This is a genomic window from Enterobacter vonholyi (genome assembly GCF_040834095.1).
GTDB lineage: Bacteria > Pseudomonadota > Gammaproteobacteria > Enterobacterales > Enterobacteriaceae > Enterobacter > Enterobacter vonholyi.
Window position 1 is genome coordinate 3,427,679 of the sequence record NZ_CP162152.1, and the last position, 113,783, is coordinate 3,541,461.

Sequence of the window (113,783 nt, forward strand, 5' to 3'; positions counted from 1 at the left end):
AGTTCCACGCTTCAGCCGTATTGCCATTTTTCAGCGAATCAAGCAGGTTCAGCGCCGCCTGGTATTCTCCTTTCTTCGCAAGATGGTACGCATAGTTGGTTTTGTCCTGATCGCTGAGGCTGCTGCTCTTGTCCGGCACGCATTTCTGTGTGGCGCTGTCATACACCTGTCCGGAAGGACAATCGGGCGTTTTGCTCTCGGTACTATTATTGCCCATGGCCAGCGCCAGTGGGGACAGCAGGGAAAAAATCAGCACCGGGATCAAACGAAACGAGGTCGTGTTCATACAAAGCTCCAGGGTAAGAAGGAAGTGACGTCAGTTAACGCCCGACTGACGATTTTTATTCATTCTCCCCGTATTTTTTTTGTTGTCGCAAATTCATGCCGACATCGTAGCCGCAATGGAAATATATCAGGTTATTTTACCCTTTCCTTAACGCTATTCATTTCGCGTGATAGCAGAACTTTAACCCCGCATAAGAATATATTTCATTGTGCGAGTGATATAATATATTTTATATCAAAAATGTTACCCTAACTTAAATGCATATTAAGCACACTTAAACAACAACGTTAATCATTATATTGAAAATGTCCCCTACCAATTATCATACTGCGTTAATCATATTTAGAAGCAGCATCACAATGAAAAAACAAAAACATACCAAACAATAACTTATGAAATTTAAATTATTAACACCCCCCATGTATTAATGCCCTCTTCATTGTTTTGGCACTTATTTACGAAAGCTTAAGTTGCACAACTATCGTTTTCTGTCTATATCATTTTTATATTCCGAAAAATAATTCCTCTATTAAATACAGGGTTTTATAAGACGCAAAACACCCATAAAAACTGTTCTCTTTTATAAGTCATTAGATTCGCTCTGATGTTGCCACTCTGAATTCTGGCGGGCATCGTGCGCGCAAAAAACGACGGTGAGTGCTGCGTTATAACAGCGACTGCGCCGGGGGCGCCCTTTACCTTCTGCAGAGATGGCTCGTCTTGCTCGCCGTTCATGACACATCTGCTGGAGTAATACCTAAATGAGCCAAATCTCTGTTATTTCGAAACTTACTGGCGTGGAAACGACCACGGAAGGCACCCAGGTTACGCTGAGCCATTCCTCTGTCGTTGAGCTCCATGTCGAGCGAGCGAGCGTCTCCCACTTCGCGCGAAATGGTAACGATCTGCTGGTTACGCTCCACTCCGGCGAGGTGATCACCCTTAAAAATTTCTACGTCGCGGACGCGCAGGGCGTGAGCCAGCTGGTGCTGCAGGACAGCCAGGGCGCTTTATGGTGGATTGAAGATCCAACCGGAGCCGCCACGTACGAATCCATCGCGTCCACGGACGTGCTGCTTGCGGCCTCAGGGAGCGACGCCGGTGGCGCCGCCATCTGGCCATGGGCCCTGGGCGGGATTGCCGCTGCGGGCGGCATTGCGGCGGCGGCAAGCACCGGCGGCGGTGGTGGTGATAATGGCAGCAGTAACAATTCGGCCGATCCGGATACGACAGCGCCGAACGCGCCTTCCGGCCTTAAGTTTTCTTCAGATGGCAAAACGGTCACCGGTACCGCAGAACCCGGCAGCACCATCACGCTGAAAGACGCGAACGGTAACGTCATTGGCACAGGAAAAACGGGCAGCGATGGCAATTTTACCGTCTCTCTCGACACGCCGTTGACCAACGGCGAGCAGGTGACCGCCACCGCGACGGATAACGCCGGAAATACCAGCCCGGGCACGAATCTTACCGCCCCGGACACCACTGCGCCCGATGCGCCAGCCATCACCAGCGTAACTGACGATACGGCTCCACAGACGGGGGCAGTCAGCAACGGTGGCAGCACCAACGATCAGCGTCCGCAGCTTACCGGCACCGGTGAAGCGGGTTCGACCGTGACGATTTATGACGGCGGGATCGCCATTGGTACGGCGGTCGTCGCCAGCAACGGCACCTGGACCTTTACCCCTTCAGTTGATCTGAGCGAAAGCACTCACCAGATTACCGTGCGGGCAACCGACGCTGCCGGCAACACCGGGCCTGCCTCGCCGGTGTTTACCCTGACGGTGGATCTTACTCCGCCGGACGCCCCGACCGCGATTGTGCTGACCGACGATACGGGCGTTATCAAGGGAACCATCACGTCGGGCGCGCCTACCGATGCTTCACTGCCGATTCTGGCGGGAACGGGCGAGCCCGGCGGAACCATCACTATTTACGATAACGGCGTGGTGGTTGGCACAACGACGGTACTGCCCAACGGCACCTGGAGCGTAACGCCGAACGGTCCGCTTCCGGACGGGACGCACTCCATAACCGTCACTGAAACCGATGCCGCCGGAAACCTGAGCGCGACCTCAGAGCCTGTCATCTTCACCGTGGACACCACGCCGCCGTTAGCCCCTGGAAACCTCGTGGTTTCAAATGATGGCGGCACCATCAGCGGTACCGCAGAGCCGGGCAGCACGGTGACCATCCGTGAAGGCGGCGCACTCGTTGGCACTCCAGTTGTTGCCGATAGTCAGGGTAACTTCAGCCTGACGCTGACCCCGCCGAAGCTCAACGGCGAAATCCTGACCGCTGACGCCACCGACACGGCTGGCAACACGAGTCCTACCACCTCCGCGGCGGCACCGGATATTACTCCACCGCAGACGCCAGTTATCGTGTCGGTTGTTGATGACGTACAGACCTCCACCGGCCCCGTGGGCCCGAACGGGATCACCAACGACCGGGCGCCGACCGTGAACGGGACGGGCGAAGCGGGCTCGACCATCACGATTTATAACGGCAGCGATGTCCTCGGTACGGTGGTTGTTCCCTCTTCCGGCCTGTGGAGCTTTACGCCACCCGCACCGCTAACCGATGGCACGTACGTGCTGACGGCGAAGGCGACGGACCCCGCCGGTAACCCGAGCGGGTTATCTGACTCCTGGATAATTAACGTCGACGGGACGGCACCTGGCGCCCCGGTGATTTCACAAGTCGTGGACGATGTCCCCGGGCGCACCGGCGCGATCGACCTGAATGGGACCACTAACGACACCACCCCGACGCTCAGCGGTACCGCCGAAGCAAACGCGACTGTCACCGTGCGTGTGGACGGTGTTGCTGTTGGTACGACCATCGCCAATGGCCTTGGCGTATGGATCTTTACCCCTTCCACCCCGATCGGTGAAGGCCCCCATGATCTTACCGCCGTCTCGACCGATGCGGCAGGCAACACTAGCGGCGTCTCCAACACCTGGACTCTGACGGTTGACAGCGTGGCGCCTGCTGCCCCAATCATCACCCAGGTGGTGGATGATGTGCCGGAACGCCTCGGCGCGCTCAACCCTAACGACAGCACTAACGACACCACGCCGACGCTCAACGGCACGGCTGAACCCGGCTCAACCGTCACCATCCGCCTCGATGGCACCGATCTTGTCACGGTTCCGGTCGACAACAATGGCGCGTGGACCTATACCCTCACGACGCCTCTTGTCAGCGGGCCTCATACCTTTACCGTTGTCGCCACCGATACGGCGGGTAACACCAGCCAGCCGTCAGGCGGCTTCACCCTGACCGTCGATACCACGCCACCAGTGGCGGCAACCATCGGCACCGTGACCGATGACGTCGGCGGCGTTCAGGGTCCGCTCAGCAGCGGCGATACCACGGATGACACCAAACCGCAGCTGCAGGGCACCGCTCCGGCCGATGCGACGATCACCATTTATGACGGCACCACCCTGCTCGGCACCGCCACCCTCGACGGCAACGGCGGCTGGAGCTTTACGCCCGTTACCCCGCTCACCGACGGCCCGCATTCGCTGACGGTTCACGCCACCGATGCCGCGGGCAATACCACCATCTCCAGCCCGTTTGTGTTGACGGTAGATACCGTCGCGCCTGTCACGCCGGACGTGCCGGCCATCACCGTCAATCCTGACGGAACAGAAACAACGCTGAACCCTGGCGAAACCACCCGCGACACCACGCCAACCCTGAGCGGTACCGGCACGGCCGGCGATACCGTGACGATCTACAACAACGGCGTCAAAATCGGCGATGCTGTCGTGGACAATACCGGCAGCTGGTCGTGGACACCATCAACCCCGCTGCCCGGCGGTACCTATGACATCACCCTGACCGTCACCAACGTGGACGGCACGGGCAACGAAAGCGCCCCGTCTCAGCCGGTTACCATCACCATTGATACCGAGGCGCCGGCTACGCCTGCGGCACCGACCGTCACCGACAGCGTCACCCAGATCACCGGCCCCGTACCCGAAGGCGGAACCACCAACGATCCGCGCCCGGTCCTGAGCGGCACCGGGACGTCGAACGATGTCATCAACATCACTGACACCGTCAACGGCATATCGACCGTCGTGGGCACCGTCACGGTAGACAGCAGCGGCAACTGGAGCTGGCGTCCTGGCAGCGACATTGCCGAGGGCAGCCACGCCTTTACCGCCACCGCCACCGATGAAGCGGGCAATATCTCTGACCCGTCGTCAGCGATTACGATCATCGTGGATACCCTGGCGCCGGATACACCGGTGATTAGTGCAGTGGGCGGCGCGCCTGATGGTGGCTTTATCACAGATACCACACCGACAGTGGGAGGAACCGGCGTTAACGGTGAGACGGTGATCGTCTACAACAACGGCGTCGAGCTGGGTCGTGTCGTGGTGGCTAATGGAGAATGGAGCCTGACGCTCCCCACGCAAACGGACGGCCCGCTCAACATTACCGTAGCGGGAGTGGACGCAGCGGGTAACCTCAGCGCGCCGAGTTCAGTCTTTACCGTCACGCTCGATACCGTTGCGCCTGAGATCCCCGTCATTAGTGCGGTAGCCGACAGCCAGCTGTCCAGTAACGTGCTCTACACGAAGGACGGCACGCCAACTCTTACCGGGACCGGTGAACCCGGCACCACCGTTATCGTTTCCGTAGACGGCACACCGTCTACAGTGCTTGTGACGGTCCAGCCGGGCGGCACCTGGAGCTGGACCGCCGACACGACGTTGCCGGATGGTCCTCATACGTTCACCGTCTCTTCCAGCGATCCAGCAGGTAATTCCTCCGGTGATTCAGTACCGCTGAGCGTGACGGTGGATACTGCCGCACCTGCCGACCCGGTCAACATGGCTCTGGCTCAGGAAGGAACGCCGCTGACCGGTACAGGTGAAATAGGAAGTACTATTACCGTGAAAGATAGCGGTGGCACGGTCATTGGTACCGGCGTTGTCGGTAGCGACGGTAGCTTCTCGATTGCGCTGAGTCCGGCGCAGCTGGATCCGACCACGCTGACCGTGAACGCTACGGACGCCGCAGGGAATGCCAGCGCGGGCGTGCCTTTTGTCGTCAACGACTCGTCGCTTGAGCTGCCGCAGGTGCCCGTCATCACGGCGATCGTCGATGACGCGGATCCGGTAACTGGCGATGTGAAAGGCAAAACGACCAACGACACCACGCCAACGCTTACCGGCACGGCCGAAGCGGGCAGCCTGATTACCATCTATCTGGACGGTAGCGCGACGCCATTGACGACGGTGACCGCCGACGGCAGCGGCAACTGGAGCTATACGCCGGCGGCGCTTGGCGAGGGGCTGCACACCTTTGAAGTGACTGCGACCCTCAACGGCCAGACCAGCGGCCGCTCTCCGGCGGCCAGCGTCACCGTCGACCTCACCGCCCCGGGCACGCCAACTATCGGCGCGGTGATTGACGACGTCGGTCCGGGCACCGGCCCGCTGACCAGCGGCCAGACCACCAACGACAACCAGCCGACCCTCACCGGCACCGGCGCGGTGGGCGATACCATCTCCATCTACAACAACGGGACGCTGCTGGGCAGCGTGCTGGTAGGCAGCACCGGCACCTGGAGCTACACCACGCCCACCCTGGCAGAGGGCAACCATGTCCTGACCATCCGCGCGACCGATCCTGCGGGGAATCAGAGCGGCCCTTCGGCGGGCTTCACCGTCGTGGTGGACTCCGTTTCCGCCACGCCGGTCATCACCAACGTCACGGATAATGTCGGCAACGCCGCCACCACGGTGGTCAGCGGCAGCGAAACGAACGACGCCACGCCAACCCTTTCGGGGACAGCGGACGCAAACAGCGTGGTGACCATTTTCGACGGCGGCACCCAGATTGCCGTGGTAACGGCTGACGGCACCGGCGCATGGACGTTTACCCCTGACACCGCGCTCGGCGAAGGCTCGCACAGCTTCACCGTCCGGGCGACCGACCCGCTGGGCAACGTCAGCGCGGTCTCTGCTCCCTGGAGCGTGGTGGTTGACCTGACCGCTCCGACGGTTCCGACGCTGGATAATGTAAACGACGACGTCCCTGGCGGCGTCCAGGGTAACCTCACCAGCGGCCAGGTAACCAACGACAGCACCCCAACCATCAGCGGCACCGGGCTGGCGGGCAGCACTATCCACATCATGAATAACGGCACGCAGATTGGTACAACGACCGTTGACGGAAGCGGGAACTGGTCCTTTACGCCGACCGCGCCGCTGAGCGACGGCAGCTACTCCCTGCGCGCGTATGCAACGGATACCGCAGGCAACGCCTCGGCGAACTCATCGGTCTTCGCTTTTACCATTGATACCGCAGCCCCCGGCGTACCGGTGGTGACCAGCGTGATTGACGATGTCGGTCCGGTCACCGGGACGCTCACGTCGGGTAACAGCACCAACGACGCGCGTCCAACCTTCAACGGCACGGGCGAAGTGGGTTCTACCGTGCACGTGATCGTTGATGGCAACGAAATTGGCACTGCGGTGGTCAATGCCCAGGGCAGCTGGACCTTTACCCCGGGTACCGATCTGGGCGAAGGGCCACACGCCATCACCTTTAACGCCACCGATGCGGCAGGCAATACCGGCGGCACGACGACGCCGTTTACCCTGACGGTGGATACGGGCGTGCCGTCGGCGCCGATCATTTCGACCGCGGGTGACAACGTGGGCAGCATTCAAACCCCGCTCTCTTCGGGGCAGAGCACCGACGACACCACGCCGACGCTGAACGGCACCGCGACCGCCAACGCCACGGTCACCGTTTATGAGAACGGGCAGCCGGTCGGCACCGTTCAGGCGGACGGTACAGGAGCATGGAGCTTTACGCCATCAGCACCGCTTGGCAACGGCAGCCATACCTGGACCGCCACGGTCACCGATGCAGCGGGCAACGTCAGCCCGACCTCGCCGGGCTTTACCCTGATTGTTGATACCGCGGCACCAAACGCGCCGGTTATCAGCCAGGCGATAGACGACGTGGGCAGCATCACCGGCCCGCTAACGTCCGGGCAAACAACCGACGATACCGTTCCGCGCCTTGTCGGGACCAGCGAACCGTTTGCCACCGTGAAAATCTATGAGGGAACTACGCTTGTCGGAACAGGCACTGCGGATAGCAACGGGAGCTGGAGTATCTTGCTCAACACCACGCTGACCGCGGGCGCGCACAGCTTCACCGCGCAGGCGACGGATGCGGCGGGCAATACCAGCCTGTCGTCCACCAGCTTCAGCCTCACCGTTGACACCACGCCGCCTGCGCTGCCGGTGCTGACCAGCATTCTGGATGACGTGGGCAATGCGGCGACGCCGGTTGCAAACGGCGGGTTCACCAACGACGCGCAACCAACCCTCAGCGGCACGGCGGAAGCCGGGTCGACGGTGAAAATATTTGATAACGGCGTACAAATCGGCAGCGTGACGGCGACCGGTGGGGCGTGGAGCTTTACGCCATCTCCGGCGCTGGGCAACGGTCCGCACAATTTGACCTTTACCGCCACCGATGCGGTGGGCAACGCCAGCGCACCTACCGCCGGGTATGTGATTAACGTCGATACCCTCGCGCCGGGCGCGCCGGTCATCAGTTCGGTGATTGATGATGTCGGCAGCGTTATCGGTCCGGTGACCGGTACGAATCCGACCAACGATACGCGCCCAACGCTAAGCGGGACAGCCGAAGCGAATGCCACGGTCAGGATCTACGATGGTATTACGCTGGTCGGCACGGTGACCGCCGATGGCAACGGCAACTGGACCCTGCCGCAAACCACCACGCTGACGCAGGGCACGCATAACTTCACCGCCACGGCCACCGATGCGGCAGGCAATACCAGCGCGGCGTCAGGCGTGACGACGATTATCGTCGATACGACCGCCCCAACGGCGCCGACCGGGACTCTCAACGCCGACGGTAGCGTCCTGACCGGGAGCGCGGAGGCGGGCAGTACCGTCACAATCCGCCTTGCGGACGGCTCGACGGTGACCGCCATTGCGGGCAGCAACGGCACCTACAGCTACACCTTCATTAACAAACAGATCGAAGGCCAGACGCTGCAGATCACCGCTACCGACGCCGCGGGCAACACCTCCCTGCCGGGCTCCGTCCTTGCACCGGTGTTGCCGCTCTCCGCCAGCAATAACGTTGAAGAGCTGAACCTCAGCACCACGGCGACCGTGACCAACAGCCAGTACAGCGACTACGGCTTCCTGCTGGTCGGCGCCGTGGGCAACGTCCTGACGCTGCTGGGCAATGACACGGCGCAGGTGAACTTCACGGTGGGCAACGGCGGCAGCGCGGATATCGTGGTGAATGCTAACGCTACGGGGGCGGTGCTTTCTCTGCTCAACACTCTTGAGCTGGTAGTTCAGCACTACGTCAACGGCGTCTGGACTACCGTGGTGGATACCGGCCAACCGCAGTTTGCCGATCTCCTGACCCTCGGCGCTACCGGCGTCTCGCTGAACCTGACCGGGCTGGCCGACGGTAACTACCGCGTGCTTAGCTATAACACCAATCTGCTGGCAACCGGCTCCTACACCAGCCTCGACGTGGCGGTGAAAGAGACCGGTCCGGGTACGGTTACCGGCGATACCAGTCTCAACGGCAACGTGATCCTTGATACGGATCCGACCGCCGGCAGCGACAACGCGCCGGCCGGAACCACTATCTCCACGGTTACTAACGCGCAGGGCGTCACCACCAGCGTGAACGCCGACGGCACGGTGATCCAGGGCAAATACGGTACGCTGACCATCAACCGAGACGGCAGCTATACCTATAACCTTACCGACACCAGCGCTGCGGTCGTTGGCCGGACGGAGAGCTTCACCTACACCATCACCCATAACGGCGTCAGCGCATCGGCGAACCTGGTGCTGTCTCTGGGTGCCGGTACGGTAATCAACGGCATTGTGGCAGTGGACGACACGGCCTCGCTGACCTTTGACACCACCGTGAGTGAGGTGAATAACGGCGCCTCGTCTCAGAACGGTATTACCCTGGTGGGCATTAATCTCGGCAGCACGCTGGGGCTTAACCTGCTGGACGACATGACCAACCCGATCATCTACAACGTGGAGGAAGGGACGACCCGCACCATGACCATCCAGGCCTCCGTGGGCGGCGTGGCGCTGGCGTCGGTGTTCGACCTGTACGTCTATAAGTTCAACAATGCGACCCAGACCTTCGAGCAGGTTCGCGTCGAGTCGGGCTGGCTGCGCGCCCCGCTGCTGGGGGGTACGTCACCGCAGCTGACGCTGAACCTGCCTGCCGGGGAGTATCTGTTCCTGCTGAATACCGCATCCGGGATCGCCGTACTGACGGCCTACACGCTTAACGTCCTGCAGGACCATGTCTACAGCGTGGCGAGCATCAGCGAAACCACCACGGGCGACGTGCTGGCGAATGATCCGGTTCCAGCGGGCACGCTGGTTACCGAAGTGAACGGCGTGGCGGTCAACAGCAGTGGAACCACCACCATTCAGGGAGAATACGGCACGCTGACCATCAATTCGTCCGGTCAGTACACCTACACCCTGAGAAGCGGCGTAGGGGCGGACCATATCAGCACGCCGGATACCTTCGTCTACACCGTTACCGCGCCTGACGGCTCGAAGGATACGGCATCGCTCAACATCACCCCAACCGCGCAGGCGATGAATGCGGTGAACGATGTCAGCGCCACGATGGACCTTACCTCGGTACATCACACGTCGGTCTATTCGGATACGACCGTGGGCACCGCCAGCTGGACGACGGCCCTTCTCTCGTCAACCCAGGGCAGCGGCAGCGGAACCTTCGTGGTCGACGCGAATACCGCGCTGCACAACGCATCGCTGCATTTTAACGTGGCATCGCTGCTGTCGCTGACCGGGTTGACGGTGAACTGGTCCATCAGCGACGGCTCTGGCGTGATCCGCAGCGGCTCCTTCAGCGGGGCCTCGCTGCTGGGCGGCAGTATCGACGTCGCGCTGACCGGGCTGGATCTCAACGCCGGGACCTATACGCTGAACTTTACCGGTAGCGTACCGGGGCTCAGCGTCGGAAATATCACCATTACCCCAAGCGTGAACGGCACCACCTACTCGCTGAGTAATTTCGACGTCACCGGCAGCCACACCGTCAACGGCAATATCTTTGACGGCACCGACTCCGGCGGCGTGCTGGATCAGCTCCACTCGGTGGATACCCGTCTGAGCGTGACCGGCTACAACGGCGTGACCACCACGCTGGATCCGTATACCGGCAGCGCAACGGTGAACATTGTCGGCCACTACGGCACGCTGGCGATCGGCGCTGACGGCCATTACACCTATACCCTCAACAGCGGGGTATCGCTCTCAACCATGACATCGAAGGAGACCTTCAACTACACCCTGACCGACTCTGCCGGAAGAACGGACAGCGCCACGCTGACCATCAATATGGCGCCGCAGTTCATCAGCTCTGAGCATAACGACGCCATCACCGGTACGGCCTACGGCGATACGCTGATTTACCAGGTGCTGAACAGCACGGTGGGCAACGGTACGGGGGGTAACACCAGCAGTGCCGCGGGCGATCACTGGACCGGCTTCTCGCTGGCGCAGGGCGACAAAATCGACATCGGCGATCTGCTGGTGGGCTGGAACGGTAGCGCCGCGACGCTCGGGAATTATCTCCATGTCACTAATAGTAATGGCAATACCGTGATCTCCATCGACCGTGATGGTGCAGGAGGCACCTACACTAATACCACGCTCGTTACGCTTGATGGCGTTCAGACCACCTACGACGAGCTTGTTAACCAGCAACACATCATTACCTGATACCACCTGCAAGAGATGACCCGGGCGCGCAGCGCCCGGGCATAAATAATAAAGCCGTTTTTTTTTATAGGGACATGACATGGGAATGAAGATGCCTTACTGGTGGCTCTCGTGCTGCCTGATATCTGTGCCCGCTTTCTGCGCAAATCCGGCGGCCACCATCAATACCGGACAGCTTCGCGAAACGCAGGAACTCCCCTCGCTCAACGGCCGCGTCGCACCTGCGGCTGGCAAAGCCGCCCCCGGTTCATTGCAGCTTGGCGATGCCGTTAACCGCGCCGTCACCTGGCACCCGGCCATCAGCGAAGCCGTGGGAAAACTCTACCAGCAGAGCGAAGAGGTAGACGTCGCTAAGTCAAAATACTATCCGCAGATTAATGCCGGCGTGGACAACGGTTATTCTCACGACGGCGACCAGAACGGCTTTACGCCGTCGCTGGTGCTTTCTCTCTCACAGATGCTCTACGACTTTGGCAAAGTGGCAAGCCAGGTACGCGCCGAGAGCGCCGGCGTTGCCCAGCAGCAGGCCAACGTGCTGGTGAGTATCGACACTATCGCCCACGATACCGCCGTCGCCATGGTGCAGGTTCAAACCTGGCAGCAAATGGTTGAGACCGCTAAAGAGCAGCTCGACGCCCTCTCCTCTATCGGCACGCTGACCCGCCAGCGTAACGACGAAGGGGCCACATCGCTCTCTGACGTGGTGCAGACCGATGCCCGAATCGAAGGCGCGCGAGCCCAGCTGATGCAGTACCAGGCCAGCCTGGACAGCGCCCGCGCCACGCTGATGAGCTTTCTCGGCTGGAACAGCCTGAACGCGATAAGCAATGACTTTCCGCAAAAGCTGGGCCGGAGCTGCGACATCGCCGAGCCGGACGACCGTCTGGTTCCCGCCGTTCTCGCCGCCTGGGCGCAGGCTAACGTCGCCCAGGCTAACCTGGACTATGCCGACGCGCAGATGACGCCAACCGTCTCGCTGGAGCCGGAGGTGCGCCACTACATGAACGATCGCTACGCGGGCAGCGACACGCGGGATCGCACCCAGTATTCCGCATGGGTGAAAGTTCAGATGCCGCTTTATCAGGGCGGCGGCCTCACCGCACGGCGTAACGCTGCCGGACACGCGGTGGAGGCGGCGCAGTCCACCATTCAGCGCACGCGTCTTGATGTCCGCCAGAAACTGCTGGAAGCCCGCAGCCAGGTGATGAGCCTGCAAAGCACGCTGCAAATTCAGGGCCGTCAGGAGGCGCTCAGCGCCCGCACCCGCGAACTGTACCAGCAGCAGTATCTTGACCTCGGCTCGCGCCCGCTGCTCGACGTGCTCAACGCCGAACAGGAGGTTTATCAGGCGCGCTTCACCCAGCAGCAGACCCTCGGTCAGCTGCATCAGCTGCAGCTCAACTGCCTGTATAACACCGGACAGCTGCGTCACGCGTTCGATCTTGATAACCGCACCATCCAGACCGTGGAGATCCAGCCATGAAGCAGCGTGATATCCCGCAAGGTGAAAACATGACGGATGAGGCGCTGGCGCAGTGGGCACAGGCCTTTGGTTTTGTTGCCACGCGCTATCGCGTCGCCTGCTCGCCCGGCGCGCTGATTGCAGGCGCACCCTGGCTGAAAGGCAAACCGATGGTGCCCGCCCTCACCCAGCTGGCCCGCGAAGCAGGGCTGTCGTTTCAGCTCCTTACCGACGATCGACAGGCGATCAACAGCTGGCGTCTGCCGGTTGTCGTAGCGATGAATGACGACAGGATCGGCGTGATCGAGCATTTCGACGGGGACGATACGCTGGAAGTCAGCTTTTTCGACGACGAGACCTACACCAATCGGCTGTCGATGACGGCGATGCTGCCCGCTATACGCCACGTTATTGCCCTGCGTCCACTCGCCGCGCTGAAGGACAGCCGCGTGGATGCCTATATCTCCAAATATCGTCCGGACTGGCTCTACCGGCTGGTGATGCGCGATCTCCGCCCCTACAGCTGGGTGATGCTCGCCGCGCTGTTTATCAACGTTCTGTCGCTCTCCGGGATCGTCTTTTCCATGCAGGTCTATGACCGGGTGATCCCCGCCCAGTCCTACCCGACGCTGTACGTCCTGACCATCGGGGTGCTGATTGCCACCCTGTTTGGTTTTGTGCTGCGCGTGGCGCGCGGGCACATTATGGATCTGCTGGGCAAGCGCTCGGATATGCGCGTTTCGGATCGCGTATTCGGCCACGCTCTGCGGCTGCGCAACAGCGCGATCCCCCGCTCCACCGGCAGCTTTATCTCACAGCTGCGCGAGCTGGAGCAGATCCGTGAGATGGTGACCTCGTCCACCATCTCGACAATTGTCGATCTGCCCTTCTTTTTACTGTTCGTGGTGGTGCTGGCGATCATCGCCCCGCAGCTGGCGTGGATCGCCCCGGTCGCGGCGGTGATCATGGTCCTGCCCGGCCTGCTGCTGCAGAAGAAGCTGGCGGAGCTGGCAAAGCAGTCGGCGCATGAATCAACCCTGCGCAACGCGGTGCTGGTGGAGAGCGTGCAGGGCCTGGAGGACATCAAGCTGATGCAGGCGGAAAACCGCTTTTTGCAGCAGTGGAACAGCTATATCCAGATCACCGCAGAATCCGGCCTGCGCACTCGCGAGCTGACGCAGAACCTGATCAGCTGGGGGATGACCATTCAGAGCCTGGTCTACGCCGGGGTGATTGTGGTCGGCGCGCCGATGGTGATCGACGGTACCCTGACCACCGGCTCGGTGGTCGCCGCGTCGATGCTGGCTTCCCGCATGATCGCCCCAATGGCGACGCTGTGCGGCGTGCTGGCGCGCTGGCAGCAGGTCAAAGCCGCAAAAGAGGGGCTGGACAGCATCATGCAGCTTCCCACCGAAAACCAGCGCGAGGAGACGCCGATCCGCCAGGACGTCCTGCGCGGACACTATCTTTTCGAGCAGGCGCAGTTCCGCTATCAGCCGGACGATCCGCGCATGGCGCTGCGCATTAATCGCCTGGAGATAAGGCCGGGAGAAAAAGTGGCGATCCTCGGGCGCAACGGCGCGGGCAAATCAACCCTGCTGCAGGCGATGGCGGGCGGGATGGACCTGGCGGCGGGTGAACTGCGGCTCGACGGCTTCAGCCTGCCGCATCTCGACGTGGCGGACGTGCGGCGCAACGTCGGCTTTATGACTCAGAACGCGCGGCTGTTTTACGGCACCCTGCGCGAAAACATCACCCTCGGCATGCCGCGCGCCACCGACGAAGAAATTTTCGAGGCGCTGGAGCTGACCGGCGCGGCGGGCTTCGTCCAGAAGCTGCCCAAGGGGCTGGACTATCCGATCATGGAAAACGGCGTAGGGCTCTCCGGCGGGCAGCGCCAGTCGATTCTGCTGGCGCGAATGCTCCTGCGCGATCCGAATATTGTGCTGATGGATGAACCCACCGCGTCGCTGGATGAGCACACCGAGCGGGAATTCATCCAGCGCCTGGGCGACTGGCTCGGGCATCGCACCCTGATCGTCGCCACGCACCGCGTACCGGTTCTGGAACTGGTGGAGCGCGTCGTGGTGTTAAAAGAAGGCATGCTGGTGATGGACGCGCCAAAAGCCCAGGCGTTGAGCAACAGCCGTATGCAGCAGCAACAGCAGCAGGCAGCAACCGGACGGGAGTGGAAAAATGAAAATCAGTCAGCGTGACGTGGCGGCAATGGACGATCTGGATAACGCCCTCGACTCCGAAAGCGGCTACACCGGCGCGCGCCGGATCGTGATCTTCTCGCTGCTGATGTTTGTGGTGCTGGGCGTCTGGGCGTGGTTTGGCGTGCTGGATGAGGTGTCAACCGGTTCGGGTAAAGTGATCCCCAGCTCGCGCGAGCAGGTCTTACAGTCTCTCGACGGCGGGATCCTCACCGAGCTGAACGTCCACGAAGGCGATCAGGTGCAGGCCGGACAGGTGCTGGCGCGGCTTGACCCGACGCGTTCTGAGTCGAACGTCGGCGAAAGCGCGGCGCGCTACCGGGCCTCACTGGCCTCCAGCGCCCGCCTGTACGCCGAGGTAAACGATCTGCCGCTGAAATTCCCGCCTTCGCTGGCGAAATGGCCGGATCTGATTGCCGATGAAACGCGGCTGTACAACTCGCGCCGCGCGCAGCTGGAGGATACCCAGCGAGAGCTGCGCGCCGCGTTAGATCTCGCCAATAAGGAGCTGGCCATCACCCAGCGGCTGGTCAAAACCGGGGCCGCCAGCCACGTGGAGGTGCTGCGCCTGCAGCGGCAGAAAAGCGATCTGGAGCTGAAGCTCACCGACGTGCGCTCGCAGTATTACGTCCAGGCGCGCGAGGCGTTATCCAAAGCCAACGCTGAGGTGGATATGGTTTCAGCCATCCTCAAGGGCCGCCAGGATTCCGTCACCCGTCTGACGGTAAAATCCCCGGTGCGCGGGATCGTGAAAAATATCAAGGTGACCACCATCGGCGGGGTGATCCCGCCCAACGGCGAGCTGATGGAGATTGTGCCGGTGGACGATCACCTGCTGATCGAAACTCGCCTGTCGCCGCGCGATATCGCCTTTATCCACCCGAACCAGGAGGCACTGGTCAAAATCACCGCCTACGATTACGCCATTTACGGCGGCCTGCACGGGGTCGTTGAGACGATTTCCCCAGATACCATTCAGGATGAGGCCAAGCCGGAGGTGTTCTATTACAGGGTGTTTATCCGCACCAGTCAGGATTACCTGGTCAATAAGGCGGGCAGGCACTTCTCGATTGTACCGGGGATGATTGCGACGGTGGACATTAAGACCGGAGAGAAAACGGTGCTGGATTATCTGATTAAACCGTTCAACCGGGCGAAAGAGGCGCTAAGGGAGCGATAGCCAATCGCCGGGTGGTACCCGGCCTACATCCCCCCAGGCCCTTGCAAGCGAAGCGCCGCCGGGCATTAAACCGCACGCCAGAACTGGAACCTGCCTCGGAGGATTAATCTTTAGTCATGCATCCCACTTCCCTTCAGCCATCGCCCAGGTAATATTAACCGCAGACAAAACGCACTTGCGCACAGTGCAGGAGTGCATTACTATTCATTCAGCTTCACGGACTGGAGCTCGCCAGCATTATGATTAGTTATTTTCGGGATCAATGGCTTGAGGATTTTTTTCTTTACGGCAGATCGAGCAATGTTATCCCTTCAAATCTGGAAACAGCGCTTGCGAGAAAGCTCGATATCATCAGGGCAGCAACCTCGCACAGGGATTTGCGATCGCCACCGGGTAATATGTATGAAGCATTGAATCCTCCGCTGAAGGGCTATTCCTCCATCCGGGTAAACAGGCAATACAGGCTCGTATTTCGCTGGACAGAGGGTAAAGCAGAAGATCTGTACCTCTCTCCACACAAGTACACGCAACACAAGTGAGGCATCATCTATGACACTTCAACAGGCACTCCGCAAACCCACCACGCCGGGCGACGTGTTGCAGTATGAGTATCTTGAACCGCTCAATCTGAAAATCAGCGATCTGGCGGAGATGCTCAATGTTCACCGCAACACCATCAGCGCGCTGGTCAATAACAATCGCAAGCTTACTGCCGATATGGCGATCAAGCTGGCAAAAGCCTTTGATACCACGATTGAATTCTGGCTGAACTTACAGCTGAACGTTGATATCTGGGAAGCGCAATCTAACGCCAGGACGCAGGAGGAACTAAGCCGTATAAAGACCGTTGCGGACGTCATGGCTAAGCGAAAATCTGGCCAACCGGATGTAGCCTGACCCGAACAGGCGCGGAGATCTTACTCCGCCGGGCGAGGTGCGGCGCTGTTATACACGCCAATATAACGCGCAAATTTCCCAATAAACACACCGGCAAACACGCCGCCGGAGACGATCGCCAGCGCGCTCATGGCAGGCTGCTGCATCGTCTGGGGAGAGACTGCGCTCATCACGCCCAGCACATACTTTACCCCGAACGCCAGCATCATAAACGGCAGCGCGGTGTAGTCCGCCTGGCGGTAAATACTTCTCGGCGCCTCTGCGCGGGTGATAACCGCCTGCTTAATCAGAACATACCCCAGCGCGGCCCCGGCGAGGATCCCCGCCGTCCACAATGCGACTGTCCCGGGGGTTAACGTGCGGTAAACCACCAGATCGTAGATATCCCAGATTAGAAATATTGCCGGAATGATGGCAAGCCTCTCCAGCGAAACGGTGGCAGGCCTGCGGGCTTTAATGCCGGGAGAGATGAGGAAGATAAACAGCACCCACACCCAGACGGGCGTGTGCGTCACAACACCGATCAGAAATTCAAACATGGAGTTCTCCATGGACGATTGCGGCCCGTGCCGCCCTGAACGCGTATTGCGCATAACGGCAAAACCACCGTTATGCGCAGGTCTTTTACAGCGATTTTTTCAGGCGTTGAACCGCTTCCTTCAGCTCTTCATCCGTTGGGGTGACGAATGACATGCGCAGCGTTGAATGGTCTGGCTCATTGCAGTAGAAAAATTCGCCCGGCACAAATACTACGCCGTTACTTAACGTTTTTTCCAGCCAGCGGGTGGTATTACTACCATTTTTCATATTCGCCCACAGGAACATGCCGCCCTTCGGCTTGTGGAAAGACATCACGTCGCCAAGCTCGGCCTCCAGCTCGGTTGCGAACGTCTGGTATTTCTGGCGATAGGCTTCGCGGATCGTTTTAATCTGAGCGGGCAGACGACCGGTTTTCAGGTACTTATACGTCATCAGCTGCGACAGCGTGCTGGTGTGCAGATCGGTGGTTTGCTTAAGGTTCACCACCGCGCGCTTCAGCCATTCCGGTACCACCACCCAGCCCACGCGAGTGCCCGGCGCGAGGATTTTAGAGAAGGTAGAGGTATACACCACGTTCTCTTCGTTGCCGATATCTTTGGCATGAGCAATTAACGGGCGGAAGACTTCATCGGTATAGTTAATTTCGCTATACGGATCGTCTTCGATGATCACGAAGTCATAGCGCTTCGAGAGTTCCACCAGCTGTTTACGACGCGCCTCAGAAAGCGTCACGCCGCCCGGGTTGCCAAACGTCGGGACAATATAGACCGCTTTGATAGTTTTATTTGCCACCAGCACTTCGAGCTCGTCGACCTTCATGCCGTCACCGTCGGTGCCGACGGATTCAAAATTCGCCTGCGCCAGGCCGAATACCTGCAGCGCAGCAAGATAGGTTGGACGCTCGACGACGACAATATCGCCCGGGTTAATCAAAGCACGCGCCAGCACGTCGAGGGACTGCTGTGAACCAGAGGTCACGACCACGTCATCCGCCTTACAGCGAATGCCTCGCCCCTCGCAAATACGCTGAATCTCTTCCCGCAGTCCCGGCACGCCTTCGGTCAGGCCGTACTGAAATGCCTCGCCAAAATGCTGAGATAACACGGCATCAGCGGCAATTTTCAGGCCTTCGTGATCGAACAAGGCCGGATTCGGAATCCCCCCACCGAGCGAAATGACGCCGGCCATTTTGCTATGTTTTAATAATTCACGGATGGCAGATGATTGCAGGCCCTGCGCGCTGCTGGCGAGTTTACTCACAGACATTCTTTGCTTACCTTCTTTTTTTATAGTGTGCCCAATCTTAGCAGAATATGGGCGATAAATTCCGTAAGCTTAGGCAGTTGACGTAAATCCTGACGCCACAATAAATGCACGGGTCTCGGCGCCGGAATATACTCTTCCAGCACCCGCACCAGCCTGCCGCTTTCCAGATCTTCCGCCACCAGCACCTCCGGCTGCAGCAGCAGTCCCGCTCCGGCTCTCGCGGCCATCCGGAGCCCGTAGCCGTCATTACATTTTAAGACCGCATCCCGCTTCCAGCGCACCTCGCCCTCGACGCCCGGCAGCCGCCACTCGTTGCGCGCGGTCCACACGCTGTGGGACAGGCAGAGATGATCCACCAGATCGGCAGGGGTTTGCGGCGTACCGTAGCGTGCCAGGTAGTCCGGCGCGGCGCAGATAACCATCCGGTAAGGGCAGAGGTATTTCGCTACCAGATCGTCGTTGTGAATGTCGCCAATACGAATGGCCAGATCGATACCCTCCTCCACCAGATCCACCATCCGGTTGGTGAGATCCAGCTCGATGCGCACTTCCGGGTAGCATTGTAAAAAAGAGGCCGTAAGCGGCGCGATCGCGCTGCCGCCAAACGAGGTGGGCGCCGTCACGCGCAGGGTCCCGGACGGTGCGGCGCGCAGGCGTTCCACGGCGCTTTCGGCGATCGCGACCTGCTCCAGCACCCGCTTCGCCTCGTCGAAATAGACCCGTCCGGCATCCGTCAGGCTCTGACGGCGCGTGTTACGCTCCAGCAGGCGGGTGCCAAGCTGGGATTCCAGCAGCGCAACGTACTTCCCCACCATCACCGCCGACATCTCGAGCCGTGCTGCCGCAACGGTGAAGCTGCCGCTTTCAACCACCGCAATAAAGGTCTCCATGCTGCGAAGCTTATCCATATTCCAAACCTCTGGTTAGCAATCTTCTAACTTTAGCCTAGTTTATTCGTATTTTAATTTATTAAAGAATGAAGGCTCACAACATAAGGAGTCGGCTATGAAAATCGTCATTATTGGTGCCAGCGGTACGGTCGGTCGTGCGGTAACGGAAGAGCTGAGTCGTCGCCACGAGGTCATCCGCGTCGGCCGCACGCAGGGCGACGAGCAGGTGGATATCACCTCGCAGGCGAGCGTTCAGGCGCTGTTCGAGAAAATCGGTCCGGTGGACGCCATTGTGTCCGCCAGCGGTGGCCTCTACTTTGGCCCGCTCGCGACCATGAAAGATAGCGACTTTAACCAGGGGCTACAGGATAAGCTGCTGGGACAGGTGCGCCTGGCGCTGACCGGCCAGCACTACCTGAACGAAGGCGGCTCGATTACGTTGATAAGCGGGATCGTCGCACACGAGCCGATTGCGCAGGGCGTAAATGCCACCACGGTGAATGCGGCGCTGGAAGGGTTTGTTAGCGCCGCAGCCTGCGAATTGCCGCGCGGGATCCGCATCAATCTGATTAGCCCAACGGTGCTCACCGAATCCGTCGAAACGTACGATGGCTTCTTCCCGGGCTTCGAAAGCGTGCCTGCCGCGACGGTGGCCCAGGCCTACCGCCGCAGCGTGGAAGGCGTGCAGAGCGGGCGGGTATACAAGGTCGGCTACTGAGCCGTGCGCGCGGCGATCGGCACCAGCATCGGGCGTGGAAGCTGCGCTTACCCGGCCTTCAGAAGTGCGGCCTGATGCCATCCCCCCTCTCCCACAGGGAGAGGGAGAAATGCACATCAACCCACAACGCCCCAGACGAGGTTGCCCTTGTGGAACGTTGCGGTACGCGGAGAGATGCGCGCCACGGCTTCGGCGGAACAGGAGGCGTCCACCAGCACAAAGCTGGCGTCATCCTGCGCTTTCGGCCATACGCGATCGCCTTTGTCGTTCAGGGGCAGCACGTCGCCGGTCGCGATACCTAATGCGCGGGAGAGCGTCTGCTCGTTCGGGCGGATGTAGAGCTGGGCGTAGAGATTCGCTTTTTCCAGCATGTCCCCCAGACCGTACGGCGACCAGTGGTCGATCACGCTGTCGGTTCCCGTCATCACAAACACGCCCTTGTCCCGCAGCTGCTTCAGCGGCATATGCAGGGTGCCAATCGGCACGGTGGAGGCGATGGTCACCTGCTGCGCCGCCATGCGGGTGGCGATCTCATCCACCTGCTTTTCGTTAAGCGTCGCCAGCGCAAAGGCGTGGCTGATGGTCAGCTTCCCCTTCAGCTCCGGCGTTTTCTCCACGGTTTCGACCATGTAGTTCACCGCCGCCACCCCCGCCGGGCTGGTCTCGTGCAGGTGAATATCCACTCCTTTGTCGTAGTCCAGCGCAATCTGGAACATCAGGTCGAGAGATTTCTCCATCGCGCCGTCGACGTTGGTCGGGTCCAGCCCGCCCACGTAGTGCGCCCCGGCCTGCATAGCCTCACGCATCAGCTTTTCGGAATGGGACAGCAGCAGCCCGTGCTGCGGGAAGGCGACGATTTCACAGTCAAAGCCGGGCTTACGGCGCGATAAAACCGCCTGCAGGTTTTCAAGATTCTTCAGGCCGGAGGTCGGCTCGATATTGCAGTGGCTGCGGGCTATGGTGGAGCCTTTCGACTGGATCAGATCGATCAGCTTTTCCGCACGCTCCTGGGTGAAGGGCTGAAGCTCCGGCAGCAGCTTCTGTTCCAGGCGGATCATATCCTGAATGGTGGTACCTGCCGGGCGGTTGAGGGAACGCCACGGGCCGCCGTAAAAGGTTTTATCCAGGTGAATGTGCATGTCGCGCATTGCCGGGAGCATCAGCTTGTTGCCCGCGTCGTAGTGCGGCAGCGTGGCGTCGGCGTGGCGCTTGTTATCGCGCAGGCCGACGATCTTCCCGTCTTGAATCTCCAGCGTCTTCAGCTCGGTGCGGGTGCTCGTCGCCACGTTGCCGTCAAAATTAAACCCGGCTTCGAGCAACACGTTGTCCAGATAGTAATGTTTCGCGGTGATATTCACAGGCTTACCGGTCTCGCAGAGTGGCTTTGCGGAGTCAGCAGCATACGCGACGGATCCGGTCGCGCCAAACAGCGCGCAGGCGGTCACCATTTTGCCGCTCTGGCTGATGAATTCACGGCGGCTTTTATTTTCACTCATCTTATCTTCCTTCATTCACAATATGGGTACCGGTTTCTCCGCGCAGCGCGGCGGGCAGGCAGTCCGGCGAGGTGATGATCACGCGCTTGCCGCCGTGATGTAAAAACGCCAGCGAGGCGACGATTTTGGGCAGCATGCTGCCCGCCGGGAAATGACCTTCTTCCATGTAGTGCGTCATCTCCGCTACGTCGACGGTCTCCAGCGCCTGTTGATTTGGCTTACCGAAGTTGACACACACCTTTTCCACGCCGGTGGTAATCACCAGCACGTCGGCGCCGATCTCGCGCGCCAGCAGCGCGGTGGAGAGATCTTTATCAATCACCGCGTCGACGCTCTGGTAATCGCCCTGCGCCGAGCGCACCACGGGAATACCGCCGCCGCCCGCGCCGATCACCACGAAGCCTTTTTGCGTCAGGGTCTTGATCGCATCGGCCTCGACAATGCGCAGCGGCTGCGGAGAGGCCACCACGCGACGATATCCCCGGCCCGAGTCCTCAACAAAGTGCCAGTCCGGGTGCGCGCGCTGCAGCTCGTCGCGCTGCGCCTCGCTGAAGAACGCGCCGATCGGTTTCGTCGGGTGCGTAAAACCAGGATCGTTTTTATCCACTTCCACCTGCGTGACGACCGTGACCGCTTTTTGCTCCCCGCGTGCGGCCAGGCGGTTGTTCAGCGCCTGCTGGATCAGGTAGCCAATGCCGCCCTGGGTGTCCGCCACGCAGTTTGCCAGCGGGGTCAGCGGGAGCCCTTCCCGCTCGTGGGCGATTTCGGCACGGCGCAGATCCAGCCCCACCTGAGGGCCGTTGCCGTGGGTGAGCACGATGTCATAGTCGGAGGCCAGCATTTCCAGCACCGACTCTGCCACCGCTTTCACCGCCTGCGCCTGATGTTCAACCGACTGGCTGGCGTTGTCTTTGATAATGCTGTTGCCGCCGATGGCAACGACCATAAGCTCTTTCATACGTGTTCCTTCGCAACAGTACCCGACGCAGCGCTCGCCGCTTCACGGCTATCCAGCACATGCTTCACCACAAACATGCCGCCCATCATCAGATACGCGGTGACGAACATCAGCGAACTGCCTTCGGCAAAGCCCACCACCGGGGCGTGGATCACCCCGAACAGCGCCAGCAGTGCCCCGCCCGCCGCAGCCACGGCACCGCGCAGCGGTTTGTTGATGATGGCAAAAATGGCGATACAGCCCCACAGCATGCTGGCGAGCGGTGCCCCGTTCCCCAGATGGACTAATCCTTCGTAGTAGATCCCTTTGCTGTGCAGCACGTCGGTACCGATTTTGGCGGCATTCGTGCCCGCCGCTCCCATCACGCTGTTCATCATGGTCAGCGCCCAGTTGGCGATCCACGGGAACAGGCAGATGAAGATCACCGGCACTTCCACCTTCGGCGTTTCCCTCACCACCTGGTTGGCGGTGACCACGCCGATAAACACCAGAATCGGCACGATGGCGGTCATCGGAATGATGGCGAGCATAAATGCCCCCAGCCCGAACAGCGGCACGATGAACATGGTCACGCCGGAGGCCAGCGTGTAGCCGATGCTGGCCCCCATCGCTTTCCAGCCGGGATGGCCGACGTAAACCGTCACCGGGAATGGGTTCCCCATCAGGCAGCCGAGCATGGAGGCCAGACCGTTCGCCAGCATGACTTTACGCGTCGGGTATTCATCCCCCGCCGCGTGGGCGCTTTCGATGTTCTCCAGGTCAAAGATGTAGTTCGCCAGCCCCAGCGGTACGGCAGAGGCAAGATACGGCAGCGCGTGCGGCAGGCCCTGCAGGAAGCCCTCCACATGCACCTGCGGCGGGTTAAAGCCGAAGGATGACATGGACGCTTTAATCGCTTCCGGGCTCTGCAGGCCGGAGATCCACGCCAGTGCGGTACCGGCTATCAGCAACAGCAGGCCGGTAGGAATTCTGGCGAAAATCGGCTTTTTGCCGAACCAGTTGATGAAGATCAGCAGCAGGACGATGAACGATACGGTCGGCGCTTCAAACGCCTGCAGCATCGGGTTCATCGCCAGCAGCAGCAGGCCTAAACCGGACAGGCATGACAGCAGCACGGTGCGCGGGATCATCTTGCGGATGGTTTCGCCCAGGAATGAACCGCCCGCAAGAATCATCGCCTCAACGAAGCACCAGACCAGGCCAATCTGAATAGCGAACTCCGCATCGCCCGTTTGCTGATACACCGGCATCAGCACCAGGAAGGTCACGGTAAAAATTGACGGCGCGCTGGGGCCGGACGGCAGCGCGGTGACGTCCGTGCGCCCGGTCTGGCGCGCCATCTGCATGCCGAACCACGCGTAGCAGATACTCGCGGCCAGCACCGCCAGCCCGAAGGCCGGCGCGATGCGTCCATAAACAATCTCCTTCGGGATGCCGACGACAAAAATGAGCAACCCCATCATGGTCAGCAAATTGGTCAGGTTGTTGGTCATCAACCCGAAATAAGCCGCCCAGTCACCTCTTTTCCACTCCAGCTTCATATTTTTCATGGATGCATGCCTTATAAAAAGTAGCGATCGCGGAAGGTCAACAGCGCCTTTTCAAAACAGCTAAACGGCGGGTGAACGATGCCCGCCCCAATCATGCCGATGCCCGCGTCTTTGTGCGCAATGGCGGTATTGATGACCGGCAGAATGCCGCTGCCAGCGACCTTCGTGATGTCGATGGCGGTCGGAATGCCCATAAACGAGAGCAGTGGAATGGTGACGTTCGGATTTTCGCCGAGGGTGATTTCGCGCATCTGGCGGGAGAAGTCGATGGCTTCCTCCACCGTCCCGCCCACCAGGGCGACAATCGCCGGGGCCGTCGCCATCGCAAAGCCGCCGATGCCGTAGGTTTCGGTAATGGCGCTGTCGCCGATGTCCAGCCCGGAGTCTTCCGGCTTATAGCCCGCGAACATCGGGCCGATCACCTGCTGCGCCGGGCCGGTGAACCACTGCCCCGGAAGCCCCGAAACGCGCAGGCCGAATTCGTAGCCGTTGCGCGCCATGGTGGTAACCACGGTGCTGTATTCAATGCCGTGGGCGGCGTCCAGCGCGGCTTTACACATCGCCATCCACGTCGGGCCGGAGAAGTAGTCGCTGCTGGCAACAAACTCGAACACCTCGCGCTGCTGCTCCACCGGATAGCCCGCCTGAATTAGCCCCGGCGTCAGCGCCTGGATCAGCAGCGTGGTGCCCGCGTTATTGCGGTTGTGGCACTCGTCGCCCATGTGCAGCGCCTGGGCCAGCATCAGGCGCAGGTCGATTTCGCCGATAATCTTCATCGCGTCGCGCAGCATCGGGCCGAGCACGTCGCGCATCCAGTTCAGTCGGTCAATGACGCTCTGGTCGTTGGCCCCCATGCGCAGGATCTTCGCCATCTGCTCGCTAAGGTTGGTGAACGCGCGGTTGCCGTAGGTTTTGTTTTCAACGATGTGCATAAACATCGACGCGGAGGTGACGCCCGCCATGGAGCCCACGCAGTCGTGCTCGTGGCACGGCGAGAAGGCGATCTTCCCGGAGGCGGCAAGTCGCGCCGCGTCGTCCAGATCTTTCGCCAGCCCTTCAAACACCAGCGCCCCGGTGACCGCGCCCTTCATCGCGCCGCACATGTTTTCCCAGGAGACAGGCGGACCGGCGTGCAGAATGGTGGTGCGGGTCATCCCCGGCACAACGTTAATCGCCTGGTCATAGCCCACCAGTACCGGATGAGACTGAATAATGCGCTCAAGGGCGATTTGGTTGGCGGCGGCGATTTTCTCCGCCAGCGGTTTTTCCGCCAGCTGGTCGAGCGCTTCAACGACCTGCATATTGCCCTGCCCCGGCGGCGTCCAGTCGAGCTGGGTCACGGGAACGTGCTGCTTTTTAAGATCGTCGCTGAACATCGCGAGACCCACGTTAATGACGCTCAGCGGCTGGTTAAATAAGGTGGTCATTATGCGTTCTCCCCTTTGCAGACAAATTCGCGTGCCAGTAATCCGGTATTGGTGCTGCTGCTGGCCCAGATGACGCCGGCGTCGGTCAGCAGCTGACACTGCTGCGCCAGCGACTGCGGATCCTGGTCGGTGCCGAGCACGTAGCCGAGGATCTCCAGCGGACGGTTATCGGCCTTCGCGATGGCCTGTGCTTCTTTAATGGCGTCGATCATCACGCCGACCGGATCCTCGTGGGCGCCGAAGCCGAGCACAAAGTCCATCACAATCACCCCGACTTCCGGGTCGCGAGCCTCCTGCAGCAGGCGGCTGATGCGGTTGGTCGGGTCAATCATCGGGTGCGGCTTGCCGTTGGTGAAATCGTCATCGCCAAAATCGAGGAAAGTGTGGGCTTTACTGACGCTGATGTCGCTCAGGCGCTTAGCCGGATCCGGCTGGATGTTGCTGTAAACGTCGTCGAATTTCGCAAGCGCGGCAAACATCGCCTCGTCGCACAGGGTGCCGCCGCAGAACAGGCCGCGAATGTACTTCTGCTGCGGGGTCAGGCGAGCGCGCACCTCTTCAATTAATGGCCAGTTGAGCGGGTGCAGATCGAGGGACTCTTTTTTGATGCCGGTGAGCAGGACGGCCTTCAGCGCCGCCTCTTTGGTGCCGCGCGCGAACTGCAGTCCGTCCTCATCGGCGGGCGGTTCATTGCGACCGAGGAAGCACGCGATCACGGGCTTACGACAGGCGCGCGCGCGGGCCAGCACTTTCTCCGCCACCGCTGGCGCGGGCGGCTTGGAGATCAGCGCAATCACCTCTGTGCCCTCGTCGGCTTCCAGCATGTCGATGGCGTCGAGCATCATCAGGCCGCCGATCTTCTCGCTGAGATCGCGCCCGCCGGTGCCAATCAGCTGCGACACGCCGCCGCCGAATTCATGGATGCGCACGCTTAGCTCCTGGCTGCCGGTGCCGGATGCGCCGACGATACCAATCGGTCCGCGACGCACCGCGTTGGCGAAGCACAGTCCCGCGCCGTTGATGATGGCAGTGCCACAGTCCGGCCCCATCATCAGCAGTCCTTTCCGGTGCGCGAGCTGCTTCAGCGCCAGCTCGTCGTCAAGCGACACGTTATCGGAAAACAGCATCACGTTGAGATCGTTTTCCAGCGCCTGACGCGCTTCGCGGGCGGCGAAGGTACCGTTGACGGAAATGACCGCGAGGTTGCTGTCCGGGCGATGGGTTTTGGCGCTGGCAATCGTCGCGTAGCGCGCTTCATGGGAGCCCGCGCTCTCTTTACGCGTGAACAGCGCTTCAATAGCGGCCAGCGTTTCTTCATTCGCCGCGTCGCCTTTAATGACGATTATCAGGTCACCGTTTTTCGCCTCATTTAATTCCGGCGTTAAAAGCCCGAGGTTTTTTAAAACGCCCTTATTCATTTCCGTTGCCATGGCGACAAAGGCCTGTTCGACGCCCGGCAATTTATTGGCTTTAGTGGAAACGGACATTAACGATACGGAGTCAAAATAGGTGTTCTTTTTAATCACGATTTTCGTTGGCATTATTTGCACCTGTTCGCGGATAAAAGGGGGCCGCCGTCGTGCAAAATGCACGTCGGTAAAAATGTTTTATTTAATTAGCGGCCAGCCGGAACGGGCTGACCGACCGTCTTATGCGCCCGCCGCCAGCAGCAGGTCTGCAATCTCGGTGAAGCCTTTCTCCCGCGCCAGTTCGAGCGGGGTTTTTCCGTATTTGTCGGTCATATGCGGGTTCGCGCCGTGCTCCAGCAGCAGCTTCACGATCTCCTGCTGCTTTGTGCCGCCGTCGTTGAGTACGATGGCTTCCAGCAGCGGCGTCCAGCCGACAAAATTGGTGTGGTTAACGTTGATATCGGTTTTTTCAAGCAGCTCGCGGACGATCTCCACGTGCCCTTTTTCACTGGCTGGCGTAATGCCTACGCCGCCGAAGCGCGTCAGGCGGTCGAGATCCGGGTTCGCGGGTAATACCAGCCGCAGGAGAGTTAAATCGTTCGTCAGGCAGCTAATCAGGAAGGGGTTAAAGCAGGTCTGATCCTGTTTATCAATATCCGCCCCGGCGGCAATTAAGAACTCCACGCAGGCATAATGTTTTTTCAGGCTGGCAATAATAACGGCGGTTCTTTTCTGGCGGTTCGTGGCGTTAATATCCACGCCCTTCTCCAGACAGGCTTTTAGCGCATCGCTATTGCCCTCTTCTGCCGCCAGCAAAAATTCCGTAACCAGTTCAGTTGCAGACATATTCAGACTCCCGATGTTTTTATTTCTGTTGACCTGAGAATAGCAACAGCCTGGTCATAAAAGAATCCGCTTAAAAATGATTCATCGACAGACAATTCATTGTTGAGGTAAATTCAACAAACCGGTCAAAACGTGCGTCTGTGCAACCTTTTTCTTATGTTTCTCCGCTTTTTATCGTTTCTGGCCACATTATGCTTATATCTGAAAAAGCCTTGTATGGCGTGGCATTAATGAAATAGCCAGAACTGTGATCGGCTTCAAATGCGTTGTAACGACGCTGTTAAAATATGTTCAAAACTGATGGCTGAAGGGAGTGAGATATGAATTCCATCTTTACCGAGGAGAACCTGCTGGCCTTTACCACCGCCGCACGCTTCGGCAGCTTCAGCAAAGCCGCCGCCGAACTGGGTGTAACGACCTCCGCCATCAGTTACACCATTAAGCGCATGGAGACCGGGCTGGACGTGGTGCTGTTCGTCCGCAGCACGCGCAGCATTGAGCTGACCGAATCCGGCTTTTACTTTTACCGCAAAGCCACCGACCTGCTTAACGACTTTCACGCCATAAAGCGCGGGATTGATACCATTTCACAGGGCATCGAGGCGCGTGTACGCATCTGTATCAACCAGCTGTTGTATACGCCGCGCCATACCGCGCGGCTGCTACAGGTGCTGAAAAAGCAGTTCCCCACCTGTCAGATCACCGTCACCACCGAGGTCTACAACGGCGTCTGGGACTCCATTATCAACAACCAGGCCAACATCGCGATTGGCGCGCCGGACACGCTGCTCGATGGCGGCGGAATTGACTACACCGAAATCGGCGCCATTCGCTGGGTGTTTGCCATCGCGCCGGAGCACCCGCTGGCGTTCGTTCCGGAACCGATAGCGGAAAGCCAGCTGCGCCTTTATCCCAACATCATGGTGGAAGATACCGCGCACACCATTAACAAAAAGGTCGGCTGGCTGCTGCACGGGCAGGAGGCGATTCTGGTGCCGGACTTTAACACCAAGTGTCAGTGTCAGATCCTGGGAGAAGGGATAGGTTTTTTACCGGAGTATATGGCGCGGGAAGCGGTGGAAGACGGGCTGCTGGTGACGCGGCGTATCAATAACCCGCGTCAGGATTCGCGCATGCTCCTCGCCACGCAGCATGCCGCAACCGGTCAGGTCACGCGCTGGATCAAACAGCAGTTTGGCCCCCAGGGCGTGCTGACCGGGATCTACAGCGACTTACTCTGGCGTACTTAGTTCTTACTCTGAATCCAGAAGGCGTGGATAAGACCCGGGATGTAGCCCAGCAGCGTCAGAATAATGTTGATAATAAACGCCCAGCCAAATCCTTTGCCTAACAGCACGCCCAGCGGCGGCAACAGGATAGTAAAAACAATACGCCAAAAACCCATATCAAAACTCCGTGCAAGCTAATCCATTGAAAATAATAAAGAGAACTCTTTGTAAGCATAGCCAGCTTACCTGTCTGCGCCAGTTTTCTGCCCCGCGTTTACCCTCTTTTACGCTTGTGACGCTGGTTTAATATATCGGATTAGTTTAGCATTATCTTAATTAAGAAAAGCCTAAACTAATATGACTGAACTCGAACAGCTTCAGGCCAGCGCCGAGCAGGCCGCCACACTTTTAAAAGCGATGAGCAACCCGCGTCGGCTGCTGATCCTCTGCACCCTGTGCGGAGCGCCCGGCACCAGCGCGGGAGAACTGGCGCGAGCCACGGGGCTTAGTCCTTCCGCCACGTCGCAGCATCTGGCGCGCATGCGTGAGGAAGGTCTGATCGACAGCACCCGCGACGCGCAGCGCATTCTCTATTTCATTAAAAAAGATGCGGTGCATCAGCTCATCAGCACCCTGAAAAAGCTTTATTGCCCGTAAGGAGCCGCTATGTCACTTCCCCGTATTTCGCCGCGCGAGGCCAGTGCCCGCATCGCTGAAGGCGCAAAACTGATTGATATTCGTGATGCCGATGAGTACGCCCGCGAGCATATTCCCGCCGCGCGGTCCGTGCCGCTGGGTACCTTACCCGGTGGACTTAAAACGCAGGCGGGCGAAACGGTGATTTTTCACTGCCAGTCCGGCGCCCGTACCTCAGGCAATGCCGATCGCCTGGCGCAGTCTGCCGTTCCCGCTCAGGCATTTGTTGTCGAAGGGGGCATTCAGGGCTGGAAGCAGGCCGGGCTGCCGACTGTCGAAGACAAATCTCAGCCGCTGCCGCTGATGCGTCAGGTGCAAATTGCCGCCGGGCTGTTGATACTCTGTGGCGTGGTTCTGGGCTATAGCGTCTCCAGCGGCTTTTTCCTGCTCAGCGGCTTTGTCGGTGCCGGGCTGCTGTTTGCGGGTGTGACGGGCTTTTGCGGCATGGCGCGGCTGCTTAAGGTGATGCCATGGAACCGACGTACCTCATAAGCAGTAATCGGTGAAATACGCTGTACCCGGCGTCATGCGTGGGCTAAGGTGAAGATCGCTAAAACGATGAGGAGGTAATATGTTTTCTGTCGATGATTATGTGCAACCGCGTAAAGGCGGCCCGAAACTGAAAGTGCTCGAAGTGAACGGTGACAGCATTGTGGCGGTCCAGGCCAGCAATGAGCAAGGTGAGAAATATACGCTGAAAGCCGCCGATGTGGCGCCGTATAGCGAAGAAGGTGATTTCGGCGTCTGCTGAACAGATAACCGGGCGGCATGTTCCGCCCGGTCAACGCATTAGATTAGAAAATCATCCAGTGATTTACCGTTTTCCAGCGCGCTGGCGATAGGCTTCGGCGTGCGGCCCTGACCGGTCCACGTTTTCTCTTCACCGTTCTGGTCAATAAAGCGATATTTTGCTTCACGCGGCTTACGCTTTTTCGTTTGCTTACCCGCCAGCGCCAGTTCAGAGCCCAGCAGATCGGTCGGTGAAATACCATCGGCTTTCATCAGTTCCAGCAGGGCATTAATTTTTTCCTGCTGCTCGGCGCGCTGCTGCTCTAATTCCGTCAGTTCACTCCGTTTCTCTTCAGTAACGACCCTGACCTTTTCCAGCATTTCCTCAAGAACGTCCAGGGATAATTCACGCGCCATAGCGCGCAGGGTTCGGATATTATTAAGATTCTGTAACGTCAAAGACATATTATTTGAAAACCTTTTCTTTGGGGTAAATAGATAAAGCGCCGACAGAATAATTCATTTGAGTTGAAATATCTACCCAGGGGTCCGTATGGGCATCAGTGTAAATATATTAAAATCTCATTGCGAATAATAGCGCACGGGGCTGCCAGGAAACAGGGGAATCTAATCACCGCATTAATATAAATGGTCAACTTTACTCCAAATCGCAGCATACTTCGCCGCTGTCAGAAGGCGGATTCGTCGCCTGCGCCATCAAAAAAACCAACATATTGATTTTGATATAAAAAAAGCCAAGCGAGAGAGATTATAACGATCGGAGCAAAAAACGAACAATTTTAGAGAATTTTGTGGACAAAAGACGATTAAATAAAAATTAATCACTAGTTGTTAGTTCAAACTCAGAGATATACGCTATACACGTCAAACAAACCAACCTAAAGCACTATGCGCCGAAGGGAAATCGTTTCTTTTGTGTTCTTCTCAAGGAGTTCAGACATGTTCTCGCCGCAATCTCGCCTGCGCCACGCGGTGGCGGATACCTTCGCGATGGTTGTTTACTGTTCCGTCGTGAACATGCTGATTGAAATATTCCTCTCCGGAATGTCCTTCGAGCAGTCATTTTCTTCTCGTCTGGTGGCGATCCCGGTCAATATTATTATTGCATGGCCTTACGGATTATACCGCGATGCGGTAATGCGTTTCGCACGTCAAATTAGTCCTGCAGGCTGGGTGAAAAACCTGGCAGACGTCCTGGCGTATATAACGTTCCAGTCGCCGGTTTACGTGGCCATTCTTCTGACAGTCGGTGCAGACTGGCACCAGATCGCTGCGGCAGTGAGTTCGAATATTGTCATTTCGATGCTGATGGGAGCCGTTTACGGCTATTTCCTCGACTACTGCCGCCGCCTGTTTAAGGTCAGCCAGTACAGCCAGGCAAAAGCGTGATGTGAAGCGACTGGCGCACGCCAGTCGCGGATTTACTGTACGTCGCCAAACAGTCCCTTCAAAAATCGCTCCAGCGCCATACGTGAACTGAAACCGTGCGGAATACCATAATGCTCATGCCGTTCACCGCCTAAATAGAGCGGAAATTGCTGATAATGATCGCAGGTTTTAATATCCGAGGCAGGCTCAGCAAATGACAGGCTTCTGTCTTTCAGCGTCGGGTGAATAATGAGAGCGGTACGTCCCATTCTTGCTTCGCGATTAACATAAACATAATTCTCGCCGCGGCGATATCCATACGCTTTTGGCGTCACCTCATCCATGGTGAATCCCTCTTTTTCAAGAACGCGTGCCACCTCGTCAGGTCGTAAATACATATCTTTTCCTCGTTATCTTTTCCTGCCCGGCAACCTTACAGTATTCAGCAATAGCAGGGCTTTCAGAATAGTCCATAAACTGCCGGATAACGCGTGATGCGCTTCAGATATTAAATTTCTGAACTAAACTGAACGGGAACACAAAATTACGGAGGATCGTATGTTTAAGAGACCGAACCGAAACGATATTAACGACGACGCTCAGGATATTCGTAATGATGTCAGCCAATTAGCGGACACGCTGGAAGAGGTGCTGAAGTCCTGGGGAAGTGACGCGAAGGACGAAGCGGATGCCGCAAAGCGTAAGGCTCAGTCTCTGCTCCGTGAAACCCGCGCACGTTTAAACGGCCGCACGCGTACGACACAGGCTGCCTGCGATGCGGTCAGCTGCGCAACGACCTTCGTGCGCGAGAAACCGCTCTGTACGCTCGGCACGGTAGCGGCAGTCGGTATCTTCGTGGGCGCTCTGCTTAGCCTGCGTAAATAACCCGATCGCGCATCGTTATCTGCCCCGGTGGTCAGTAGCTGCCGGGGCTTTTCTTTGCCTTCTCGCCTGTAAAACCCGTATAGCCTGCCCTGCCCCGCTGGGCTCATCATCGGGACATCACCAATCTGAATTTCCCATATCTTGTATGGTTGAAAATTAAGACAACTACATCTAGTATTCCTTTTAGCAAGACACACACAACCTGACGCGATGATTCGCGCCGTTCTCTCATTTTAAATGGAAATACGAATCATGAGCATTATTATTTACACTCGTAACGATTGTGTTCAGTGCCACGCGACCAAACGGGCGATGGAAAGCCGCGGCGTGGCGTTTGAAATGGTGAATATTGACCAGCAGCCCGAGGCCGCAGACACCCTTCGCGCGCAGGGTTTCCGCCAGCTTCCGGTGGTGGTAGCCGGGGAGACCAGCTGGTCAGGCTTTCGCCCGGACATGATCAACCGCCTCGCCTCGCAGGCCGCACGGGCATGAGCAGAATGGTGTTCTTCTCCAGCAGCTCAGAAAACACGCTCCGTTTTATTGAGCGCGTCGGGCTGCCTGCGGTGCGCATTCCGCTCAACGAGCGGGAGCGGATCCGAGTAGAGGAACCGTACATTCTGGTGGTGCCCAGCTATGGCGGAGGCGGTACGGCGGGCGCGGTACCTCGTCAGGTGATCCGCTTTCTGAACGATCCTCATAATCGCGGGCTAATCCGCGGCGTGATCGCGGCGGGGAATCGCAATTTCGGCGATGCCTTTTGCCGCGCCGGGGATGTCATCTCTCAAAAATGCGGCGTGCCGTATCTCTATCGCTTTGAGCTGATGGGGACGCAGCAGGACGTCGAAAACGTGCGTAAAGGAGTGAACGAATTTTGGCAACGACAACCGCAGAACGGGTGATTCAGGCGACGCCGGATTACCACGCATTAAACGCGATGCTTAACCTCTATGACCGGGAGGGACGCATTCAGTTTGATAAAGACCGTGAGGCGGTGGACGCCTTTTTTGCCGCCCACGTGCGGCCCAACAGCGTGACTTTTGCAAGCCAGAATGAACGTCTCGACCACCTGGTTAACGAGGGTTACTACGACGCGCGCGTACTCACCCGCTACGACCGTGCCTTTGTGGTGAAGCTGTTTGAACGCGCCCACGCCAGCGGTTTTCGTTTCCAGACTTTCCTCGGCGCGTGGAAGTACTACACCAGCTATACGCTGAAGACTTTCGACGGCAAACGCTACTTAGAGAGCTTTGAAGATCGCGTGGTGATGGTCGCACTGACCCTGGCGCAGGGCGATGAAGCGCTGGCGCAACAGCTCACCGACGAGATCCTCTCCGGCCGCTTCCAGCCAGCCACGCCGACCTTCCTCAACTGCGGTAAAGCCCAGCGCGGCGAGCTGGTTTCCTGCTTCCTGCTGCGTATCGAAGATAACATGGAGTCGATTGGCCGCGCGGTGAACTCGGCGCTGCAGCTTTCCAAACGCGGCGGCGGCGTGGCGTTTCTGCTTTCTAACCTGCGTGAAGCGGGCGCGCCGATCAAGCGCATCGAAAACCAGTCTTCCGGCGTGATCCCGGTGATGAAGATGCTGGAGGATGCGTTCTCTTATGCTAACCAGCTTGGCGCGCGCCAGGGTGCGGGAGCGGTTTACCTGCACGCGCATCATCCGGACATTCTGCGTTTTCTCGATACCAAACGCGAAAACGCCGACGAAAAAATCCGCATCAAAACCCTGTCGCTGGGCGTGGTGATCCCGGATATCACCTTTAAACTGGCCAAAGAGAATGCCGGGATGGCGCTCTTCTCGCCGTATGACGTTGAGCGTATTTACGGCAAAGCGTTTGGTGACGTGGCGATAAGCGAGCTGTATGACGAGCTGGTAGCCGACGAGCGCATTCGCAAAAAATATATCAACGCCCGCGATTTCTTCCAGACGCTTGCGGAGATCCAGTTTGAGTCCGGCTATCCGTACATCATGTATGAAGATACGGTGAACCGCGCGAACCCGATTGCCGGGCGCATCAACATGAGCAACCTGTGCTCGGAGATCTTGCAGGTCAACAGCGCATCGGCCTACGACGAAAACCTCGACTATGCTGACATCGGCAAAGATATCTCCTGCAACCTCGGCTCGCTGAATATCGCCCACACCATGGATTCTCCCGACTTTGGCCGCACGGTGGAGACCGCCATTCGCGGGCTGACGGCGGTGTCGGACATGAGCCACCTCCGCAGCGTGCCGTCCATCAAGGCGGGCAACGCCGCATCGCACGCCATCGGGCTGGGGCAGATGAACCTGCATGGCTACCTGGCGCGGGAGGGCATCGCCTATGGCAGTCCGGAAGGGCTGGACTTCACCAACCTCTATTTTTACACCATCACCTGGCACGCGCTGCACACCTCGATGATGCTGGCCCGCGAGCGCAACCAGCGGTTCGCGGGCTTTGAGCAGTCCCGCTACGCCAGCGGGGAGTATTTTAGCCAGTATCTTGAAGGCGACTGGCAGCCGAAAACCGAAAAAGTGCGCGAACTGTTTGCTCTCTCCGGAATCGAGTTGCCGACGCGCGAAATGTGGCAGCAATTGCGGAATGACGTGATGCGCTACGGCATCTACAACCAGAACCTGCAGGCGGTGCCGCCAACCGGTTCGATCTCCTATATCAATCACGCCACGTCGAGCATTCACCCGATCGTGTCGAAAATCGAGATTCGCAAAGAAGGCAAAACCGGGCGCGTTTACTACCCTGCCCCGTTTATGACCAATGAGAACCTGGCGCTCTATCAGGACGCGTATGAGATCGGCCCGGAAAAAATCATCGATACCTACGCGGAGGCGACAAAACACGTGGATCAGGGGCTCTCGCTGACGCTGTTCTTCCCGGATACCGCCACCACGCGGGATATCAACAGGGCGCAGATCTACGCCTGGAAGAAAGGTATCAAGACGCTTTACTACATTCGCCTGCGCCAGCTTGCGCTGGAAGGCACCGAAATTGAAGGCTGCGTGTCCTGCGCGCTGTAAGGAGAAAGGATGAAACTGTCACGCGTGAGTGCCGTTAACTGGAACAAAATCCAGGACGATAAAGATCTGGAGGTCTGGAACCGTCTGACCAGCAACTTCTGGCTGCCGGAAAAGGTCCCGCTCTCCAACGATATTCCGGCCTGGCAAACCCTGAGCTACGCCGAACAGCAGCTGACGATCCGCGTCTTTACCGGCCTGACGCTGCTGGACACCATTCAGAATACCGTCGGCGCACCGGCTCTGATGAGCGACGCGCTGACGCCGCACGAAGAGGCGGTGATGTCGAACATCAGCTTTATGGAGGCGGTGCACGCCCGCTCTTACAGCTCGATTTTCTCCACGCTGTGCCAGACCAAAGACGTGGACGCAGCCTATACCTGGAGTGAAGAGAGTGAGTCATTACAGAGAAAGGCGGAGCTGGTACTGACGTATTATCGGGCCGACGAGCCGCTGAAAAAGAAAATCGCCAGCGTATTCCTGGAATCGTTCCTCTTCTATTCCGGCTTCTGGCTGCCCATGTACTGGTCGAGCCGGGGCAAGCTCACCAACACCGCCGATTTGATTCGGCTTATCATTCGGGATGAAGCGGTACACGGCTATTACATCGGCTATAAGTACCAGAAAGGGCTGGAGAAAGTCAGCGAGGCAAAGCGCGAGGAGCTTAAAGGCTTTGCGCTCGATTTGCTGATGGATCTGTACGACAACGAGCTGAGCTATACCGAGGAACTCTACGCCGGCACCGGCTGGGAGGAAGACGTGAAGGCCTTCCTCTGCTACAACGCCAACAAGGCGCTGATGAACCTGGGTTATGAGGCGCTTTTCCCGCCGGAGATGGCGGAGGTGAACCCGGCGATTCTGGCCGCGCTGTCGCCCAACGCCGACGAAAACCACGATTTCTTCTCGGGATCGGGCTCATCGTACGTGATGGGCAAAGCGGTGGAAACCGAGGATGAAGACTGGGATTTTTAATGAACGTTAACGTTCGTTAATTTAATATAAACCCAACAATTTCCTCTCTAATATTTACAAAGCAACTACACTGTCATTTCCACGCCATATTCGCCTGAATCGTCCGATTCAGGCGAAATTCCCCGACTCCAGAGCAAAAAATTGAGAAAAATTCAAATCACGCTCGGCCCTTTATTCATGGGAAATTCAGCCGTTTCGCTTACGTCAAAATTCTGCCTTTAGCTCGAGTCAGGGTTGTCTCAGATTCTCAGTATGTTAGGGTTATGCCCGTTAAAAATTTACCATGGTAATCATATCGGCATAAACAAATAACAGGACACTCTCTATTGCATGGCAATTAAATTAGAAGTGAAAAATCTTTATAAAGTATTTGGCGAGCACCCGCAGCGCGCATTCAAATATATTGAGAAAGGCCTCACAAAAGAGCAAATTCTGGAAAAAACCGGGCTATCGCTTGGCGTTAAAGACGCCAGTCTGGCCATTGAAGAAGGCGAGATTTTTGTCATCATGGGATTATCCGGTTCGGGTAAATCCACTATGGTTCGCCTTCTCAATCGCCTGATTGAACCCACCCGCGGACAGGTGCTGATTGACGGCGTGGATATCGCCAGAATATCAGACGCCGAGCTTCGCGAGGTGCGCAGAAAGAAGATCGCAATGGTGTTTCAGTCATTCGCGCTAATGCCGCACATGACGGTACTGGATAATACCGCCTTCGGCATGGAATTAGCCGGCACGCCGGCTCAGGAACGTCAGGAAAAAGCTCTGGATGCACTGCGTCAGGTTGGGCTGGAAAATTATGCGCATGCGTACCCGGATGAACTTTCCGGCGGTATGCGCCAGCGCGTGGGATTAGCCCGTGCATTAGCCATTAATCCAGACATATTATTAATGGATGAAGCCTTCTCCGCCCTCGATCCGTTAATTCGTACCGAGATGCAGGACGAGCTGGTAAAATTACAGGCTAAACATCAGCGAACCATTGTGTTTATTTCCCACGACCTGGATGAAGCCATGCGTATTGGCGACCGTATTGCCATTATGCAAAACGGTGAAGTGGTGCAGGTCGGCACGCCGGATGAAATTCTCAATAATCCCGCGAATGATTATGTACGCACCTTCTTCCGCGGCGTGGATATTAGCCAGGTCTTTAGCGCCAAAGATATTGCCCGTCGAACGCCAAACGGCATTATTCGTAAAACCCCAGGTTTCGGCCCACGCTCGGCGCTTAAGCTGCTGCAGGACGAAGACCGTGAATACGGTTATCTGGTTGAACGCGGCAATAAATTTGTCGGCGTTGTTTCCATCGATTCTCTGAAAACCGCGCTCAGCGAAAACCAGGGCATCGATGCGGCGTTAATTGACGCTCCGCTTGCCGTGGACGCCGAAACGCCGCTCAGCGAGCTGCTCTCTCACGTGGGGCAGGCGCCTTGCGCCGTACCGGTCGTGGGTGAGGAACAACAGTACGTCGGTATCATCTCCAAACGGATGCTGCTGCAGGCTTTAGATCGCGAGGGTGCAAATAATGGCTGATCAAACTAACCCGTGGGGCACCGCTGAAGCAGCGGACAGCGCTGCACAATCCGCCGACGCGTGGGGTTCCACGCCAGCACCCGCCGACGGTGGCGGCGCGGCAGACTGGCTCAATAGCGCACCCGCGCCTGCGCCAGAGCATTTCAACATCATGGATCCGTTCCATAAAACGCTGATCCCGCTGGACAGCTGGGTCACGGAGGGGATCGACTGGGTGGTGACGCACTTCCGCCCGGTTTTCCAGGGGATCCGCATTCCGGTGGATTACATCCTGAACGGCTTCCAGCAGCTGATGCTGGGCATGCCGGCGCCGGTGGCGATTATTCTGTTCTCCCTGATCGCCTGGCAGTTTGGCAGCGCCGGGATGGGGATCGCCACGCTGATTTCGCTGATTGCCATCGGCGCGATTGGGGCCTGGTCGCAGGCGATGATCACCCTGGCGCTGGTGCTGACTGCCCTGCTCTTCTGCATCGTCATCGGCCTGCCGATGGGGATCTGGCTGGCGCGCAGCCCGCGGGCGGCGAAGATTATCCGTCCGCTGCTGGATGCAATGCAGACTACCCCGGCATTCGTCTATCTGGTGCCGATTGTGATGCTGTTCGGCATCGGCAACGTGCCGGGCGTGGTGGTCACCATTATCTTCGCGCTGCCGCCGATTATTCGTCTGACCATTCTCGGGATCAACCAGGTGCCTGCGGACCTGATCGAAGCGTCACGCTCGTTCGGCGCCAGCCCGCGCCAGATGCTGTTTAAGGTTCAGCTCCCGCTGGCCATGCCAACCATCATGGCGGGCGTTAACCAGACGCTGATGCTGGCCCTTTCGATGGTCGTCATTGCCTCGATGATCGCCGTTGGCGGACTGGGCCAGATGGTGCTGCGCGGCATTGGCCGTCTCGACATGGGGCTGGCCACCGTCGGCGGCGTCGGCATTGTGATCCTCGCCATTATCCTTGACCGCCTGACCCAGGCCGTCGGTCGTGATTCACGCAGTCGCGGCAACCGTCGCTGGTATTCCACCGGCCCTGTCGGGTTACTCACCCGCCCATTTATAAAATAAGGAACAACGATGCGACATAACGTACTTTTTGCCACAGCGTTTGCCACCCTTGTCTCCACCAGCACGTTTGCGGCAGACCTGCCGGGCAAAGGCATTACCGTGCAGCCGGTGCAGAGCACCATTTCGGAAGAGAGCTTCCAGACCCTGATCGTCAGCCGCGCGCTGGAAAAACTGGGCTATACGGTTAACACGCCGAGCGAAGTGGATTACAACGTGGGCTACACCTCGATTGCCTCCGGTGACGCCACATTTACCGCCGTCAACTGGCAGCCGCTGCACGACGACATGTATGCCGCCGCCGGTGGCGACAAGAAATTCTATCGCGAGGGTACCTTCGTGACGGGCGCGGCGCAGGGTTATCTGATCGACAAGAAAACCGCCGATAAGTACCACATCACCAATATTGAACAGCTGAAAGATCCGAAGATCGCCAAACTGTTTGACACCAACGGTGACGGCAAGGCCGACATGATGGGCTGCTCGCCTGGCTGGGGCTGTGAAGCGGTGATTAACCACCAGAACAAAGCTTTCGATCTGGCGAAAACGGTCGACGTGAGCCACGGCAACTATTCAGCGATGATGGCCGACACCATTGCCCGCTTCAAAGAGGGTAAACCGGTGATCTATTACACCTGGACGCCGTACTGGGTGAGCGACGTGCTGAAGCCGGGTAAAGACGTGGTGTGGCTGCAGGTGCCGTTCTCTTCCCTGCCGGGCGAGCAGAAAGATATCGACACCAGGCTGCCGAACGGCATGAACTACGGCTTCCCGGTGAACACCATGCATATCGTGGCGAATAAAGCCTGGGCGGAGAAAAACCCGGCGGCGGCGAAGCTGTTTTCGGTAATGAAGCTGCCGCTGGCTGACATCAACGCCCAGAACGCGATGATGCACGCGGGCAAATCGTCTGAAGCGGATGTCAAAGGCCACGTCGACGGCTGGATCAAAGCCCACCAGCAGCAGTTTGACGGCTGGGTGAAAGAGGCGCTTGAGGCACAGAAGTAAAAACAAAACCCTACCCCTCACCCTAACCCTCTCCGCTTTGGGGAGAGGGCCGGGGTGAGGGGATCAAACCGCACTATCCCCCTAAACCGCACAATCCATCACCCAACAATCCCCCAACTTTCACAATCATTAGCTATTATGGTTTCCGGAAAAATAATCACTCAACTAACGATTCCTGAAACTAATGACAAAAACAGCTCAAGGGCTTAGCCCCGCACTCATCCTTTTAATGTCCGTGGCAACGGGTCTGGCCGTCGCCAGCAACTATTACGCGCAGCCTCTTCTCGACACCATCGCCCGCGCGTTCAATCTCTCCGCCAGCTCCGCAGGCTTTATCGTCACCGCAGCACAGCTAGGCTATGCCGCCGGGCTGCTGTTTCTGGTGCCGCTGGGCGATATGTTTGAACGCCGAATGCTGATCGTCTCCATGACCCTGCTGGCCGCCGGTGGGATGCTGATCACCGCCAGCAGCCAGTCGCTGACGATGATGATCGTCGGAACCGCGCTAACGGGACTGTTCTCCGTGGTGGCGCAAATTCTGGTCCCGCTCGCCGCGACTCTCGCCTCTCCGGAAAAACGCGGCAAGGTGGTGGGTACCATCATGAGCGGCCTGCTGCTGGGGATTTTGCTGGCGCGTACCGTTGCTGGGCTGCTGGCAAGCCTCGGCGGCTGGCGCACCGTATACTGGGTGGCGAGCGTGCTGATGGTCGTTATGGCGCTGGCGCTGTGGCGCGGGCTGCCGAAAGTGAAGCAGGAAAACCACCTGAACTACCCGCAGCTGCTGGCCTCCGTTTTCAGCCTGTTCACCCAGGATAAGCTTCTGCGCACTCGCGCCCTGCTGGGCTGCTTCACCTTCGCTAACTTCAGCATTCTGTGGACGTCGATGGCGTTTCTGCTGGCCGCACCGCCGTTCAATTATTCCGAAGGGGTGATTGGCCTGTTCGGCCTGGCCGGCGCCGCAGGCGCGCTGGGCGCGCGTCCCGCAGGGGGGCTGGCCGACAAGGGCAAATCCCACCTGACCACCTCCGCAGGACTGATTTTACTTCTGCTCTCCTGGGCGGCGATCTGGTACGGACACATTTCGGTGCTGGCGCTGATCGTCGGTATCCTGGTACTCGATCTCACCGTACAGGGCGTTCACATTACCAATCAGACCGTCATCTATCGCGTGAAGCCTGAGGCGCGTAACCGCCTGACGGCTGGTTACATGACCAGCTACTTCATCGGCGGCGCTGCGGGTTCGCTAATTTCAGCGTCGGCGTGGCAGCATGCGGGCTGGTCGGGGGTGTGTGCGATTGGGGCCATTGTTGCTACCCTCAACCTGCTAGTATGGTGGCGCGGTTACCACCGTCAGGATGCAATTAACTAACATTTACATTGAGTTGGCCTCTTAGGGTGTTAAGAGGCCCTTCACTCTGTTAATGTAAACGTAATCATTTATCCCAGAAATTTTAATGTGGGTGACATATTTACAATTGGCATGAATAGTTCAGACCCCCGTCCTCACATCCTCTCCTCAGCGGGTTCATACCCTACGCTTTCTGTGCTCACCGGGTCACGGACTTACCCGGCGCTTTCTGATGGTGACATAAGTTTGGCGGATATAACCGCACAAATAATTCATTTACATTATTTGTCACCGTCGTTACTATATCGGCTGTAATTAATGAGGTTATGCCCAAATGGATAGTTCGTTTACGCCCATTGAACAAATGCTTAAATTCCGCGCCAGTCGCCATGAGGACTTTCCGTACCAGGAAATCCTGCTGACTCGCCTGTGCATGCACATGCAGGGTAAGCTGCTGGAAAACCGTAATAAAATGCTGAAAGCTCAAGGGATTAACGAGACATTGTTTATGGCGTTGATCACGCTGGAGTCTCAGGAAAATCACAGCATTCAGCCTTCCGAACTGAGCTGCGCGCTGGGCTCCTCCCGTACCAATGCGACCCGTATTGCCGATGAACTCGAAAAGCGTGGCTGGATTGAGCGCCGCGAAAGCGACAACGATCGCCGCTGCCTGCATCTGCAACTGACCGATAAAGGTCACCAGTTCCTGCGCGAGGTGCTGCCACCGCAGCACAATTGCCTGCACAAACTCTGGTCTGTCCTCAGCACCGCCGAGCGCGACCAGCTTGAGCACATCACTCGCAAGCTGCTCACCCGTCTGGACCAGATGGATGAAGACGGCGCCGTTCTTGAGGCGCTGCGCTAACGCGACGACACGCTCACCATTCCAGATTCATAAAAAACCGACAGGCCAGCACGTCACACTGCTGGCCTTTCTGACAACAGGTCGGCTCAGCCGATGTGAAAATAAGAAGATCGTGGAGAACAACAATGAGCGCAAATGCGGAGAGCACTACCCCGCAGCAACCGGCCAACAAGAAAGGCAAACGTAAGAGCGCCCTTCTTCTGTTGACCTTGCTCTTTATCATTATTGCCGTGGCATATGGGATCTATTGGTTTTTAGTACTGCGTCATGCTGAAGAGACTGACGACGCGTACGTGGCAGGGAACCAGGTACAAATTATGGCGCAGGTGTCGGGCAGCGTGACGAAAGTCTGGGCTGACAATACCGACTTTGTGCAAAAAGGCGATGTGTTGGTGACCCTCGATCCAACCGACGCCCAGCAGGCTTTTGAAAAAGCACAGACCGCGCTGGCCTCCAGCGTCCGTCAGACCCGCCAGCTGATGATCAACAGCAAACAGCTGCAGGCCAACATCGACGTGCAGAAAACAGCGCTGGCGCAGGCGCAGAGCGACCTGAACCGCCGCGTGCCGCTCGGCACCGCCAACCTGATTGGCCGTGAAGAGCTGCAGCACGCCCGCGATGCCGTTGCCAGCGCTCAGGCACAGCTGGATGTGGCCATTCAACAGTACAACGCCAACCAGGCGATGGTGCTGGGCACCAGTCTGGAAAACCAGCCCGCCGTACAGCAGGCGGCGACCGAAGTGCGCAACGCGTGGCTTGCCCTGCAGCGTACCAAAATCGTCAGCCCGATGACCGGCTATGTCTCCCGTCGTTCCGTCCAGCCAGGAGCGCAGATTAGCCCAACCACGCCGCTGATGGCGGTCGTGCCGGCAGACAATCTTTGGGTCGACGCCAACTTTAAAGAGACGCAGCTTGCCCATATGCGTATCGGCCAGACCGCGACGGTTGTCAGCGACATTTACGGCGATGACGTGAAGTACACCGGTAAAGTGGTCGGCCTGGATATGGGGACCGGCAGCGCCTTCTCCCTGCTGCCTGCGCAGAACGCCACCGGTAACTGGATCAAAGTGGTTCAGCGTCTGCCCGTGCGTATCGAACTGGATGCCAAACAGCTGGCGGATCACCCGCTGCGTATCGGCCTCTCTACGCTGGTGACCGTTGACACCGCCAACCGCGACGGTCAGATCCTGGCAAGCCAGGTGCGCAGCAGCCCGGCTTATGAAAGTAACGCCCGTGAAATTAGCCTCGATCCGGTCAACAAGCTGATCGATGACATCGTGAAGGCAAACGCCGGTTAATCCGAAGGTGAGCGTTATGCAACAGCAAAAGCCGCAAAAACCGCTGGAAGGGGCGCAGCTGGTCATTATGACCATAGCGCTGTCGCTGGCGACATTCATGCAGGTGCTGGACTCCACCATCGCAAACGTGGCGATCCCGACCATTGCCGGTAACCTTGGCTCGTCGCTGAGCCAGGGGACCTGGGTCATTACCTCGTTTGGGGTGGCAAACGCCATCTCCATTCCGATTACCGGCTGGCTGGCAAAGCGCGTCGGTGAGGTGAAGCTGTTCCTCTGGTCCACGGTGGCGTTTGTACTGGCCTCGTGGGCGTGCGGCATGTCCAGCAGCCTGACGATGCTGATTTTCTTCCGCGTCATTCAGGGGATTGTCGCCGGGCCGCTGATCCCGCTTTCCCAGAGTTTGCTGCTGAGCAACTACCCTCCCGCAAAACGTTCCGTCGCGCTGGCGCTCTGGTCGATGACCGTTATCGTCGCGCCTATCTGCGGACCGATTCTGGGCGGGTACATCAGCGATAACTACCACTGGGGCTGGATCTTCTTCATCAACGTACCGATTGGCGCCGTCGTGGTATTAATGACGCTGCAGTCGCTGCGGGGACGTGAGACCCGCACCGAACAGCGGCGAATCGACAGCATCGGGCTGGCGCTGCTGATCCTGGGTATCGGCAGTCTGCAGATCATGCTCGACCGCGGTAAAGAGCTCGACTGGTTCAACTCGCAGGAAATTATCATCCTGACCATTGTCGCGGTGGTGTCGATAAGCTTCCTGATCGTCTGGGAGCTGACGGACGACAACCCGATAGTCGATCTCTCGCTGTTTAAGTCGCGAAACTTTACCATTGGATGTCTGTGTATCAGCCTCGCCTATATGCTCTACTTCGGCGCGATTGTTCTGCTGCCGCAGCTATTGCAGGAGGTGTATGGCTATACCGCAACCTGGGCGGGTCTGGCCTCAGCGCCGGTCGGGGTGATCCCGGTCCTGCTGTCGCCGATAATTGGCCGCTTCGCCCATAAGCTCGACATGCGCCGTCTTGTGACGTTCAGCTTCATCATGTATGCGGTGTGCTTCTACTGGCGTGCGTATACCTTTGAGCCAGGAATGGACTTTGGCGCCTCTGCGTGGCCGCAGTTCATTCAGGGCTTCGCGGTCGCGTGCTTCTTTATGCCGCTGACTACCATCACGCTCTCTGGCTTACCGCCCGAGCGTCTGGCGGCCGCGTCCAGCCTGTCGAACTTCACCCGTACGCTGGCGGGCTCCATCGGTACGTCGATCACCACCACCCTGTGGACGAACCGTGAATCGATGCACCACGCCCAGCTGACCGAAGCGGTGAACCCGTACAACCCGAATGCTCAGCAGATGTATAGCCAGCTTCAGGGGATGGGAATGACGGAGCAGCAGGCGTCCGGCTGGATTGCCCAGCAGATCACCAACCAGGGGCTAATTATCTCGGCCAACGAGATTTTCTGGATATCGGCAGGGATCTTTATCATCCTGCTGGGGCTGGTGTGGTTTGCCAGACCGCCGTTTGGTGCCGGCGGCGGCGGCGGCGGTGCGCATTAATCCTCTGCGCTGGTAGCCGCCACAGGGCAACCGCCCCGGTTGTCCAGAACGCGACAGCGATTGTCAGTTTCGATAAAGCAGCGCTCCTGTAATCAATTCACGATAGTGAAAAGACAACAGGAGCGCATCATGCTGAACACACCCGCCGACAAGTACCAACCCTATCCGACCCTTTCCCTGCCCGACCGCCGCTGGCCGGAGCAACGCATCACCCGCGCGCCGCGCTGGCTCTCAACCGACCTGCGCGACGGCAACCAGGCCCTTGCCGAGCCGATGGACAGCACCCGCAAGCTGCAGTTCTGGGATTTGCTGCTGGGCTGCGGATTCAAAGAAATTGAGGTGGCTTTTCCTTCAGCCTCGCAGACGGATTTCAACTTCGTTCGCCAGCTGATTGAAGAGAACCGCATCCCGGATGACGTGACGATTCAGGTATTAACCCAGGCGCGGGAAGATCTCATCCATCGCACTTTTGAATCCCTGCGCGGCGCAAAGCAGGCCACCGTGCATCTGTATAACGCCACCGCCCCGCTGTTCCGCCGCCTGGTCTTCGGCATGGAGAAAGCGCAAATCGTTGAGCTGGCGACGCGCGCGACGCGGCTTATTCGCCAGCTGTGTGAGGAAAATCCCGACACCCGCTGGCAGTATGAATACTCTCCGGAAACCTTCTGCTTTACCGAGCCGGAGTTTGCGCTGGAGATTTGTGAAGCGGTGGCGGAGATCTGGCAGCCGTGCGACGAACGGCCTATGGTGATCAACTTACCCGCCACCGTCGAAGTGAGCACGCCGAACGTCTATGCCGACCAGATCGAGTACTTCTGTCGCCACTTTAGCCGCCGCCGCGACGTCTGCATCAGCGTGCATCCGCATAACGACCGCGGTACCGGCGTCGCCTGCGCGGAGCTGGCCGTAATGGCGGGGGCTGACCGCGTGGAGGGCTGTCTGTTTGGTAACGGGGAACGTACGGGCAACGTCTGCCTGGTAACGCTGGCGATGAACCTCTACAGCCAGGGGGTTAGCCCGAATCTGGACTTTAGCGATATGAATCGGGTGGTGGAAGTGGTGGAAACCTGCAACCAGCTGCCGGTGCACCCGCGCCATCCGTGGGCAGGACGGCTGGCCTATACCGCCTTCTCCGGCTCGCATCAGGACGCGATCAAAAAAGGCTTTGATGCCCGCAGGCCAGGCGATCGCTGGGAGATGCCTTACCTTCCCGTCGATCCCCAGGACATCGGCTGCACCTACGAAGCGGTGATCCGCGTAAACAGCCAGTCAGGAAAAAGCGGCAGCGCATGGCTCATCGAACAGAATCATGGCCTGAAATTACCTCGCGCCCTTCAGCAGGATTTCAGCCTGCACGTGCAGCAGGAAACCGATCGCCACGGAAAAGAGATGACGCATAATGCGCTGTGGCAGCTCTTCCGCGCCCGCTACGGCCTGGTGGCAACGCCGCACTTTGCGCTGCAATCCTACCGCAGCGACAGCCAGCAGGACGGCCAGCTGCGTCTGACGGCCAGCGTCGCCACACAGGGAGGAACGCGCCAGCTGGAGGGTCAGGGTAACGGTCTGCTCTCCGCCGCCGCTCACGGCTTAAGCCGCTGGGTCAACGCCCCGTTCGTGATAAAGGATTACCACGAGCATACGTTAGGCGAACGCAGCGACAGCCGCTCGGTGGCCTACATCCGCTGCCTGTTCCAGGACGGCAGCAGCCGCTGGGGCGTAGGCATTGACAGCGACGTGGCGCGCGCGTCGCTTCAGGCGCTGTTTAACGCCGTCAGTCGTTCTTAAAGTAATCGCTGGGAGAGACGCCCATCACCCGACGGAACATGGCCGTAAAGGCGCTGTGACTGCCGTACCCCAGATCCAGCGCCACGCGTAATACCGGCTGGCCCTGCGCCAGCCGCACTAAGGCTTCCAGCAGGCGCGCCCTTCTCAGCCACTCGCCGTAGCTTAATCCCGTCTGCTGCTGAAAATGGCGGTTCAGGGTGCGCTCACTCACGTTCATCATGCTCGCGGCCTGCGCGCTGCACCAGCTTTCACCCGGGTGTTGCCGGATTTGCAGACACAGGCGACGTAGCGCCTCACTTTCCGGCTCCGGCAGGTGAAACGGCAGCACCGGCATAGTGCGGATTTCATCGAGAATGAGCTCATAGACGCGCTCATCCCGGCTTCCGGGTGAGTACGATTCAGGTAAAGCAAGGCAGACGAGGATCAGCTCGCGCAGCAGCGGCGTTATCTGCACGATCTGGCAGGTGGCCGGGAGATCGGCCCGCGCCAGCGGATCGATAAATAGCGTTCGCGCCGCCACGTTGCCGGTGATGCGAAGCGAGTGGCGAGTCCCCGCAGGCAGCCAGACGCCGCGACCGGGAGGTACAACCCAACAGCCTGATGCGGTATCCACCCGTACCACGCCGCTCAGGGTGTGCAGCAGCTGCGCGCAGTCGTGCTTGTGCCAGGGTTCGCTGTCACCATGAATGTAATCATGGGCAAACGGAACGAGGGGACGGTGGTTAAAGGAAAAAGTCGAGGTTGTGGTCATGGGTTAAACAACCCTCACCCTACCCTCTCCCTGAGGGAGAGGGAAAAGGTGCACTAGATGTGCAGTTCCTGCAGTTTTTCTTTCGGCAGGGCCAGCTCTTCGTTGCTGTTCACGCGAACATCACGCTCGATGATGTGGCGCGCGATTTCCTGCGCTTCTTCCAGAGAGTGCATCTGGTAAGTACCGCACTGGTAAACGTTCAGCTCTGGGATCTGGTTCTGCTCTTTCACCTTCAGCACGTCCTGCATGGCCGCTTTCCAGGCATCTGCCACACGTTTCTCTTCAGGCTGACCAATCAGGCTCATGTAGAAACCGGTACGGCAGCCCATCGGAGAGATATCGATGATCTCAACGCCGTTGCCGTTCAGGTGGTCACGCATGAAGCCAGCGAACAGGTGTTCCAGCGTATGAATGCCTTTCTCCGGCATCACTTCTTTGTTTGGCACGCAGAAACGCAGATCGAAAACGGTGATCGTGTCGCCGTGCGGGGTGTGCATGGTCTTCGCCACGCGGACTGCAGGTGCTTCCATACGGGTATGGTCGACAGTAAAGCTATCTAATAACGGCATACGTCACCTCCGACAGTGATTTTTTTTAAAATAAACTGAACTCTTCTACAGAATGCGCGTCTGAGTATATGAAAGACGCGCATTTGTTATCATCATCCCTGAATTCAGAGATGTATATTTTGGCCACAGCGATGTGGCCTTTTTCTTTTCTGCTTAAGCCTGCTTCGCCAGAAACGCCTCAAACGACTCGGTATCCGCCGCTTCAACCTCTTTCTGACGCACCACGGACGCATCGCGTTCCGCGACAAAATCCGCTTCGCTCAGCACTTCTAACGGCTCCTGCATCAGCATTTCACGGTACTCCGCCGAAAGTGAGCGACCCGTACCACCAATGCCCTGATCGATCATAGAACGCAGAATACGCGCTGAGAATGTCAGTTCCGGGTTATCAAAGCACGCTACCAGCTGGTCGCAAATCTGTTGATATGCGTCGCCACCGTCGATGCTGTCCATCGTCCGGGCAACTCGCTTCAGATCGCGGAACAGATCTTTACCGACTTTCGTCAGCGGGAACTGTGCCGTTTCGCAGCCGATACCCAGCGTCAGACCCGGTTTACGTCCTTCCAGAATAACGCGGTTCCAGTTTGTTCGGGTACAGAGCAGTTCGTCTGAACTCATTTCCGGCGCATCCGCCAGCACGCACCAGACCATAAACAGATCCAGGAAGCGAACCTGCTGCTCATCAACGCCAATCGGTGAGAACGGGTTGATATCCAGCGAGCGCACTTCAATGTATTCGATCCCGCCGCGCTGCAGCGCATCCGACGGGGTTTCGCCGCTGCGCGTCACGCGCTTAGGACGAATAGGCGCATACAGTTCGTTCTCAATCTGCAGCACATTGCTGTTGATTTGCAGGCGCTTGCCGTCTTTTTCGAGGCCGATTTTCTCGTACTCTTCCGACGGGGTTTTGATCGCCCGCTTCAATCCTGCCACATATTCGTGCAATTCGTTAAACGTAATACCGAGATTGCTTTGCGATTTATTGGTATAACCGAGATCGCTCAGGCGCAGAGAGGTGGCATACGGGAGATAGTACATTCCGCACTCGGTCTTCTCGAATGGCAGCGTGGTCGGTTTCCCCTGCAGGAACGAAGAACAGATCGCCGGGGAGGCACCAAACAGATACGGGATCACCCAGCCGAAACGGTAATAGTTGCGGATGAGGCGGAAATAGCCCTCCGAGATCGCGTCTTTATCCGTTTCACCGCATTTCGCCTGCCAGAATGCCATTGGCAGCGAGAAATTGTAATGCACACCCGAGATCGTCTGCATCAACGCGCCGTAGCGGTTTTTCAGCCCTTCACGATAGAGCGTTTTCAGCCGGCCGATATTTGACGTGCCGTACTGCGCCAGCTCAATCTCCTGGCCCTGCTCGATATAGCACGGCATGCTGAGGGGCCACATACGTTCGTCGCCCAGGTTGCGCGCGGTGTAGCGATGGATATCGCGCATGATCGTCAGCATATGATCAATATCACCCTCTACTGGGGTGATGAACTCCAGCAGCGCTTCAGCGAAATCGGTTGTGATCCATTTATGTGTCAGCGCCGAGCCTAACGCCTTCGGGTGACCCGTTGTCGCTAAACTGCCGTCTGCGTTAACGCGCAGCGTTTCACGCTCAAGACCACGCTGAATACCCTTCAATGCCTGAGGGTGGTTTTCCAGCCAGGCCAGCGCCTGAGATACGTCCGGGATCAAATTGACCTCCCGCCTGTCAAAGTAATGTTACTCAGCATAATTGTAATGGTTGACGATTGAAGGTCGCGTATTCATTCCACCAATTAGTGCCACCACGTCATACCCTGTAGTGTTGCCCACGCCACGAGAACATAGCGCAACGCCTTGCCAAGGCACAAAAAAAAGAGCACCGGTCCCCAGGAGATACGCATCCATCCCGCCAGCAGACACAGTAAATCGCCTATTACAGGCATCCAGCTTAATAACAGCGTGGCAGCGCCATAGCGTTTTAGCCAGCCGACTGCCTTTTCCTGCCAGCGCGATTTTTCACGCAGCGGAAAGAAACGCCCAAGAATAACGTTAGTCAGCCCTCCAAGGCTATTACCCATTGTTGCTATTACTACAAGCAGCCAGGGCTGACTCACGCCGGACAATAGCATCGCCACCAGCACCACTTCCGAATTTCCCGGTAACAGCGTGGCGCTTAAAAAACTGCTGGCGAATAATGAGGCAAGTGACAGCGCGTCACTCACAGTAAGCGTACATCCACCGCATCCATTCCGGCATCACGCGCGGCCTGGATGCCGAAATCGGCATCTTCAAACACGACGCATTTTGCCGCCGGGACGCCCATTAATTCTGCGCAAAGCAGGAAGGTGTCCGGTGCGGGCTTGTGATGTTTAACATGATCGGCGGCGACCACGGCAGAAAAATAGTGGCGCAGGCCAAGATGATTGAGCAAAGCTTCTGCAATCGCACTTTCGCTGCCTGTTCCTACCGACATCGGGCGACGCCCGTGCCACTCTTTTACCACATCAATCAGCGGCAGAGGGCGTACGGTATCTAAAAGCATGGCTTTTACTACATCGGTTTTTTCGCGCGCGAGCAGGTGCGGGTCGAGATCGGCCTGATTCAGTTCAATCACGGCCTGTGCAATACGCCAGGTGGGAGATCCGTTGAGGGCAATCATCGCCTGAAGATCGAAACGCATACCGTAGCGGCCCAGGACGTCTGTCCAGGCTTGACGATGCGTGGGTTCGGTATCCAGGAGAGTGCCATCCATATCGAAGATCAAACCGTCATACTGTGCGTACATCGTGCTCTCGCTAAACGATTAACAAAGCATTACTTTATCGTAAATGGTGGTTTTTGTCGCTGACTGAGAGTGTGATTGCTGACGGAACGTCGAAGGAATAAACAAAGAAGGAGAAGATGGTGCATCCGGGAGGATTCGAACCTCCGACCGCTCGGTTCGTAGCCGAGTACTCTATCCAGCTGAGCTACGGATGCATCGGGAAATGCTTTCAGAAACAGTAAATGGTGCATCCGGGAGGATTACTCGGCTGCGCCTCGCCCTTTGGGCCGTTGCTAAAGCAACGTTATCCTCCCTGGTGCTTGCGATTAACCCGCAGACCTTGAAACAACAGCGTGGCTATTATCTCGGAGAATATGGTGCATCCGGGAGGATTCGAACCTCCGACCGCTCGGTTCGTAGCCGAGTACTCTATCCAGCTGAGCTACGGATGCATCAGGGTACTGCTTTCAGAAATAGTAAATGGTGCATCCGGGAGGATTCGAACCTCCGACCGCTCGGTTCGTAGCCGAGTACTCTATCCAGCTGAGCTACGGATGCATCGGGATTTACTACTGTACTGCTCGATATTCATATCACTTCTAAAGCAATATGAAGTAATAGATGGTGCATCCGGGAGGATTCGAACCTCCGACCGCTCGGTTCGTAGCCGAGTACTCTATCCAGCTGAGCTACGGATGCAAAATGGCGGTGAGGCGGGGATTCGAACCCCGGATGCAGCTTTTGACCGCATACTCCCTTAGCAGGGGAGCGCCTTCAGCCTCTCGGCCACCTCACCACACAACGCCTCTTTCGAGTGCTTCGAGCAACTCGTTAAGAGCTTCTCGTCGCTGCGTGGCGCATATATTACTTTCTGGGACTTATAAGTCAAACAATTTTCCAAAAGCTTTTATCGTTTGCACAAATCACACGCAATTCGCATGTAAAAGCCGCAAAGAGGGTGTTTTATAAGCGGATTTTGCAGGATTCTTCACAGAAAACCTATGCAGAAAAGGCGGCGATAGGACGAGTTAAGGGTTATGGAGCGGTTAAAAAGAGAGCGATTGAAATTAAACGGTAACTTTGAGCAGGAAAAATGACAGGAGGGTTGCGTCTCGCCCGACAGCGAGACGCGACAATATCAGTAACTGGACTGCTGGGATTTTTCAGCCTGGATACGCTGGTAGATCTCTTCACGGTGGACAGATACTTCTTTAGGAGCGTTAACACCAATACGTACCTGGTTACCCTTTACCCCTAAAACTGTCACGGTGACCTCATCCCCAATCATGAGGGTCTCACCAACTCGACGAGTCAGAATCAGCATTCTTTGCTCCTTGAAAGATTAAAAGAGTCGGGTCTCTTGTATCCCGGCATTATCCATCATATAACGCCAAAAAGTAAGCGATGACAAACACGTAAAGTGTAAGCAGTCACGGCATCACATTCTGTTAAACGTAAGTTTAGCCGATATACACAAACTCAACCTGACTTTATCGTTATCGATAGCACAGTGAACAAGACGCCATAACGTTACCGCTATGGCGTCTGCTTGTGCTTTGTAGTTATTACAGTTTCGCGCTTACCCAGCTTTCAACGCTGGCCAATGCTGCAGGGAGTGCCGCCGCATCCGTACCACCGGCTTGCGCCATGTCCGGACGACCGCCCCCCTTGCCGCCCACCTGCTGAGCGACCATACCAATCAGTTCCCCTGCTTTTACGCGGTCGGTCACATCCTTAGATACGCCCGCAATCAGAGAAACCTTACCTTCTGCCACTGTCGCCAGCACGATGACGGTAGAACCAAGCTGGTTCTTGAGATCGTCGACCATAGTTCGCAGCATCTTAGGCTCAACGCCCGCCAGATCGCTGACCAGCAGTTTGACGCCCTTAATGTCTACAGCCTTGCTGGAGAGGTTTGCACTCTCCTGCGCCGCAGCCTGCTCTTTCAGCTGCTGCAGCTCTTTTTCCAGCTGACGCGTGCGATCCAGCGCAACGCGCACTTTCTCGCCCAGGTTCTGGCTATCGCCTTTCAGCAGCTGCGCGATATCGTGCAGTTGATCGCTCTGCGCATGCAGGCTGGCAATCGCACCTTCACCGGTCACCGCTTCAATACGACGCACGCCTGCCGCCGTACCCGACTCGGAAACAATACGGAACAGGCCGATGTCACCGGTGCGCGAGGCGTGTGTACCGCCGCACAGCTCGGTAGAGAAGTCGCCCATGCTCAGCACGCGAACACGTTCGTCGTATTTCTCGCCAAACAGCGCCATCGCACCTTTTTTCTTCGCGTCCTCAAGATCCATGATATGAGTCTCGATTGGCAGGTTACGACGGATCTGCGCGTTCACCAGATCTTCCACCGCACGGATTTCAGACGGCTTCATCGCTTCAAAATGCGAGAAGTCGAAGCGCAGCACTTTGTCATTAACCAGAGAACCTTTCTGTGCAACGTGGGTACCGAGCACATCGCGCAGGGCAGCGTGCATCAGGTGGGTTGCCGAGTGGTTCAGACGAATGCGCGCGCGGCGAGCTTCATCAACGTTAGCCTGGACGCCCTCGCCCACTTTCAGAGAACCGGAAACCAGTTTGCCCTGGTGACCAATCGCCTGACCGTATTTTTGGGTGTCGCTGACGCTGAAGCTAAAGCCATTGCCCTTCAGTTCGCCTTTATCACCAACCTGGCCGCCGGATTCGGCGTAGAACGGCGTTTTGTCCAGAATGACAACCGCATCCTGACCCGCACTGATGCTGTCCACGGCTTTGCCGTCAACAAACAGGGCGGTCACTTTGCCGGTCAGTTCCAGCGCCTCATAACCTTTGAATTCAGACGCGCTATCAACGCGGATCATCGCGTTGTAGTCTGCACCGAAACCGCTGGACTCACGCGCACGACGGCGCTGCTCTTCCATCGCGGCTTCGAAGCCCGCTTCGTCAACTTTGATGTTGCGCTCGCGGCAAACGTCCGCCGTCAGGTCAACCGGGAAGCCGTAGGTGTCGTACAGGCGGAAAGCGGTTTCGCCATCCAGCGTGTCGCCCTTGAGCTTCGCCAGCTCTTCGTCCAGCAGCGCCAGACCGCGCTCCAGAGTACGGGCAAACTGCTCTTCTTCGGTTTTCAGAACCTGCTCAACCTGCGCCTGCTGGCGTTTCAGCTCGTCACCGGCTGAACCCATCACGCCGATCAGTGGCCCAACGAGTTTGTAGAAGAAGGTGTCCTTCGCGCCCAGCATGTTGCCGTGACGAATAGCACGACGAATGATACGACGCAGCACGTAGCCACGGTTTTCATTCGACGGGATAACGCCGTCTGCAATCAGGAACGCGCAGGAGCGAATGTGGTCCGCGATAACGCGCAGCGATTTGTTGTTCAGATCGGTCGCGCCGGTGACTTCGGCAACGGCTTTGATCAGGGTGCTGAACAGGTCAATCTCATAGTTGGAGTTAACGTGCTGCAGAACCGCGGCAATACGCTCCAGGCCCATACCGGTATCAACGGAAGGCTTCGGCAGCGGCTCCATCGTACCGTCGGCCTGACGGTTGAACTGCATGAAGACGATGTTCCAGATCTCAATGTAGCGATCGCCGTCTTCTTCCGGGCTTCCTGGAGGGCCGCCCCAGATGTGGTCGCCGTGATCGTAGAAGATCTCGGTGCACGGACCGCAAGGGCCGGTGTCACCCATCTGCCAGAAGTTGTCGGACGCGTAAGGCGCGCCTTTGTTATCGCCGATGCGAATAATACGCTCGCGCGGGATCCCGACTTCTTTTTCCCAGATTTCGTAGGCTTCGTCATCGGTTTCATAGACGGTAACCCACAGACGCTCTTTCGGCAGGTTGAACCAGTTTTCACCGGTCAGCAGTTCCCACGCATACTGAATGGCATCGTGTTTGAAGTAGTCGCCGAAGCTGAAGTTACCCAGCATTTCGAAGAAGGTGTGGTGACGCGCGGTGTAACCGACGTTTTCCAGGTCGTTGTGTTTACCGCCCGCACGCACGCAACGCTGTGAGGTTGTGGCGCGGGAATAATTACGCTTGTCGAGACCAAGGAACACATCCTTGAACTGGTTCATCCCGGCGTTGGTAAACAGCAGAGTCGGATCGTTGTTCGGTACCAGGGAGCTGCTGGCAACAACCTGGTGTCCCTTACTATGGAAAAAATCGAGAAACGCCTGACGGATCTCAGCGGTGCTCTTGCTCATAATTATCCTGAAATCAAGCTAACGAAATGTCGTAGCCAGCCTGTATCGGTAAACCGTTGGACAGACCAGCTACTGGAAAAAGTGGGAATAAGATAAGTTTTCTTTAGTGGGAAGTAAAATCCCGCATGCGTTCAATCGGCAAAATTACGCCAGATATCCTGAATATCTTCCATCAGAAAGCCGCGGTAGAGCAAAAAGCGCTGGATTTTGACTTTTTCTGAAAATTCACGCGGCAGCGGCTCGCCGTACTTGCGAATCGCTTGTTCTCTTGCCAGTTCGCACCAGTCAATATCGCATTCGCGCATCGATTTTTCGATGGACTCCCTGGCTACCCCTTTCTGGTTTAGCTCCTGCCGGATGCGCGCGGGCCCGTATCCTTTACGGCCACGGCTGGCGAGAAACCGCGAGGCAAAACGCTCGTCATCAAGATAGCGATGCTCATAGCACCAGGCGATGACGCGGTCATAATCTTCCGCGGCGGCATCAATCTCTTCCGGGCCGTTTTTACTCATCACCGGCGCCGACAGTTTTCGCCGCAGCTCCTGTTCACTGTGGTCACGGACGGCCAGGATGCGCACCGCGCGATCAAGTAAGCGTGCATACGCGGGTCGACGTGTTGTCGGTTCACTCATAAAAAAACCTGCTGATTCAGAAATGCAAAAAGGGCCGCATCAGCAGCCCTTCATTGTTAAACGAGAGAATTAAAAGTCTTCGTTAGTTTCTTCAGCATCCGCGCTATCAACCGCGAAATCAGGCGTGGAGTCCTGGTTGTTCAGCAGAAGCTCACGCACTTTCTTCTCGATCTCTTTCGCCGCAGCCGGGTTCTCTTTCAGCCAGGAGATGGCATTCGCTTTACCCTGACCAATCTTGTCACCGTTGTAGCTGTACCAGGCGCCCGCTTTTTCAATCAGCTTCTCTTTCACGCCCAGGTCAACCAGCTCACCGAAGAAGTTAATACCTTCGCCGTAGAGGATCTGGAACTCAGCCTGCTTGAACGGCGCAGCGATTTTGTTCTTCACAACCTTGACGCGGGTTTCGCTACCGACGACGTTCTCACCCTCTTTCACCGCGCCGATACGGCGGATATCCAGACGGACAGAGGCGTAGAATTTCAGGGCGTTCCCCCCGGTCGTGGTTTCCGGGTTACCGAACATCACGCCGATTTTCATACGGATCTGGTTGATGAAGATCAGCAGCGTGTTGGACTGCTTCAGGTTACCCGCCAGCTTACGCATCGCCTGGCTCATCATACGAGCCGCAAGGCCCATATGAGAGTCGCCGATTTCGCCTTCGATTTCGGCTTTTGGCGTCAGTGCGGCAACGGAGTCGACCACGATAACGTCAACAGCACCAGAACGCGCCAGCGCGTCACAAATTTCCAGTGCCTGCTCACCGGTGTCCGGCTGAGAACACAGCAGGTTGTCGATATCGACACCCAGCTTACGGGCATACACAGGGTCCAGCGCGTGCTCGGCATCGATAAACGCACAGGTTTTACCTTCGCGCTGTGCCGCGGCAATGACCTGCAGCGTCAGGGTGGTTTTACCGGAGGACTCTGGCCCGTAGATTTCTACGATACGGCCCATAGGCAGGCCGCCAGCGCCCAGCGCGATATCCAGAGAAAGCGAACCGGTGGAGATGGTTTCCACATCCATGGAACGGTCTTCACCCAGGCGCATGATGGAGCCTTTACCGAATTGCTTTTCGATCTGGCCCAGTGCTGCCGCCAACGCTTTCTGTTTGTTTTCGTCGATAGCCATTATTACTCCTGTCATGCCGGGAGAAGCGACTGTGCTTCACCGTGGATTTCTGTTCTGTTGGTGCAATTATACTGTATGGTCATACAGTATCAAGTGTTTTGTAGAAATTGTTGCCAGAGCGTTTTTAACGCATATTCCGTTGCCTGACGACGCACGCTTTCGCGATCGCCGCTGAAGCACTCCCGGCGGGTGATGCCTTCGCCTTTAGAAGTAGCAAACCCAAACCAGACTGTGCCGACAGGCTTCACGTCGCTGCCGCCGTCCGGGCCCGCAATGCCGCTAATGGAAATTGCGTAATCTGCGCGCGCCTCTTTGAGCGCACCAATGGCCATCTCGATCACCACCGGTTCGCTGACCGCGCCATGCTGTTCAAGCGTGGATTCGCGCACGCCAATCATCTGTGCTTTAGCTTCGTTACTGTAGGTCACAAATCCGCGTTCAAACCAGGCGGAACTGCCGGCAATATCGGTAATCGCTTTCGCCACCCAGCCGCCGGTGCAGGATTCCGCGGTGGTGATTGTCGCGCCACGCTGCTTCAGCGCAAGGCCAACAATCTCGCTAAGCTGCATCAATTCATGGTCAGTCATTCTCGCTCCAGGCATCAGAAAAACGTGCTGCACAAGATAGCACTTTCTCGTCAGATGTGGGGATGCACTTCAGGTTTTACGAGGGAGCTTCAGAAAAAAGCCGATGCGGGCGCACCGGCCGTGGAAATGTTATTTCATGCTGTCGGCGAGGGTGTTCACATTGTGGCGAAATGCCTTAACGTAGGTGTCTGCCACCCCGCCTTTTGCCGACAGAGCTTCCGGATACAGTTCGCCCCCCGGCTGTGCGCCCGTCGCCGACGCTATCTGCTTCACCAGACGCGGATCGAGCTGATTTTCCATAAACCAGGTTTTGACGCCGTCGGCTTTGATCTGATTGATAATCTCAGCAACCTGCGACGCGCTGGCCTCGCTCTCGGACGACAGTCCCTGCGGCGCCATAAACGTCACGCCGTAGGCGCGGCTGAAATAGCCAAACGCGTCATGGCTGGTCAACACGTTACGCTTCGCCTGCGGGATCTGGCTAAAGCGCGTTTTGGCCCAGCTATCCAGCTGGTTAAGCTGCGCGATATACGGTTTACCGGAGGCTTCCAGCGCGGCTTTGTCCTGCGGATCGGCTTTCACCAGCCCGTTCAGAATATTTTGTGCATACAGCGCCCCGTTCGCCGCGCTGTTCCACGCGTGCGGATCGGTCACGGTCTTTCCATCTTCCTCAAGCGTGTGAGTTTTCACCCCGACTGAGGCGACGACCAGCTGTCCTTTGAACCCGGAGGCCTTCACCAGCCGATCGAGCCAGCCCTCCAGCCCCAGGCCGTTCACCACCACCACATCGGCCTTGCTCAGCGCCGCGCTGTCTTTCGGCGACGGTTCAAACGTATGCGGATCGCCGTCCGGCCCCACCAGCGTCGTCACGTTCACATGGTCACCGCCCACCTCCTGCGTGATATCCCCCAGTATCGAAAAGCTGGTGACCACATTCAGCGTTTTCGCCATCACGCCGTGCGACATCATCCCCAGCGCGAGCGCCACTACTAATCCTGTTCGTTTCATCGTTTCCCCTTGCGTTAAAAAAGCGCGCGCAGGCTGCCAGCGAGCCTGCTTCGCGTGCCCAGTAAAATGGAAATAAAGAACAGCGCGCTGGCGGTGAGCACGATGGATGGCCCGGCAGGCAAACTCATTGCCCAGGAGAGGCTCAGCCCCAGCCATGCGCAGAAAATACCGCTGATGCCCGCCATCAGGAGTAACGCAGGCAGCGTGCGCACCCAGCAGCGGGCCGCCACGGCTGGCAGCATCATCAGCCCGACGGCCATCAGCGTGCCGAGCACCTGAAAACCAGCCACCAGGTTAAGAACCAGCAGCGCCAGAAACAGTCCGTGCAGCAGGCCGGGCAGCCAGCGGGCGTTCACCTGTAGCCAGGCGGTATCAAACGCTTCTGTGACCAGCCCGCGATAGAACAGCGCCAGCGTGATAAGGGTGAACATACACACGCCCGTAACAAACAGCGCGGCGTCGTTGTCCACGGCGAGGATGGAGCCAAACAGCAGATGCAGCAGATCGACATTCGACCCGCGCAGCGACACCAGCGTGACGCCCAGCGCCAGTGAGCCAAGGTAAAACCCCGCGAAGCTGGCATCTTCCTTAAGCGGCGTGCGTCGGCTGACCAGACCGGCCAGCAGCGCCACGGTAATGCCCGCGATAAAACCGCCAATACTCATCGCCAGCAGCGACATGCCGCTGAGTAAATACCCCACGGCAACGCCCGGCAAAATGGCGTGAGAAAGAGCGTCGCCCATCAGGCTCATCCGACGCAGCTGAAGAAACACGCCGAGCGCGGTAGTGCTGACCGAGAGCGCAAGGCAAACCACCAGCGCGCGACGCATAAAGCCGTACTCAATAAACGGCTGAAAAAAGAGATGCCAGATCATGCCACCCTCACCCGCTCGGTTTTCCACTGGGGCACGTCAGCATCCAGCCGCAGCGTTTGCGGGAAATGGCGCGACACGCGCTCGCTGTCGTGCAGTACCGCGAGCAGCGTTTGCCCCTGCATATACATCTCCAGCATCACGTCCATCAGCACGTTGCAGGTGGCTTCATCGACGCCGGTAAAGGGCTCATCCAGCATCACCAGCGGCGCCTGCTGTACCAGAACGCGGGCAAACAGCATGCGCTGGAACTGCCCGCCGGAGAGCTCATCGATGGTGGATAAGGCCATGGTTTCCAGTCCGACGCGCTCAAGCGCGCTGGCAATACGCAACCGCGTTTCGCGACGAAACCCGGAAAGCAGCGAAATGCCCGGCCAGCAGCCCATGCTGACGACATCGCGCACGGTCAGCGGAAACTGCGCCTCCAGCGCGTGACGCTGTGCCAGCCATCCGATTACCGGACGCTTCCCCTGCCAGCGAAAGCCACCGCTGACGGGAGGAATAAACCCCGCCAGCGTTTTCAGCAGCGTGGATTTCCCGCAGCCGTTAGCGCCGATAATGGCGGTCATGCTTCCGCGCTCAATCGTGCCCGAAAGTGGCCGCGTAATGGGCTGGCGTTCATATCCCGCGACCAGTTCATTCAACACAATCATGGCAATGCCACCGCCCAGCGCACGGCCAGCCCGATAAAAACAACCAGCACCAGCCCCAGCAAAAGCCGCACCAGAGCAGACAGAGAAAAAAGGGATGTTGACATCTCGACACCATATTAAATGTTATAACATAACAATACTGAAAGGTGGTTAAGATGTAAATGGCGGGTTTGCAGAGGGAGTGTGGCGAAATGTTTCTGCGGGAAATAGGTGCGCGCGGGTGCCCTCACCCTAGCCCTCTCCCAAAGGGAGAGGGGGAATAAGGTGACTTACTGACTAAACGGTGACGCCGCCGGCACGCGGGCCTGCGATACCGCCAGCCCCAGCTGCCATACGGCCATCGCATAGTGGGTGCTGTGGTTATAGCGGGTAATGGTGTAGAAATTCGGCAGACCGTACCAGTACTGATAGCCCGTCCCGACATCCAGACGCAGCAGGCTCGCCTGTTGCGCGTTGCCCAGCGGCTGCGTTGGCGTTAGGCCTGCCGCTGCCAGCTGCGAAATGCTGTAGTTGGTTTTGAAGCCGTTTTCCAGCCCCAGCGCCTGGCCGTTGGCCTGCACCGCCACCTGGCCGCCCGGCACCCAGCCGTGCGCTTTGAAGTAGTTCGCCACGCTGCCGATGGCATCCACCGGATCCCACAGGTTGATATGGCCATCTCCGTTAAAGTCGACGGCATACTGTTTATAGGACGACGGCATAAACTGGCCGTAGCCCATGGCGCCGGCAAACGACCCTTTCAGATCGAGCGGATCGTCCTGTTCGTTGCGCGCCATCAGCAGGAAGGTTTCCAGCTCGGAAGAGAAATACTCCGCGCGGCGCGGGTAGTTAAAGGAGAGCGTCGCCAGCGCATCCAGGATGCGGGTTTTCCCCATCACGCGGCCCCAGCGGGTTTCCACGCCGATAATCCCGACGATGATTTCAGGCGGTACGCCGTATACCTGCCACGCGCGGTTGAGCGCCTCTTCATACTGATTCCAGAACGCCACGCCGTTTTGCACGTTGTCCGGGGTAATAAACTGCTTGCGATAGCGCAGCCACGCGCCGTTCGGCCCGCTCGGCACCTGGGCCGTCGGCGCCTGTCTGTCCATCAGGCGCAGCACATAGTCCAGACGCTTCGCCTGAGACAAAATTTCGTGCAGCTGCTGTCTGTCAAAGCCGTGTTTGCTCACCATTTTATCGATGAACTGCTCGGCCGCCGGGTTATTCGCGAAGTCGCCCCCCATCTGCATCATATTGTGCTGCGGCTCCAGCAGGAATCCTCCGGAAGGCTCGCCCGCCGTTTGCTGAACGGCTTCGGTCTTAGGTTTGCTACTACAGGCAGACAGCAGAATAAGCGCAGGCAACAGCGCTGCATAACGACGCTTGAACATGAGACATCCATTTAACGGGTTCGATAAGAACCCAGTATGGTAAAGCATCCGCAACACCTCAAGGAAGCGGTACGCACCTTCCCTACGCAAATCCGCGCTTTTTTCCATCGAAAATCATTATCCCCACCAATAAACTTTCAAAATAATCCGTTTTTCTTTCATTGTGAGATCTAACTAACACTTTAAAACCTTTCAAAGTGATTATTATTAGCCCAGTCAGACAAAAACAAAAAAGCCCCACAGGAGAGAAGAATGATAGAAACCATCACCCACGGCGCCGAGTGGTTCATCGGGCTGTTTCAGAAAGGCGGAGAAGTGTTCACCGGCATGGTGACCGGGATCCTGCCCCTGCTGATCAGCCTGCTGGTGATCATGAACGCGCTGATTAACTTTATCGGCCAGCAGCGCATTGAGCGCTTCGCCCAGCGCTGCGCCGGAAACCCGCTGTCCCGCTACCTGATACTGCCCTTTATCGGCACCTTCGTGTTCTGCAACCCGATGACCTTAAGCCTCGGCCGCTTTATGCCGGAAAAGTACAAGCCGAGCTACTACGCCGCCGCCTCCTACAGCTGCCATTCGATGAACGGCCTGTTCCCGCACATCAACCCCGGCGAACTGTTTGTCTATCTCGGGATCGCCAGCGGCCTGACCACCATTGGTCTGCCGCTCGGCCCGCTGGCGGTGAGCTACCTGCTGGTCGGCCTGGTGACCAACTTCTTCCGCGGCTGGGTGACCGACCTCACCACCGCTATTTTCGAGAAAAAAATGGGCATCCAGCTTGAACAGAAGGTCCATCTTTCAGGAGCCACAGCATGAACCGGATCCGCATTGAGAAAGGCACGGGCGGCTGGGGCGGCCCGCTGGAGTTCGACGCCACCGAAGGCAAAAAGATCGTCTACATTACCGCGGGCACGCGCCCGGCGATCGTCGACAGGCTGCGCGAGCTGACGGGCTGGGAAGCGGTTGACGGCTTCAAGGAAGGCGAGCCGCCGGAAGCGGAAATCGGCGTGGCGGTGATCGACTGCGGCGGCACGCTGCGCTGCGGTATCTATCCGAAGCGCCGTATTCCGACGGTAAATATTCACTCCACCGGTAAATCCGGCCCGCTGGCGCAGTACATCCTTGAAGACATTTATGTCTCGGGCGTAAAGGAGGACAACATTACTCTGGTGAATGGCACTGCCGCGCCACAAAAAGCGGCCCCGCGCGAGTACGACACCAGCAAGAAGATCACCGAGCAGAGCGACGGCCTGCTGGCGAAGGTCGGGATGGGCATGGGTTCCGCCGTGGCGGTGCTTTTCCAGTCCGGGCGCGACACCATCGACACGGTGCTGAAAACCATTCTGCCGTTTATGGCGTTCGTCTCGGCGCTGATCGGCATCATCATGGCCTCCGGCCTGGGCGACTGGATTGCCCATGGCCTCGCCCCGCTCGCCAGCCACCCGCTTGGGCTGGTGACGCTGGCGCTGATCTGCTCCTTCCCGCTGCTGTCGCCGTTCCTCGGCCCGGGCGCGGTGATCGCTCAGGTCATCGGCGTGCTGATTGGCGTGCAGATTGGTCTGGGGAACATTCCCCCGCACCTCGCCCTGCCCGCCCTGTTTGCCATTAACGCCCAGGCGGCGTGCGATTTCATCCCCGTTGGGCTGTCGCTGGCCGAAGCGCGCCAGGACACCGTGCGCGTGGGCGTGCCGTCCGTGCTGGTCAGCCGCTTCCTGACGGGCGCGCCCACGGTGCTGATTGCCTGGTTTGTCTCCGGCTTTATTTATCAATAAGAGGTTCCTGCAATGATCGTGATTTACCAGACCACCATTACCCGCATCGGCCAGAGCGCCGCCGACGCGCTGAGCGACCAGATGCTGATCACCTTCCGCGAAGGGGCGCCTGCGGATATCGAAGAGTTTTGCTTTATCCACTGCCACGGCGAGCTGAACGGTGAGCTGAAGGCCGGTAGCCAGCTTGAGCTGGGCGAGGCGCGCTATGCCGTGACCGCCGTCGGCGACGTGGCCGAGCAAAACCTGCGCGAGCTGGGCCACATCACCCTGCGTTTCGACGGCCAGCCGCAGGCCGAGTATCCCGGTACGGTTCACGTGGCGGGCCCGGTTCCGCAGGCTGTCACCCCAGGCTGCACGTTAAAATTTGTTGCGTAATTAAGGAGATAGACATGAGTCAGGTTGCCGTTGTCATTGGTGGAGGACAAACCTTAGGCGAGTTCCTCTGCCGTGGGCTTGCCGCAGAGGGCTACCGCGTGGCGGTAGTGGATATTCAGAGTGAAAAAGCCGCCCGCGTGGCGGACACCATTAACACCGAGTTTGGCGAAGGTATGGCGTACGGGTTTGGCGCCGACGCCACCAGCGAGCAGAGCGTGATGGCGCTGGCCCGCGGCGTGGACGAGATTTTTGGGCGTACCGATCTGCTGGTCTACAGCGCGGGAATTGCGAAAGCGGCCTTTATCAGCGATTTCGAACTGGGGGATTTTGACCGCTCGCTGCAGGTCAATCTGGTGGGCTATTTCCTCTGTGCCCGCGAGTTTTCCCGTCTGATGATCCGCGACGGCATTCAGGGACGCATCATTCAGATCAACTCCAAATCAGGAAAAGTGGGCAGCAAGCACAACTCCGGCTACAGCGCGGCGAAGTTTGGCGGCGTGGGGCTGACGCAGTCTCTGGCGCTGGATCTGGCCGAGTACGGCATTACCGTGCACTCGCTGATGTTGGGTAACCTGCTGAAATCGCCGATGTTCCAGTCCCTGCTGCCTCAGTATGCCACCAAGCTCGGCATCAAGGCTGAGGAAGTGGAGCAGTACTACATCGATAAAGTGCCGCTGAAGCGCGGGTGCGATTATCAGGACGTGCTGAACATGCTGCTGTTTTACGCCAGCCCGAAAGCCTCGTACTGCACCGGGCAGTCGATTAACGTCACCGGCGGGCAGGTAATGTTCTGATCGAGCGGCCTGATGCCTTCACCCTACCCCTCTCCACCGGGAGAGGGAACACAATAAGGAGCCGATATGGTCACCGCACTCGTCACCGTCGCCGCCCTCGCCTGGCTCTGCCAGATGGCGTTCGGCGGCTGGCAAATTCACCAGTTTAACCGCGCGTTTGATGCCCTGTGCCAGAAAGGCCGCGTGGGCGTCGGGCGTTCCGGCGGACGCTTTAAACCGCGAGTCGTCGTGGCTATTGCGCTGGACGAAAACAATAACGTCTGCGATTCCCTCATCATGCGCGGCATGACCGTCTTTGCCCGTCCGGTGAAAATCCAGGCAATCAACGGCATTTCGCTGCAGGAATTGCAGCCTGATGTGATCTTTCCCCATGATCCACTCTGTCAGAATGCACTATCATTAGCGCTTAATCTGAAACATGGATAATTTCGTTGTGAAAGATATAGACTTGCGAAATTATCATTTCGCAACCTAAGGAACGAAGCGCCTATGAAACCTCGTCAGCGGCAGGCGGCCATTCTCGAGCATCTGCAAAAGCAGGGAAAATGTTCGGTAGAGGATCTGGCCCACTACTTTGACACCACCGGCACGACGATACGCAAGGACCTCGTATTGCTTGAAAACTCTGGCGCCGTCATTCGAACCTACGGCGGCGTGGTGCTCAATAAGGACGAAGCCGACCCGCCTATCGACCACAAAACGCTGATCAATACCCACCAGAAAGCGCTGATAGCCGAAGCCGCCGTAAAATTTATCCACGATGGCGACTCCATCATTCTGGATGCAGGCAGTACCGTTCTGCAGATGATCCCGCTGCTCAGCCGCTTTAACAACATCACGGTGATGACCAACAGCCTGCACATCGTCAACGCCCTGTCGGAGAACGACTGCGAGCAGACCATCCTGATGCCCGGCGGCACCTTCCGCAAAAAATCGGCGTCGTTTCACGGTCAGCTGGCGGAAAATGCCTTCGACCACTTCAGCTTTGATAAGCTGTTTATGGGCACCGACGGCATCGACCTGAACGCCGGCGTTACGACGTTCAACGAGGTGTTCAGCGTCAGTAAAGCCATGTGTAACGCTGCACGGGAAGTGATTCTGATGGCGGACTCGTCGAAGTTTGGCCGCAAAAGCCCCAACATTGTCTGTAGCCTTGAAAGCGTCGATAAGCTGATTACCGACGCGGGTATCGACCCGGCGTTCAAAAAAGCGCTGGAAGAGAAAGGAATCGACGTGATCGTAACCGGAGAGAGAGATGAGTGATTTTCTGTTAGAAACGGGCCGCCAGACGCTGATGCTGGAGCTGCAGGAAGCCAGCCGCCTGCCGGAGCGTCTGGGCGAGGATTTTGTCCGCGCCGCCAACACCATTATCCACTGCGAAGGCAAAGTGATCGTGGCGGGCATCGGTAAATCCGGCCATATCGGCAAAAAGATTGCTGCGACGCTCGCCAGCACCGGCACCCCGGCCTTCTTCGTGCATCCGGCAGAGGCGCTGCACGGCGATCTGGGGATGATAGAAAGCCGCGACGTGATGCTGTTTATCTCTTACTCCGGTTCGGCCAAAGAGCTGGATCTCATTATTCCGCGCCTGCAGGAAAAATCGGTTGCCCTGCTGGCGATGACCGGGAAATCCCGCTCGCCGCTGGCGCTGGCCGCCAAAGCGACGCTGGATATTTCCGTTGAGCGTGAAGCCTGTCCGATGCACCTCGCCCCGACCTCCAGCACCGTGAATACCCTGATGATGGGCGACGCGCTGGCGATGGCGGTGATGCAGGCGCGCGGGTTTAACGAAGAAGATTTCGCCCGCTCGCATCCGGCGGGGGCGCTCGGGGCACGCCTGCTCAACAAGGTTCACCACCTGATGCGCACCGACGATGCTATTCCGCAGGTCAAACTCAATACCAGCGTCATGGACGCGATGCTGGAGCTCAGCCGCACCGGTCTGGGGCTGGTGGCGGTGTGCGATGACGACGGGTACGTCAAAGGCGTGTTCACCGACGGCGACCTGCGCCGCTGGCTGGTGGGCGGCGGCAGGCTGGAAACCCAAGTGTCGGACGCCATGACCAAAGGGGGGCTGACGCTGAACGCCGAGAGCCGCGCCATTGAAGCCAAAGAGGTGCTGATGAAGCGCAAAATCACCGCCGCACCGGTGGTGGATGACACCGGCAGGCTGTGCGGCGCCATCAACCTTCAGGATTTCTATCAGGCCGGCATTATCTAACCCTTCAGTCCCAGACGCTTCGCCAGCCGGTGCAGGTTGGCGACGTCCATCTCCAGCGCCCGCGCGCACGCCGCCCAGCTGCGGTTATTCTGCTCCAGCGCGCGGGTAATCATCCGACGCTGGAATTCTTCCGTCGCCTCGCGCAGATTCTCGTTTGCGCTCTCAGGCGCAGCAGCCTTCACGGTCGGGGCAGTTTCCTCATGCAGTGCAAAATGCCGCGCATGAATTACCACCTCATCTCCCGAACGCGTCGCCCGCGCCAGCACCACCGCGCGGTGGATCGCATGCTCCAGCTCGCGCACGTTGCCCGGCCAGCCGTAGCTTAGCAGATGCGACCTCGCACCCGGGCTCAGCACCACGCGGGAAAGCCCCATCCTGAGACGGCACTGCTCGCAGAAAAAGCCCGCCAGCAGCACCACGTCGTCCCCGCGCTCGCGCAGCGGCGGCACGGTAAGCGGGAACACGCTCAGGCGATGGAACAGGTCGGCGCGGAACTGCCCTGCCAGCACCGCTTCACGCAGGTCACGGTTGGTGGCCGCCAGCACGCGAACGTCCACTCTGTGGCTGCGGTCATCCCCCACGCGCTGGATGTCGCCGTACTGCAGCACGCGCAGCAGCTTGGCCTGCAGCGACAGGGAGAGCTCGCCGATTTCGTCCAGAAACAGCGTGCCGTTATCGGCCATTTCGAACTTGCCGCTGCGGTTGCTGATGGCCCCGGTAAACGCCCCTTTAACGTGACCAAACAGCTCGCTTTCCGCCACGCTTTCCGGCAGCGCGGCGCAATTGAGGTACACCAGCGGGTTCACCGCGCGCGGCGACGCTTCGTGAATGGACTTCGCCACCAGCTCCTTGCCAGTGCCGGTCTCCCCGAAGATCAGCACGTTCAAATCGGAAGCGGCAACGATCTCAATCTCTTTTTTGAGCTGCGCCATGCCCGGAGAGAGGCCAATCATCTCCGTATGCGTGACCTGCTCAAACGCCGCCGGGCTGCCGGGAAGGATATTCTGGCTCTCCAGCTGTTCAATCAGCAGCGCGTTGTTAAGCGCCCCGGCGGCCAGGGCGGCAATCAGGCGCAGCTCTTCGTCGCTAAAGGCATCGAACTGGTCCGGGGAAAGGCCGTCGAGGGTCAACGCGCCAATCAGATTTTGTCCGGCAAATAAAGGCAGGCCGATACAGGCGTGCACCTTCAGGCTCTCCTGGCCGGGAATAAGCCCATCGTACGGGTCGGGCAGATCGCTGTCCGCCGGAAAGCGCACCACGTCACCCGCGCGGGCGATAGTTTCCAGACGCGGATGGCCCTCAAGGGTAAAACGCCGTCCGAGCACGTCCTTCGCCAGCCCGTCGATAGCCAGCGGAATAAACTGCCGCCCCTCGTAGCGCAGCAGTGCGGACGCATCGCACTCAAGCACGTGGCGCAGCGTGGAGATCAGCCGCTGAAAGCGGTCCTGATGGCCGATACCGGTCTGCAGCTCAATGGCGATCTTCGCCAGCACGTCTACGGAAAAGCTCATAGTGACCTCGCTGTCATTTTGACAATGCATGTTGTCATATTGACACTTCTTTTGATAGTCATAATGACTACCCACTACGAGGCACGGCAACATTAATTCATTAAAATCAAAGAATTAAAAACTGGCACGCAACTTGATATAAGCAAATCATCTTATTTGAAAATGCTGTATTACGTAGAGGTTGCTATGTCTATTCTGGTTAAAAATAACATTCATTGGGTGGGTCAACGTGACTGGGAAGTGCGCGATTTCCACGGGACGGAATACAAAACGCTGCGCGGCAGCAGCTACAATAGCTATCTCATCCGCGAAGAAAAAAACGTGCTGATCGATACCGTCGATCACAAGTTCAGCCGCGAGTTCGTGCAGAACCTGCGCAGCGAAATCGACCTGGACGCCATCGACTACATCATCATCAACCACGCGGAAGAAGATCACGCCGGCGCGCTGACCGAGCTGATGTCTTACATCCCGAACACGCCGATCTACTGCACCACCAACGCCATCGACTCGATCAACGGCCACCACCACCATCCGGAGTGGAATTTCCACACCGTGAAAACCGGCGACGCGCTGGATATCGGCAACGGCAAGCAGCTGATCTTCGTGGAAACGCCGATGCTGCACTGGCCGGACAGCATGATGACCTACATGACCGGCGACGCGGTGCTGTTCAGCAACGATGCCTTCGGCCAGCACTACTGCGACGAACGCCTGTTTAATGACGAAGTGGATCAGACCGAACTGTTCGAACAGTGCCAGCGGTACTACGCCAACATCCTTACCCCGTTCAGCCGCCTGGTGACGCCTAAAATCACCGAGATCCTCGGCTTTAATCTGCCGGTGGAGATGATTGCTACCTCTCACGGCGTGGTGTGGCGTGAAAATCCCACCCAGATTGTGGAGCTGTACCTGAAATGGGCGGCGGACTATCAGGAAGACCGCATTACGATTTTCTACGACACCATGTCCAACAACACCCGCATGATGGCGGACGCCATTGCCCAGGGCATCAACGAAGTGGACCCGAACGTGGCGGTGAAAATCTTCAACGTGGCGCGCAGCGATAAGAACGAGGTATTGACCAACGTGTTCCGCTCTAAGGGCGTGCTGGTGGGCACCTCCACCATGAACAACGTAATGATGCCGAAAATTGCAGGTCTGGTGGAAGAGATGACCGGCCTGCGCTTCCGTAACAAGCGCGCCAGCGCCTTTGGCTCCCACGGCTGGAGCGGCGGCGCGGTAGACCGCCTTTCTACCCGTTTACAGGATGCCGGTTTTGAGATGTCCCTCAGCCTTAAAGCCAAATGGCGACCGGATATCGACGCCCTGGAGATCTGCCGCCAGCACGGCCGCGACATTGCGCGGCAGTGGGCGCTTGCACCTCTGCCGGAAACCGCCCCCGCTGCGGCGGTTTCGCCAGAAGCCGTAGCTGAAGCTGCCGCTGCGAACCTCGGTCCTTGCATGCAGTGCAGCGTCTGCCAGTGGATCTACGACCCTGAGCTGGGCGAGCCGCTGCAGGACGTTGCGCCGGGTACGCCGTGGAGTGACGTGCCGGACAACTTCCTCTGCCCGGAATGTTCCCTCGGGAAAGACGTTTTTGATGAACTGGCAACGGAGGCAAAATGAGCCACGGCATCGTCATCATCGGCTCGGGCTTTGCCGCCCGTCAGCTGGTGAAAAACATCCGCAAACAGGACGCCAGCGTGCCGCTGACGGTGATTGCCGCCGACAGCATGGACGAGTACAACAAGCCTGACTTAAGCCACGTGATTAGTCAGAATCAGCGCGCCGAAGATCTCACCCGCCAGACGGCGGGGGAGTTCGCCGAGCTGTTTAACCTGCGCCTGTTCCCGTACACCTGGGTCACCGACATCGACGCCGCCGCTCACGTTGTGAAAGCGACAGAGAAAACCTGGCAGTACGACAGGCTGGTGCTTGCCACGGGTGCCTCTGCGTTTGTGCCGCCGATTGAGGGCCGCGAGCTGATAATCACCCTCAACAGCCAGCAGGAGTATCAGGCCAGCGAAACGGGGCTTCGCGACGCGCAGCGCGTGATGATTGTCGGCGGCGGGCTGATAGGCACCGAGCTGGCGATGGATTTCTGCCGGGCGGGAAAATCCGTGACTCTGGTCGACCATGCGGCGAGCATTCTGTCGTCGCTGATGCCCGCAGAAGTAAGCAGTCGCTTACAGCATCATCTGACCGCCATGGGGGTACATCTGCTGTTGAAATCGCAGCTGCAAAGCCTGAGTAAAACCGAAGGCGGCATTCGTGCCATGCTCGACCGCAACCGCAGCGTTGAGGTCGATGCGGTTATCGCGGCGACGGGCCTGCGCCCGGAAACCGCGCTGGCGCATCGCGCAGGCGCCGAAATACAGCGTGGCGTGAAGGTAAATAGCTATCTGCAAACCACGCAACCTGATATTTACGCGTTAGGAGACTGCGCTGAAATTAATGGTCAGGTACTTCCCTTTTTACAGCCAATCCAATTAAGCGCGATGTATCTTGCTAAAAACCTGCTCGGCGGCAGCGCGCCGCTGAAATTACCCGCCATGCTAATTAAAGTAAAAACGCCGGAATTACCGCTGCATCTCGCAGGTGAAACGCAGCGTCAGGATCTGAGCTGGAAAATAACCCTCGAACAGCAGGGAATGGTCGCGCATGGCGTAGACAACGAGGGTCAACTACGCGCTTTTGTGGTCAGTGAAGATCGGATGAAGGAGGCTTTCGCTCTGCTGAAATTGCTACCTGCTTAACCCTGTTTTTGCCGGGTGGCGCTTCGCCTACCCGGCCTGCAAAAGGGTCATGCTTACTTAACCTTTGGATATTATTATTCACCGCCCCGATATCCCGGAGCTTTTTTTTACGAATCCTATTCATAAAATAAATGCAAAGCAGATATATCATCGCTATCAATCCCTTATTTATTATTTTCGTAAATACTCTAATCTGAAACAGATTAAAAACATCATTCTGTTTTATTATTCGCAGCCAACTCAGTCTAAAAAGACATGATCGGCCGGAGGCAAATCATGGCGAATTTTTATAAATAACTCAATTATCTTTCTCGCTATTTCACACAAGCGAAGAATGCGGAATATATTTTATTCCGCAAAAGTCCTATATTTTCAGCATTTTTTATCGGTATGCCGCTATGCGCCAGCCATTGAGGAAGTCGCGGAGGTTACGCTGTGCAGGAGCCGGATCAGGAACGCACCACCAGCGCGTCGTAGCCGCGCCAGCGGTAGTTGACCATGGAGATCAGCCAGCAGGCAACGAACAGCCCGACCACCACAAACCCGGCGTTGCCCAGGTTGTCGTTTACCGTGCCAATCAGATCCCACACGCCGCCGCTGAGGGCAAATTTATCCATCAGCAGACCCAGCGCTTCCAGCCCGCCGATAAACAGCGCCACCACCACGGAGGTGCCGGTGATGGTCATGTTGTAGTAGAGCTTGCGCTGCGGCTTGTTAAACGCCCAGCCGTAGGCGCCGACCATCAGCAGGTTATCGAGGGTATCCACCAGCGCCATACCGCTGGCGAAGAGTGCAGGAAAGATCATGATTGACCACACCGACATCCCGCTGGAGGCGCTGGCGGCAGAGATCCCCAGCACGCCAATCTCGGTGGCCGTGTCAAAGCCGAGACCGAACAGGAAACCCACCAGATACATCTGCCAGCTTTTATTGACGAGGCGGAAGGTTTTGCCAAACAGCCAGTTCATGACGCCGCCCTGGGCAGGCAGCGTGATGTCGCCCTGCACCGGCTGGCCTTTTTTCAGCGCCTGAAAACTGCGCCAGACTCCGCGCAGGATCACCATGTTCACCAGCGCCATCGCCAGCAGGAAGGAGGCGGAAACGGCGGTGCCAATCAGGCTGCCGGTTTCGTGGAACCATTCCATGTTTTTCTGAAACGCCGTGGCGGTGGCGGCAATAGCAATGGAGGCCAGCACCACGATGGTGGAGTGTCCCAGCGAGAACCACGCCCCTACGCCGGACGGGCGTTTGCCCTGCTGCATCATCTTACGCGTCACGGTATCAATGGCGGCAATGTGGTCGGCGTCCACCGCGTGACGCAGCCCGTAGCACCACGCCAGCAGGCTGGCGGCCATCAGCGCCGTGCTGCCGCTAAAGGTCTGCCATGCCCATCCCCATGCCAGCAGGTTTGCCATTACCAGAGCCAGCAGCAGAAGCGCGGCGCGAGGTTCATTGCGTAACAGTCGTAACATTTTTAGTCCTTTGTAAACATGACCGGGCAGTGGCGACCACCGCCTGCCCGAAGGAGATCGCTCCGTCACCTGCGGGCAGGTGCGAAGGAAAAAGAAGCGTAAAGTCAGAAAGATAATGACGCAGGCGCGCGCGCAGCAGACGGTTGTGCAGCACGCCGCCGCTGAGACAGATTGTCGACAGCGACAGGCGCCTGGCATGGAACGCGGCAAGATGCGCCAGCCCTTTTGCCAGCGCGTCGTGAAATGCCCACGCGCGCTCGCAGGGCTCCGCCTGCCAGCTCAGCCACTGCAGCCAGAATTGCGCGAGGTTATCCACTTCCAGCGTCACCGGATGGTCAACACCCGTGCACTGCGATGCCAGGGCTTCCAGCCGGCAGGCCGCTTCCCCTTCGTAACGCTGCGTGTCGATGCCGAGCGCACAGGCAACCGCGTCAAACAGGCGACCACAGGAAGAAGCTCGCGGCGCGTTGATGCCACGCCGGATCGCCGTCGCCAGCAGCGGCCAGTTCTGGCGCTGTACCGCACGCGTTTCAGGGTACTGCTGCCAGTCAGGCACAAACGCCAGACAGTGGGCGAGCAGATTGCGCCACGGCTGCCGCGCCGCCAGATCGCCCCCCGGAAGCGCAACGGCAGGCAGCCCGCCCAGACGCTCGCACGCGAGATAGTTCACCCGCAGGCACTCCCCGCCCCACAGCGCACCGTTCTCGCCCATGCCGATCCCGTCCAGCGTCAGGGCAATTGCGTCTTCGCCGTCGAGTGGCCAGCCGTTCTCCGCCAGGCACGCAGCCGCGTGGGCGTGATGATGCAGGACAGTTTCAACGGGCAGCCCCTGCACCTGCGCCCACTGACGCGCGCGGTACCCCGGATGGGCATCGCATACAATGCGCTCCGGCTGAAAGCCGTAAATTTCCTGCATCGTCGAGAGCGCGCTGCGCCACTGCGCTTCGACACCCTCGTCACTGAGATCGCCAAAATGCTGGCTCAGCACCGCCTGGTTCCCACGCGCCAGGCAGAAGGTGTTTTTCATCTCCGCGCCGGTGCATAGCATGGCGGGGATATTCTCGAAACCCGCAGGCAGCGTAACGGCATCGGGCACAAAACCGCGCGCGCGGCGAAGCATCGTGCCGTCGCGATCCATCACCGAATCATCCATCCGCTGCAGGATATCGCGGTTGTGCAGCAGGAAGCCGTCCGCGACGTCGCCGAGCTCATCCAGCGCCTGCCGGTTGGTGATGGCTGGCGGTCTGCCGCTGAGGTTACCTGAAGTCATCACCAGCGGGCGCTGGCAGTCCATCATCAAAAGATGCTGCAGCGGGTTCGCAGGAAGCATGATGCCCACGGAATCCAGACCGGGCGCGATACCTTCCGGTAACGCGGGCAGCCAGGCTTTTGGCGTGAGCACAATGGGTGCAGCGGGTGATCGTAGCAGCGCCTGAACCGTCTCCGGCAGGTCATCCGCATGCGGGATCATCACCGCCAGCGGCTTAGACGGTCGCTGTTTGCGTGCCCGAAGCGTCGCGACCGCCTGCGGATTACGCGCATCGCAGACGAGATGAAAACCACCCAGCCCTTTAACCGCGACAATACCGCCGCTTTTCAGCATCGCCACCGCCGCGCGCAGCGCAGCTTCACGGTCAGCAGTTATGTCGCCCGCACGCCACATAAGCGCGGGCCCGCAGTCCGGGCAGGCTACCGGCTGAGCGTGAAAACGGCGGTCGGCAGGATTGCGGTACTCTGCTTCACACGGCACACAGAGCGGGAATGGCGCCATTGCCGTGGCCGGGCGGTCGTAGGGCATGGCGCGAATAATGGTGAACCGCGGCCCGCAGTGGGTGCAGTTGATAAACGGGTAGCGATAGCGGCGCTCGCCGGGGTTGCGCATTTCAGCAAGACATGCCGGACAGGTCGCGGCATCCGGCACTATCTGGGTGTCCATCGCCCCGCCCGCGCTGTGGCGGATGGTAAAGTCCTCCGGCACGTGCGCCCAGGTAAACGGCTGCATTTCCACGTGGTCAATGCGTGCCAGCGGCGGGCAGTCCTGATGCAGCCTCGCGGTAAAGGCCCCCCCATTACCCGCGAGGCGCACCAGCACGCCCTCTCCGTCATTGCAGACGTCACCGGTCAACTGAAGCGCCTGCGCCAGCTGCCAGACGAAGGGACGAAACCCTACGCCCTGCACTTTGCCGCGCACGCGCAGCTGAACGCCGTTGCTGCTCATACGGTTCAGAACAGCAGTGATGACGAGGTGTCGAACGCCGCGCGACGGCGCTTTTCGGCGCTCATCTGCTCAAGCTTGTCGCGATCCACGCAGACCAGCGCGTGCGTCGGGCAGGCTTCCATGCAGGCCGGACCGGCGTCGCGGTGGTAGCACAGGTCGCACTTGTTGGCTTCGGCTTTCTCCGCCCGCACGCTCAGCCCCATACCGCTGTTGCGCACCACCGGACGGACTACCACCTCCATCGCGCCATACGGGCAGGCGACCACGCAGGTTTTGCAGCCAATGCAGCGCTCCTGCATCACGTGCACAAAGCCTTTCTCGCGTTTAATCGCCCCGTTCGGGCAGACGTTCGCGCACGGTGCGTCTTCGCACTGGCGACAGATGGCGGCGGTGGAAATATTCACGCCTTTGATGACGTGGATGCGCGGCAGGAAGGTGTCAGGGGTAAGCGACGCGCAGTCCTGCTCCGCCTGATGGGAAACCACGCACGCCACTTCACAGGTACGGCAACCAATACACTTACTGGCATCGGCCATAATAAAACGGTTCATCTGCTTCTCCAGCATTACAGTTATGCGCGGAGATATTCATAAACCGTGCCAATAATTAACTTATTGATTTTATTTGATTTTAAAAATTAAAGCGGTGCCGTCATCGTCACTTATGACGATGACGGCTGTCGACATCAGCGGTGTGGGCCGTCAATTACAGAGTCACGCAGGACAAGCTCGCCGGAGAAGGTTTGTTGATACTTAAACTCGCCGCCGTCGAGCATGAAGATCAGGCGGCTGATGGTTTCTTTAATCATCTCCGTCACCGGAATACGCACGCTGGAAAGCGACGGCACGATGTAGGGCGCGATGGCCACGTCGTCGAAACCGATCACCGACACCGCGTCCGGTGCGGTCACGCCGCTGTCGTGCAGCTGCTTCATGGCGCCGATCGCCATGTCGTCATTACTCGCCACCAGCGCCGTAAAGCGTTCACCGCGAGCAAGCAGTTCGGCAACCGCCGCCGCGCCGCTGGCGGGGTTCCACTTCCCCTGCGCAATCAGACCCTCGCGCAGCGGAATACCGTGCTGCGCCAGCGCGTCCTTGTAGCCGGAGAGACGCTCAACCCCGGTGGGAGAATCCAGCGAGCCGGTGATAAACGCGATTTCCCGGTGCCCTTTCGCAATCAGCTGCGACACCGCGTCCTGGCTGGAGGCTTTATGATCTGACCAGACGCTGTGGCTGCTGTTTTTCCGCAGGCGACGGTTGAGCACCATTATGGGCTGCTCGCACTTCTCGACGATCTCATCCATTTCATCCACGCTCAGAAAACGCGGATAGATGATCACCGCGTCGCAGCGCATATCGAGCAGGTACTGGATCGCCTCGCGCTCTTCATCCGCGCTGTGCTTGCCGTCTGCGAGGATCAGCTGCCGCCCCTTTTCTTCCGTCATGCGCGCGGCGTGAAACAGCAGTTCGCTAAAGTAGACGCCGTGATAAAGGGTGTTCGTCACCACCAGGCCCAGCGTCTGGGTACGTTTGGTAGCCAGGTTTCGCGCCAGCAAATTCGGGCGATAGCCGCTCTCTTCAATGGCCTGAAACACCCGATCTTTGGTTTCCTGGCTAACGTAGCCATTGCCCGACAGCACCCGGGATACCGTGGCTTTCGAAACGCCTGCCCGCTTCGCCACTTCCAGCATCGTGGTCATGTTGTTATTCCGTCTGAATCTGATGGAGCGCAGTGTACTGCACTGCAAAAAAATTGTCGCAGCGGTGAAATCACGCTTTTGATACCCCATTGCGATCTGCATCACGAAACGAAAAAATGGTCAAAAAGCGATCTTGTTTCATTCATAGAAACTCATGATGATTATGTGGAACCGGTTTCCTACATTTCTCACAACAATAACAGGATCACATCCGATGGCCAAAAATTACGCTGCGCTGGCGAACGACGTCATCAGCGCGCTGGGCGGTAAAGAGAACATCGTCGCCGTCACCCACTGCATGACGCGACTGCGTTTCGTTCTGAAAGATGAAACCCTCACCGATGCCGCACGCCTGAAAAGCATCAGCGGCGTCCTTGGCGTAGTGCGCAACGACAACCAGTGCCAGGTGATTATTGGCAACACGGTGTCACAGGCGTACCGCGAAGTGGTAAGCCTGCTGCCCACGGAACTGCAGCCCGCGGTGCCGGAAGGACCGCAGAAGCTGACGCTGCGCCGCATTGGCGCCGGGATCCTCGACGCGCTGATCGGCACCATGTCCCCGCTGATCCCGGCGATCATCGGCGGCTCGATGGTCAAGCTGCTGGCGATGATCCTTGAGATGACCGGCGTGCTGCCAAAAGGCGCGCCGACGCTGACTATTCTGACCGTCATCGGCGACGGCGCATTCTTCTTCCTGCCGCTGATGGTGGCAGCCTCGGCGGCGGTGAAATTCAAAACCAACATGTCGCTGGCCATCGCCATTGCGGGCGTGCTGGTGCACCCGAGCTTTATCGAGCTGATGGCAAAAGCCGCGCAGGGTGAGCACGTTGAGTTCGCCTTTATCCCGGTGACGGCGGTGAAATACACCTACACCGTCATCCCGGCGCTGGTGATGACCTGGTGCCTGTCATACATCGAACGCTGGGTGGATCGTATTACCCCGGCGGTGACGAAAAACTTCCTCAAGCCGATGCTGATCGTGCTGATTGCCGCCCCGCTCGCCATCGTGCTGATTGGCCCGCTGGGGATCTGGATCGGTAGCGCCATCTCCGCGCTGGTCTACACCATTCACGGCTACCTGGGCTGGCTCTCCGTCGCCATCATGGGCGCGCTGTGGCCGCTGCTGGTCATGACCGGCATGCACCGCGTGTTTACGCCGACCATCATTCAGACCATTGCCGAGACGGGCAAAGAAGGGATGGTGATGCCGTCGGAAATTGGCGCCAACCTGTCGCTCGGCGGCTCTTCGCTGGCAGTGGCGTGGAAAACCAAAAACCCGGAGCTGCGCCAGACGGCGCTGGCGGCGGCAGCCTCCGCCATTATGGCGGGGATTTCTGAACCGGCGCTGTACGGCGTGGCGGTGCGTCTGAAACGTCCGCTGATTGCGAGCCTGATCAGCGGCTTTATCTGCGGCGCGGTGGCCGGTATCGCGGGTCTTGCCAGCCACTCGATGGCGGCTCCGGGGCTGTTTACCAGCGTGCAGTTCTTCGATCCGGCCAACCCGATGACCATCGTCTGGGTGTTTGGCGTGATGGGTCTGGCAGTGGCGCTGTCGTTTGTTCTGACCCTGATACTGGGCTTTGAGGATATTCCTGTCGAAGACGACGCCGAAAAAGCGCGCGCCCTGCAGACCGCACCGGTACAGAACAACGCAGCAAAAGCATAAATTGAAAGCGAGGTAAGAATGTCTGTTTTTCCACAAGGATTTTTATGGGGCGGCGCGCTTGCCGCCAACCAGAGTGAAGGCGCTTACCGTGAGGGCGGCAAAGGGCTGACGACGGTCGATATGATCCCCCACGGCGCGAACCGCCTGGCGGTGAAGCTCGGTAAGGAAAAGCGTTTTTCGCTGCGTGACGACGAATTCTACCCGAGCCACGAGGCGATTGATTTTTACCATCGCTATAAAGAGGACATCGCCCTGATGGCGGAGATGGGCTTTACGGTGTTCCGCACCTCGATCGCCTGGAGCCGCCTCTATCCGAACGGCGACGAACCGCAGCCGAATAAAGAGGGTATTGCCTTTTACCGCGCGGTGTTCGAGGAGTGCAAAAAATACAACATCGAGCCGCTGGTGACGCTCTGCCACTTCGACGTGCCGATGCACCTGGTGACGGAATACGGATCCTGGCGCAACCGCAAGATGGTGGATTTCTTCGCCCGCTACGCCCGCACCTGCTTTGAGGAATTTAACGGGCTGGTGAAATACTGGCTGACCTTCAACGAAATCAACATCATGCTGCACAGCCCGTTCTCCGGGGCGGGACTGGTGTTTGAGGAAGGCGAAAACGAAGACCAGGTGAAATACCAGGCCGCGCACCACGAGCTGGTGGCGAGCGCGCTGGCGACCAAAATTGCCCACGAGGTGAACCCGGAAAACCAGGTCGGCTGCATGCTGGCGGGCGGGAATTTCTATCCGTACTCCTGCAAGCCGGAAGACGTGTGGATGGCGCTGGAGAAAGACCGCGAGAATCTGTTCTTTATCGACGTGCAGGCGCGCGGCAGCTATCCGGCCTACTCCGCCCGCGTGTTCCGCGAGAAAGGCGTGGTGATTGTGAAAGATCCCGGCGACGACGAACTGCTGAAAAATACCGTCGACTTTGTCTCGTTCAGCTATTACGCCTCGCGCTGCGCCTCGGCGGATATGAATGCGAACAATACCAATGCGGCGAACATCGTCAAATCCCTGCGCAACCCGCACATTCAGGTGAGCGAATGGGGCTGGGGCATCGACCCGCTCGGCCTGCGCATCACCATGAACATGATGTACGACCGCTACCAGAAGCCGCTGTTCCTGGTAGAAAACGGCCTCGGGGCGAAAGATGTCGTTGATGAAAACGGCGAGATTAACGACGACTACCGCATCAGCTATCTGCGCGAGCATATTCGCGCGATGGGCGATGCGATTGAGGACGGCGTGCCGCTGATGGGCTACACCACCTGGGGCTGCATTGACCTGGTTTCGGCCTCAACAGGCGAGATGAGCAAGCGCTACGGGTTTGTGTACGTCGACCGCGACGACGCCGGGAACGGCACGCTGGAGCGGAAACGTAAGAAATCGTTCGGATGGTATAAGAAGGTGATTGCGAGTAACGGGGCGGATCTGGAGTAGACTGTTTTGCCGGGTGGCGGCTTCGCCTTACCCGGCCTACAAAACCGTAGGCCCGGTAAGCCGCTGCTCAGAGCTGAGAAAACCCTCCATCCCCAACCCACCCCGCCAGCCGCGAATACACCTCCTCCACCGCCGCCTTCACTGGCGGCGTCATCGGGTAATAAAACCCGACAATGTCCGGCTGGATCCCTAAAAACAGCACCTCGCCCACGTCACCTTTGATCTGATCCACAAGGTAGTTCAGCGGCATATTGTGGGTGGTCATCATAAACATCTCGGCGATGTCGTCCGGGTCAATCAGGCGGATCTCGCCGGGGTTGAGCCCCATATCGGTGGCATCGACGATTAACAGCCTGTCCGGACGCAGTTCGCGAATGGCGACCACGTCGTTTTCCGGCGCGCTGCCGCCGTCAATGACCACCCAACTGCCCTGCGGGTTGGCGGCGCACATCTCCGCCAGCAGCGGACCCGCGCCGTCGTCGCCCATCATGCTGTTGCCGACACACAGTAAAACGTCAGTCACGTAATCTCCTCACCATCAGGTAGATGGCGCTCTCCTGATGAATATCATGCAGCATGCCGAGCAGCGTTTTGCTCCACGCCTGCTGCTCGGGGGTTTGCCTGCCGAGCGCCGCGTCAAAGGCGTTGGCGAGCATGGCAATGTGGTTCACATCGATCACGATCTCGCCGTACTTCGGCACGCCTTCCATCTTGCGCCGCGCCGTGCTGCCCTCCTCCAGCGTGGCGATCCACGCCAGATATTCCGGCCACGGGCAGCTCAGCGCGGCCTCCAGGCAGTCAATCACCCCGAGGTGATGCCCAATCGCCAGGCTGTAATAGACCACCTGCTGCGCCGCATCCGGCGTGGCATCGTTCTCATCAATAAACTTACGGCTCAGCTGACTGAACACCACCGTTTCACTCATCGGATTCGCGCCTCATCGACGATGCTGTTCAGGTTCGCCACGATCTCATTGAGGCGCGGATCGTTTTCCGCCTCCAGCCAGCGCGCCACCTGATGGTCGCCCTGGCTCAGCAGGCGCAGATAGTCATCGGCAATCTGACGCCCGTAGCGATAGCCCGCCAGCCTGCGCGCCGTGCGGTCGACCTTCACCCGCAGCGGTTGCACCATGTCCGGGTGCAGAATGGCGGCAGGCTGGTTGTCCAGCTCGCCCGGCTCGCGGGCGTGGATTTTCTGCTCCAGCAGGCCGAGCGCCATGGCAAAGCCGTAAAGCGTAGCGGCGGGCGTCGGTGGACAGCCCGGAATGTAGACGTCCACCGGCACGATTTTGTCGGTGCCGCCCCAGACACAGTAGAGGTCGTGGAAGATGCCGCCGCTGTTGCCGCAGGCGCCGTACGAGATGCAGATTTTCGGGTCCGGCGCGGACTGCCAGGCGCGCAGCGCGGGCGAGCGCATGGCGCGGGTGACGGCCCCGGTGAACAGCAGGATGTCCGCATGACGCGGGGACGGTACCACCTTGATGCCGAAGCGCTCGGCGTCAAACAGCGGCGACAGCGTAGCGAAGATCTCGATCTCGCAGCCGTTGCAGCCGCCGCAGTCCACGCGGTAGACGTAGGCCGAGCGTTTGATTTTTTTCAGCAGCGACGCCTTCATGCTGGCGATGGATTCGTCCACCGTCATCGGCACCGGAATGCCGTTAGCGTCGCGCGGGCCCAGTAGGTTTTCCATCAGCTGGCCTCTCTCATGTGGCGGGTGATATCAATGCGGTCGGACGGCAGCAGGCACTTCTGACGCTTGCACGCCGGGCAGGTTTCAAAGCTTTCGCGGTGATGCTCCGCGCGGGCGTCGCCATTGTGCTGCAGCAGCGCGATGGCGTAGTCGATCTCTTTCTGCACGGCGAACGGACGCCTGCAGACGCGGCAGTTGCACAGCTCAAAGCGCGACTGCTGCAGAAAATCCTCTTTCTTCCACACCGCCAGCTCGTACTCCTGCGACAGGCGAATGGCGACCGTCGGGCAGACCTCCTCGCAGCGGCCGCAGAAGATACAGCGCCCGAGGTTAAACTGCCAGGCCAGCTCGCCGGTTTTGAGATCCGTTTCCACCGTCAGGGCATTCGACGGACAGGAGTTGACGCAGGCCGCGCAGCCGATGCACTGCTGCGGATTGTGCTCCGGCTTGCCGCGAAAGTTTTTATCCACCGGCATCGGCTCCAGCGGATAGCTGCTGGTTTGCGTGCCGGTTTTGATCGCTTTTTTGATAAAGGTAAACATGACTAATCCTTATTTCAGCGGCGAGTTCTTACGCTCGATGCTGTAGCGCTCAAGCTCTTTGTACGGCACCACCTGGCTTTTCTTCTTGCGCACGTCGACGACGGTCATGCGGTCGGTGCAGGAGTAGCATGGGTCGAGGCTGCCGATGATCAGCGGCGCATCGGAAACCGTGTTGCCGCGCAGCATGTAGCGCAGGGTTGGCCAGTTGGCGTAGGTGGCCGCGCGGCAGCGCCAGCGGTAAAGCTTCTGGTTGTCGCCGGTCATGCTCCAGTGAATGTCGTCCCCGCGCGGCGCTTCGGCAAAGCCGAGGGCAAAGCGGTTCGGAATGTAGGTGAAGCCCTCCACCATCAGCGGGCCGCCAGGCAGGTTATCAAGGCCGTAGTCGATCATGTTCAGCGCCGTGAACACCTCGTTGATGCGCACCTTGAGGCGAGAGATGACGTCGCAGCCCTGCTCGCTGTGCACGGTCATCGGCAGCAGGCCGTAGCCAACGAACGGGTGATCGGTACGGGTGTCGCGGGCGTGGCCGCTGGCGCGCACCATCGGGCCGACGTTGCTGAAGTCGCGGGCAATTTCCGGGTCAAGACGGCCGATGCCGACGGTGCGCAGCTCGATGTTTGGCGTGCTGAGCAGCATATCCACCAGCTCCTGCACGTCGCGGCGCATCTGCTGCGCCAGCTGGCGGGTCTGGATCATATCGTTTTTCAGCAGGTCGCGACGGATCCCGCCGATCAGGTTCAGACCGTAAGTTTTGCGCGCCCCGGTGAGGATCTCCGCCATCTTCATCGACGCTTCGCGCACGCGGAAGAACTGCATAAACCCGGAGTCAAAGCCAACGAAGTGGCAGGCCAGTCCGAGGTTCAGCAGGTGCGAGTGCAGACGCTCCACCTCCAGCAGAATGGCGCGGATCATCTGCGCGCGCTCCGGCACCACGATCCCCATGCCGTTTTCCACCGAGGTGGTGTAGGCGGTGCTGTGGGCGAAGCCGCAGATGCCGCAAACGCGGTCGGAAAGAAACGTGACTTCATTGTAGCCCATGCGGGTTTCCGCCAGCTTTTCCATCCCGCGGTGGACGTAGAACAGACGGTAGTCGGCGTCGATAATGTTTTCGCCGTCGACGAACAGGCGGAAGTGGCCCGGCTCGTCAGAGGTGACGTGCAGCGGGCCGATCGGCACCACGTTGTTGTTCTTGCTGCCCAGCTCGTTGATGAACTCGTAGGTTTCGCTGTCGGTAGTTGGGGCCGGGCGCTGGCGGTAGTCCATGCTGTCTTTGCGCAGCGGATAGAGCTCGTCCGGCCAGTCGTCAGGCAGCACAAGGCGGCGCTCGTCCGGCAGCCCGACCGGCACCAGACCGTACATGTCGCGCACTTCACGCTCGCCCCAGACGGCAGCGGGCACGCGGGGCGTGACGGACGGGTATTCTGGCTTAGCCGGGTCGACCTCGACGCGCACGGTGATCCAGCACTTTTCGCCCTGCTCCATAGACATCACGTAGTACACCGCATAGTTGCCGCACAGCTGGCGCTCGTCGTTACCGAACAGCACCGACAGCCAGCCGCCCTGCTGGTAGTAGAGAAACTCCACCACTTCCGGCAGATAGTTCACCTTTACGGTGACGGTTATCTGGTCTTTGGTTTGCCAGGACTCCTCCAGCACCACGCCGGGGAAAGCCTGATGCAATGCGGCGAGATACTGCTGACCTTTCTTTTCTTCAGACATAAATACTCTCTTTAATCACGCCACCAGCAAGGAGACGAACGCTAAAAATGCAAAACCAAACCCGGCCCAGGTGATGCGGGACGTTTCCACAAAACGCAGACGCGCCATGCTGTTTTCGAACAGGGCAATCACCAGCACGCCGACCAGCAGCTTGAGGGCGGCAACCACGACGGCCAGCAGCAGACCGCCCGCGGAGAAGTGCGTCATCTGCCCCCACGGGAAGAAGACGCCGACAAACATCTGCAGCACCACCAGCTGTTTGAGGCTAATGCCCCACTTCAGCACCGCAAAGCCGTAGCCGCTGTACTCGGTGAGCGGCCCTTCCTGCAGTTCCTGCTCGGCTTCCGCCAGATCGAACGGCAGTTTGCCCATCTCGATAAAGGTGGCGAACGCGCAAGCGCACAGCGCCAGCACCAGCGGAATGGAGCGGGCAACCGGCCAGTGGTAGACGGCGTGGGTGATAAAGCTGATGTGGGTGGAGCCCGCAACCTGCGCGGCAACCCAAAGCCCCAGCAGCAGGATCGGCTCAACCAGCACGCCGAGCATCGCCTCGCGGCTGGCACCGATGCCGGTAAACGGGCTCCCGGTGTCCAGGCCCGCGATGGCAAAGAAGAAGCGGGCGATAGCGAAGAGGTAGATAAGCGTGATCAGATCGCCGAGCGCCGGCAGCGGCGATCCCACCGTCACCACCGGCAGCGCGGTGGCGATGGTCAGCATCACGCCCACCATCACAAACGGCGTCAGACGGAAGACCCAGCCTGCGGCATCCGGCGCCACGCTCTGGCGAGAAAACAGCTTGAAGAGATCGCGATACTCCTGGAGCACGCCAGGGCCGCGACGGTTGTGCATCCGGGCGCGCGCCACGCGCGTGATGCCCGACAGCAGCGGCGCCACGGCGAACAACACCAGCGCCTGAAGAATTGCCAGTAACAGATTCATGTCAGGCTCCTCGTGAAATCACAATGACCACCAGCACCGCCAGTTCGATGACCGCCAGACGGCGGAACAGCGCGGGTGCGGCAGCGCTCTGCCAGCCGGGTACCCAGCCGACCGGGTTCAGCCAGTGGCGCAGCTTCAGCACGGCGGCAAAGTTTTCTTTTACCGGCATGGCGAAGCCGTGGGCGGTAATGACCATCGACTGTTCGTGTTCGTAGCCACAGGCCCACGCCGCACCGCGCGAGCGGGAGGCGAGCCGGTCGCGTTTGAAGAACATCATCAGGATGAGCGGTAGCAGCGGTGCGCCAATCAGCAGCAGCGCAATCATTGGCTGAGAGACGGTGGTATTCGCCACGGTCAGCGGCAACGGAATGGCGTTGCCCAGCAGCGGTAGCAGCCACGGCGCAGCGACGCCGCCCGCAATGCAGCACAGCGCCAGCGCGACCACGCTCACGCCCATCAACAACGGTGCGCAGCAGGCGTTTTCCGCTTCGCGGGTGCGCGGCGCACCGAGGAAGGTCACGCCGTAGACTTTCGCCATGCACATCACCGCCAGCGCCCCGGTAATCGCCAGCCCGACCGCCAGCAGCGGCCCCAGCAGACGAGCGATAAACGCATTGCTCTGACCGAGGGCGAAGAAGGACTGATAGATCACCCACTCCCCGGCAAAGCCGTTCAGCGGCGGCAGTGCGGCCATCGCCATCAGCCCGACCAGCATCGCCAGTGAAATCACCGGCATCTTTTTGCCAATCCCACCGAGCTTTTCGATATCCCGATGGCCGGTGCGGAACCAGACGCTTCCCGCTCCAAGGAACAGGGTGCTTTTAAACAGGCTGTGGTTGACGAGGTGATAAAGACCGCCGATAAAACCGGCCGCAATCAGCGCCGTCTGGTTGAGCGCCAGCCCGGTCACGCCCGCGCCCATGCCAAGCAGGATGATGCCGATATTCTCCAGCGTGTGGTACGCCAGAAGACGCTGGATATTGTGCTCCATCAGCGCGTACAGGCCACCGACGAACGCCGTAATCATGCCGGCGATCAGCAGCACAACGCCCCACCACAGCGGCGGCTGGCCGCCGGTCAGCGTAATCGCCAGGATCCCGAACAGACCGACCTTCATCACCACCACAGAAAACAGCGCGGCGGCGGGCGCGGAGGCATTCGCATGCGCCTGCGGCACCCAGCCGTGCAGCGGAATGATGCCGGCGAGCAGGCCAAAGCCGAGCACGCCCAGCAGCCAGACGTCATTGCCCAGCGGATGCCCGTTGAGCACAGCGAAATCCAGCGTGCCGAAGCGCTGCCACACCAGCCAGCAGGCCAGCGCCAGCAGCAGCGTTCCGAGGCGTCCCAGCGCAAACCACAGCTTGCCGGAGGCGCTACAGCCCGTCAGGAACACGCCGCACAGCGCCATGATCTCCGCCATCACCACCAGCGCGCCGAGGTTGCTGGCGGTCACGGTGCAGACCGCCGTCGCCATCAACAGGTTAACCAGCAGGCCGTTGGCTTTAGCGTGCGGGTGGCGGTGCCAGTCGATATTGAACAGGCTGATAAACACCCCGCACAGGCCAAACGTCACCAGCCAGATGGCGTTCAGCGGCGTGATCTCAACGGTGTGGCGAATCAGCGGCATCACGGTCTCTGCCGACTGGCCGCCGAACAGAACAACGCCGCCTGCCGCCAGCGTCATCAGGCTAGCGACCGCCCCGCCGAGCCCGGCGATCGCGCCGCTCAGGGTTTTATGGAATGAGAAGATCGGCGCCAGAACGGCGGCGGCCGCAAAACAGGCTACCGCGCCGGTAATCATCATCACCGCATTCATTTCGCCCCCTCGTTAAGCGCCTGTAGCAGAGAAAGGTCGCCAAAATCACTGTTGATGGTCAGCTCGCGTTTGCGCTTGCTGGTACGGGCGATGTCGCGAATGTTAACCAGAATCAGCGCTTTCGTCGGGCAGGTCCGCACGCAGGCCGGGCCCTGATCATCGAAGCTGCACAGGTCGCATTTCACCGCAACGGCACGGATGCCGGGCACCCAGTCCAAAAGCGAGCTTACGCGCGCAGGCGCCGGCGGCGCGGGCGGGGCTTTTGGCGAGTTGGCATTCGCCGGGATATGCAGCGGTCGGCTGCCGGAAAATTCAATCGCGCCGAACGGGCAGGCAATGCCGCACAGCTTGCAGCTTACGCACAGGCTTTCGTTCAGCTGGACTGCGCCATCCACGCGGGTGATGGCATTTACAGGACAGACACCCGCGCACGGGGCATCCTCACAGTGATGGCAGAGCTGCGGGGCAGACTCTTTTTCATTACGCATGACGTGCAGGCGCGGCATGGACTGCAGCCCATGCAGGCGATGCGTTTCCGAACACGCCGCCTCACAGGTTCGACAGCCAATACAGACCGTCGAGTCAGCAATTACAAAACGGTTCACCGGGTTATCCTCTGGTGATAGTCATTTTTGTCGAAAAGCTGTCTTGTCGACACTTCTCGACACGCATGGGATCAGGCCACGTTCGCTGAGGCATTTCCGTCCATCAGCTGCTTCAGGTTGACAGGAAGATCGTGCTCAACGGCGGCGTACAGGCCGTTATAAACCGGCGCGATTTTTTCCAGATAGTGTTCCAGCACCTGCTGGCGATCGCGGTTGCTTACGTGGCCGTCCACCATGCCGTCGGCCATCAGCTGCGCCTTCGCAATACACTGTTTTTCGCCGTCTTTTGTCTCGAGGTAATACTCAATGGTGTGGCTGTTGAAGTTGTCCGCCAGGGTAACGTTGATGGTGAAATGGCCGAACAGAACGAAGCGCATGTCGCCCTGCGCCGCGCAGCTCATCGCATGGTGAAGACGCGCTTTCGACAAGGTAATGCCCTGGATCAGAGAGTTGCAGTAAAGGTGCCACTGGTCCTGTAACTGTTGATGACGCTGCGCGATGTAATCCGCTTTTTCGCTGATTTCCCAAATAGTCATAAAAGGTATCCGTTTAATGGAGATAGCGGCTGTTAAGCAGATTCCATGCCAGTTTTTATCTTTATGATTTTCAATACATTTACCTTAAAAATTGCTGTCAACACCGCGGTGTCGACGTGTCATTTCGACAGCGTTGACATCGTCACGCCTTAACAAAAATCAAGCTGGCACCGTTATTGCATTACCGGGGCAATTCATTGAGGAGGCGTCATGCACGAAATCACCCTCTGCCAGCGGGCTCTGGAACTTATCGAACAGCAGGCAGTGCAAAACCACGCGAAACGCGTCACCGGCGTCTGGCTGAAGGTCGGAGCATTTTCCTGCGTCGAGACCAGCGCCCTGACCTTCTGTTTTGAGCTGGTCTGCCGCGGCACGCTGGCGGAAGGCTGCGAACTCCATATTGAAGAACAGCAGGCGGAGTGCTGGTGCGAGCAGTGCCAGCAGTACGTCACCCTGGTGTCATCAAAGGTACAGCGCTGCCCGCAGTGTCAGAGCACCGGTCTGCGCATCGTGGCGGATGACGGCATGCAGATCCAACGCCTCGAAATCGAGAAGGAGTAAAGTATGTGTAGTACCTGCGGTTGCGCCGAAGGCAACCTGTATATAGAAGGGGATGAACACCGCCCCCACTCCGCGTTTCGCTCCGCGCCCTTTTCCCCCGCACCGCGCCCTGCGGCAGCCCTGACCGGCATTACCTTTGCGCCGCAACGCTCCGATGCGGGCGACCTGCATTACGGCCACGGCGAAGCGGGCACCCACGCGCCGGGCATGAGCCAGCGCCAGATGCTGGAGGTGGAAATCAACGTGCTGGACAAGAATAACCAGATCGCCACCCGCAACCGCGCCCGCTTTGCCACCCGCAAACAGCTGGCGCTGAACCTTGTCTCCAGCCCCGGATCCGGCAAAACCACGCTACTGACCGAAACGCTCAAGCGCCTGAACGGGCTTGTCTCCTGCGCGGTGATCGAAGGCGACCAGCAAACCGTTAACGACGCGGCGCGCATTCGCGAAACCGGCACCCCGGCGATTCAGGTCAACACCGGTAAAGGCTGCCACCTCGATGCGCAGATGATTGCCGACGCCGCCCCGCGCCTGCCGCTGGTGGATAACGGCATCCTGTTTATTGAAAACGTCGGCAACCTCGTCTGCCCGGCGAGCTTCGACCTCGGCGAACGACACAAGGTGGCGGTGCTTTCAGTGACCGAAGGCGAAGACAAGCCGCTGAAGTACCCGCACATGTTTGCCGCCGCGTCCATCATGCTGCTGAACAAAGTCGACCTGCTGCCGTACCTGAATTTCGACGTGGATAAGTGCGTGGCGTATGCCCGCGAGGTGAACCCGGAGATTGAGATCCTGCTGGTCTCCGCCACGCGCGGCGACGGCATGGACGGCTGGCTAGACTGGCTGGAGAGCGAACGATGTGCATAGGCGTACCGGGACAAATTCACGCCATCGACGGTAATCAGGCCAAAGTCGAGGTCTGCGGCATCCTGCGCGACGTCGACCTGACGCTGGTGGGCAGCACCGATGAGAGCGGCGCCTCGCGTCTCGGCCAGTGGGTGCTGGTCCACGTGGGGTTTGCCATGAGCGTGATTAACGAAGCGGAAGCCCGCGACACGCTCGACGCCCTGCAAAATATGTTCGACGTGGAGCCTGACGTGGGCGCGCTGCTGTACGGCGAGGAGCGATAATCATGCGTTACGTTGATGAATACCGCGCGCCGGAGCAGGTGCTGCAGCTTATCGGCCACCTGAAAACGCGCGCAGCGCGGCTGGACTACACGAAAGAAAGGCCGCTGCGGATCATGGAGGTGTGCGGCGGGCACACGCACGCCATCTTCAAATTTGGCCTCGGCCAGCTGTTGCCGGAAAACATTGAGTTTATCCACGGCCCCGGCTGTCCGGTCTGCGTGCTGCCGATGGGGCGCATCGACAGCTGTATTGAAATTGCCAGCCAGCCCGACGTCATTTTCTGCACCTTTGGCGACGCGATGCGCGTGCCGGGGAAAAATGGTTCGCTCCTGCAGGCGAAAGCGCGCGGCGCAGACATCCGGATCGTCTATTCGCCGATGGATGCCCTGACGCTGGCAGCGGATAACCCCGCGCGCAAGGTGGTGTTTTTTGGCCTGGGGTTTGAAACCACCATGCCCGCCACCGCCATCACGCTGCAGCAGGCGAAAGCGCGCGGCGTCGATAACTTTTTCTTCTTCTGCCAACACATTACGCTCATCCCCACCCTGCGCAGCCTGCTGGAAGAGCCAGGCAACGGCATTGACGCCTTTCTGGCACCGGGCCACGTCAGCATGGTGATTGGCACAGACGCCTACGGTTTTATCGCTGAACAGTACAATCGTCCGTTAGTGGTCGCTGGTTTCGAACCACTTGATCTACTGCAAGGTGTCACCATGCTGGTTGAGCAGAAAATAGCGTCCCTGAGTACCGTGGAAAATCAGTACCGCCGCGTGGTGCCGGATGCGGGAAATGAACGAGCGCAGCAGGCGATAGCCGACGTGTTTAGCGTTGAGGGCGACAGCGAATGGCGCGGCCTGGGGCTGATTGCTGAATCCGGCGTGCGCCTGACGCCAGCCTATCGCGCGTTCGACGCCGAAGCGCATTTCCGCCCGCAGCCGCAGCAGGTTTGCGACGATCCCCGTGCCCGCTGCGGCGAGGTGCTCACCGGCAAATGCAAACCGCATCAGTGTCCGTTATTTGGCAATACCTGTAACCCGCAAACCGCCTTTGGCGCGCTGATGGTCTCCTCCGAAGGGGCGTGTGCCGCGTGGTATCAGTATCGCAACCAGGAGAGTGAAGCATGAATACGGTTGAAATGGCGCACGGCAGCGGCGGACAGGCGATGCAGCAGCTGATTAACCGGCTGTTTATGGAGGCCTTTAACAACCCCTGGCTCGCCGAACAGGAAGACCAGGCGCGTATTGACCTCGCCGCCCTCACCGCGCAGGGCGACCGGCTGGCCTTCTCGACCGACAGCTACGTGATTGACCCGCTGTTCTTCCCGGGCGGCGATATCGGCAAGCTCGCCGTCTGCGGCACGGCGAACGACGTGGCCGTCAGCGGCGCCATCCCGCGCTACCTCTCCTGCGGGTTTATCCTTGAAGAGGGATTACCGATGGAGACGCTCGCGGCCGTGGTCAACAGCATGGCGCAGACCGCGCGCGAGGCGGGGATAGCTATCGTCACCGGCGACACCAAAGTGGTGCAGCGCGGCGCGGCCGACAAGCTGTTTATCAACACCGCCGGAATGGGCGCGATCCCCGCAGATATTCACTGGGGTGCGCAGCGCCTCAGCGTGGGCGACGTGCTGATCGTTACCGGCACGCTGGGCTGCCACGGGGCGACCATCCTGAACCTGCGCGAAGGCCTGGGGCTGGACGGCGAACTGCGCAGCGACTGCGCGGTACTCACCCCGCTGATTCAGACGCTGCGCGGTATTCCCGGCGTGAAGGCCCTGCGGGATGCCACGCGAGGCGGCGTGAATGCCGTGGTTCACGAGTTTGCGGCAAGCTGCGGGTACGGGATTGAACTTACCGAGCGCAGCCTGCCCGTTAAGCCCGCCGTTCGCGGGCTTTGCGAACTGCTGGGGCTGGACCCGCTCAACTTTGCAAACGAAGGCAAGCTGGTGATTGGCGTTGAACGGGCCGCGGCACAAGCCGTTCTTGAACAGCTGCAGGCTCATCCGTCAGGAAAAGAGGCGGCGATGATTGGTGAAGTGGTTGAGCGCAAAGGGGTGCGCCTGACCGGACTTTATGGCGTGAAGCGCACGCTGGATCTGCCGCACGCTGAACCCTTACCCCGTATTTGCTAGGCCGCGCCACAAGCGGCCAGCATGGATTTTTTTGCTCGTTTCTACTGGAAAGCACTATGCCGTATACACCGATGAGCGATCTTGGACAGCAGGGTCTGTTTGACATTACGCGCACACTTTTACAGCAACCCGATCTCGGCGCGCTGAGCGATGCCCTGACGCGGCTGGTCAGGCAATCGGCGCTGGCGGACAGCGCCGCGATTGTGCTCTGGCATAGCGGAACGCAGCGCGCGAGCTACTTCTCAACGCGTGATAATGGCAAAACGTTTGAATACGAAGACGAAACGTATCTCGCGCATGGCCCGGTGCGCCGCATTCTCTCCAGACCTGAAGTGCTGCACTGCAACTTTGCGGAATTTCAACAGGCGTGGCCGCGGCTCGCGGAGAGCAACCTCTATCAGCCGTTCGGGCATTACTGCATGCTGCCGCTGGCTGCAGAGGGCCAGATTTTTGGTGGATGCGAGTTTATCCGCACGACCGACCAGCCCTGGAGCGAGGCGGAATACGAGCGCCTGCACACCTTTACCCAGATAGTGGCCGTCGTCGCGGAGCAGATCCAAAGCCGAGTGACGAATAACGTGGATTACGACCTGCTCAGCCGCGAACGCGACAACTTCCGCATTCTGGTCGCCATCACCAACGCCGTACTCTCCCGCCTGGACATGGATGAGCTGGTCAGCGAAGTCTCGAAAGAGATCCACCACTATTTCAAAATCGATGCCATCAGCATTGCGCTTCGCGGACATCGCAAGGGCAAGCTGAACATCTACTCCACGCATTATCTTGATGAAGCCAACCCGGCGCACGAGCAGAGCGAAGTGGATGAAGCGGGCACTCTTTCTGAACGGGTCTTCAAAAGCAAAGAGATCCTCCTGATCAACCTCAACGAGCAGGATCCGGTCGCGCCGTACGAGCGGATGCTGTTCAACACCTGGGGCAACAAAATCCAGACCCTGTGCCTGCTGCCCCTGATGTCCGGCAACACCATGCTGGGCGTGCTGAAGCTGGCACAGTGCGAGGAAGGCGTGTTCACCACCGCCAACCTGAAGCTGCTGCGTCAGATCGCCGAGCGTATCTCCATCGCGCTCGATAACGCCCTCGCCTATCAGGAGATCCACCGTCTGAAGGAGCGGCTGGTGGATGAAAACCTGGCCCTGACCGAACAGCTCAACAACGTGGACAGCGAGTTTGGTGAAATCATCGGGCGCAGCGACGCCATGTACAGCGTGCTCAAGCAGGTTGAGATGGTGGCGCAGAGCGACAGCACGGTGCTGATCCTGGGCGAAACCGGTACGGGTAAAGAGCTGATTGCCCGCGCCATCCACAACCTGAGCAACCGCAACAGCCGTCGGATGGTGAAGATGAACTGCGCCGCGATGCCCGCAGGGCTGCTGGAAAGCGATCTGTTCGGCCACGAACGGGGTGCCTTCACCGGGGCCAGCAGCCAGCGGCTGGGCCGTTTTGAGCTGGCAGACAAAAGCTCGCTGTTCCTTGACGAAGTGGGCGATATGCCGCTGGAGCTACAGCCGAAACTGCTGCGCGTCCTGCAGGAGCAGGAGTTTGAGCGCTTGGGCAGCAACAAGCTTATCCAGACCGACGTGCGGCTGATTGCCGCGACTAACCGCGACCTGAAAAAAATGGTCGCCGACCGAGAGTTCCGCAGCGATCTCTACTATCGCCTGAACGTCTTCCCGATCTTCCTGCCGCCGCTGCGCGAGCGCCCGGAAGATATCCCCCTGCTGGTCAAAGCCTTTACCGCGAAGATCGCGCGCCGGATGGGGCGAAACATCGACAGCATTCCTGCCGAGACGTTGCGTACCCTTTCATCCATGGAATGGCCCGGCAACGTGCGCGAGCTGGAAAACGTCATTGAACGCGCGGTGCTGCTGACGCGCGGAAATGTCCTGCAGCTCTCCCTGCCTGAAGTGACGCTGCCTGACGTGAGCGTGCCCGCCGCCGAGACGGCGAAAGAGGGAGAAGATGAATATCAGCTCATTATGCGCGTACTCAAAGAGACCAACGGCGTGGTCGCCGGGCCGAAAGGTGCCGCCCAGCGCCTGGGGTTAAAACGCACCACCCTGCTGTCGCGCATGAAGCGTCTCGGTATTGATAAAGAGAGCCTCATTTAAGGCCTTATTCCGGCGGTGTTTTTCTGACACCGCCTTTTGTTACCCTGCGCGATTGTCCCTCATTGACACAAAATCGTTTCCTCTGTATAAAATTCCGCCTTAATAATGAGTTTCATTTGCATCAAAAATAATTTTAATGAAGGGTAGCGTTTCATGAAGAAGGTCATCTGCGCGTTAGGCCTGGCGGTTGCGTCGGTCAGTTCTGCTCTGGCAACCACATATCCTCTGACGATTGAAAACTGTGGCTATAAAGAGACATTCACCAAAGCGCCGGAACGCGTCGTGGCCCTGGGCCAGAACACCGTCGAAATATTGCTCCTGCTGGGGCTGGAAGATAAGGTGAAGGCCAGCGCCTTCTGGCCGACGAAAGTGTTGCCGCAGCTCGCTGAACAGAACGCAAAAATCAAAACCCTGACGGTCGAAATCCCTACCCTTGAATCCGTGCTTGCGCAAAATCCCGACTTTGTCCCCGCCCAGACGCCACTGCTGCTGGGGCCGGAAAGCAAGGTCGCAAAACGCGACGATCTGATGACTCTGGGCGTGAACAGCTACGTGTCGCCGGGCATGTGCGCGACCAAAAAAGCCACCGGCGATATGTACGGCAGCCGCCAGAAGCTGTGGGATATGACGTATCTCTATCAGGAGATTGAGGACTTCGCCAAAATCTTTAACGTTGAAGACCGCGGTCAGGCCGTGATTGCCGATTTCAAAAAACGAGAGGCCGACCTGCGTAAGGAATTCGGCAAGAGCAAAAAAGACCTCTCGTTTGTCTTCTGGTTCTCCAGCTCCTCCCCCTCTGCGGACGCCTACGTCGGCGGTAAAAATAGCCCCTCCGGGTTTATTGCGAGCCTGATGGGCGGGCATAACGCCATCACCTCCGAGACCGAATGGCCAACCGTGGGTTGGGAAAGCATTATTGCCGCCAATCCGGATGTCATTGTGGTGTCCAGCCTCGACCGCAACCGCTGGGCGCTGGATAACGCGGAAGAGAAAATCAAATTCCTGAAAAGCGATCCGGCCGTCAGCCAGCTGGACGCGGTGAAAAAAGGTCATATCGTGGTGATGGACGGTCAGGCCATGAACCCGACGATTCGCACGATTTACGGGGCTGAGCAGGTCGGCGAACAGCTCAGAAAGCTGGGGCTGAACTGATGACCACCGCCGTTCTTCAGGCCCGGCAGAGCCTGGTTCTGACGACCTCGTGTTTGCTCGCCTTCGTCCTGCTATTTCTGGTTATCGCGCTGAGCGTCAGCGTCGGCGAACTGTCCATCCCGCTGGATAACGTGTTTTACGCTATCAGCAATAAAATGGGGCTCACCGATATTCCGCTCACTCGTATCTATGAGAGCGTGATCTGGGACTTTCGCCTGAGCCGCGCGCTGGTTGCGGCCTGCTGCGGCGCGGGGCTGGCCATCTGTGGTGCCGTATTGCAGAGCCTGCTGAAGAACGCGCTGGCGGAACCCTACGTGCTCGGCGTGTCCGCGGGCGCGTCGACCGGGGCGGTTTCTGTTGTCGTATTGGGGATCGGCACCGGTGCGGTGTCGCTCTCTGCCGGGGCCTTTGCCGGGGCGTTCGCCGCGTTTGCGTTTGTCGCATTTCTGACGAACGGCGCGCGCGGCGGGAATGAACGTACTATTCTGGCAGGCGTTGCCGCCTCGCAGCTTTTCAATGCCATTACCGCCTATACCATCAGCACCTCCGCCAGCGCCCAGCAGGCGCGCGACGTGATGTTCTGGCTGCTGGGCAGCTTCAGCGGCGTACGCTGGCCCGAATTCCAGCTGGCACTGGTCGTGGTGCTGATTGGATTAGCCATTTGCCTCTACTATTCCCGTGCGCTGGATGCCTTTACGTTCGGTGACGACGCCGCGGCGTCGCTTGGCATTGCTGTTCCCTGGGTGCGCCTGGCGCTCTTTACCACTACCGCACTTATCACCGCGACCATCGTCAGCATGGCGGGGTCAATCGGCTTTGTCGGGCTGGTGGTGCCGCACGTCATGCGCTTCCTGTTCGGGCCGCTGCACCGCACGCTGCTGATTGCCAGCGCGCTGGCAGGCGCGATCCTGATGGTGCTGGCAGACATTGCCTCACGCATGCTGATTGCGCCGCAAAGCCTGCCCGTCGGCGTGGTCACCGCACTGGTTGGCGTCCCCTTCTTTGCCGTGATTATCTACCGTTCAAGGAATAAGTGATGAGCATCTGCGCGGAAAATATTACCTGGAAGGTCGGCAAAAAAGTCATCGTTAATGACGTCTCGCTGAAGGTGTCACGGGGTGAAACGGTAGGGCTGCTTGGCCCTAACGGCTGCGGTAAATCGTCTCTTTTACGTATCCTCGCGGGTCTGCGTCGCCCGGATGCTGGCCGCGTTACCCTGGACGGTCAGGACATCTGCAGCATCGCCAAAAAGCAGCTGGCGCGACGGGTGGCCTTCGTCGAGCAGCACGGTATGACGGACGCCAACATGCGCGTGCGCGACGTGGTCAAACTCGGGCGGATTCCGCACCACTCCGCCTTTTCCAACTGGAGCACGCACGATGACGAAACCGTCACCGCCGCTCTGCAGCGCGTGGATATGCTGGATAAAAGCGACCAGGGCTGGCTGAGCCTCTCCGGCGGCGAGCGCCAGCGCGTCCACATTGCCCGCGCGCTGGCCCAGACCCCGACGGAAATCCTGCTGGATGAACCGACCAACCACCTGGACATTCATCATCAGATGCAGCTGATGCAGTTGATCAGCGAATTACCGGTCACCAGCATTGTCGCTATACACGATCTCAACCACGCCTCGATGTTCTGCGACTCGCTGATAGTCATGCAGAAAGGGCAAATTGTGGCGACGGGGACACCGCAGGATATCTTATCCGAGTCATTGCTCTGGGACGTCTTCCGGGTCAAAACCAAAATCGAGATCTCACCGTTCCATGGCAAAAAGCACATTCATTTTATCGTTTAGGGGCGAGTGACCAACGATGCCCCTTCGCCCTGCCACCATGCTCTGGCCGCCCGTTTTACTGGGTAGCCAGTTTGTTTTTAACATTGGCTTTTACGCCGTTGTTCCCTTCCTGGCGATATTCCTGCGCGACGACATGCTGCTCTCCGGCGGGCTGATCGGGCTGATCCTGGGCCTGCGCACGTTCTCGCAACAGGGGATGTTTATCGTCGGTGGTGCCCTCTCGGACCGGTTTGGCGCGAAAATCGTTATCCTGAGCGGTTGTATTGTCCGTGTTTCAGGTTATCTGCTGCTGGCCTTCGGGGAATCGCTGTGGCCGATTATTCTGGGCGCGTGTCTGACAGGCGTGGGCGGCGCGCTGTTTTCTCCGTCTATTGAAGCATTGCTGGCGAAAGCGGGCACGCACAGCGAGGCGAAAGGTAAACGAAGCCGGGCGGAGTGGTTCGCGCTCTTTGCGGTTTGCGGGGAACTCGGTGCCGTACTGGGCCCGGTCGCCGGCGCCCTGCTAACCGGCCTGGGTTTTCGTCAGGTGGCGCTAGCGGGGGCGGGGGTCTTTCTCGTTGCGCTGGTGGTTCTCTACTTTTGCCTGCCCGCGTCACGCCACGCCGCGCAGACGCTAAAGCTCGTTCCCTGGTGGACGACGTTCCGCCAGCCCCGCTTTGTCGCCTTTATTATTGCCTACAGCTCGTGGCTTTTAAGCTATAACCAGCTCTATCTGGCGCTGCCGGTAGAGATCCAGCGCTCTGGCGGTAACGAGAAAGATCTCGGCCCACTCTTTATGCTGGCCTCCGTTCTGATCATCACCTTACAGCTGCCGCTGGCGCGTTTCGCCCGACGCGTGGGTGCGGTGAGGATCCTGCCGGTGGGCTTTTTGCTGCTCTCCGCCGCCTTTGCGAGCGTGGCAATATTTGCGTCGACGGCACCGCCAGAGGGCTGGCTGCGCCTGCTGCCGTCAGTCTGTTTCGTGACGCTGCTGACGCTGGGGCAGATGCTGCTGGTACCCTCGGCAAAGGATCTGATCCCGAGGTTTGCCGAGGAGTCCACGCTGGGGGCGCACTATGGCGCACTCGCCACCGCTGGCGGCATTGCGGTACTGGCAGGAAACTTGTTGTTTGGTAGCCTGCTGGATCGCGCGCTGGTACCCTCAACGCAGGCGATGTATCCCTGGCTGCTGCTGGCCCTTTTCCCACTCTGTAGCGCGCTGGCCCTGAACGTTATTTGCCGCCCGCTCAAAAGCTGAACCGGTCACTTTTTCGGACGATACTTTTCCGGCAGCTCCGGCACGGGACGACGGTCATCAATCAGATGGCGGACGGTCAGAATGGGGTGACGCCATAACATACGCGGGCCTGCCCAGCGCATAATCTGCTTCATCTCTTCGCGTTTTGCAGGCTGATAGCAGTGGACCGGACACTGCTTACAGGCAGGCTTTTCCTCACCAAAAGCGCACTTATCCAGGCGCTTATCGGCATAGGCATTCAGCGCCTGATAGTGCCCGTCTTCCACAGAGGCCTGAGGACACTGCTTCTGATACAGCGCGATCATTTTCGCGATGGTCTCTTTTTCGCGAGAAATTCGTTTACCGGACATAGCGACTTACCAAACAATAAAGTGCAAAAATAATACACCTTTCAATGCGGGATTTCAGTTGTTGCATGCGGTTTTCTGAAGCCTGATTCCAGTTTTATCCCTGCACCGCCCGGCAATCACTGGTATTTTATACAGGCATTAGTGATGACTTTTATCCGTGTTGTCGGGAGACCCTATGCAAGAACTCGCTATCAACAAACCCTATCGCCATTTAACAGTGGGATATTTCAGAAAGCGCCATGAAGACCGCAATACCAAGATACCGAAGCGCTACAGCGTGCATGCGGCGCTGAGCTTAAAAGGAGACTGGCTTGAACAGGCTGGGTTTACCACCCACTCCAGGGTTCGAGTGGGCGTAGAGCATGGAAAAATAGTCATTGAGTTAATGTCGGAAGATGCCTCGTAAAGCGACGACATTTTTCTGCGCCGTACCTTTTTTTCATGCGACAATAGAAGGAACAAACGGCCTCTGAGCCGCTCAAAACGGTTTATATTCAAAGAAATGGACATCATAACTCCATGAGCACACTCGACAATTTCGACGCACATACGCCGATGATGCAGCAGTATCTGAAGCTGAAGGCACAGCATCCGGAAATCCTGCTGTTCTATCGTATGGGCGATTTTTACGAGCTGTTTTATGACGATGCTAAGCGCGCATCGCAGCTGCTCGACATCTCGCTGACCAAACGGGGCGCATCGGCTGGTGAACCCATCCCAATGGCCGGTATTCCGCACCACGCGGTAGAAAACTACCTGGCGAAACTGGTGAATCAGGGTGAGTCTGTCGCCATCTGCGAACAGATCGGCGACCCCGCGACCTCAAAAGGTCCGGTGGAACGCAAGGTCGTGCGCATCGTCACGCCCGGCACCATCAGTGATGAAGCCCTGCTTCAGGAACGCCAGGACAACCTGCTGGCCGCGCTGTGGCAGGACGGTAAAGGCTTTGGCTACGCGACGCTGGATATTAGTTCCGGACGTTTTCGTCTGAGTGAACCGGCCGATCGTGAAACGATGGCTGCCGAACTGCAGCGCACCAACCCGGCAGAATTGCTCTACGCCGAAGATTTCGCCGAAATGGCGCTGATTGAAGGTCGTCGCGGGTTGCGCCGCCGTCCGCTGTGGGAATTCGAAATTGGTACCGCGCGCCAGCAGCTGAATCTGCAGTTTGGCACCCGCGATCTGATTGGCTTTGGCGTTGAAAATGCCCCGCGCGGGCTGTGTGCGGCAGGTTGCCTCCTGCAGTACGTAAAAGATACCCAGCGCACCGCCCTGCCGCATATCCGCTCTATCACCATGGAGCGCCAGCAGGACAGCATCATCATGGATGCCGCCACGCGCCGTAACCTGGAGATCACGCAGAACCTCGCGGGCGGCGTAGAAAATACGCTGGCGTCGGTCCTCGACAATACGGTAACGCCAATGGGCAGCCGTATGCTGAAACGCTGGCTGCATATGCCGATTCGCGATACCGCTACGCTGGTTTGTCGTCAGCAGACGATTGCCGCGCTGCAGGATCGCTATACCGAGCTGCAGCCTGTCCTGCGCCAGGTGGGAGATCTGGAACGTATCCTGGCCCGTCTGGCGCTGCGCACGGCGCGACCGCGCGATCTTGCGCGGATGCGTCATGCTTTCCAGCAGCTGCCGGAACTTCGTGCGCAGCTGAGCGACGTTGACAGCGCGCCGGTACAGAAACTCCGCGAAACCATAGGCGAATTTACCGAACTCCGCGAGCTGCTGGAGCGCGCCATTATCGATGCGCCTCCGGTTCTGGTGCGTGATGGCGGCGTGATTGCTCCGGGCTACAACGAGGAGCTGGACGAATGGCGCGCGCTGGCCGACGGCGCGACGGACTACCTCGATAAGCTGGAGATCCGCGAGCGCGAGCGTCTTGGGCTGGACACCCTGAAGGTGGGTTATAACGCGGTTCACGGTTACTACATTCAAATCAGCCGCGGGCAGAGCCACCTGGCACCGATTCACTACGTGCGCCGCCAGACGTTGAAAAACGCTGAACGCTACATCATTCCCGAGCTGAAAGAGTACGAGGACAAAGTCCTCACCTCGAAAGGGAAAGCCCTGGCGCTGGAAAAACAGCTGTATGAAGAGCTGTTTGATATGCTGATGCCGCACCTGGCCGACCTGCAGCTGAGCGCCAGCGCGCTGGCGGAACTGGACGTGCTGGTGAATCTGGCAGAGCGCGCGGAAACGCTGAACTACACCTGCCCGACCTTTACCGACAAGCCCGGCATTCGCATCACTGAAGGCCGTCACCCGGTGGTGGAGCGGGTGCTGAACGAACCGTTCATCGCCAACCCGCTGAGCCTGTCGCCGCAGCGAAGAATGCTGATCATTACCGGTCCGAACATGGGTGGTAAGAGTACCTATATGCGTCAGACGGCGCTGATTGCCCTGCTTGCCTATATCGGCAGCTACGTTCCAGCGCAAAACGTGGAGATTGGCCCCATCGACCGTATCTTTACCCGTGTTGGAGCTGCGGACGATCTGGCGAGCGGTCGCTCAACCTTCATGGTCGAAATGACTGAAACGGCAAACATTCTGCATAACGCGACGGAGCACAGCCTGGTGCTGATGGACGAAGTCGGACGCGGAACGTCAACCTACGATGGTCTGTCGCTGGCCTGGGCCTGTGCGGAAAGCCTCGCGAATAAAATCAAGGCCATGACGCTGTTCGCCACCCACTACTTCGAGCTGACGCAGCTGCCGGAGAAAATGGAAGGCGTGGCTAACGTCCACCTTGATGCGCTGGAGCACGGCGACACCATCGCCTTTATGCACACGGTGCAGGATGGCGCGGCAAGCAAGAGCTATGGTCTGGCCGTTGCGGCGCTGGCCGGTGTACCGAAAGAGGTGATCAAGCGCGCGCGTCAGAAACTGCGTGAGCTGGAAAGCCTGTCACCGAATGCGGCGGCGACGCAGATTGATGGTACGCAGATGTCGCTGCTGGTACCGGCGGAAGAGACATCGCCTGCTGTGGAAGCGCTGGAAAACCTCGAGCCGGATTCACTGACGCCGCGTCAGGCGCTGGAGTGGATTTATCGCCTGAAGAGTCTGGTTTAGTTTTCTGCGGTCTTTGCCCGGTGGCGCAGCGCCACCGGGCTGTCTTTACAGCAGCGGCGGGATCGTTGGCACCTGCGGCGCCTCGTCAATATCCTTCTGCGTCATGCGGAACGCTTCAGGGTAATGCTCGCGGCTGGTACGACGCAACGGTTCGGTATCTCGCCAGGTATACAGACAATGCTGGCACTGGTAAACGGTCCAGACCCCTTTCACCGGCGACGTCGCCATCACTTCAATATGCTCATCGGCACAACGTGGACAAATCATCTTTTCCTCCTTATTGACGTGAAGCCAGCATCGCGGTCAGTTTTTCAGCCCAGGCTTTGGTTTCAGGCAGATCCTGTACCGGCTGGCTATAGTGGCCACGGGTGTCCGGTGCGACAGGCGTGGTCGCATCGATAATCAGTTTGTCGGTAATGCCCGCCGGACTGGATCCAGGATCGAGTTCCAGCACCGACATGTTCGGCAACTGCACCAGATCGCCTGCCGGGTTGACCTTCGATGACAGCGCCCACATCACCTGCGGGAGGTTGAACGGGTCGACATCCTCATCCACCATGATCACCATCTTCACGTAGCCCAGGCCGTGCGGCGTGGTCATGGCGCGCAAGCCGACCGCGCGGGCAAAACCGCCGTAGCGTTTTTTGGTGGAGATAATCGCCAGCAGACCGTGGGTATACATCGCATTCACCGCCTGCACTTCCGGGAATTCCGCTTTCAGCTGCTGGTAGAGCGGCACGCAGGTGGCTGGCCCCATCAGATAATCAATCTCGGTCCACGGCATACCGAGATAAAGGGATTCGAAAATCGGTTTGGTGCGGTAAGAAACTTTGTCGATACGCACAACCGTCATGTTACGACCACCGGAGTAGTGCCCAGTAAACTCGCCGAACGGCCCTTCAATTTCGCGCTTACGGCCTTCAATCACCCCTTCCAGGATCACTTCAGAACCCCACGGCACGTCGAAGCCGGTCAGCGGCGCGGTGGCAATCGGATATGGGCTTTCACGCAGCGCGCCGGCCATTTCATACTCTGACTGATCGTATTTCAGCGGCGTCGCGCCCATCAGCGTAATGATCGGATCGTTACCGAGGGTAATGGCAATCGGCAGGTCTTCGCCGCGCTCTTCGGCTTTGTGCAGATGCAGAGCAATATCGTGCATCGGTACCGGCTGCAGGCCGAGCTTGCGCTTGCCCTTCACTTCCATGCGGTAGATGCCAACGTTCTGCTTGCCGAAGTTATCCGGGTCAAGCGGATCGCGCGAGACGACGCACGCTTTATCGAGATAAAAACCCCCGTCGCCGTCGTTCAGACGGAACAGCGGTAGAATATCGAACAGGTTAATGTCTTCACCGTCCACCGTATTCTGCGCCCAGGCCGGGTTGGGGCGGCGCTCTGGCGCAATAGGAAATTTATCCCAGCGACGGATAAACTCGTCGATCTGCTTTTTCACCGGCGTGTTCGCCGGCAGCCCCATCGAAATGGCATGGTTCTGCCAGGAGCCGATGGTGTTCATCACCACGCGGGCATCGGTAAACCCGCGAATATTGTCGAACCACAGCGCGGGGGCGCCGTCACCGATGCGGCCGGTCGCGTTGGCTGCCGCCGCCAGATCGGGCTCGGCGTTAACCTCTTCCTCAATTTTCAGCAGTTGCCCTTGCTCATCGAGCGCCTGCAGGAAGCTTCTCAAATCATCAAATGCCATCTTTATTCTCCTGTGAAAAATGTTTCGCCTCCCGCAACCCGTTCCAGCGGCGCGCCTTTTTATGCTCCAGGCCAAACTGGTCAAGCACGCGGGTCACAATATGCTGGGTGATGTCATCGGCGGTTTGCGGATGGTTGTAATACGCAGGCATAGGCGGCACCATCGCCACGCCCATGCGGGAGAGCGCAAGCATATTCTCCAGATGAATGGTGCTGAGCGGCGTTTCACGGGGCACCAGCACCAGCTTACGCCCCTCTTTCAGCACCACATCCGCCGCACGGCCCACCAGCCCTTCGGCATAGCCCGCGCGGATCCCGGCCAGCGTTTTCATGCTGCAGGGAATGACGATCATGCCGTCGGTACGAAACGAACCGGAGGAGATGGTGGCGGCCTGGTCAGCCGGGCTATGGACAACGTCAGCCAGCGCAGCAACGTCCTGGGCGGTGTAAGGGGTTTCCAGTTCAATGGTGGTTTTTGCCCACTTCGACATCACCAGATGCGTCTCTACTTCCGGCATTTCCCGCAGCGCCTGCAGCAGCGCCACGCCCAGCGGAGCACCCGTCGCCCCCGTCATTCCCACGATCAATCTCATTCATCACCTCAATCATTTTGTTCGTGTACGAACATTATGAGTAAACTACTCCCGAATTCTTTTTCTGACAATATCGTTCGCATACGATCACACTAAATGCTAAAAAATGCCGCATTATCATCCCGGGCTTTAGCAGCTATCATAGGGGGTGATTTTTTCTGTCGGAGTGTTCATGGAACTAAGACAAGAGGCGTTCCACCTGTTACGTCAGCTTTTTCAACAGCATACTGCACGGTGGCAACATGCATTGCCGGAGCTGACCAAGCCGCAGTATGCGGTGATGCGCTCCATTGCCGAGCATCCGGGCATTGAACAGGTGGCATTGACCGAGGTCGCGGTCAGCACCAAAGCGACCCTGGCGGAAATGCTCAGCCGCATGGAGGCGCGTGGGCTGGTCAAACGCGAGCACGACCCTGCGGATAAGCGCCGTCGCTTTGTCTTCCTCACGCCAGAAGGTGAGGCCCTGCTTGCAGAGTGTAAGCCGGTAGGCAATGAGGTTGATGAGGCCTTTTTAGGCCGTCTTAACAAGGCCGAGCGAGAGCAGTTCTCGGCTCTCATCAAAAAGATGATGCACGATTAATTCACGCTGGTGCGCATAAAATCGATAAAGGTGCGCACTTTCGCTGAGACATGCCGGGCATCAGGATAGACCGCATAGATGCCCTGCCGCGCAAAGGTATATTCCGGTAACACCTGGACCAGTTCTCCCGCATCAAGCGCACCGCGTACCAGCCATTCCGGCAGTAACGCCACCCCACCGCCTGCGAGCGCAAAAGCCATAAGGGCCTGAGCGCTGTCGGCAAACAGGCGCGGCGCTTTTTTTATCTCGAGCGTTTCAGGCGCGCCGCTGGCATTTTTCACCTGCCAGCGGAGCGGTGAGGCCAGGCGCTCGTGGATAATCCAGCCGGCCTGCGCCAGCTGCGCAAGAGATTCGATCGGGTTTCTCACAAGCCACTCGGACGTCGCGACGGGGAGAATAGAAAAGTGAGAAATCAGTGCGGCGTGGTTGCGCGAATCGGCAAGCGTCCCCAGCCGGATGGCCACGTCAAAGCGCTCCGAGATAAGGTCTGCGTGCAGTGACGACGAAACATGTCGGACGCGAAGATCCGTGTGCTGCTGGCTAAACCTGGCCAGCAGCGGCACCACGACCCGGGAGCCATATTCAGGCGTGGTCGTGATCCGCAGTTCACCGGTAAGTCCCGCATGATTCGCGCGGACATCATCCTGCAGCCGTTCGGCCTCCTTCAGAAGCGCCACGCTGCGCTGATGAAAAAGCGCGCCCGCCTCGGTTAGCGTCAGGCGGCGGGTGGAGCGCAGCAGCAGCGTAACGCCCAGCTCATCTTCAAGCTGGCGGATATTGAAGCTAACCACCGCTTTTGTCAGCCCCATCGCCTCGGCGGCCGCCGTAAAACTGCCGGTGTCGGCCACTGCGATAAACATCTGCGTCCGCTGTAGGTTAACCATTATTACGCCTTATACTGTCAAAATATTTTTGACAGTATATCGCGCTTTGTCAGGTTTATCCGTGATTCCCCAGCCGATACGATACGCCACCTCACCGGAGGATCCACCATGACGTATCGCAGCAAAGTTGCCGTTGTCTATCTGCTGGGCTTTTTTCTTGATTTGATCAACATGTTTATTGCCAGCGTCGCCTTTCCGGCGATGGCTCACGCCTTTAACACCACGCCTTCTGCCCTTGCCTGGGTCAGTAACGGGTATATTGCCGGTCTGACGATGGCGATCCCGTTCAGCAGCGTGCTCACGCGCCGCATCGGGCCAAAGCGCGTCATCCTGCTTTCGCTTTTTCTGTTCAGCGCAGCCTCAGCTACAGCGGGCCTGTCTGCAACGCTGGAAACTCTGATTGCCTGGCGAGTGCTTCAGGGCGTGGGAGGAGGCTTACTGATCCCCGTTGGACAGGCGCTGACCTGGCAACAGTTCAGGCCTCACGAGCGGGCCCGACTCTCCTCGGTAGTGATGCTGGTTGCGTTGCTTGCCCCAGCCAGCTCCCCGGCTATCGGCGGCGTGCTGGTGCAGACGCTGGGCTGGCGATGGATCTTTTTCGCCACGCTCCCGGTGGCTATCGTGACCTTTGTTCTGGCCTGTCTGTGGCTTAAACACGAAAAACCCACGATGAACACGGCCAGACTGCTAAACCTGCCCTTGCTTGCGAACCCGCTTTTGCGTTTTTCCATGCTTGTCTATTTATGCGTCCCCGGCATATTTATTGGGGTGAACGTCACGGCCATGTTTTATCTTCAGCACGAGGCGAACATGAGCCCAGCCGCAACGGGAATGCTCATGCTGCCGTGGTCTGTGGCATCGTTTCTCGCCATCACGGCGACGGGACGTTATTTTAACCGTATCGGCCCCCGACCGCCGATCGTCATCGGCTGCCTGTTGCAGGCGGCGGGTATTCTGCTTTTGATTGACGTTAGCTCGTCAACGCTGTTGCCTGCCGTCGCGTTTACCCTGATGGGCGCGGGGGGAAGCCTGTGCAGCAGTACGGCTCAGAGCAGCGCGTTTCTGACAACGCGCCGGGACGAGATGCCGGATGCCAGCGCGCTGTGGAATCTCAATCGTCAGCTGAGTTTTTTTGCCGGTGCCCTTCTGCTTGCGCAGGTGCTGAACCTGGCGCAGGCGTGGCTGACACCACTCGCCGCCTGGCACGGGATGTTTATTTTTGCTGCAGGCATGACCTTGCTGCCTGTACCGTACGTTTTTCGTCTTAACAATACGCAGGTGCTAAATCAGCTGCGACAGGAGAATTCATGACGCTTTTCGAACACGACATTATCGACCTCCACATTGCGCTTGAAGACTGGTTAGGCAAAGGTGAAGGCGATCCCGACGCCCTGCTCGCTCGTTTCCGTCGCGATTTTCTTATGCTCCCACCGGGCGGTGTTCAGATCGACTATATCGGCCTGGCCAGTTTTCTGGAAAACCAGCGTGGAAGTCGTCCCGGACTGAAGATCGTCATTGACGAATTAACCACGATCCAGAGCGGCGAACGGGGTGCAGTGCTTCACTACCGGGAGACGCAAACCCGGCCGGACCTGCCCGTCAACGTGCGCTGGTCAACTGCGGTGCTTAATCAGGAAGGCGATCGGATAGTGTGGCGTCTGCTGCACGAAACGGCTAAGCCGTAGCGCAAAAGAAAAAGGCCCGTCTCACGACGGGCCTTTTTTGACGAAAGGTTGCTTATTCGCGGAACAGCGCTTCGATGTTCAGACCTTGCCCCTGCAGGATTTCACGCAGGCGGCGCAGACCTTCAACCTGAATCTGACGAACACGTTCACGGGTCAGGCCAATTTCGCGGCCGACGTCTTCCAGTGTCGCAGCTTCATACCCCAGTAAACCGAAACGACGTGCCAGCACTTCACGCTGTTTGGCGTTCAGTTCGAACAGCCATTTGACGATGCTCTGTTTCATGTCATCGTCCTGCGTGGTGTCTTCCGGACCGTTATCTTTTTCATCGGCCAGGATGTCCAGCAGCGCTTTTTCGGAGTCGCCACCCAGCGGGGTGTCAACGGAGGTAATGCGCTCGTTGAGACGCAGCATACGGCTTACGTCATCAACCGGTTTATCGAGTTGTTCGGCAATCTCTTCTGCGCTTGGCTCGTGGTCCAGCTTATGGGACAACTCGCGCGCGGTGCGCAGATAAACGTTCAACTCTTTGACGATGTGAATCGGCAGGCGGATCGTACGGGTCTGGTTCATAATAGCCCGTTCGATGGTCTGACGAATCCACCAGGTCGCGTAGGTTGAGAAACGGAACCCGCGTTCCGGGTCAAACTTCTCAACTGCGCGGATGAGACCTAAGTTGCCCTCTTCAATCAGATCCAGCAGAGCCAGACCACGATTGCCGTAACGGCGGGCAATTTTCACGACCAGTCGCAGGTTACTTTCAATCATGCGACGACGCGAGGCAACATCACCACGCAAAGCACGACGTGCGAAATAGACTTCTTCTTCGGCCGTTAACAGTGGGGAGTAACCAATCTCCCCAAGGTAAAGCTGAGTCGCGTCCAGTACACGCTGTGTGGCACCCTGCGATAACAGCTCTTCTTCAGCCAAATCGTTATCACTGGGTTCCTCTTCTACTAAGGCTTTTTCGTCAAAAGCCTCTACTCCGTTCTCATCAAATTCCGCGTCTTCATTTAAATCATGAACTTTCAGCGTATTCTGACTCATAAGGTGGCTCCTACCCGTGATCCCTGAACGAGACACCCTGGCTGGCATGCCCCGTCAAATTATCGCTGCGGCAAGTACTGCAGCGGGTTTACGGATTTCCCCTTGTAACGAATTTCAAAATGCAAGCGTGTAGAACTGGTTCCGGTGCTACCCATGGTAGCGATTTTTTGCCCCGCCTTAACTTCTTGTTGTTCCCGGACCAGCATTGTGTCGTTATGGGCGTAGGCACTCAGGTAATCATCGTTATGTTTGATGATAATAAGATTACCGTAACCGCGCAGAGCGTTACCGGCATACACAACGCGTCCATCTGCGGTCGCGATGATAGCCTGTCCTTTACTCCCTGCGATATCGATCCCTTTATTTCCCCCTTCGGAGGAAGAGAAGTTCTCGATAACCTTGCCGTCAGTCGGCCAGCGCCATGCAGAAATCGGCGAACTGGAGGTCATACTGCTGGCAGTCGGTTCAGTAGAGCTAACCACAGGTGCCGTAACCGGTGCTGTGACAGCAGTCGCAGTCCCTTTATTATTCGGCAACATTTTGTTAGCAGTCTGATCACCTGAATCCTCAGAATACGTAATTACAGGTTGTGAAGCAACCACCGTGGTGGATTTTTGTGCAGGCTTAACGCTGTTATTTTGAGCTGTTACATCGGCCGCTGAAACGGTGTTGCCAGGCGTAAGCGGCGTGCCCGTCGCGTTGCCCACCTGGAGCGTTTGCCCGACTTCCAGACCATATGGGGCCTGGACGTTATTGCGCTGCGCGAGGTCACGGAAATCGTTCCCGGTGATCCACGCAATGTAGAACAGCGTATCGCCGCGTTTCACGGTATAGGTGCTGCCACCGGTGTAGCTGCCTTTCGGAATGTTCCCATACTGGCGGTTATAGACTATGCGGCCATTTTGGGTCTGAACAGGTTGTTCAACTGGCTGAACCTGTACTGGCTGTGTAACAGGATGTTGCACAGGCTGAATTTGTGGTGTTTGCTGCGGTGCAGCCGTCCCCATTTTAGGTGGCGGCGTGATTAACATTCCGCTGGACGTGTTACCGGAGCCGCTGTTTCCGCCGACGGAACTCACGGGCGCAGGCGCGTTGTTTGAACTTGTACAGCCTGCCAGCCAGAGCGAAACCAGTGATAATGCCGCAACACGGCTGATGGTGAATTTAGGGCTTCCCGCGCTCATTTATCCCCCAGGAATGTGTTAACTACCAGTGACTTAAAATTTACCGTGATGGCACGAATCTTTCGCGCCACACCATACGCTGAATTTGCCTTAATAACCCTGGATAATTCCGAGTCTCAGGCCAACTCCCCCTTCACCAGTGGCACAAAGCGCACGGCTTCCACGGTGTCGATAATAAACTCGCCGCCGCGCCGACGAACGCGCTTCAACAACTGCTGCTCGTCCCCGACAGGCAGAACCAGAATGCCCCCCTCATCCAGCTGCGACAACAGGGCTGCAGGAATTTCAGGCGGGGCCGCCGTCACGATGATCGCGTCAAACGGGGCGCGCGCCTTCCAACCCTGCCATCCATCACCGTGTCGTGTCGAAACATTATGTAAATCAAGTTGTTTCAGGCGACGACGCGCCTGCCACTGTAAACCTTTGATCCGCTCAACGGAGCATACATGATGAACCAGATGCGCCAGGATCGCGGTCTGATACCCCGACCCGGTCCCAATCTCCAGCACGCGGGAGTCGGGCGTCAGCTCCAGCAGCTCCGTCATGCGAGCCACCATGTAAGGCTGCGAAATCGTCTGGCCCTGTCCGATGGGCAGCGCCACGTTTTCCCACGCTTTGTGTTCAAACGCCTCGTCTACAAATTTTTCACGCGGAACCAGGGCGAGCGCTTCGAGCACGTGCTCGTCGCGGATCCCCTGCGCGCGGAGTTGTTCCAGAAGAGTTTGTACACGTTTGTTTACCATTGCGCGTTCACTCCTGCGCGATCCAGCCAGCCCGACACCACATCATGCGCGCTATACGCGGTTAAATCTACGTGCAGCGGAGTAACCGAAACATAGCCTTCATCCACGGCGGCAAAGTCGGTATCCGGACCCGCATCGCACTTGTCGCCGGGAGGGCCAATCCAGTAAAGCGTGTTGCCGCGAGGATCCTGCTGCGGGATCACCTGATCGGCAGGATGTCGGCTCCCGCAACGGGTGACGCGGATGCCTTTAATTTCATCAAGAGGAAGATCCGGCACGTTGATATTAAGAATGCGCCCGGTACGCAGCGGCTCACGACCAAGCGCCCGCAGGATCGAACAGGTTACCGCGGCGGCGGTGTCGTAATGCGTGTGGCCATTTAACGAGACCGCCAGCGCCGGGAACCCCAGATGGCGCCCTTCCATTGCGGCCGCCACGGTGCCGGAGTAAATCACGTCATCGCCGAGGTTAGGCCCGGCGTTGATGCCGGAGACGACGATATCCGGACGCGGCCGCATCAGCGCGTTCACGCCCAGAAAAACGCAGTCGGTTGGCGTGCCCATCTGCACGGCAATATCGCCATTATCAAAGGTAAAGGTGCGAAGCGACGACTCCAGCGTCAGAGAGTTAGACGCTCCACTGCGGTTACGATCGGGCGCCACGACCTGCACGTCCGCAAATTCGCGGAGGTGTTTCGCCAGGGTCTGAATGCCTGGCGCGTGGATCCCGTCATCGTTACTCAGCAATATTCGCATAATCACCCGAGGTGTTGATAAGTTCCCTGACAACACTGGTGGCAAAGCTGCCTGCCGGCAGCCAGAAGCGTAACTCGACGGTCACGTCATCCCACCAGTTCCAGCTTAACTGCTGCGGATAGAGCAGCATCGCGCGGCGTGCCGCGTCGACTTTTTCCCGCACCAGCAAGGACTGCAATTCTGGCGCATCCGCCACGGCTGACTGCTCGGCGGCCAGGGCCTCCCCCTGGGTTCCCCAGTCGCCCGTACCGGGCAACGCGGCGGTAATCATCAGCGCTTTTGCGTCCACGCGCGACTGCACATCAGCCATCTCTTCGGCCGTTGCCACAAACCAGCTTCCGCGTCCCGCTAATTGTAGCGCATCGCCAACAACAACTTGATTCGCGTCCGGTTTTTTCAGCCTTTCGCTCACAATCTGATTAAACAACGCGCTGCGGGCCGCCGACAACCAAAAACTGCGTTTATTCCTGTCACGTACCGGCGCATCGCTTTGCGCCCAGCGCAGCGCGCCCTGCAGGTTGCTGCCGCCGATGCCAAAGCGCTGCGCGCCAAAGTAGTTCGGTACGCCGCGGTCGCTGATGGCGTTCAGACGTTTTTCAACGTCTTCTCGGTCAGTCACTTCGCGCAGCACCAGCGTAAACGCGTTGCCTTTCAACGCCCCCAGACGTAGTTTGCGCTTGTGGCGGGCATATTCCAGTACCTTACAGCCCTCAAGCTCAAATTTGCTTAAATCAGGCATCGCATTGCCGGGAACGCGCGCGCAGAGCCACTGTTCCGTAACGGCGTGTTTATCTTTCTGCCCGGCAAAGCTCACTTCGCGGGCATGAATTTTGAGGAATTTTGCCAGCGCGTCGGCCACAAAGCGGGTATTGCAGCCATTTTTCAGAATACGCACCAGGATATGTTCGCCTTCGCCATCCGGCTCAAAGCCCAGATCCTCGACCACGAGGAAATCTTCCGGGCTGGCTTTCAGCACCCCGTTCCCCTGCGGTTTACCGTGCAGGTATGTCAGGTTGTCGAAGTCTGTCATTTGCTCGCCTTCACCAGCAGCGCCACGGCTTCACAGGCAATCCCTTCGCCACGACCGGTGAAGCCCAGCTTCTCGGTCGTCGTCGCTTTGACGTTCACGTCGTCCATATGGCAACCCAGATCTTCCGCAATAAACACGCGCATCTGCGGAATGTGCGGCAGCATTTTCGGGGCCTGAGCGATAATCGTCACGTCGACGTTGCCAAGGGTGTAGCCTTTCGCCTGGATGCGGCGCCACGCTTCGCGCAGCAGTTCACGGCTGTCCGCCCCTTTAAACGCCGGGTCGGTGTCCGGGAACAGCTTGCCGATATCACCCAGTGCGGCCGCGCCCAGCAGCGCGTCGGTCAGCGCATGCAGCGCCACGTCGCCATCAGAATGCGCCAGCAGCCCTTTTTCATAAGGAATGCGCACGCCGCCAATGATAATTGGGCCTTCGCCGCCAAAGGCGTGTACATCAAAACCGTGTCCAATTCGCATTATGCCTTCTCCTGATGGGTCGAACGGGTAAGATAAAATTCCGCGAGCTGTAAATCTTCCGGACGCGTCACTTTAATATTATCAGCACGTCCTTCAACAAGCTCAGGATGGAAACCGCAGTACTCCAGCGCAGAGGCTTCGTCCGTAATGGTCGCACCTTCGTTAAGCGCGCGCGTTAAGCAGTCGTGGAGTAATTCGCGGGGGAAAAATTGCGGCGTCAGCGCGTGCCATAGATCGACGCGATCGACGGTGTGGGCGATAGCCCGTTTGCCCGGCTCGGCGCGCTTCATGGTGTCGCGCACGGGGGCGGCCAGAATGCCACCCACTTTGCTGGTTTCGCTCAGCGACAGCAGGCGCGCAAGGTCGTCCTGGTGCAGGCACGGACGGGCCGCGTCATGGACCAGCACCCACGGCGCGTTACCGGCCGCCTGAATGCCTGCCAGCACGGAATCGGCGCGCTCGGCACCGCCATCGACAACGGTAATCTGTGGATGATTTGCCAGCGGGAGCTGCGCGAAGCGCGCATCACCCGGGCTGATAGCGATGATCACCCGCGTCACCCGCGGGTGCGCCAGCAGCGCCGCCACGGCGTGCTCGAGGATCGTTTTATCGCCAATAGAGAGGTACTGCTTGGGACATTCTGTCTGCATGCGCCGGCCAAAACCTGCGGCCGGCACCACGGCGCATACGTCCGAAAAAGTTACTGCCATGTCGTAATCCTGGGCCTGATTATCGATTATTTTGTGCTGAGCCCTGATTGCGTTTAGACGCATCCGGAACCAGACGATAAAAGGTTTCGCCCGGCTTAGTCATACTGAGTTCATTGCGTGCGCGTTCCTCAATCGCCTCTTGCCCGCCATTGAGGTCATCAATTTCAGCAAAGAGTTGATCGTTTCGCGCCTTAAGTTTGGCGTTTGTTGCCTGCTGAGCCGCGACGTCATCGCTTACCCGGCTATAGTCGTGCAGTCCGTTCTTACCGAACCACAGCGAGTATTGCAGCCAGATTAGCAAAGCCAGCAACAGCAGCGTTAGTTTACCCATCCTGCCCCCTGAAAAACGGCATCATCATCCCAAGACTTCCCCAGAGCACTACGCCGGGGTAACAGAGATGCCGCAACATCGCGGGCAAATGTACCACATTTTTTCCGCAGAATCGTCCTGCACAATATCGTTACACAGTTGGTTACGGTTTGAATTATGGCTGAAGTTAGCCCATGAGCCACAAAAATAACAGACCAAACATCAGAACCACCGTCACAATCGTGACCACAGTGCTGTAGAGGAGCTTACCGTTGAGCAGCGAGTGCAGCGCAATGCCGACGACAACCGCCACGGGCATCAACGCCAGAAAGAAAGGCCAGGTGTAGAGAAAGAAGAACAGCGTGTTGCCGCCGTAGATGAGAAACGGAATACCCAGCGCCAGCAGCCATGAGACGAAGCCAATGATGGCCCCAGGAAATGACCAGGTCGTTTCGTCGTCGGTCGCAAGCGGCTCCGACCCGGTGGTGGTGATGTAATGTTCACTGTTGCGCATAGCTAGTCCTGTGACCGTGACTCATCGTTCGGGAAGACAGCTCCCGAACGATACCGTCTCAGGATCTGATAATATCGTCCCGTCTGAGCAGGTCTAATAATTGGCTTACTAAATTTGTTACCAATTGTTGACCTTCCAGGTGAATTTCAGGCGATTCAGGCGCTTCGTATACAGCGTCAATTCCGGTGAAGTTGCGCAATTCTCCGGCACGCGCTTTTTTGTATAGCCCTTTCGGGTCGCGCGCTTCGCAGACCTCCAGCGGTGTATCCACAAACACCTCGATAAAGCGATCCTGACCGACGCGTTCGCGCACCATCTGGCGCTCGGCGCGGTGCGGAGAGATAAACGCGGTCAGCACCACCAGCCCGGCG

107 protein-coding genes and 5 tRNA genes (2 of these 112 running past the window's edge) are annotated in these 113,783 nt (G+C 58.4%); 51 read left to right on the top strand and 61 right to left on the bottom strand.

Going from position 1 to position 113,783, the window contains the following annotated elements:
* On the bottom strand, window positions 1-286 hold the 5' portion of the coding sequence (locus AB3N39_RS16085; RefSeq protein WP_023294382.1) for a tetratricopeptide repeat protein. It extends 242 nt beyond the left edge of the window; only the first 286 of its 528 coding nucleotides appear in the window; the start codon lies at window positions 284-286; the stop codon falls past the left edge of the window.
* Between the two features lie 761 nt (window positions 287-1,047).
* Between AB3N39_RS16085 and AB3N39_RS16090 the strand changes: the two genes are divergently transcribed.
* The 6 genes from AB3N39_RS16090 (at window position 1,048) to AB3N39_RS16115 (ending at window position 16,870) form a co-directional block, all read left to right on the top strand.
* Window positions 1,048-11,115: a BapA/Bap/LapF family large adhesin gene (locus tag AB3N39_RS16090; RefSeq protein ID WP_367896881.1), complete on the top strand. Its 10,068-nt coding sequence runs from the start codon at window positions 1,048-1,050 to the stop codon at window positions 11,113-11,115.
* Between the two features lie 79 nt (window positions 11,116-11,194).
* Entirely contained in the window at window positions 11,195-12,598 is a 1,404-nt protein-coding gene (locus tag AB3N39_RS16095; RefSeq protein ID WP_111965879.1) for a TolC family outer membrane protein, read from the top strand.
* Entirely contained in the window at window positions 12,595-14,793 is a 2,199-nt protein-coding gene (locus AB3N39_RS16100) for a type I secretion system permease/ATPase (RefSeq protein WP_133295003.1), read from the top strand. The genes AB3N39_RS16095 and AB3N39_RS16100 overlap by 4 nt, the downstream gene beginning before the upstream one ends.
* Window positions 14,794-14,803: 10 nt before the next feature.
* A complete protein-coding gene (locus tag AB3N39_RS16105; protein WP_086374946.1) occupies window positions 14,804-15,973 on the top strand; it encodes an HlyD family efflux transporter periplasmic adaptor subunit in 1,170 nt (389 codons plus the stop codon).
* Window positions 15,974-16,212: 239 nt separating this feature from the next.
* Window positions 16,213-16,512 (top strand): type II toxin-antitoxin system RelE/ParE family toxin, encoded by a 300-nt coding sequence (locus AB3N39_RS16110; protein WP_063408809.1) that lies wholly within the window; start codon window positions 16,213-16,215, stop codon window positions 16,510-16,512.
* 10 nt (window positions 16,513-16,522) lie between these two features.
* Window positions 16,523-16,870, top strand: coding sequence for a HigA family addiction module antitoxin (locus AB3N39_RS16115; protein ID WP_063408808.1), 348 nt, complete (start codon window positions 16,523-16,525; stop codon window positions 16,868-16,870).
* A gap of 20 nt (window positions 16,871-16,890) precedes the next feature.
* Here the strand turns inward: AB3N39_RS16115 and AB3N39_RS16120 are convergent, their stop codons facing one another.
* From AB3N39_RS16120 to AB3N39_RS16130, 3 genes are all read right to left on the bottom strand, one after another.
* The gene (locus AB3N39_RS16120; protein ID WP_367896882.1) at window positions 16,891-17,409 is read right to left on the bottom strand and encodes a DUF6622 family protein; all 519 of its coding nucleotides are present in this window, start codon (window positions 17,407-17,409) and stop codon (window positions 16,891-16,893) included.
* A gap of 85 nt (window positions 17,410-17,494) precedes the next feature.
* The gene (locus AB3N39_RS16125) at window positions 17,495-18,676 is read right to left on the bottom strand and encodes a PLP-dependent aminotransferase family protein (protein ID WP_367896883.1); all 1,182 of its coding nucleotides are present in this window, start codon (window positions 18,674-18,676) and stop codon (window positions 17,495-17,497) included.
* Between the two features lie 20 nt (window positions 18,677-18,696).
* On the bottom strand, window positions 18,697-19,584 hold the full coding sequence (locus AB3N39_RS16130; RefSeq protein ID WP_367896884.1) for a LysR family transcriptional regulator: 888 nt from the start codon (window positions 19,582-19,584) through the stop codon (window positions 18,697-18,699).
* Window positions 19,585-19,681: 97 nt separating this feature from the next.
* On the opposite strand from AB3N39_RS16130, the gene AB3N39_RS16135 reads away from it, so the two are divergent.
* Complete coding sequence (locus AB3N39_RS16135) at window positions 19,682-20,284, top strand: short chain dehydrogenase (RefSeq protein WP_248175150.1); 603 nt, start codon at window positions 19,682-19,684, stop codon at window positions 20,282-20,284.
* A 116-nt stretch (window positions 20,285-20,400) separates the two neighbouring features.
* Here the strand turns inward: AB3N39_RS16135 and AB3N39_RS16140 are convergent, their stop codons facing one another.
* From AB3N39_RS16140 to AB3N39_RS16165, 6 genes are all read right to left on the bottom strand, one after another.
* Window positions 20,401-21,780, bottom strand: coding sequence for an amidohydrolase family protein (locus tag AB3N39_RS16140; RefSeq protein WP_367896885.1), 1,380 nt, complete (start codon window positions 21,778-21,780; stop codon window positions 20,401-20,403).
* Window position 21,781: 1 nt separating this feature from the next.
* A complete protein-coding gene (locus tag AB3N39_RS16145) occupies window positions 21,782-22,738 on the bottom strand; it encodes a carbamate kinase family protein (protein WP_367896886.1) in 957 nt (318 codons plus the stop codon).
* Window positions 22,735-24,288, bottom strand: a complete 1,554-nt coding sequence (locus AB3N39_RS16150; RefSeq protein ID WP_136195156.1) for a xanthine permease — start codon at window positions 24,286-24,288, stop codon at window positions 22,735-22,737. The genes AB3N39_RS16145 and AB3N39_RS16150 overlap by 4 nt, the downstream gene beginning before the upstream one ends.
* 11 nt (window positions 24,289-24,299) lie before the next feature.
* On the bottom strand, window positions 24,300-25,715 hold the full coding sequence (locus AB3N39_RS16155; protein ID WP_172621921.1) for a DUF1116 domain-containing protein: 1,416 nt from the start codon (window positions 25,713-25,715) through the stop codon (window positions 24,300-24,302).
* Window positions 25,715-27,256 carry an acyl-CoA synthetase FdrA gene (fdrA, locus tag AB3N39_RS16160; protein ID WP_288462867.1) on the bottom strand — a complete coding sequence of 514 codons (1,542 nt, stop codon included), beginning with the start codon at window positions 27,254-27,256 and terminating at the stop codon, window positions 25,715-25,717. Before fdrA ends, AB3N39_RS16155 begins: the two co-directional genes overlap by 1 nt.
* A 108-nt stretch (window positions 27,257-27,364) precedes the next feature.
* A complete protein-coding gene (locus AB3N39_RS16165) occupies window positions 27,365-27,970 on the bottom strand; it encodes an ankyrin repeat domain-containing protein (protein WP_223580343.1) in 606 nt (201 codons plus the stop codon).
* A gap of 320 nt (window positions 27,971-28,290) precedes the next feature.
* Here AB3N39_RS16165 and AB3N39_RS16170 point away from each other — a divergent pair, with 320 nt between their 5' ends.
* The gene (locus AB3N39_RS16170) at window positions 28,291-29,220 is read left to right on the top strand and encodes a LysR substrate-binding domain-containing protein (RefSeq protein ID WP_367896887.1); all 930 of its coding nucleotides are present in this window, start codon (window positions 28,291-28,293) and stop codon (window positions 29,218-29,220) included.
* Here the strand turns inward: AB3N39_RS16170 and AB3N39_RS16175 are convergent.
* Entirely contained in the window at window positions 29,217-29,375 is a 159-nt protein-coding gene (locus AB3N39_RS16175) for a YqaE/Pmp3 family membrane protein (RefSeq protein WP_115876117.1), read from the bottom strand. The genes AB3N39_RS16170 and AB3N39_RS16175 overlap by 4 nt on opposite strands.
* A gap of 181 nt (window positions 29,376-29,556) precedes the next feature.
* Between AB3N39_RS16175 and AB3N39_RS16180 the strand changes: the two genes are divergently transcribed.
* The 3 genes from AB3N39_RS16180 to AB3N39_RS16190 all read left to right on the top strand — a co-directional run bounded on the left by AB3N39_RS16180 (window position 29,557) and on the right by AB3N39_RS16190 (window position 30,646).
* Window positions 29,557-29,856, top strand: coding sequence for a helix-turn-helix transcriptional regulator (locus AB3N39_RS16180; protein ID WP_111965890.1), 300 nt, complete (start codon window positions 29,557-29,559; stop codon window positions 29,854-29,856).
* A gap of 9 nt (window positions 29,857-29,865) precedes the next feature.
* On the top strand, window positions 29,866-30,387 hold the full coding sequence (locus tag AB3N39_RS16185) for a rhodanese family protein (RefSeq protein WP_143345431.1): 522 nt from the start codon (window positions 29,866-29,868) through the stop codon (window positions 30,385-30,387).
* A 79-nt stretch (window positions 30,388-30,466) separates the two neighbouring features.
* Window positions 30,467-30,646, top strand: a complete 180-nt coding sequence (locus tag AB3N39_RS16190) for a hypothetical protein (RefSeq protein WP_367896888.1) — start codon at window positions 30,467-30,469, stop codon at window positions 30,644-30,646.
* A 38-nt stretch (window positions 30,647-30,684) separates the two neighbouring features.
* Here AB3N39_RS16190 and stpA read toward each other — a convergent pair whose 3' ends face one another.
* Complete coding sequence (stpA, locus tag AB3N39_RS16195; RefSeq protein WP_111965892.1) at window positions 30,685-31,089, bottom strand: DNA-binding protein StpA; 405 nt, start codon at window positions 31,087-31,089, stop codon at window positions 30,685-30,687.
* Between the two features lie 495 nt (window positions 31,090-31,584).
* Between stpA and alaE the strand changes: the two genes are divergently transcribed.
* The gene (gene alaE / locus AB3N39_RS16200; protein WP_367896889.1) at window positions 31,585-32,034 is read left to right on the top strand and encodes an L-alanine exporter AlaE; all 450 of its coding nucleotides are present in this window, start codon (window positions 31,585-31,587) and stop codon (window positions 32,032-32,034) included.
* 32 nt (window positions 32,035-32,066) lie between these two features.
* Here alaE and AB3N39_RS16205 read toward each other — a convergent pair whose 3' ends face one another.
* Window positions 32,067-32,411, bottom strand: a complete 345-nt coding sequence (locus AB3N39_RS16205) for a DUF2002 family protein (RefSeq protein ID WP_023308923.1) — start codon at window positions 32,409-32,411, stop codon at window positions 32,067-32,069.
* Window positions 32,412-32,571: 160 nt separating this feature from the next.
* Here AB3N39_RS16205 and AB3N39_RS16210 point away from each other — a divergent pair, with 160 nt between their 5' ends.
* The 13 genes from AB3N39_RS16210 (at window position 32,572) to leuA (ending at window position 47,338) form a co-directional block, all read left to right on the top strand.
* Window positions 32,572-32,898 carry a DUF883 domain-containing protein gene (locus AB3N39_RS16210; protein ID WP_367896890.1) on the top strand — a complete coding sequence of 109 codons (327 nt, stop codon included), beginning with the start codon at window positions 32,572-32,574 and terminating at the stop codon, window positions 32,896-32,898.
* Window positions 32,899-33,150: 252 nt separating this feature from the next.
* Window positions 33,151-33,390, top strand: a complete 240-nt coding sequence (gene nrdH, locus AB3N39_RS16215) for a glutaredoxin-like protein NrdH (RefSeq protein WP_111965893.1) — start codon at window positions 33,151-33,153, stop codon at window positions 33,388-33,390.
* The gene (gene nrdI / locus AB3N39_RS16220) at window positions 33,387-33,797 is read left to right on the top strand and encodes a class Ib ribonucleoside-diphosphate reductase assembly flavoprotein NrdI (RefSeq protein WP_143345432.1); all 411 of its coding nucleotides are present in this window, start codon (window positions 33,387-33,389) and stop codon (window positions 33,795-33,797) included. Before nrdH ends, nrdI begins: the two co-directional genes overlap by 4 nt.
* Entirely contained in the window at window positions 33,770-35,914 is a 2,145-nt protein-coding gene (gene nrdE, locus AB3N39_RS16225) for a class 1b ribonucleoside-diphosphate reductase subunit alpha (RefSeq protein WP_367896891.1), read from the top strand. Before nrdI ends, nrdE begins: the two co-directional genes overlap by 28 nt.
* A 9-nt stretch (window positions 35,915-35,923) precedes the next feature.
* Window positions 35,924-36,883: a class 1b ribonucleoside-diphosphate reductase subunit beta gene (gene nrdF, locus AB3N39_RS16230; RefSeq protein WP_133295018.1), complete on the top strand. Its 960-nt coding sequence runs from the start codon at window positions 35,924-35,926 to the stop codon at window positions 36,881-36,883.
* A gap of 330 nt (window positions 36,884-37,213) precedes the next feature.
* Window positions 37,214-38,416 carry a glycine betaine/L-proline ABC transporter ATP-binding protein ProV gene (proV, locus tag AB3N39_RS16235; RefSeq protein ID WP_127732090.1) on the top strand — a complete coding sequence of 401 codons (1,203 nt, stop codon included), beginning with the start codon at window positions 37,214-37,216 and terminating at the stop codon, window positions 38,414-38,416.
* Window positions 38,409-39,473, top strand: a complete 1,065-nt coding sequence (gene proW, locus AB3N39_RS16240) for a glycine betaine/L-proline ABC transporter permease ProW (RefSeq protein WP_115876126.1) — start codon at window positions 38,409-38,411, stop codon at window positions 39,471-39,473. The genes proV and proW overlap by 8 nt, the downstream gene beginning before the upstream one ends.
* A gap of 9 nt (window positions 39,474-39,482) precedes the next feature.
* On the top strand, window positions 39,483-40,478 hold the full coding sequence (gene proX / locus AB3N39_RS16245) for a glycine betaine/L-proline ABC transporter substrate-binding protein ProX (protein WP_133295019.1): 996 nt from the start codon (window positions 39,483-39,485) through the stop codon (window positions 40,476-40,478).
* Between the two features lie 184 nt (window positions 40,479-40,662).
* Window positions 40,663-41,847: an MFS transporter gene (locus AB3N39_RS16250; protein WP_115876128.1), complete on the top strand. Its 1,185-nt coding sequence runs from the start codon at window positions 40,663-40,665 to the stop codon at window positions 41,845-41,847.
* A gap of 313 nt (window positions 41,848-42,160) precedes the next feature.
* On the top strand, window positions 42,161-42,691 hold the full coding sequence (gene mprA, locus AB3N39_RS16255) for a transcriptional repressor MprA (RefSeq protein ID WP_023333174.1): 531 nt from the start codon (window positions 42,161-42,163) through the stop codon (window positions 42,689-42,691).
* 125 nt (window positions 42,692-42,816) lie between these two features.
* Window positions 42,817-43,989: a multidrug efflux MFS transporter periplasmic adaptor subunit EmrA gene (gene emrA / locus AB3N39_RS16260; RefSeq protein WP_045909303.1), complete on the top strand. Its 1,173-nt coding sequence runs from the start codon at window positions 42,817-42,819 to the stop codon at window positions 43,987-43,989.
* Window positions 43,990-44,005: 16 nt separating this feature from the next.
* Window positions 44,006-45,553: a multidrug efflux MFS transporter permease subunit EmrB gene (emrB, locus tag AB3N39_RS16265; protein ID WP_115876129.1), complete on the top strand. Its 1,548-nt coding sequence runs from the start codon at window positions 44,006-44,008 to the stop codon at window positions 45,551-45,553.
* A gap of 129 nt (window positions 45,554-45,682) precedes the next feature.
* Window positions 45,683-47,338 (top strand): 2-isopropylmalate synthase, encoded by a 1,656-nt coding sequence (leuA, locus tag AB3N39_RS16270; protein ID WP_143345434.1) that lies wholly within the window; start codon window positions 45,683-45,685, stop codon window positions 47,336-47,338.
* Here leuA and AB3N39_RS16275 read toward each other — a convergent pair.
* From AB3N39_RS16275 to mltB, 19 genes are all read right to left on the bottom strand, one after another.
* Window positions 47,325-48,089 carry a helix-turn-helix domain-containing protein gene (locus AB3N39_RS16275; RefSeq protein ID WP_143345435.1) on the bottom strand — a complete coding sequence of 255 codons (765 nt, stop codon included), beginning with the start codon at window positions 48,087-48,089 and terminating at the stop codon, window positions 47,325-47,327. The genes leuA and AB3N39_RS16275 overlap by 14 nt on opposite strands.
* Window positions 48,090-48,142: 53 nt before the next feature.
* On the bottom strand, window positions 48,143-48,658 hold the full coding sequence (gene luxS, locus AB3N39_RS16280; RefSeq protein WP_014833019.1) for an S-ribosylhomocysteine lyase: 516 nt from the start codon (window positions 48,656-48,658) through the stop codon (window positions 48,143-48,145).
* Between the two features lie 153 nt (window positions 48,659-48,811).
* A complete protein-coding gene (gene gshA, locus AB3N39_RS16285) occupies window positions 48,812-50,356 on the bottom strand; it encodes a glutamate--cysteine ligase (protein WP_325814239.1) in 1,545 nt (514 codons plus the stop codon).
* Between the two features lie 83 nt (window positions 50,357-50,439).
* Window positions 50,440-50,868 carry a YqaA family protein gene (locus AB3N39_RS16290; RefSeq protein ID WP_021241956.1) on the bottom strand — a complete coding sequence of 143 codons (429 nt, stop codon included), beginning with the start codon at window positions 50,866-50,868 and terminating at the stop codon, window positions 50,440-50,442.
* Window positions 50,865-51,431: a fructose-1-phosphate/6-phosphogluconate phosphatase gene (gene yqaB, locus AB3N39_RS16295; protein ID WP_367896892.1), complete on the bottom strand. Its 567-nt coding sequence runs from the start codon at window positions 51,429-51,431 to the stop codon at window positions 50,865-50,867. Before yqaB ends, AB3N39_RS16290 begins: the two co-directional genes overlap by 4 nt.
* Before the next feature lie 117 nt (window positions 51,432-51,548).
* Window positions 51,549-51,625: transfer RNA gene (locus AB3N39_RS16300), tRNA-Arg, on the bottom strand.
* Window positions 51,626-51,785: 160 nt separating this feature from the next.
* Window positions 51,786-51,862, bottom strand: a tRNA-Arg gene (locus AB3N39_RS16305).
* 29 nt (window positions 51,863-51,891) lie between these two features.
* Window positions 51,892-51,968: transfer RNA gene (locus AB3N39_RS16310), tRNA-Arg, on the bottom strand.
* 64 nt (window positions 51,969-52,032) lie between these two features.
* A tRNA-Arg gene (locus tag AB3N39_RS16315) sits at window positions 52,033-52,109 on the bottom strand.
* Window positions 52,110-52,113: 4 nt separating this feature from the next.
* Window positions 52,114-52,206, bottom strand: a tRNA-Ser gene (locus AB3N39_RS16320).
* Between the two features lie 342 nt (window positions 52,207-52,548).
* A complete protein-coding gene (gene csrA, locus AB3N39_RS16325) occupies window positions 52,549-52,734 on the bottom strand; it encodes a carbon storage regulator CsrA (protein WP_000906486.1) in 186 nt (61 codons plus the stop codon).
* Between the two features lie 241 nt (window positions 52,735-52,975).
* Window positions 52,976-55,603, bottom strand: a complete 2,628-nt coding sequence (gene alaS / locus AB3N39_RS16330) for an alanine--tRNA ligase (protein ID WP_223580361.1) — start codon at window positions 55,601-55,603, stop codon at window positions 52,976-52,978.
* 131 nt (window positions 55,604-55,734) lie between these two features.
* Window positions 55,735-56,235: a recombination regulator RecX gene (gene recX, locus AB3N39_RS16335; protein WP_143345438.1), complete on the bottom strand. Its 501-nt coding sequence runs from the start codon at window positions 56,233-56,235 to the stop codon at window positions 55,735-55,737.
* Between the two features lie 69 nt (window positions 56,236-56,304).
* Window positions 56,305-57,363: a recombinase RecA gene (recA, locus tag AB3N39_RS16340; protein WP_024907698.1), complete on the bottom strand. Its 1,059-nt coding sequence runs from the start codon at window positions 57,361-57,363 to the stop codon at window positions 56,305-56,307.
* An 89-nt stretch (window positions 57,364-57,452) separates the two neighbouring features.
* Window positions 57,453-57,950, bottom strand: a complete 498-nt coding sequence (pncC, locus tag AB3N39_RS16345) for a nicotinamide-nucleotide amidase (RefSeq protein ID WP_032643004.1) — start codon at window positions 57,948-57,950, stop codon at window positions 57,453-57,455.
* A 129-nt stretch (window positions 57,951-58,079) separates the two neighbouring features.
* On the bottom strand, window positions 58,080-58,958 hold the full coding sequence (locus AB3N39_RS16350; protein ID WP_143345439.1) for a metal ABC transporter substrate-binding protein: 879 nt from the start codon (window positions 58,956-58,958) through the stop codon (window positions 58,080-58,082).
* Window positions 58,959-58,972: 14 nt separating this feature from the next.
* The gene (locus tag AB3N39_RS16355) at window positions 58,973-59,833 is read right to left on the bottom strand and encodes a metal ABC transporter permease (RefSeq protein ID WP_032660373.1); all 861 of its coding nucleotides are present in this window, start codon (window positions 59,831-59,833) and stop codon (window positions 58,973-58,975) included.
* The gene (locus AB3N39_RS16360) at window positions 59,830-60,483 is read right to left on the bottom strand and encodes a metal ABC transporter ATP-binding protein (RefSeq protein ID WP_143345440.1); all 654 of its coding nucleotides are present in this window, start codon (window positions 60,481-60,483) and stop codon (window positions 59,830-59,832) included. Before AB3N39_RS16360 ends, AB3N39_RS16355 begins: the two co-directional genes overlap by 4 nt.
* Window positions 60,484-60,752: 269 nt before the next feature.
* Window positions 60,753-61,853, bottom strand: coding sequence for a lytic murein transglycosylase B (mltB, locus tag AB3N39_RS16365; RefSeq protein ID WP_168708011.1), 1,101 nt, complete (start codon window positions 61,851-61,853; stop codon window positions 60,753-60,755).
* Between the two features lie 252 nt (window positions 61,854-62,105).
* Between mltB and srlA the strand changes: the two genes are divergently transcribed.
* The 7 genes from srlA (at window position 62,106) to gutQ (ending at window position 67,015) form a co-directional block, all read left to right on the top strand.
* Window positions 62,106-62,669, top strand: coding sequence for a PTS glucitol/sorbitol transporter subunit IIC (gene srlA, locus AB3N39_RS16370; protein ID WP_367896893.1), 564 nt, complete (start codon window positions 62,106-62,108; stop codon window positions 62,667-62,669).
* Window positions 62,666-63,625, top strand: coding sequence for a PTS glucitol/sorbitol transporter subunit IIB (locus AB3N39_RS16375; RefSeq protein ID WP_023308950.1), 960 nt, complete (start codon window positions 62,666-62,668; stop codon window positions 63,623-63,625). Before srlA ends, AB3N39_RS16375 begins: the two co-directional genes overlap by 4 nt.
* A gap of 12 nt (window positions 63,626-63,637) precedes the next feature.
* Complete coding sequence (gene srlB / locus AB3N39_RS16380) at window positions 63,638-64,000, top strand: PTS glucitol/sorbitol transporter subunit IIA (protein WP_367896894.1); 363 nt, start codon at window positions 63,638-63,640, stop codon at window positions 63,998-64,000.
* Window positions 64,001-64,014: 14 nt separating this feature from the next.
* A complete protein-coding gene (gene srlD / locus AB3N39_RS16385; RefSeq protein WP_023294411.1) occupies window positions 64,015-64,794 on the top strand; it encodes a sorbitol-6-phosphate dehydrogenase in 780 nt (259 codons plus the stop codon).
* A gap of 66 nt (window positions 64,795-64,860) precedes the next feature.
* Entirely contained in the window at window positions 64,861-65,220 is a 360-nt protein-coding gene (gene gutM, locus AB3N39_RS16390) for a transcriptional regulator GutM (RefSeq protein WP_367896895.1), read from the top strand.
* A gap of 63 nt (window positions 65,221-65,283) precedes the next feature.
* Window positions 65,284-66,057 carry a DNA-binding transcriptional repressor gene (locus tag AB3N39_RS16395; RefSeq protein ID WP_008499558.1) on the top strand — a complete coding sequence of 258 codons (774 nt, stop codon included), beginning with the start codon at window positions 65,284-65,286 and terminating at the stop codon, window positions 66,055-66,057.
* On the top strand, window positions 66,050-67,015 hold the full coding sequence (gene gutQ, locus AB3N39_RS16400) for an arabinose-5-phosphate isomerase GutQ (protein ID WP_111965491.1): 966 nt from the start codon (window positions 66,050-66,052) through the stop codon (window positions 67,013-67,015). The genes AB3N39_RS16395 and gutQ overlap by 8 nt, the downstream gene beginning before the upstream one ends.
* On the opposite strand, the gene norR is transcribed toward gutQ, so the two are convergent.
* Window positions 67,012-68,526 (bottom strand): nitric oxide reductase transcriptional regulator NorR, encoded by a 1,515-nt coding sequence (gene norR / locus AB3N39_RS16405; RefSeq protein ID WP_111965490.1) that lies wholly within the window; start codon window positions 68,524-68,526, stop codon window positions 67,012-67,014. The two genes, gutQ and norR, sit on opposite strands and share 4 nt — an antisense overlap.
* Before the next feature lie 186 nt (window positions 68,527-68,712).
* Here norR and norV point away from each other — a divergent pair, with 186 nt between their 5' ends.
* Complete coding sequence (gene norV / locus AB3N39_RS16410) at window positions 68,713-70,155, top strand: anaerobic nitric oxide reductase flavorubredoxin (RefSeq protein WP_288460542.1); 1,443 nt, start codon at window positions 68,713-68,715, stop codon at window positions 70,153-70,155.
* Entirely contained in the window at window positions 70,152-71,285 is a 1,134-nt protein-coding gene (gene norW / locus AB3N39_RS16415; protein WP_367896896.1) for an NADH:flavorubredoxin reductase NorW, read from the top strand. The genes norV and norW overlap by 4 nt, the downstream gene beginning before the upstream one ends.
* A gap of 449 nt (window positions 71,286-71,734) precedes the next feature.
* Here norW and AB3N39_RS16420 read toward each other — a convergent pair whose 3' ends face one another.
* The 4 genes from AB3N39_RS16420 to AB3N39_RS16435 form a co-directional block, all read right to left on the bottom strand.
* Window positions 71,735-72,757 (bottom strand): HoxN/HupN/NixA family nickel/cobalt transporter, encoded by a 1,023-nt coding sequence (locus AB3N39_RS16420; protein ID WP_133295035.1) that lies wholly within the window; start codon window positions 72,755-72,757, stop codon window positions 71,735-71,737.
* Window positions 72,735-74,975 carry a carbamoyltransferase HypF gene (gene hypF, locus AB3N39_RS16425; protein ID WP_367896897.1) on the bottom strand — a complete coding sequence of 747 codons (2,241 nt, stop codon included), beginning with the start codon at window positions 74,973-74,975 and terminating at the stop codon, window positions 72,735-72,737. The genes AB3N39_RS16420 and hypF overlap by 23 nt, the downstream gene beginning before the upstream one ends.
* Window positions 74,976-74,980: 5 nt before the next feature.
* Entirely contained in the window at window positions 74,981-75,526 is a 546-nt protein-coding gene (hydN, locus tag AB3N39_RS16430; protein ID WP_023308960.1) for an electron transport protein HydN, read from the bottom strand.
* 134 nt (window positions 75,527-75,660) lie between these two features.
* Window positions 75,661-76,674: a LacI family DNA-binding transcriptional regulator gene (locus AB3N39_RS16435; RefSeq protein WP_133295037.1), complete on the bottom strand. Its 1,014-nt coding sequence runs from the start codon at window positions 76,672-76,674 to the stop codon at window positions 75,661-75,663.
* A 214-nt stretch (window positions 76,675-76,888) separates the two neighbouring features.
* On the opposite strand from AB3N39_RS16435, the gene ascF reads away from it, so the two are divergent.
* Together ascF and AB3N39_RS16445 are read left to right on the top strand one after the other, a co-directional pair.
* Window positions 76,889-78,340, top strand: coding sequence for a PTS cellobiose/arbutin/salicin transporter subunit IIBC (gene ascF, locus AB3N39_RS16440; RefSeq protein WP_367896898.1), 1,452 nt, complete (start codon window positions 76,889-76,891; stop codon window positions 78,338-78,340).
* An 18-nt stretch (window positions 78,341-78,358) separates the two neighbouring features.
* Complete coding sequence (locus tag AB3N39_RS16445) at window positions 78,359-79,783, top strand: 6-phospho-beta-glucosidase (RefSeq protein ID WP_133295039.1); 1,425 nt, start codon at window positions 78,359-78,361, stop codon at window positions 79,781-79,783.
* Between the two features lie 67 nt (window positions 79,784-79,850).
* Here AB3N39_RS16445 and hycI read toward each other — a convergent pair whose 3' ends face one another.
* The 9 genes from hycI to hycA form a co-directional block, all read right to left on the bottom strand.
* Window positions 79,851-80,306: a hydrogenase maturation peptidase HycI gene (gene hycI, locus AB3N39_RS16450; RefSeq protein ID WP_367896899.1), complete on the bottom strand. Its 456-nt coding sequence runs from the start codon at window positions 80,304-80,306 to the stop codon at window positions 79,851-79,853.
* The gene (locus AB3N39_RS16455; protein WP_008499571.1) at window positions 80,299-80,709 is read right to left on the bottom strand and encodes a formate hydrogenlyase maturation HycH family protein; all 411 of its coding nucleotides are present in this window, start codon (window positions 80,707-80,709) and stop codon (window positions 80,299-80,301) included. Before AB3N39_RS16455 ends, hycI begins: the two co-directional genes overlap by 8 nt.
* The gene (locus AB3N39_RS16460; RefSeq protein ID WP_021241938.1) at window positions 80,706-81,473 is read right to left on the bottom strand and encodes an NADH-quinone oxidoreductase subunit B family protein; all 768 of its coding nucleotides are present in this window, start codon (window positions 81,471-81,473) and stop codon (window positions 80,706-80,708) included. The genes AB3N39_RS16455 and AB3N39_RS16460 overlap by 4 nt, the downstream gene beginning before the upstream one ends.
* Window positions 81,473-82,015 (bottom strand): formate hydrogenlyase complex iron-sulfur subunit, encoded by a 543-nt coding sequence (locus tag AB3N39_RS16465; protein ID WP_133295042.1) that lies wholly within the window; start codon window positions 82,013-82,015, stop codon window positions 81,473-81,475. Before AB3N39_RS16465 ends, AB3N39_RS16460 begins: the two co-directional genes overlap by 1 nt.
* Before the next feature lie 9 nt (window positions 82,016-82,024).
* Window positions 82,025-83,734 (bottom strand): NADH-quinone oxidoreductase subunit C, encoded by a 1,710-nt coding sequence (locus tag AB3N39_RS16470; protein ID WP_133295043.1) that lies wholly within the window; start codon window positions 83,732-83,734, stop codon window positions 82,025-82,027.
* A 15-nt stretch (window positions 83,735-83,749) separates the two neighbouring features.
* Entirely contained in the window at window positions 83,750-84,673 is a 924-nt protein-coding gene (locus AB3N39_RS16475) for a respiratory chain complex I subunit 1 family protein (RefSeq protein ID WP_045404199.1), read from the bottom strand.
* A 1-nt stretch (window position 84,674) separates the two neighbouring features.
* Window positions 84,675-86,489 (bottom strand): formate hydrogenlyase subunit 3, encoded by a 1,815-nt coding sequence (gene hycC, locus AB3N39_RS16480; RefSeq protein ID WP_367896900.1) that lies wholly within the window; start codon window positions 86,487-86,489, stop codon window positions 84,675-84,677.
* The gene (locus tag AB3N39_RS16485) at window positions 86,486-87,094 is read right to left on the bottom strand and encodes a 4Fe-4S dicluster domain-containing protein (RefSeq protein WP_115876154.1); all 609 of its coding nucleotides are present in this window, start codon (window positions 87,092-87,094) and stop codon (window positions 86,486-86,488) included. The genes hycC and AB3N39_RS16485 overlap by 4 nt, the downstream gene beginning before the upstream one ends.
* Before the next feature lie 71 nt (window positions 87,095-87,165).
* Complete coding sequence (hycA, locus tag AB3N39_RS16490) at window positions 87,166-87,630, bottom strand: formate hydrogenlyase regulator HycA (protein WP_136195139.1); 465 nt, start codon at window positions 87,628-87,630, stop codon at window positions 87,166-87,168.
* Window positions 87,631-87,840: 210 nt separating this feature from the next.
* Here hycA and hypA point away from each other — a divergent pair, with 210 nt between their 5' ends.
* From hypA to AB3N39_RS16540, 10 genes are all read left to right on the top strand, one after another.
* Entirely contained in the window at window positions 87,841-88,191 is a 351-nt protein-coding gene (gene hypA / locus AB3N39_RS16495) for a hydrogenase maturation nickel metallochaperone HypA (protein ID WP_047173498.1), read from the top strand.
* A 3-nt stretch (window positions 88,192-88,194) separates the two neighbouring features.
* Entirely contained in the window at window positions 88,195-89,058 is an 864-nt protein-coding gene (gene hypB, locus AB3N39_RS16500) for a hydrogenase nickel incorporation protein HypB (RefSeq protein WP_136195138.1), read from the top strand.
* Complete coding sequence (locus AB3N39_RS16505; RefSeq protein WP_047650282.1) at window positions 89,049-89,321, top strand: HypC/HybG/HupF family hydrogenase formation chaperone; 273 nt, start codon at window positions 89,049-89,051, stop codon at window positions 89,319-89,321. The genes hypB and AB3N39_RS16505 overlap by 10 nt, the downstream gene beginning before the upstream one ends.
* Window positions 89,322-89,323: 2 nt before the next feature.
* Window positions 89,324-90,445 (top strand): hydrogenase formation protein HypD, encoded by a 1,122-nt coding sequence (hypD, locus tag AB3N39_RS16510; RefSeq protein ID WP_133295047.1) that lies wholly within the window; start codon window positions 89,324-89,326, stop codon window positions 90,443-90,445.
* Window positions 90,442-91,452 carry a hydrogenase expression/formation protein HypE gene (gene hypE / locus AB3N39_RS16515; RefSeq protein ID WP_143345449.1) on the top strand — a complete coding sequence of 337 codons (1,011 nt, stop codon included), beginning with the start codon at window positions 90,442-90,444 and terminating at the stop codon, window positions 91,450-91,452. The genes hypD and hypE overlap by 4 nt, the downstream gene beginning before the upstream one ends.
* Before the next feature lie 56 nt (window positions 91,453-91,508).
* Window positions 91,509-93,581, top strand: a complete 2,073-nt coding sequence (gene flhA, locus AB3N39_RS16520; protein ID WP_115876158.1) for a formate hydrogenlyase transcriptional activator FlhA — start codon at window positions 91,509-91,511, stop codon at window positions 93,579-93,581.
* A gap of 153 nt (window positions 93,582-93,734) precedes the next feature.
* Window positions 93,735-94,733, top strand: coding sequence for an ABC transporter substrate-binding protein (locus AB3N39_RS16525; protein WP_115876159.1), 999 nt, complete (start codon window positions 93,735-93,737; stop codon window positions 94,731-94,733).
* Window positions 94,733-95,770 (top strand): iron ABC transporter permease, encoded by a 1,038-nt coding sequence (locus AB3N39_RS16530; protein ID WP_111965470.1) that lies wholly within the window; start codon window positions 94,733-94,735, stop codon window positions 95,768-95,770. The genes AB3N39_RS16525 and AB3N39_RS16530 overlap by 1 nt, the downstream gene beginning before the upstream one ends.
* Window positions 95,770-96,531 (top strand): ABC transporter ATP-binding protein, encoded by a 762-nt coding sequence (locus AB3N39_RS16535; protein ID WP_111965469.1) that lies wholly within the window; start codon window positions 95,770-95,772, stop codon window positions 96,529-96,531. Before AB3N39_RS16530 ends, AB3N39_RS16535 begins: the two co-directional genes overlap by 1 nt.
* 16 nt (window positions 96,532-96,547) lie before the next feature.
* Window positions 96,548-97,768 carry an MFS transporter gene (locus AB3N39_RS16540; RefSeq protein WP_288461427.1) on the top strand — a complete coding sequence of 407 codons (1,221 nt, stop codon included), beginning with the start codon at window positions 96,548-96,550 and terminating at the stop codon, window positions 97,766-97,768.
* A gap of 5 nt (window positions 97,769-97,773) precedes the next feature.
* On the opposite strand, the gene AB3N39_RS16545 is transcribed toward AB3N39_RS16540, so the two are convergent.
* Window positions 97,774-98,118 carry a nitrous oxide-stimulated promoter family protein gene (locus tag AB3N39_RS16545; protein ID WP_367896901.1) on the bottom strand — a complete coding sequence of 115 codons (345 nt, stop codon included), beginning with the start codon at window positions 98,116-98,118 and terminating at the stop codon, window positions 97,774-97,776.
* A 175-nt stretch (window positions 98,119-98,293) separates the two neighbouring features.
* Between AB3N39_RS16545 and AB3N39_RS16550 the strand changes: the two genes are divergently transcribed.
* Window positions 98,294-98,524 (top strand): SymE family type I addiction module toxin, encoded by a 231-nt coding sequence (locus tag AB3N39_RS16550; RefSeq protein WP_045908493.1) that lies wholly within the window; start codon window positions 98,294-98,296, stop codon window positions 98,522-98,524.
* A 113-nt stretch (window positions 98,525-98,637) separates the two neighbouring features.
* Complete coding sequence (gene mutS, locus AB3N39_RS16555) at window positions 98,638-101,199, top strand: DNA mismatch repair protein MutS (protein ID WP_367896902.1); 2,562 nt, start codon at window positions 98,638-98,640, stop codon at window positions 101,197-101,199.
* A gap of 45 nt (window positions 101,200-101,244) precedes the next feature.
* On the opposite strand, the gene AB3N39_RS16560 is transcribed toward mutS, so the two are convergent.
* The 3 genes from AB3N39_RS16560 to AB3N39_RS16570 are packed head-to-tail and all read right to left on the bottom strand — an operon-like array spanning window position 101,245 to window position 103,496.
* Window positions 101,245-101,466, bottom strand: a complete 222-nt coding sequence (locus AB3N39_RS16560; RefSeq protein WP_003862116.1) for a non-oxidative hydroxyarylic acid decarboxylases subunit D — start codon at window positions 101,464-101,466, stop codon at window positions 101,245-101,247.
* Window positions 101,467-101,476: 10 nt separating this feature from the next.
* Complete coding sequence (locus AB3N39_RS16565; RefSeq protein WP_111965466.1) at window positions 101,477-102,904, bottom strand: non-oxidative hydroxyarylic acid decarboxylases subunit C; 1,428 nt, start codon at window positions 102,902-102,904, stop codon at window positions 101,477-101,479.
* Window positions 102,894-103,496, bottom strand: coding sequence for a non-oxidative hydroxyarylic acid decarboxylases subunit B (locus AB3N39_RS16570; RefSeq protein ID WP_008499595.1), 603 nt, complete (start codon window positions 103,494-103,496; stop codon window positions 102,894-102,896). Before AB3N39_RS16570 ends, AB3N39_RS16565 begins: the two co-directional genes overlap by 11 nt.
* Window positions 103,497-103,668: 172 nt before the next feature.
* Between AB3N39_RS16570 and AB3N39_RS16575 the strand changes: the two genes are divergently transcribed.
* Window positions 103,669-104,076: a MarR family winged helix-turn-helix transcriptional regulator gene (locus AB3N39_RS16575; protein WP_133295053.1), complete on the top strand. Its 408-nt coding sequence runs from the start codon at window positions 103,669-103,671 to the stop codon at window positions 104,074-104,076.
* Here AB3N39_RS16575 and AB3N39_RS16580 read toward each other — a convergent pair.
* Window positions 104,073-104,960, bottom strand: coding sequence for a LysR family transcriptional regulator (locus AB3N39_RS16580; RefSeq protein ID WP_367896903.1), 888 nt, complete (start codon window positions 104,958-104,960; stop codon window positions 104,073-104,075). The genes AB3N39_RS16575 and AB3N39_RS16580 overlap by 4 nt on opposite strands.
* A 108-nt stretch (window positions 104,961-105,068) precedes the next feature.
* On the opposite strand from AB3N39_RS16580, the gene AB3N39_RS16585 reads away from it, so the two are divergent.
* Both AB3N39_RS16585 and AB3N39_RS16590 read left to right on the top strand, forming a co-directional pair.
* Complete coding sequence (locus AB3N39_RS16585; RefSeq protein WP_367896904.1) at window positions 105,069-106,271, top strand: MFS transporter; 1,203 nt, start codon at window positions 105,069-105,071, stop codon at window positions 106,269-106,271.
* A complete protein-coding gene (locus AB3N39_RS16590) occupies window positions 106,268-106,645 on the top strand; it encodes a DUF4440 domain-containing protein (protein WP_367896905.1) in 378 nt (125 codons plus the stop codon). Before AB3N39_RS16585 ends, AB3N39_RS16590 begins: the two co-directional genes overlap by 4 nt.
* A 52-nt stretch (window positions 106,646-106,697) precedes the next feature.
* Here the strand turns inward: AB3N39_RS16590 and rpoS are convergent, their stop codons facing one another.
* The 10 genes from rpoS to cysC form a co-directional block, all read right to left on the bottom strand.
* The gene (gene rpoS / locus AB3N39_RS16595) at window positions 106,698-107,690 is read right to left on the bottom strand and encodes an RNA polymerase sigma factor RpoS (RefSeq protein ID WP_008499600.1); all 993 of its coding nucleotides are present in this window, start codon (window positions 107,688-107,690) and stop codon (window positions 106,698-106,700) included.
* Window positions 107,691-107,749: 59 nt separating this feature from the next.
* A complete protein-coding gene (gene nlpD, locus AB3N39_RS16600; protein WP_039024138.1) occupies window positions 107,750-108,874 on the bottom strand; it encodes a murein hydrolase activator NlpD in 1,125 nt (374 codons plus the stop codon).
* A 116-nt stretch (window positions 108,875-108,990) separates the two neighbouring features.
* On the bottom strand, window positions 108,991-109,617 hold the full coding sequence (locus tag AB3N39_RS16605; RefSeq protein ID WP_008499604.1) for a protein-L-isoaspartate(D-aspartate) O-methyltransferase: 627 nt from the start codon (window positions 109,615-109,617) through the stop codon (window positions 108,991-108,993).
* Complete coding sequence (gene surE, locus AB3N39_RS16610) at window positions 109,611-110,372, bottom strand: 5'/3'-nucleotidase SurE (protein ID WP_115876168.1); 762 nt, start codon at window positions 110,370-110,372, stop codon at window positions 109,611-109,613. The genes AB3N39_RS16605 and surE overlap by 7 nt, the downstream gene beginning before the upstream one ends.
* On the bottom strand, window positions 110,353-111,402 hold the full coding sequence (gene truD, locus AB3N39_RS16615; RefSeq protein ID WP_133295057.1) for a tRNA pseudouridine(13) synthase TruD: 1,050 nt from the start codon (window positions 111,400-111,402) through the stop codon (window positions 110,353-110,355). Before truD ends, surE begins: the two co-directional genes overlap by 20 nt.
* On the bottom strand, window positions 111,399-111,878 hold the full coding sequence (gene ispF, locus AB3N39_RS16620; protein ID WP_008499607.1) for a 2-C-methyl-D-erythritol 2,4-cyclodiphosphate synthase: 480 nt from the start codon (window positions 111,876-111,878) through the stop codon (window positions 111,399-111,401). Before ispF ends, truD begins: the two co-directional genes overlap by 4 nt.
* Window positions 111,878-112,588, bottom strand: coding sequence for a 2-C-methyl-D-erythritol 4-phosphate cytidylyltransferase (gene ispD, locus AB3N39_RS16625; protein ID WP_045404179.1), 711 nt, complete (start codon window positions 112,586-112,588; stop codon window positions 111,878-111,880). Before ispD ends, ispF begins: the two co-directional genes overlap by 1 nt.
* Before the next feature lie 19 nt (window positions 112,589-112,607).
* Window positions 112,608-112,919, bottom strand: a complete 312-nt coding sequence (gene ftsB, locus AB3N39_RS16630) for a cell division protein FtsB (RefSeq protein WP_008499609.1) — start codon at window positions 112,917-112,919, stop codon at window positions 112,608-112,610.
* Window positions 112,920-113,085: 166 nt separating this feature from the next.
* Entirely contained in the window at window positions 113,086-113,412 is a 327-nt protein-coding gene (locus AB3N39_RS16635; protein ID WP_008499610.1) for a DUF3561 family protein, read from the bottom strand.
* A gap of 58 nt (window positions 113,413-113,470) precedes the next feature.
* A protein-coding gene (cysC, locus tag AB3N39_RS16640) for an adenylyl-sulfate kinase (RefSeq protein ID WP_021241908.1) crosses the window boundary here: on the bottom strand, window positions 113,471-113,783 show its 3' portion. 293 nt of this gene lie beyond the right edge of the window; the window shows 313 of its 606 coding nt (coding positions 294-606); its start codon lies off the right edge, out of view — the gene reads right to left on this strand; its stop codon occupies window positions 113,471-113,473.

What these genes read in the sequence shown, in the direction of transcription:
- alaE (WP_367896889.1), top strand. Translation starts at nt 31,585, where the DNA reads ATGTTCTCGCCGCAATCTCGCCTGCGCCACGCGGTGGCGGATACCTTC.
- AB3N39_RS16120 (WP_367896882.1), bottom strand. Translation starts at nt 17,409, where the DNA reads ATGTTTGAATTTCTGATCGGTGTTGTGACGCACACGCCCGTCTGGGTG.
- AB3N39_RS16100 (WP_133295003.1), top strand. Translation starts at nt 12,595, where the DNA reads ATGAAGCAGCGTGATATCCCGCAAGGTGAAAACATGACGGATGAGGCG.
- srlB (WP_367896894.1), top strand. Translation starts at nt 63,638, where the DNA reads ATGATCGTGATTTACCAGACCACCATTACCCGCATCGGCCAGAGCGCC.
- AB3N39_RS16465 (WP_133295042.1), bottom strand. Translation starts at nt 82,015, where the DNA reads ATGTTTACCTTTATCAAAAAAGCGATCAAAACCGGCACGCAAACCAGC.
- AB3N39_RS16565 (WP_111965466.1), bottom strand. Translation starts at nt 102,904, where the DNA reads ATGGCATTTGATGATTTGAGAAGCTTCCTGCAGGCGCTCGATGAGCAA.
- AB3N39_RS16150 (WP_136195156.1), bottom strand. Translation starts at nt 24,288, where the DNA reads ATGAAAAATATGAAGCTGGAGTGGAAAAGAGGTGACTGGGCGGCTTAT.
- AB3N39_RS16525 (WP_115876159.1), top strand. Translation starts at nt 93,735, where the DNA reads ATGAAGAAGGTCATCTGCGCGTTAGGCCTGGCGGTTGCGTCGGTCAGT.
- fdrA (WP_288462867.1), bottom strand. Translation starts at nt 27,256, where the DNA reads ATGCCAACGAAAATCGTGATTAAAAAGAACACCTATTTTGACTCCGTA.
- AB3N39_RS16575 (WP_133295053.1), top strand. Translation starts at nt 103,669, where the DNA reads ATGGAACTAAGACAAGAGGCGTTCCACCTGTTACGTCAGCTTTTTCAA.
- AB3N39_RS16560 (WP_003862116.1), bottom strand. Translation starts at nt 101,466, where the DNA reads ATGATTTGTCCACGTTGTGCCGATGAGCATATTGAAGTGATGGCGACG.
- AB3N39_RS16585 (WP_367896904.1), top strand. Translation starts at nt 105,069, where the DNA reads ATGACGTATCGCAGCAAAGTTGCCGTTGTCTATCTGCTGGGCTTTTTT.
- AB3N39_RS16135 (WP_248175150.1), top strand. Translation starts at nt 19,682, where the DNA reads ATGAAAATCGTCATTATTGGTGCCAGCGGTACGGTCGGTCGTGCGGTA.
- emrA (WP_045909303.1), top strand. Translation starts at nt 42,817, where the DNA reads ATGAGCGCAAATGCGGAGAGCACTACCCCGCAGCAACCGGCCAACAAG.
- AB3N39_RS16205 (WP_023308923.1), bottom strand. Translation starts at nt 32,411, where the DNA reads ATGTATTTACGACCTGACGAGGTGGCACGCGTTCTTGAAAAAGAGGGA.
- nrdI (WP_143345432.1), top strand. Translation starts at nt 33,387, where the DNA reads ATGAGCAGAATGGTGTTCTTCTCCAGCAGCTCAGAAAACACGCTCCGT.
- csrA (WP_000906486.1), bottom strand. Translation starts at nt 52,734, where the DNA reads ATGCTGATTCTGACTCGTCGAGTTGGTGAGACCCTCATGATTGGGGAT.
- AB3N39_RS16570 (WP_008499595.1), bottom strand. Translation starts at nt 103,496, where the DNA reads ATGAGATTGATCGTGGGAATGACGGGGGCGACGGGTGCTCCGCTGGGC.
- AB3N39_RS16130 (WP_367896884.1), bottom strand. Translation starts at nt 19,584, where the DNA reads ATGGATAAGCTTCGCAGCATGGAGACCTTTATTGCGGTGGTTGAAAGC.
- AB3N39_RS16360 (WP_143345440.1), bottom strand. Translation starts at nt 60,483, where the DNA reads ATGATTGTGTTGAATGAACTGGTCGCGGGATATGAACGCCAGCCCATT.
- AB3N39_RS16090 (WP_367896881.1), top strand. Translation starts at nt 1,048, where the DNA reads ATGAGCCAAATCTCTGTTATTTCGAAACTTACTGGCGTGGAAACGACC.
- AB3N39_RS16175 (WP_115876117.1), bottom strand. Translation starts at nt 29,375, where the DNA reads ATGGGTTTTTGGCGTATTGTTTTTACTATCCTGTTGCCGCCGCTGGGC.
- proW (WP_115876126.1), top strand. Translation starts at nt 38,409, where the DNA reads ATGGCTGATCAAACTAACCCGTGGGGCACCGCTGAAGCAGCGGACAGC.
- AB3N39_RS16095 (WP_111965879.1), top strand. Translation starts at nt 11,195, where the DNA reads ATGGGAATGAAGATGCCTTACTGGTGGCTCTCGTGCTGCCTGATATCT.
- AB3N39_RS16635 (WP_008499610.1), bottom strand. Translation starts at nt 113,412, where the DNA reads ATGCGCAACAGTGAACATTACATCACCACCACCGGGTCGGAGCCGCTT.
- AB3N39_RS16110 (WP_063408809.1), top strand. Translation starts at nt 16,213, where the DNA reads ATGATTAGTTATTTTCGGGATCAATGGCTTGAGGATTTTTTTCTTTAC.
- surE (WP_115876168.1), bottom strand. Translation starts at nt 110,372, where the DNA reads ATGCGAATATTGCTGAGTAACGATGACGGGATCCACGCGCCAGGCATT.
- leuA (WP_143345434.1), top strand. Translation starts at nt 45,683, where the DNA reads ATGCTGAACACACCCGCCGACAAGTACCAACCCTATCCGACCCTTTCC.
- AB3N39_RS16140 (WP_367896885.1), bottom strand. Translation starts at nt 21,780, where the DNA reads ATGAGTGAAAATAAAAGCCGCCGTGAATTCATCAGCCAGAGCGGCAAA.
- luxS (WP_014833019.1), bottom strand. Translation starts at nt 48,658, where the DNA reads ATGCCGTTATTAGATAGCTTTACTGTCGACCATACCCGTATGGAAGCA.
- AB3N39_RS16180 (WP_111965890.1), top strand. Translation starts at nt 29,557, where the DNA reads ATGACTGAACTCGAACAGCTTCAGGCCAGCGCCGAGCAGGCCGCCACA.
- ftsB (WP_008499609.1), bottom strand. Translation starts at nt 112,919, where the DNA reads ATGGGTAAACTAACGCTGCTGTTGCTGGCTTTGCTAATCTGGCTGCAA.
- AB3N39_RS16250 (WP_115876128.1), top strand. Translation starts at nt 40,663, where the DNA reads ATGACAAAAACAGCTCAAGGGCTTAGCCCCGCACTCATCCTTTTAATG.
- emrB (WP_115876129.1), top strand. Translation starts at nt 44,006, where the DNA reads ATGCAACAGCAAAAGCCGCAAAAACCGCTGGAAGGGGCGCAGCTGGTC.
- AB3N39_RS16395 (WP_008499558.1), top strand. Translation starts at nt 65,284, where the DNA reads ATGAAACCTCGTCAGCGGCAGGCGGCCATTCTCGAGCATCTGCAAAAG.
- ispF (WP_008499607.1), bottom strand. Translation starts at nt 111,878, where the DNA reads ATGCGAATTGGACACGGTTTTGATGTACACGCCTTTGGCGGCGAAGGC.
- norR (WP_111965490.1), bottom strand. Translation starts at nt 68,526, where the DNA reads ATGAGCTTTTCCGTAGACGTGCTGGCGAAGATCGCCATTGAGCTGCAG.
- mutS (WP_367896902.1), top strand. Translation starts at nt 98,638, where the DNA reads ATGAGCACACTCGACAATTTCGACGCACATACGCCGATGATGCAGCAG.
- proX (WP_133295019.1), top strand. Translation starts at nt 39,483, where the DNA reads ATGCGACATAACGTACTTTTTGCCACAGCGTTTGCCACCCTTGTCTCC.
- AB3N39_RS16445 (WP_133295039.1), top strand. Translation starts at nt 78,359, where the DNA reads ATGTCTGTTTTTCCACAAGGATTTTTATGGGGCGGCGCGCTTGCCGCC.
- AB3N39_RS16420 (WP_133295035.1), bottom strand. Translation starts at nt 72,757, where the DNA reads ATGTTACGACTGTTACGCAATGAACCTCGCGCCGCGCTTCTGCTGCTG.
- AB3N39_RS16530 (WP_111965470.1), top strand. Translation starts at nt 94,733, where the DNA reads ATGACCACCGCCGTTCTTCAGGCCCGGCAGAGCCTGGTTCTGACGACC.
- hypB (WP_136195138.1), top strand. Translation starts at nt 88,195, where the DNA reads ATGTGTAGTACCTGCGGTTGCGCCGAAGGCAACCTGTATATAGAAGGG.
- AB3N39_RS16540 (WP_288461427.1), top strand. Translation starts at nt 96,548, where the DNA reads ATGCCCCTTCGCCCTGCCACCATGCTCTGGCCGCCCGTTTTACTGGGT.
- AB3N39_RS16115 (WP_063408808.1), top strand. Translation starts at nt 16,523, where the DNA reads ATGACACTTCAACAGGCACTCCGCAAACCCACCACGCCGGGCGACGTG.
- flhA (WP_115876158.1), top strand. Translation starts at nt 91,509, where the DNA reads ATGCCGTATACACCGATGAGCGATCTTGGACAGCAGGGTCTGTTTGAC.
- AB3N39_RS16435 (WP_133295037.1), bottom strand. Translation starts at nt 76,674, where the DNA reads ATGACCACGATGCTGGAAGTGGCGAAGCGGGCAGGCGTTTCGAAAGCC.
- AB3N39_RS16550 (WP_045908493.1), top strand. Translation starts at nt 98,294, where the DNA reads ATGCAAGAACTCGCTATCAACAAACCCTATCGCCATTTAACAGTGGGA.
- AB3N39_RS16125 (WP_367896883.1), bottom strand. Translation starts at nt 18,676, where the DNA reads ATGTCTGTGAGTAAACTCGCCAGCAGCGCGCAGGGCCTGCAATCATCT.
- norW (WP_367896896.1), top strand. Translation starts at nt 70,152, where the DNA reads ATGAGCCACGGCATCGTCATCATCGGCTCGGGCTTTGCCGCCCGTCAG.
- proV (WP_127732090.1), top strand. Translation starts at nt 37,214, where the DNA reads ATGGCAATTAAATTAGAAGTGAAAAATCTTTATAAAGTATTTGGCGAG.
- AB3N39_RS16210 (WP_367896890.1), top strand. Translation starts at nt 32,572, where the DNA reads ATGTTTAAGAGACCGAACCGAAACGATATTAACGACGACGCTCAGGAT.
- truD (WP_133295057.1), bottom strand. Translation starts at nt 111,402, where the DNA reads ATGACAGACTTCGACAACCTGACATACCTGCACGGTAAACCGCAGGGG.
- AB3N39_RS16545 (WP_367896901.1), bottom strand. Translation starts at nt 98,118, where the DNA reads ATGTCCGGTAAACGAATTTCTCGCGAAAAAGAGACCATCGCGAAAATG.
- AB3N39_RS16535 (WP_111965469.1), top strand. Translation starts at nt 95,770, where the DNA reads ATGAGCATCTGCGCGGAAAATATTACCTGGAAGGTCGGCAAAAAAGTC.
- AB3N39_RS16505 (WP_047650282.1), top strand. Translation starts at nt 89,049, where the DNA reads ATGTGCATAGGCGTACCGGGACAAATTCACGCCATCGACGGTAATCAG.
- AB3N39_RS16190 (WP_367896888.1), top strand. Translation starts at nt 30,467, where the DNA reads ATGTTTTCTGTCGATGATTATGTGCAACCGCGTAAAGGCGGCCCGAAA.
- hypF (WP_367896897.1), bottom strand. Translation starts at nt 74,975, where the DNA reads ATGAGCAGCAACGGCGTTCAGCTGCGCGTGCGCGGCAAAGTGCAGGGC.
- hypA (WP_047173498.1), top strand. Translation starts at nt 87,841, where the DNA reads ATGCACGAAATCACCCTCTGCCAGCGGGCTCTGGAACTTATCGAACAG.
- srlD (WP_023294411.1), top strand. Translation starts at nt 64,015, where the DNA reads ATGAGTCAGGTTGCCGTTGTCATTGGTGGAGGACAAACCTTAGGCGAG.
- AB3N39_RS16590 (WP_367896905.1), top strand. Translation starts at nt 106,268, where the DNA reads ATGACGCTTTTCGAACACGACATTATCGACCTCCACATTGCGCTTGAA.
- AB3N39_RS16470 (WP_133295043.1), bottom strand. Translation starts at nt 83,734, where the DNA reads ATGTCTGAAGAAAAGAAAGGTCAGCAGTATCTCGCCGCATTGCATCAG.
- stpA (WP_111965892.1), bottom strand. Translation starts at nt 31,089, where the DNA reads ATGTCTTTGACGTTACAGAATCTTAATAATATCCGAACCCTGCGCGCT.
- nrdF (WP_133295018.1), top strand. Translation starts at nt 35,924, where the DNA reads ATGAAACTGTCACGCGTGAGTGCCGTTAACTGGAACAAAATCCAGGAC.
- AB3N39_RS16275 (WP_143345435.1), bottom strand. Translation starts at nt 48,089, where the DNA reads ATGACCACAACCTCGACTTTTTCCTTTAACCACCGTCCCCTCGTTCCG.
- AB3N39_RS16145 (WP_367896886.1), bottom strand. Translation starts at nt 22,738, where the DNA reads ATGAAAGAGCTTATGGTCGTTGCCATCGGCGGCAACAGCATTATCAAA.
- gutQ (WP_111965491.1), top strand. Translation starts at nt 66,050, where the DNA reads ATGAGTGATTTTCTGTTAGAAACGGGCCGCCAGACGCTGATGCTGGAG.
- ispD (WP_045404179.1), bottom strand. Translation starts at nt 112,588, where the DNA reads ATGGCAGTAACTTTTTCGGACGTATGCGCCGTGGTGCCGGCCGCAGGT.
- AB3N39_RS16375 (WP_023308950.1), top strand. Translation starts at nt 62,666, where the DNA reads ATGAACCGGATCCGCATTGAGAAAGGCACGGGCGGCTGGGGCGGCCCG.
- AB3N39_RS16605 (WP_008499604.1), bottom strand. Translation starts at nt 109,617, where the DNA reads ATGGTAAACAAACGTGTACAAACTCTTCTGGAACAACTCCGCGCGCAG.
- AB3N39_RS16475 (WP_045404199.1), bottom strand. Translation starts at nt 84,673, where the DNA reads ATGAATCTGTTACTGGCAATTCTTCAGGCGCTGGTGTTGTTCGCCGTG.
- yqaB (WP_367896892.1), bottom strand. Translation starts at nt 51,431, where the DNA reads ATGTACGCACAGTATGACGGTTTGATCTTCGATATGGATGGCACTCTC.
- rpoS (WP_008499600.1), bottom strand. Translation starts at nt 107,690, where the DNA reads ATGAGTCAGAATACGCTGAAAGTTCATGATTTAAATGAAGACGCGGAA.
- AB3N39_RS16460 (WP_021241938.1), bottom strand. Translation starts at nt 81,473, where the DNA reads ATGGAAAACCTACTGGGCCCGCGCGACGCTAACGGCATTCCGGTGCCG.
- hypD (WP_133295047.1), top strand. Translation starts at nt 89,324, where the DNA reads ATGCGTTACGTTGATGAATACCGCGCGCCGGAGCAGGTGCTGCAGCTT.
- hycC (WP_367896900.1), bottom strand. Translation starts at nt 86,489, where the DNA reads ATGAATGCGGTGATGATGATTACCGGCGCGGTAGCCTGTTTTGCGGCC.
- AB3N39_RS16165 (WP_223580343.1), bottom strand. Translation starts at nt 27,970, where the DNA reads ATGTCTGCAACTGAACTGGTTACGGAATTTTTGCTGGCGGCAGAAGAG.
- AB3N39_RS16170 (WP_367896887.1), top strand. Translation starts at nt 28,291, where the DNA reads ATGAATTCCATCTTTACCGAGGAGAACCTGCTGGCCTTTACCACCGCC.
- nlpD (WP_039024138.1), bottom strand. Translation starts at nt 108,874, where the DNA reads ATGAGCGCGGGAAGCCCTAAATTCACCATCAGCCGTGTTGCGGCATTA.
- mprA (WP_023333174.1), top strand. Translation starts at nt 42,161, where the DNA reads ATGGATAGTTCGTTTACGCCCATTGAACAAATGCTTAAATTCCGCGCC.
- AB3N39_RS16155 (WP_172621921.1), bottom strand. Translation starts at nt 25,715, where the DNA reads ATGACCACCTTATTTAACCAGCCGCTGAGCGTCATTAACGTGGGTCTC.
- mltB (WP_168708011.1), bottom strand. Translation starts at nt 61,853, where the DNA reads ATGTTCAAGCGTCGTTATGCAGCGCTGTTGCCTGCGCTTATTCTGCTG.
- alaS (WP_223580361.1), bottom strand. Translation starts at nt 55,603, where the DNA reads ATGAGCAAGAGCACCGCTGAGATCCGTCAGGCGTTTCTCGATTTTTTC.
- AB3N39_RS16105 (WP_086374946.1), top strand. Translation starts at nt 14,804, where the DNA reads ATGGACGATCTGGATAACGCCCTCGACTCCGAAAGCGGCTACACCGGC.
- pncC (WP_032643004.1), bottom strand. Translation starts at nt 57,950, where the DNA reads ATGACTGACCATGAATTGATGCAGCTTAGCGAGATTGTTGGCCTTGCG.
- AB3N39_RS16455 (WP_008499571.1), bottom strand. Translation starts at nt 80,709, where the DNA reads ATGAGTGAAACGGTGGTGTTCAGTCAGCTGAGCCGTAAGTTTATTGAT.
- ascF (WP_367896898.1), top strand. Translation starts at nt 76,889, where the DNA reads ATGGCCAAAAATTACGCTGCGCTGGCGAACGACGTCATCAGCGCGCTG.
- hypE (WP_143345449.1), top strand. Translation starts at nt 90,442, where the DNA reads ATGAATACGGTTGAAATGGCGCACGGCAGCGGCGGACAGGCGATGCAG.
- AB3N39_RS16355 (WP_032660373.1), bottom strand. Translation starts at nt 59,833, where the DNA reads ATGATCTGGCATCTCTTTTTTCAGCCGTTTATTGAGTACGGCTTTATG.
- AB3N39_RS16350 (WP_143345439.1), bottom strand. Translation starts at nt 58,958, where the DNA reads ATGAAACGAACAGGATTAGTAGTGGCGCTCGCGCTGGGGATGATGTCG.
- recA (WP_024907698.1), bottom strand. Translation starts at nt 57,363, where the DNA reads ATGGCTATCGACGAAAACAAACAGAAAGCGTTGGCGGCAGCACTGGGC.
- gutM (WP_367896895.1), top strand. Translation starts at nt 64,861, where the DNA reads ATGGTCACCGCACTCGTCACCGTCGCCGCCCTCGCCTGGCTCTGCCAG.
- srlA (WP_367896893.1), top strand. Translation starts at nt 62,106, where the DNA reads ATGATAGAAACCATCACCCACGGCGCCGAGTGGTTCATCGGGCTGTTT.
- norV (WP_288460542.1), top strand. Translation starts at nt 68,713, where the DNA reads ATGTCTATTCTGGTTAAAAATAACATTCATTGGGTGGGTCAACGTGAC.
- AB3N39_RS16580 (WP_367896903.1), bottom strand. Translation starts at nt 104,960, where the DNA reads ATGGTTAACCTACAGCGGACGCAGATGTTTATCGCAGTGGCCGACACC.
- recX (WP_143345438.1), bottom strand. Translation starts at nt 56,235, where the DNA reads ATGAGTGAACCGACAACACGTCGACCCGCGTATGCACGCTTACTTGAT.
- hydN (WP_023308960.1), bottom strand. Translation starts at nt 75,526, where the DNA reads ATGAACCGTTTTATTATGGCCGATGCCAGTAAGTGTATTGGTTGCCGT.
- AB3N39_RS16185 (WP_143345431.1), top strand. Translation starts at nt 29,866, where the DNA reads ATGTCACTTCCCCGTATTTCGCCGCGCGAGGCCAGTGCCCGCATCGCT.
- hycA (WP_136195139.1), bottom strand. Translation starts at nt 87,630, where the DNA reads ATGACTATTTGGGAAATCAGCGAAAAAGCGGATTACATCGCGCAGCGT.
- nrdH (WP_111965893.1), top strand. Translation starts at nt 33,151, where the DNA reads ATGAGCATTATTATTTACACTCGTAACGATTGTGTTCAGTGCCACGCG.